This is a genomic window from Aestuariivivens insulae (genome assembly GCF_022662195.1).
In the GTDB taxonomy this organism is placed as follows: Bacteria; Bacteroidota; Bacteroidia; order Flavobacteriales; family Flavobacteriaceae; genus Aestuariivivens; species Aestuariivivens insulae.
Genome location: NZ_JAKMCS010000001.1, coordinates 519,043 through 628,889, shown reverse-complemented (window position 1 = coordinate 628,889; position 109,847 = coordinate 519,043). Strand labels below are relative to the sequence as shown.

General features: G+C 36.4%; 108 protein-coding genes and 1 pseudogene (1 of these 109 running past the window's edge). 23 read left to right on the top strand and 86 right to left on the bottom strand.

Features of this window, described 5'->3' with window-relative positions:
• Positions 1 to 420: 420 nt before the first annotated feature.
• The 29 genes from MR062_RS02625 to MR062_RS02485 all read right to left on the bottom strand — a co-directional run bounded on the left by MR062_RS02625 (position 421) and on the right by MR062_RS02485 (position 31,692).
• Positions 421 to 1,161, bottom strand: coding sequence for a class I SAM-dependent methyltransferase (locus MR062_RS02625; protein ID WP_242202515.1), 741 nt, complete (start codon positions 1,159 to 1,161; stop codon positions 421 to 423).
• A gap of 188 nt (positions 1,162 to 1,349) precedes the next feature.
• Entirely contained in the window at positions 1,350 to 2,555 is a 1,206-nt protein-coding gene (locus MR062_RS02620) for a glycosyltransferase family 4 protein (RefSeq protein WP_242202514.1), read from the bottom strand.
• A 15-nt stretch (positions 2,556 to 2,570) separates the two neighbouring features.
• Positions 2,571 to 3,764 (bottom strand): glycosyltransferase family 4 protein, encoded by a 1,194-nt coding sequence (locus tag MR062_RS02615; RefSeq protein WP_242202513.1) that lies wholly within the window; start codon positions 3,762 to 3,764, stop codon positions 2,571 to 2,573.
• On the bottom strand, positions 3,761 to 4,663 hold the full coding sequence (locus MR062_RS02610; protein WP_242202512.1) for a hypothetical protein: 903 nt from the start codon (positions 4,661 to 4,663) through the stop codon (positions 3,761 to 3,763). Before MR062_RS02610 ends, MR062_RS02615 begins: the two co-directional genes overlap by 4 nt.
• Positions 4,664 to 4,665: 2 nt before the next feature.
• Positions 4,666 to 6,093, bottom strand: coding sequence for an MBOAT family O-acyltransferase (locus tag MR062_RS02605; protein WP_242202511.1), 1,428 nt, complete (start codon positions 6,091 to 6,093; stop codon positions 4,666 to 4,668).
• 4 nt (positions 6,094 to 6,097) lie between these two features.
• Positions 6,098 to 7,093 (bottom strand): sulfotransferase family protein, encoded by a 996-nt coding sequence (locus tag MR062_RS02600; protein ID WP_242202510.1) that lies wholly within the window; start codon positions 7,091 to 7,093, stop codon positions 6,098 to 6,100.
• Positions 7,094 to 7,099: 6 nt separating this feature from the next.
• Positions 7,100 to 8,191 carry a glycosyltransferase family 4 protein gene (locus MR062_RS02595; protein ID WP_242202509.1) on the bottom strand — a complete coding sequence of 364 codons (1,092 nt, stop codon included), beginning with the start codon at positions 8,189 to 8,191 and terminating at the stop codon, positions 7,100 to 7,102.
• Positions 8,184 to 8,597 (bottom strand): LbetaH domain-containing protein, encoded by a 414-nt coding sequence (locus tag MR062_RS02590; protein ID WP_242202508.1) that lies wholly within the window; start codon positions 8,595 to 8,597, stop codon positions 8,184 to 8,186. The genes MR062_RS02595 and MR062_RS02590 overlap by 8 nt, the downstream gene beginning before the upstream one ends.
• A gap of 171 nt (positions 8,598 to 8,768) precedes the next feature.
• Positions 8,769 to 9,761, bottom strand: a complete 993-nt coding sequence (locus tag MR062_RS02585; protein WP_242202507.1) for a glycosyltransferase family 2 protein — start codon at positions 9,759 to 9,761, stop codon at positions 8,769 to 8,771.
• A 6-nt stretch (positions 9,762 to 9,767) separates the two neighbouring features.
• Positions 9,768 to 10,472 (bottom strand): class I SAM-dependent methyltransferase, encoded by a 705-nt coding sequence (locus MR062_RS02580; protein ID WP_242202506.1) that lies wholly within the window; start codon positions 10,470 to 10,472, stop codon positions 9,768 to 9,770.
• Complete coding sequence (locus MR062_RS02575) at positions 10,473 to 11,867, bottom strand: asparagine synthase-related protein (RefSeq protein ID WP_242202505.1); 1,395 nt, start codon at positions 11,865 to 11,867, stop codon at positions 10,473 to 10,475.
• Between the two features lie 85 nt (positions 11,868 to 11,952).
• Positions 11,953 to 12,834 carry a beta-1,6-N-acetylglucosaminyltransferase gene (locus MR062_RS02570; RefSeq protein ID WP_242202504.1) on the bottom strand — a complete coding sequence of 294 codons (882 nt, stop codon included), beginning with the start codon at positions 12,832 to 12,834 and terminating at the stop codon, positions 11,953 to 11,955.
• Between the two features lie 419 nt (positions 12,835 to 13,253).
• Positions 13,254 to 14,285, bottom strand: a complete 1,032-nt coding sequence (locus MR062_RS02565) for a glycosyltransferase family 4 protein (RefSeq protein ID WP_242202503.1) — start codon at positions 14,283 to 14,285, stop codon at positions 13,254 to 13,256.
• A 16-nt stretch (positions 14,286 to 14,301) separates the two neighbouring features.
• Positions 14,302 to 15,441: a glycosyltransferase family 4 protein gene (locus MR062_RS02560; RefSeq protein WP_242202502.1), complete on the bottom strand. Its 1,140-nt coding sequence runs from the start codon at positions 15,439 to 15,441 to the stop codon at positions 14,302 to 14,304.
• 42 nt (positions 15,442 to 15,483) lie between these two features.
• Positions 15,484 to 16,194, bottom strand: coding sequence for a class I SAM-dependent methyltransferase (locus tag MR062_RS02555; RefSeq protein ID WP_242202501.1), 711 nt, complete (start codon positions 16,192 to 16,194; stop codon positions 15,484 to 15,486).
• Positions 16,195 to 16,213: 19 nt separating this feature from the next.
• A complete protein-coding gene (locus tag MR062_RS02550; protein ID WP_242202500.1) occupies positions 16,214 to 17,173 on the bottom strand; it encodes a glycosyltransferase in 960 nt (319 codons plus the stop codon).
• Between the two features lie 61 nt (positions 17,174 to 17,234).
• Positions 17,235 to 18,434, bottom strand: coding sequence for a glycosyltransferase (locus tag MR062_RS02545; RefSeq protein WP_242202499.1), 1,200 nt, complete (start codon positions 18,432 to 18,434; stop codon positions 17,235 to 17,237).
• On the bottom strand, positions 18,427 to 19,449 hold the full coding sequence (locus MR062_RS02540) for a glycosyltransferase (protein ID WP_242202498.1): 1,023 nt from the start codon (positions 19,447 to 19,449) through the stop codon (positions 18,427 to 18,429). Before MR062_RS02540 ends, MR062_RS02545 begins: the two co-directional genes overlap by 8 nt.
• A 16-nt stretch (positions 19,450 to 19,465) precedes the next feature.
• Positions 19,466 to 20,326 (bottom strand): glycosyltransferase family 2 protein, encoded by an 861-nt coding sequence (locus MR062_RS02535; RefSeq protein WP_242202497.1) that lies wholly within the window; start codon positions 20,324 to 20,326, stop codon positions 19,466 to 19,468.
• Entirely contained in the window at positions 20,327 to 21,817 is a 1,491-nt protein-coding gene (locus MR062_RS02530) for a glycosyltransferase (RefSeq protein WP_242202496.1), read from the bottom strand. It lies immediately after the preceding gene.
• Between the two features lie 5 nt (positions 21,818 to 21,822).
• Positions 21,823 to 22,359 (bottom strand): methyltransferase domain-containing protein, encoded by a 537-nt coding sequence (locus tag MR062_RS02525; protein WP_242202495.1) that lies wholly within the window; start codon positions 22,357 to 22,359, stop codon positions 21,823 to 21,825.
• Positions 22,356 to 23,084, bottom strand: a complete 729-nt coding sequence (locus MR062_RS02520; protein ID WP_242202494.1) for a Stf0 family sulfotransferase — start codon at positions 23,082 to 23,084, stop codon at positions 22,356 to 22,358. Before MR062_RS02520 ends, MR062_RS02525 begins: the two co-directional genes overlap by 4 nt.
• 23 nt (positions 23,085 to 23,107) lie before the next feature.
• A complete protein-coding gene (locus MR062_RS02515; protein WP_242202493.1) occupies positions 23,108 to 24,334 on the bottom strand; it encodes an ABC transporter ATP-binding protein in 1,227 nt (408 codons plus the stop codon).
• A 51-nt stretch (positions 24,335 to 24,385) separates the two neighbouring features.
• Positions 24,386 to 25,231: an ABC transporter permease gene (locus MR062_RS02510; RefSeq protein WP_242202492.1), complete on the bottom strand. Its 846-nt coding sequence runs from the start codon at positions 25,229 to 25,231 to the stop codon at positions 24,386 to 24,388.
• A gap of 906 nt (positions 25,232 to 26,137) precedes the next feature.
• A complete protein-coding gene (locus MR062_RS02505) occupies positions 26,138 to 27,109 on the bottom strand; it encodes an SDR family oxidoreductase (RefSeq protein ID WP_242202491.1) in 972 nt (323 codons plus the stop codon).
• Positions 27,093 to 27,401 (bottom strand): GIY-YIG nuclease family protein, encoded by a 309-nt coding sequence (locus MR062_RS02500; RefSeq protein ID WP_242202490.1) that lies wholly within the window; start codon positions 27,399 to 27,401, stop codon positions 27,093 to 27,095. Before MR062_RS02500 ends, MR062_RS02505 begins: the two co-directional genes overlap by 17 nt.
• Positions 27,402 to 27,516: 115 nt before the next feature.
• Positions 27,517 to 29,997 carry a GumC family protein gene (locus tag MR062_RS02495; protein WP_242202489.1) on the bottom strand — a complete coding sequence of 827 codons (2,481 nt, stop codon included), beginning with the start codon at positions 29,995 to 29,997 and terminating at the stop codon, positions 27,517 to 27,519.
• Positions 29,998 to 30,001: 4 nt separating this feature from the next.
• Entirely contained in the window at positions 30,002 to 30,796 is a 795-nt protein-coding gene (locus MR062_RS02490; protein WP_242202488.1) for a polysaccharide biosynthesis/export family protein, read from the bottom strand.
• Positions 30,797 to 31,329: 533 nt separating this feature from the next.
• The gene (locus MR062_RS02485; RefSeq protein ID WP_242202487.1) at positions 31,330 to 31,692 is read right to left on the bottom strand and encodes an endonuclease domain-containing protein; all 363 of its coding nucleotides are present in this window, start codon (positions 31,690 to 31,692) and stop codon (positions 31,330 to 31,332) included.
• A 200-nt stretch (positions 31,693 to 31,892) separates the two neighbouring features.
• Here MR062_RS02485 and MR062_RS02480 point away from each other — a divergent pair, with 200 nt between their 5' ends.
• The 7 genes and pseudogenes from MR062_RS02480 (at position 31,893) to secA (ending at position 40,803) form a co-directional block, all read left to right on the top strand.
• Positions 31,893 to 33,758, top strand: a complete 1,866-nt coding sequence (locus MR062_RS02480) for an ABC-F family ATP-binding cassette domain-containing protein (protein ID WP_242202486.1) — start codon at positions 31,893 to 31,895, stop codon at positions 33,756 to 33,758.
• A gap of 463 nt (positions 33,759 to 34,221) precedes the next feature.
• Positions 34,222 to 34,302 (top strand): annotated as a pseudogene (locus MR062_RS02475) (GIY-YIG nuclease family protein); the annotation flags it as partial.
• Between the two features lie 165 nt (positions 34,303 to 34,467).
• Positions 34,468 to 35,241 (top strand): O-methyltransferase, encoded by a 774-nt coding sequence (locus MR062_RS02470; protein WP_242202485.1) that lies wholly within the window; start codon positions 34,468 to 34,470, stop codon positions 35,239 to 35,241.
• Between the two features lie 475 nt (positions 35,242 to 35,716).
• Positions 35,717 to 36,028: a GIY-YIG nuclease family protein gene (locus MR062_RS02465; protein WP_242202484.1), complete on the top strand. Its 312-nt coding sequence runs from the start codon at positions 35,717 to 35,719 to the stop codon at positions 36,026 to 36,028.
• A 251-nt stretch (positions 36,029 to 36,279) separates the two neighbouring features.
• Positions 36,280 to 36,852, top strand: coding sequence for a cob(I)yrinic acid a,c-diamide adenosyltransferase (locus tag MR062_RS02460; protein ID WP_242202483.1), 573 nt, complete (start codon positions 36,280 to 36,282; stop codon positions 36,850 to 36,852).
• Positions 36,853 to 37,053: 201 nt separating this feature from the next.
• The gene (locus MR062_RS02455; protein ID WP_019387375.1) at positions 37,054 to 37,275 is read left to right on the top strand and encodes a DUF2795 domain-containing protein; all 222 of its coding nucleotides are present in this window, start codon (positions 37,054 to 37,056) and stop codon (positions 37,273 to 37,275) included.
• A gap of 171 nt (positions 37,276 to 37,446) precedes the next feature.
• Positions 37,447 to 40,803 carry a preprotein translocase subunit SecA gene (secA, locus tag MR062_RS02450; RefSeq protein ID WP_242202482.1) on the top strand — a complete coding sequence of 1,119 codons (3,357 nt, stop codon included), beginning with the start codon at positions 37,447 to 37,449 and terminating at the stop codon, positions 40,801 to 40,803.
• A 444-nt stretch (positions 40,804 to 41,247) separates the two neighbouring features.
• On the opposite strand, the gene argS is transcribed toward secA, so the two are convergent.
• The 3 genes from argS to MR062_RS02435 form a co-directional block, all read right to left on the bottom strand.
• Positions 41,248 to 43,032: an arginine--tRNA ligase gene (gene argS / locus MR062_RS02445; protein ID WP_242202481.1), complete on the bottom strand. Its 1,785-nt coding sequence runs from the start codon at positions 43,030 to 43,032 to the stop codon at positions 41,248 to 41,250.
• A 188-nt stretch (positions 43,033 to 43,220) separates the two neighbouring features.
• Positions 43,221 to 43,631, bottom strand: a complete 411-nt coding sequence (locus MR062_RS02440; RefSeq protein WP_242202480.1) for a VOC family protein — start codon at positions 43,629 to 43,631, stop codon at positions 43,221 to 43,223.
• A 40-nt stretch (positions 43,632 to 43,671) separates the two neighbouring features.
• Positions 43,672 to 43,884 carry a hypothetical protein gene (locus MR062_RS02435; RefSeq protein WP_242202479.1) on the bottom strand — a complete coding sequence of 71 codons (213 nt, stop codon included), beginning with the start codon at positions 43,882 to 43,884 and terminating at the stop codon, positions 43,672 to 43,674.
• 407 nt (positions 43,885 to 44,291) lie between these two features.
• Here MR062_RS02435 and MR062_RS02430 point away from each other — a divergent pair, with 407 nt between their 5' ends.
• Positions 44,292 to 46,343, top strand: a complete 2,052-nt coding sequence (locus tag MR062_RS02430; protein ID WP_242202478.1) for a tetratricopeptide repeat-containing sensor histidine kinase — start codon at positions 44,292 to 44,294, stop codon at positions 46,341 to 46,343.
• A 6-nt stretch (positions 46,344 to 46,349) separates the two neighbouring features.
• Here MR062_RS02430 and ctlX read toward each other — a convergent pair whose 3' ends face one another.
• The 37 genes from ctlX to rpsL form a co-directional block, all read right to left on the bottom strand.
• The gene (gene ctlX, locus MR062_RS02425; RefSeq protein ID WP_242202477.1) at positions 46,350 to 47,285 is read right to left on the bottom strand and encodes a citrulline utilization hydrolase CtlX; all 936 of its coding nucleotides are present in this window, start codon (positions 47,283 to 47,285) and stop codon (positions 46,350 to 46,352) included.
• Between the two features lie 19 nt (positions 47,286 to 47,304).
• On the bottom strand, positions 47,305 to 48,219 hold the full coding sequence (locus tag MR062_RS02420) for a dimethylarginine dimethylaminohydrolase family protein (protein ID WP_242202476.1): 915 nt from the start codon (positions 48,217 to 48,219) through the stop codon (positions 47,305 to 47,307).
• A 139-nt stretch (positions 48,220 to 48,358) separates the two neighbouring features.
• Complete coding sequence (locus MR062_RS02415) at positions 48,359 to 49,645, bottom strand: citrate synthase (RefSeq protein ID WP_242202475.1); 1,287 nt, start codon at positions 49,643 to 49,645, stop codon at positions 48,359 to 48,361.
• 174 nt (positions 49,646 to 49,819) lie between these two features.
• Positions 49,820 to 51,109: a phosphopyruvate hydratase gene (gene eno / locus MR062_RS02410; RefSeq protein WP_242202474.1), complete on the bottom strand. Its 1,290-nt coding sequence runs from the start codon at positions 51,107 to 51,109 to the stop codon at positions 49,820 to 49,822.
• A gap of 131 nt (positions 51,110 to 51,240) precedes the next feature.
• Entirely contained in the window at positions 51,241 to 52,365 is a 1,125-nt protein-coding gene (gene carA, locus MR062_RS02405) for a glutamine-hydrolyzing carbamoyl-phosphate synthase small subunit (RefSeq protein ID WP_242202473.1), read from the bottom strand.
• 112 nt (positions 52,366 to 52,477) lie between these two features.
• Positions 52,478 to 52,951 carry a 50S ribosomal protein L17 gene (gene rplQ, locus MR062_RS02400; RefSeq protein WP_242202472.1) on the bottom strand — a complete coding sequence of 158 codons (474 nt, stop codon included), beginning with the start codon at positions 52,949 to 52,951 and terminating at the stop codon, positions 52,478 to 52,480.
• A gap of 69 nt (positions 52,952 to 53,020) precedes the next feature.
• Positions 53,021 to 54,013, bottom strand: coding sequence for a DNA-directed RNA polymerase subunit alpha (locus tag MR062_RS02395; RefSeq protein ID WP_242202471.1), 993 nt, complete (start codon positions 54,011 to 54,013; stop codon positions 53,021 to 53,023).
• A gap of 96 nt (positions 54,014 to 54,109) precedes the next feature.
• Positions 54,110 to 54,715, bottom strand: coding sequence for a 30S ribosomal protein S4 (rpsD, locus tag MR062_RS02390; protein WP_242202470.1), 606 nt, complete (start codon positions 54,713 to 54,715; stop codon positions 54,110 to 54,112).
• A 175-nt stretch (positions 54,716 to 54,890) separates the two neighbouring features.
• Positions 54,891 to 55,274: a 30S ribosomal protein S11 gene (gene rpsK, locus MR062_RS02385; RefSeq protein WP_242202469.1), complete on the bottom strand. Its 384-nt coding sequence runs from the start codon at positions 55,272 to 55,274 to the stop codon at positions 54,891 to 54,893.
• A 113-nt stretch (positions 55,275 to 55,387) separates the two neighbouring features.
• Positions 55,388 to 55,762 carry a 30S ribosomal protein S13 gene (gene rpsM, locus MR062_RS02380; RefSeq protein ID WP_242202468.1) on the bottom strand — a complete coding sequence of 125 codons (375 nt, stop codon included), beginning with the start codon at positions 55,760 to 55,762 and terminating at the stop codon, positions 55,388 to 55,390.
• A gap of 106 nt (positions 55,763 to 55,868) precedes the next feature.
• A complete protein-coding gene (gene ykgO, locus MR062_RS02375) occupies positions 55,869 to 55,985 on the bottom strand; it encodes a type B 50S ribosomal protein L36 (protein ID WP_013305171.1) in 117 nt (38 codons plus the stop codon).
• Between the two features lie 92 nt (positions 55,986 to 56,077).
• Positions 56,078 to 56,293, bottom strand: a complete 216-nt coding sequence (gene infA / locus MR062_RS02370; protein WP_007094967.1) for a translation initiation factor IF-1 — start codon at positions 56,291 to 56,293, stop codon at positions 56,078 to 56,080.
• 13 nt (positions 56,294 to 56,306) lie between these two features.
• On the bottom strand, positions 56,307 to 57,653 hold the full coding sequence (gene secY, locus MR062_RS02365; RefSeq protein WP_242202467.1) for a preprotein translocase subunit SecY: 1,347 nt from the start codon (positions 57,651 to 57,653) through the stop codon (positions 56,307 to 56,309).
• A 13-nt stretch (positions 57,654 to 57,666) separates the two neighbouring features.
• Positions 57,667 to 58,119: a 50S ribosomal protein L15 gene (rplO, locus tag MR062_RS02360; RefSeq protein WP_242202466.1), complete on the bottom strand. Its 453-nt coding sequence runs from the start codon at positions 58,117 to 58,119 to the stop codon at positions 57,667 to 57,669.
• A gap of 18 nt (positions 58,120 to 58,137) precedes the next feature.
• A complete protein-coding gene (rpmD, locus tag MR062_RS02355; protein ID WP_186563058.1) occupies positions 58,138 to 58,317 on the bottom strand; it encodes a 50S ribosomal protein L30 in 180 nt (59 codons plus the stop codon).
• A gap of 13 nt (positions 58,318 to 58,330) precedes the next feature.
• Positions 58,331 to 58,855 carry a 30S ribosomal protein S5 gene (gene rpsE, locus MR062_RS02350; protein ID WP_242202465.1) on the bottom strand — a complete coding sequence of 175 codons (525 nt, stop codon included), beginning with the start codon at positions 58,853 to 58,855 and terminating at the stop codon, positions 58,331 to 58,333.
• Positions 58,856 to 58,861: 6 nt separating this feature from the next.
• On the bottom strand, positions 58,862 to 59,218 hold the full coding sequence (gene rplR / locus MR062_RS02345) for a 50S ribosomal protein L18 (protein WP_242202464.1): 357 nt from the start codon (positions 59,216 to 59,218) through the stop codon (positions 58,862 to 58,864).
• A gap of 10 nt (positions 59,219 to 59,228) precedes the next feature.
• Entirely contained in the window at positions 59,229 to 59,771 is a 543-nt protein-coding gene (gene rplF, locus MR062_RS02340; protein ID WP_242202463.1) for a 50S ribosomal protein L6, read from the bottom strand.
• Positions 59,772 to 59,789: 18 nt separating this feature from the next.
• Positions 59,790 to 60,188, bottom strand: coding sequence for a 30S ribosomal protein S8 (gene rpsH, locus MR062_RS02335; RefSeq protein WP_242202462.1), 399 nt, complete (start codon positions 60,186 to 60,188; stop codon positions 59,790 to 59,792).
• Between the two features lie 75 nt (positions 60,189 to 60,263).
• Positions 60,264 to 60,533 (bottom strand): 30S ribosomal protein S14, encoded by a 270-nt coding sequence (gene rpsN / locus MR062_RS02330; RefSeq protein WP_136480159.1) that lies wholly within the window; start codon positions 60,531 to 60,533, stop codon positions 60,264 to 60,266.
• Positions 60,534 to 60,536: 3 nt separating this feature from the next.
• Entirely contained in the window at positions 60,537 to 61,088 is a 552-nt protein-coding gene (rplE, locus tag MR062_RS02325) for a 50S ribosomal protein L5 (RefSeq protein WP_242202461.1), read from the bottom strand.
• Between the two features lie 5 nt (positions 61,089 to 61,093).
• Complete coding sequence (gene rplX / locus MR062_RS02320; RefSeq protein WP_242202460.1) at positions 61,094 to 61,405, bottom strand: 50S ribosomal protein L24; 312 nt, start codon at positions 61,403 to 61,405, stop codon at positions 61,094 to 61,096.
• A gap of 14 nt (positions 61,406 to 61,419) precedes the next feature.
• Entirely contained in the window at positions 61,420 to 61,788 is a 369-nt protein-coding gene (rplN, locus tag MR062_RS02315; RefSeq protein ID WP_130937892.1) for a 50S ribosomal protein L14, read from the bottom strand.
• A 2-nt stretch (positions 61,789 to 61,790) separates the two neighbouring features.
• On the bottom strand, positions 61,791 to 62,048 hold the full coding sequence (gene rpsQ, locus MR062_RS02310; protein WP_242085828.1) for a 30S ribosomal protein S17: 258 nt from the start codon (positions 62,046 to 62,048) through the stop codon (positions 61,791 to 61,793).
• Positions 62,049 to 62,060: 12 nt separating this feature from the next.
• Positions 62,061 to 62,252, bottom strand: a complete 192-nt coding sequence (gene rpmC, locus MR062_RS02305; protein WP_242202459.1) for a 50S ribosomal protein L29 — start codon at positions 62,250 to 62,252, stop codon at positions 62,061 to 62,063.
• A 13-nt stretch (positions 62,253 to 62,265) separates the two neighbouring features.
• Entirely contained in the window at positions 62,266 to 62,685 is a 420-nt protein-coding gene (gene rplP / locus MR062_RS02300; protein WP_242202458.1) for a 50S ribosomal protein L16, read from the bottom strand.
• A gap of 20 nt (positions 62,686 to 62,705) precedes the next feature.
• Entirely contained in the window at positions 62,706 to 63,425 is a 720-nt protein-coding gene (gene rpsC, locus MR062_RS02295; RefSeq protein ID WP_242202457.1) for a 30S ribosomal protein S3, read from the bottom strand.
• A 9-nt stretch (positions 63,426 to 63,434) separates the two neighbouring features.
• Positions 63,435 to 63,842, bottom strand: a complete 408-nt coding sequence (rplV, locus tag MR062_RS02290) for a 50S ribosomal protein L22 (protein ID WP_242202456.1) — start codon at positions 63,840 to 63,842, stop codon at positions 63,435 to 63,437.
• Between the two features lie 6 nt (positions 63,843 to 63,848).
• Positions 63,849 to 64,127 (bottom strand): 30S ribosomal protein S19, encoded by a 279-nt coding sequence (gene rpsS, locus MR062_RS02285; RefSeq protein WP_013869040.1) that lies wholly within the window; start codon positions 64,125 to 64,127, stop codon positions 63,849 to 63,851.
• Positions 64,128 to 64,130: 3 nt separating this feature from the next.
• On the bottom strand, positions 64,131 to 64,958 hold the full coding sequence (gene rplB / locus MR062_RS02280) for a 50S ribosomal protein L2 (protein ID WP_242202455.1): 828 nt from the start codon (positions 64,956 to 64,958) through the stop codon (positions 64,131 to 64,133).
• A gap of 10 nt (positions 64,959 to 64,968) precedes the next feature.
• Positions 64,969 to 65,259 carry a 50S ribosomal protein L23 gene (gene rplW / locus MR062_RS02275; protein WP_242202454.1) on the bottom strand — a complete coding sequence of 97 codons (291 nt, stop codon included), beginning with the start codon at positions 65,257 to 65,259 and terminating at the stop codon, positions 64,969 to 64,971.
• A 5-nt stretch (positions 65,260 to 65,264) separates the two neighbouring features.
• A complete protein-coding gene (rplD, locus tag MR062_RS02270; protein ID WP_242202453.1) occupies positions 65,265 to 65,894 on the bottom strand; it encodes a 50S ribosomal protein L4 in 630 nt (209 codons plus the stop codon).
• A complete protein-coding gene (gene rplC, locus MR062_RS02265; RefSeq protein WP_242202452.1) occupies positions 65,894 to 66,511 on the bottom strand; it encodes a 50S ribosomal protein L3 in 618 nt (205 codons plus the stop codon). Before rplC ends, rplD begins: the two co-directional genes overlap by 1 nt.
• 251 nt (positions 66,512 to 66,762) lie before the next feature.
• Positions 66,763 to 67,068, bottom strand: coding sequence for a 30S ribosomal protein S10 (gene rpsJ / locus MR062_RS02260; protein WP_223549398.1), 306 nt, complete (start codon positions 67,066 to 67,068; stop codon positions 66,763 to 66,765).
• A gap of 12 nt (positions 67,069 to 67,080) precedes the next feature.
• Positions 67,081 to 69,207 carry an elongation factor G gene (gene fusA / locus MR062_RS02255; RefSeq protein WP_242202451.1) on the bottom strand — a complete coding sequence of 709 codons (2,127 nt, stop codon included), beginning with the start codon at positions 69,205 to 69,207 and terminating at the stop codon, positions 67,081 to 67,083.
• A gap of 7 nt (positions 69,208 to 69,214) precedes the next feature.
• On the bottom strand, positions 69,215 to 69,691 hold the full coding sequence (rpsG, locus tag MR062_RS02250; RefSeq protein WP_242202450.1) for a 30S ribosomal protein S7: 477 nt from the start codon (positions 69,689 to 69,691) through the stop codon (positions 69,215 to 69,217).
• A gap of 91 nt (positions 69,692 to 69,782) precedes the next feature.
• Positions 69,783 to 70,157 carry a 30S ribosomal protein S12 gene (gene rpsL, locus MR062_RS02245; protein ID WP_223549403.1) on the bottom strand — a complete coding sequence of 125 codons (375 nt, stop codon included), beginning with the start codon at positions 70,155 to 70,157 and terminating at the stop codon, positions 69,783 to 69,785.
• Between the two features lie 187 nt (positions 70,158 to 70,344).
• Here rpsL and MR062_RS02240 point away from each other — a divergent pair, with 187 nt between their 5' ends.
• The 7 genes from MR062_RS02240 to MR062_RS02210 all read left to right on the top strand — a co-directional run bounded on the left by MR062_RS02240 (position 70,345) and on the right by MR062_RS02210 (position 83,679).
• On the top strand, positions 70,345 to 72,069 hold the full coding sequence (locus MR062_RS02240) for a POTRA domain-containing protein (protein WP_242202449.1): 1,725 nt from the start codon (positions 70,345 to 70,347) through the stop codon (positions 72,067 to 72,069).
• Positions 72,070 to 72,340: 271 nt separating this feature from the next.
• Positions 72,341 to 75,547: a SusC/RagA family TonB-linked outer membrane protein gene (locus MR062_RS02235; protein WP_242202448.1), complete on the top strand. Its 3,207-nt coding sequence runs from the start codon at positions 72,341 to 72,343 to the stop codon at positions 75,545 to 75,547.
• Between the two features lie 15 nt (positions 75,548 to 75,562).
• Positions 75,563 to 77,230 (top strand): SusD/RagB family nutrient-binding outer membrane lipoprotein, encoded by a 1,668-nt coding sequence (locus MR062_RS02230; protein ID WP_242202447.1) that lies wholly within the window; start codon positions 75,563 to 75,565, stop codon positions 77,228 to 77,230.
• Between the two features lie 11 nt (positions 77,231 to 77,241).
• Positions 77,242 to 78,129 carry a hypothetical protein gene (locus tag MR062_RS02225; protein WP_242202446.1) on the top strand — a complete coding sequence of 296 codons (888 nt, stop codon included), beginning with the start codon at positions 77,242 to 77,244 and terminating at the stop codon, positions 78,127 to 78,129.
• A 421-nt stretch (positions 78,130 to 78,550) separates the two neighbouring features.
• Entirely contained in the window at positions 78,551 to 81,694 is a 3,144-nt protein-coding gene (locus MR062_RS02220; RefSeq protein ID WP_242202445.1) for a SusC/RagA family TonB-linked outer membrane protein, read from the top strand.
• Positions 81,695 to 81,716: 22 nt separating this feature from the next.
• Positions 81,717 to 83,135, top strand: a complete 1,419-nt coding sequence (locus MR062_RS02215; RefSeq protein ID WP_242202444.1) for a SusD/RagB family nutrient-binding outer membrane lipoprotein — start codon at positions 81,717 to 81,719, stop codon at positions 83,133 to 83,135.
• Between the two features lie 13 nt (positions 83,136 to 83,148).
• A complete protein-coding gene (locus tag MR062_RS02210) occupies positions 83,149 to 83,679 on the top strand; it encodes a hypothetical protein (RefSeq protein WP_242202443.1) in 531 nt (176 codons plus the stop codon).
• Between the two features lie 538 nt (positions 83,680 to 84,217).
• Here MR062_RS02210 and MR062_RS02205 read toward each other — a convergent pair.
• Together MR062_RS02205 and MR062_RS02200 are read right to left on the bottom strand one after the other, a co-directional pair.
• Positions 84,218 to 85,327 (bottom strand): transposase, encoded by a 1,110-nt coding sequence (locus MR062_RS02205; RefSeq protein ID WP_242202442.1) that lies wholly within the window; start codon positions 85,325 to 85,327, stop codon positions 84,218 to 84,220.
• A 344-nt stretch (positions 85,328 to 85,671) separates the two neighbouring features.
• Positions 85,672 to 86,319, bottom strand: a complete 648-nt coding sequence (locus MR062_RS02200; protein WP_242202441.1) for a TonB-dependent receptor plug domain-containing protein — start codon at positions 86,317 to 86,319, stop codon at positions 85,672 to 85,674.
• Positions 86,320 to 86,405: 86 nt separating this feature from the next.
• Here MR062_RS02200 and rlmB point away from each other — a divergent pair, with 86 nt between their 5' ends.
• Positions 86,406 to 87,140: a 23S rRNA (guanosine(2251)-2'-O)-methyltransferase RlmB gene (rlmB, locus tag MR062_RS02195; protein WP_242202440.1), complete on the top strand. Its 735-nt coding sequence runs from the start codon at positions 86,406 to 86,408 to the stop codon at positions 87,138 to 87,140.
• Positions 87,141 to 87,181: 41 nt separating this feature from the next.
• Here rlmB and MR062_RS02190 read toward each other — a convergent pair whose 3' ends face one another.
• Positions 87,182 to 87,913: a rhomboid family intramembrane serine protease gene (locus tag MR062_RS02190; RefSeq protein ID WP_242202439.1), complete on the bottom strand. Its 732-nt coding sequence runs from the start codon at positions 87,911 to 87,913 to the stop codon at positions 87,182 to 87,184.
• Positions 87,914 to 88,181: 268 nt separating this feature from the next.
• Between MR062_RS02190 and MR062_RS02185 the strand changes: the two genes are divergently transcribed.
• On the top strand, positions 88,182 to 89,465 hold the full coding sequence (locus MR062_RS02185) for a replication-associated recombination protein A (RefSeq protein ID WP_242202438.1): 1,284 nt from the start codon (positions 88,182 to 88,184) through the stop codon (positions 89,463 to 89,465).
• A 575-nt stretch (positions 89,466 to 90,040) separates the two neighbouring features.
• Here MR062_RS02185 and MR062_RS02180 read toward each other — a convergent pair.
• From MR062_RS02180 to radC, 6 genes are all read right to left on the bottom strand, one after another.
• A complete protein-coding gene (locus tag MR062_RS02180) occupies positions 90,041 to 90,901 on the bottom strand; it encodes a hypothetical protein (RefSeq protein WP_242202437.1) in 861 nt (286 codons plus the stop codon).
• Positions 90,891 to 92,297, bottom strand: coding sequence for a DUF5723 family protein (locus MR062_RS02175; RefSeq protein WP_242202436.1), 1,407 nt, complete (start codon positions 92,295 to 92,297; stop codon positions 90,891 to 90,893). The genes MR062_RS02180 and MR062_RS02175 overlap by 11 nt, the downstream gene beginning before the upstream one ends.
• A 109-nt stretch (positions 92,298 to 92,406) precedes the next feature.
• Positions 92,407 to 92,970, bottom strand: a complete 564-nt coding sequence (locus MR062_RS02170) for a hypothetical protein (protein WP_242202435.1) — start codon at positions 92,968 to 92,970, stop codon at positions 92,407 to 92,409.
• Positions 92,971 to 93,008: 38 nt separating this feature from the next.
• Positions 93,009 to 93,701 carry a YjjG family noncanonical pyrimidine nucleotidase gene (locus tag MR062_RS02165; protein ID WP_242202434.1) on the bottom strand — a complete coding sequence of 231 codons (693 nt, stop codon included), beginning with the start codon at positions 93,699 to 93,701 and terminating at the stop codon, positions 93,009 to 93,011.
• Positions 93,688 to 94,992 (bottom strand): polysaccharide deacetylase family protein, encoded by a 1,305-nt coding sequence (locus MR062_RS02160; RefSeq protein WP_242202433.1) that lies wholly within the window; start codon positions 94,990 to 94,992, stop codon positions 93,688 to 93,690. Before MR062_RS02160 ends, MR062_RS02165 begins: the two co-directional genes overlap by 14 nt.
• Positions 94,992 to 95,690: a RadC family protein gene (gene radC, locus MR062_RS02155; RefSeq protein WP_242202432.1), complete on the bottom strand. Its 699-nt coding sequence runs from the start codon at positions 95,688 to 95,690 to the stop codon at positions 94,992 to 94,994. Before radC ends, MR062_RS02160 begins: the two co-directional genes overlap by 1 nt.
• 384 nt (positions 95,691 to 96,074) lie before the next feature.
• On the opposite strand from radC, the gene MR062_RS02150 reads away from it, so the two are divergent.
• The 3 genes from MR062_RS02150 (at position 96,075) to MR062_RS02140 (ending at position 99,713) form a co-directional block, all read left to right on the top strand.
• Complete coding sequence (locus tag MR062_RS02150) at positions 96,075 to 97,283, top strand: OmpA family protein (protein ID WP_242202431.1); 1,209 nt, start codon at positions 96,075 to 96,077, stop codon at positions 97,281 to 97,283.
• A gap of 188 nt (positions 97,284 to 97,471) precedes the next feature.
• Positions 97,472 to 98,518 (top strand): N-acetylmuramoyl-L-alanine amidase family protein, encoded by a 1,047-nt coding sequence (locus MR062_RS02145; protein WP_242202430.1) that lies wholly within the window; start codon positions 97,472 to 97,474, stop codon positions 98,516 to 98,518.
• Between the two features lie 625 nt (positions 98,519 to 99,143).
• The gene (locus MR062_RS02140; protein ID WP_242202429.1) at positions 99,144 to 99,713 is read left to right on the top strand and encodes a hypothetical protein; all 570 of its coding nucleotides are present in this window, start codon (positions 99,144 to 99,146) and stop codon (positions 99,711 to 99,713) included.
• 76 nt (positions 99,714 to 99,789) lie between these two features.
• Here the strand turns inward: MR062_RS02140 and MR062_RS02135 are convergent, their stop codons facing one another.
• The 4 genes from MR062_RS02135 to MR062_RS02120 all read right to left on the bottom strand — a co-directional run bounded on the left by MR062_RS02135 (position 99,790) and on the right by MR062_RS02120 (position 103,867).
• Positions 99,790 to 101,151 carry a UDP-N-acetylmuramate--L-alanine ligase gene (locus MR062_RS02135; RefSeq protein ID WP_242202428.1) on the bottom strand — a complete coding sequence of 454 codons (1,362 nt, stop codon included), beginning with the start codon at positions 101,149 to 101,151 and terminating at the stop codon, positions 99,790 to 99,792.
• A 118-nt stretch (positions 101,152 to 101,269) separates the two neighbouring features.
• Positions 101,270 to 102,220 carry a tetratricopeptide repeat protein gene (locus tag MR062_RS02130; RefSeq protein WP_242202427.1) on the bottom strand — a complete coding sequence of 317 codons (951 nt, stop codon included), beginning with the start codon at positions 102,218 to 102,220 and terminating at the stop codon, positions 101,270 to 101,272.
• 82 nt (positions 102,221 to 102,302) lie between these two features.
• The gene (locus MR062_RS02125; protein ID WP_242202426.1) at positions 102,303 to 103,025 is read right to left on the bottom strand and encodes an SDR family oxidoreductase; all 723 of its coding nucleotides are present in this window, start codon (positions 103,023 to 103,025) and stop codon (positions 102,303 to 102,305) included.
• Positions 103,026 to 103,342: 317 nt separating this feature from the next.
• Positions 103,343 to 103,867, bottom strand: coding sequence for a DUF4136 domain-containing protein (locus MR062_RS02120; protein WP_242202425.1), 525 nt, complete (start codon positions 103,865 to 103,867; stop codon positions 103,343 to 103,345).
• A gap of 76 nt (positions 103,868 to 103,943) precedes the next feature.
• Between MR062_RS02120 and MR062_RS02115 the strand changes: the two genes are divergently transcribed.
• The gene (locus tag MR062_RS02115; protein ID WP_242202424.1) at positions 103,944 to 104,879 is read left to right on the top strand and encodes a glycosyltransferase family 2 protein; all 936 of its coding nucleotides are present in this window, start codon (positions 103,944 to 103,946) and stop codon (positions 104,877 to 104,879) included.
• Here the strand turns inward: MR062_RS02115 and MR062_RS02110 are convergent.
• Both MR062_RS02110 and MR062_RS02105 read right to left on the bottom strand, forming a co-directional pair.
• Complete coding sequence (locus tag MR062_RS02110; protein ID WP_242202423.1) at positions 104,872 to 105,279, bottom strand: sugar 3,4-ketoisomerase; 408 nt, start codon at positions 105,277 to 105,279, stop codon at positions 104,872 to 104,874. The two genes, MR062_RS02115 and MR062_RS02110, sit on opposite strands and share 8 nt — an antisense overlap.
• Positions 105,280 to 106,359, bottom strand: a complete 1,080-nt coding sequence (locus MR062_RS02105; protein WP_242202422.1) for a glycosyltransferase — start codon at positions 106,357 to 106,359, stop codon at positions 105,280 to 105,282. It abuts the gene before it with no gap.
• A 44-nt stretch (positions 106,360 to 106,403) separates the two neighbouring features.
• On the opposite strand from MR062_RS02105, the gene MR062_RS02100 reads away from it, so the two are divergent.
• Entirely contained in the window at positions 106,404 to 107,540 is a 1,137-nt protein-coding gene (locus MR062_RS02100; protein WP_242202421.1) for a glycosyltransferase, read from the top strand.
• Positions 107,541 to 107,558: 18 nt separating this feature from the next.
• Complete coding sequence (locus MR062_RS02095; protein ID WP_242202420.1) at positions 107,559 to 108,056, top strand: DapH/DapD/GlmU-related protein; 498 nt, start codon at positions 107,559 to 107,561, stop codon at positions 108,054 to 108,056.
• Positions 108,057 to 108,068: 12 nt separating this feature from the next.
• Here MR062_RS02095 and MR062_RS02090 read toward each other — a convergent pair whose 3' ends face one another.
• Both MR062_RS02090 and MR062_RS02085 read right to left on the bottom strand, forming a co-directional pair.
• Positions 108,069 to 108,776, bottom strand: coding sequence for an LbetaH domain-containing protein (locus tag MR062_RS02090; protein WP_242202419.1), 708 nt, complete (start codon positions 108,774 to 108,776; stop codon positions 108,069 to 108,071).
• 16 nt (positions 108,777 to 108,792) lie between these two features.
• Positions 108,793 to 109,847 carry the 3' portion of an oligosaccharide flippase family protein gene (locus MR062_RS02085; protein ID WP_242202418.1) on the bottom strand. 445 nt of this gene lie beyond the right edge of the window, so the window shows 1,055 of its 1,500 coding nt (coding positions 446-1,500); its start codon lies beyond the right edge, outside the window; the stop codon is at positions 108,793 to 108,795.

Genomic DNA, 109,847 nt, shown 5'->3' with positions numbered 1-109,847 from the left:
ACAATAATAAAAGAAGGCATTCCTTTTTAGGAAATAAAACTATAAGAGAATTTGAATTAGATATGTATAACCAGAAACAGGCAGCTTAGTCATTCAACTTAAAGTCCATTTTTTTGTTGCAAGTCCAAACCAAACACCAAGATTCTTCAATCGGCTAAAAAGCCTCCTTCTGAATGACAAATCCCTCTGTCATTCAGAGCAAGCGCAGCGCAGCGAACCTGCCTGCCGGTAGGCAGGGAATCTCTTTCCAAAGTATAAAAAAACAAAGCACAATAAAAAGATTGACACTAATCATTATAGATTCTTCAGTCGGCCAAAAAGCCTCCTTCTGAATGACAAACCCCTCTGTCATTCAGAGCAAGCGCAGCGCAGCGAAGAATCTCTCCCTGTCATCCCAAGTCCCTATAACACAGGCTAAAATCAATCCTTATACCCAACAGCCACCAAATGCCCTGTTTTAACAGGCCTATCGGCAACGTGTCTTGACTCATAACTATTTATAATATTTCCCGCAACCGACTTAACCAAACGCCATGGCTTTTTAAGCTTAAAGCTTTTCAACCCCCAAAGCCTATACTTTCCGGTAGCTACCGCATAGTGTACCTCCACCCTATCAAAATAACGCTCCATTAAAGATTGCAACTCCTTTTTAGTATAATGCCTTACATGGTCCGGATTTTTATCAGGGCCTTCATTTTTAATATAATCACCATTTGGCGTAGTAAAATAAGCCCATCCTCCTGGTTTGATTACCTGGGCGATATGATGGACAAACAAAGCATCGGCCTCCACATGTTCAATAACCTCAATAGAAACAACAGCATCATACTGATCTGGCTCAAGTGTAGATGCTGTCATATCCTGAATGATCAACTCAGAAATATTAGAACGTTTTTGTTGTAGTCCCGTTAAAATAGAATCGGTAAACCCCAAGCCTAATTGCTCTTGCACAGCATGCTCCTGGGGCACATCTAAAAGCGCAACCGATGCCGGAATGCCTATGGTATAAGGAGATTTCCGGCCTCCAACATCCAAAATTTTAATAGGCTCCTTACTTTTTCTGGTTTTTAAAACCAATGCCTTTATGTCTTTATGTACCGTTTGTAAGTGCACAGGCATAATGGGAAAAGTAAGCCTTCGAAACCATTCATATAATGTCATATTATTATAAAATTAAATTTAAACAGCTTAAAATGAACAACTTTTCATTTCAACAGAATGAGGAACGAACGACGAGAAATCCAAAATTCAACAAAGTTAAATTCCATAATAATGAAATTCCTCCTCGTTCCTTGTTCGGAATGACAACCTAACTCCAAATGAAGTCTTAAATAATTCATTTAACCATATTAATAATCTGATTCAGCTTCATTATAAAACTTAAAAAAAGCCTGTTCTTGGTCTTCTATATTAAAATGGCTTCGCACCCGGCTAACCGCATTATTTCTAATCACTGTCTTTTCAGGGTCAGACAAACCAAGCACCTTTTGTAATTGTTGTGCCAATAGATGCGGCTGTCTTTTGGGTACGACCCACCCCGTATGCCCATGCATCACATTTTCGGGAAGCCCTTCGGCATCACTCACCATACACAAAGCGCCCATAGCTTGGGCTTCCAATACGGCATTACAAAACCCTTCCTGAATACTGTACTGCAAATAAACAGTGGTCTGGGCCAAATGGGCCTTAACAGCTTTAGGCGATAATTTCCCCGTAAAACTCACACAATCCTGAAGCCCTAGCTGATGCACGGCAAAAACCAAACGTTCGTATTGATCCCCTTCGCCAATAATATGATAGTGAAAGTCCAACCCCTGATCCTTTATCAGGGCCAAGGCCTCTAAGGTATACTCCAGTCCCTTTTTCCAGTGCAAGCGGGCAACAGTCAAAAAATGAAGCCCTGGCAAAGCTTCCTCCTCATGAGTGTTATCAAAAAACGTCACATCAATGGCTGGCGGGATTACCCTAACGACTTCCTTCGATATACCATAACCCGCTAAAGTCTCCTGCATCGACGCCGACAGCACATGATACTTAACCTGCTTTGTAAAAAGGCGATCATAACAACCAGGATGTTTTAAAGGTGATAAGTAGAGGTCGGCGCCCCTAAAACTAACCGCCATCTTGGCGCCAATGGCCCCGGCCACATGCTCCCGATCTATAGCCAACATACCAAAACCAAAATGCAACCAATCCACGGATTCTGTTAATAAAAAATGATGACGTATCAGATGCTTAATACGGGCCTTAAACGACACCCCATCTTTGCCCTCCAACTGATAATATCTAAACGTTTTCCCTGGAGTTACAAATAGGGCCTTTAATAAAATCCACAAACTCGTAATAACGGTTTTAAATGCTCCTTTACTAAAATTTGGGCCACAGACCACCTTACAACCAAGCCTATCCATACCCTGTTTAAAATGATTCACAAACAGAACCACCTCAACACCCTGTGCTTGCAAGCCCTGTATTTTATTCCTAAAAAAAGTCTCCGAATACCCTGGCACGGCAATCAGAACCAATCCTATTTTTATTTTTTTTGACCTTTTCATATGCTTACCCAATTCTTAACCATAATGCCCCTTGCCATTAGTATTCAGCACCTCCCCATATAAGGCCTGCATGCCCTTAACCATCTGTTCCAATTGATGTTGTTCTGCAACCGTGTTATACGCCTTATTGATAATATCCTTCTTGGCTTTAGCGGATAATTCCCTAATTTCAATAAGCTTATCTGCTATGGCCTTAGGGCTCCTAATAGGCACTAAAAAACCGTTAACCCCATCATTAATAACTTCCCCCATGCCCCCACAGTCTGTACTTAGCACCAAAGTTCCCAAAGCCATAGCTTCCAGAACCACATTAGCGATCCCTTCTTTTAAACTGGGCAATAATAAAACAGAGGCCTTACGGATTAACAACTGTACACTATCAAAAGATATCTGCCCCAAAAGCACCACCTCATCTTCAAGACCAAGATCTTTAATCTGATACAACAGCTCAATATCATGAGCAGCACCTACAATAGTGTATTTAAACGGTATGCCAGCATGTTTAAGCTGCTTACAGGCATCCAATGCATAAGGATAGCCTTTAATCCAATGTGAACGCCCTACCGAAACAATCTCAAAAACCGAAGCGGTATCTGGCTTCTCTACTTCTAAATCCTTCAAATTCAAGCCACTGTAAACCACAGCGATCCGTGCTTTAGGAGCGCCATAACCTTCAGCTTCAAGGGCTATAGCCTTGGACACGGCATGAAATCCATCTACCTTGGGGAAATGGGCACGATACATCGCAGCCAGTTCCGCATCGGCAATTGGTGAATAATTAATATGAGCCCCCCTTAAACTAAGCACCAACTTCATACCGAAGCGCTGCACCCACATCCAGTTATTCAAATCCTTGGCCCATTGCACATGGAAGACATCCGGACGGTGCCATAATACGGGATAGGCTTTGACTTTGGCCAAGGTTAAATGGGTGGCCGTTTCCTTTAAGACCTTATCCAATTGGCGCTTATCCTTATACCTAAATAGTATAAGCAATAAAGTGTAGTACAACAGGTGAAGCCCCTTCCCTATTTTAGTATTTCTATAACCTACAACCTTAACTGTTTTGGGATACGCTACGGGAGCTTTTAAAAATCCAAATCGGTATACCCTTTGCCCGCTATGGGCCATTCCTAAAACCAAACGCTCTATAAACGTAGTCCCCGGAATATCCCCGGAATAGATCGCTATTGTAGGTTTAGATGTCATGGTAGACCTTGTGTTAATAATTTTAAATCTTCAGCAAACTTAAGACTTGCTTGTGTATTACCTGCTAGATTAACATGAGTGCGATCGTAAAAAAAATAGGCGTCATCAAGAATTGCACTATGATTAATCACTTTATAATTATCATTTAAAAAAACGACGTTTTTGCCTTTCATAGGGGGTATATAAACAACTAATGTTATATTATTCTTTTCACACAACAGCTTCAAACGCTCTAAATAAGGATTTTGCAAACGAATTGGAAAATTAGAAAATTGTAATGGAACGTGTTCCTTAGAATCTTTCAAGGGATAATAGTAATTCCCTGTAGCATCAAACCTATTGTGCATGTTGGGCCTAAAGGCACTCAGGACCGAAGGATAAAACAATTCCAAATTATAAAAAGAAACACCTACAAAAGAAAAATACTTGGACAGCAAGATAATATTAACTCCATCATCCTTAAATTCTTCAAAATGAGAGGACACATAACCCGTTCTAATATATGGTAAAAACCTATAATTATTAACACTTAAACCGGGGTGCTTAGTATTTAAATCGGCAACACTTGCAGACAAAACGCAATACTTAGTGCGTTTACCTTGAGCCAAAAAATGTTCAAGCATTAAACACTGGGTTCCTATTCCTGTATCATCCATACTTAAATTCACGCCCTCCAACCCTGAAGCATTATCAATAACTGTGGTGTTAAGGGTGGTCAACCCAATACTAGAGCCCAAAACAACGTAATCAAAATCCTTTTGTTTCAAAGCGTTTACCACAAAAGAAGGCTTGTAAAATGAGGAATGGCGCAAAAAAAACAAACTGCCTTCAGATAGCAGAGTGGCGCATCCTATAACCAGAACAAGAAACCAACCGATATGTTTTAAAAAAGCTTTCATGGTTAAAACTGAAAATAAATAAAGGTTTCCGGATTTTTAAAAACGCCCATAAATAAAATCACCAAGCCAACAAAAAAGGCCTGCTTAGAAGATAGTACAACTTCTTTTTCATTTTTTTGAACCGCAAAAAATTCAAATAGCATCAAAACCATACTACTAAACAAGATTATCAAACTAAACAGGATGGTCTTAGGTGTTTTAACAAAAAAGGCCAATGAGAGACCTGAGAAATTAAAAATATGCATTAAGTATTCAAAAGCCAAATTTATGGTCCCAGCCCTAAAAAATACCCAGGCCAAAGTAACCAAACAAAAAGTAAAGATGATCTTAAAAATCTGATTCACAGAAAACCGTGTTGAACTTATATGTTTACGATTTTTTTTCACAATAAAAAGCGGTAAAAAAAACAGGGCGTGAAGTCCTCCCCATGCTACAAAAGTCCAATTCGCACCATGCCAAAATCCGCTAACCAAAAAGACCACGAGTACGTTTCTAATGGTTTGGTAAAATGTACCTCGAGATCCTCCCATAGGGATATAAAGATAATCTCGAAACCATGTGGACAGCGAGATATGCCAACGCCGCCAAAACTCAGGGATATCCCTGGAAAAATAGGGGAATTTAAAATTAGTCATCAATCGAAATCCAAACAAGCGAGCCACACCTATGGCAATATCACTATAGCCCGAGAAATCACCATAAATCTGAAAACCAAATAGAGCGGCTCCCAAAAACAAGGTCATGGAGTTAAAATTTTCAGAGTGGTCAAATATTTGGTTGACAAAAAAAGCACAGTTATCGGCAACAACCATTTTTTTAAATAGCCCCCAAACAATGAGATAAAATCCTCCAAGAGCAAAATCGGTATCAAACCTTCGCTTGACCTTAAATTGTGGCAAAAATTGATTAGCACGCTCTATGGGCCCTGCCACTAACTGGGGAAAAAAGGACACATAAGCAGCAAATGATATAAAATCGTGGGAAGCGCCTACCTTCTTTCTATAAACATCAATAGTATAACTAAGGGTTTGAAAGGTATAAAAACTAATACCTATCGGTAAAATAATCTGAAGCGTAGAACGCTCCATGGAAATGCCAAACATATGCCATGCTTCCATCCAGGTATCCACAAAAAAGTTGTAATATTTAAAAAAGCCCAATAGCCCCAGATTACACACCAAACTAACTCCCAACAAAAGTTTCCTTCTAGTGATTGTTGTGGTTGTTTCTAATTGTTTTCCAACAACAAAATCTACAAGGGTACTAAAAACAATTAAAGCCAAAAATCTATAATCCCACCACCCATAAAACACATAACTGGCTACAACAATTAAAACATTTTGCCACTTTAAGGATTTGTTGAAAACAAACCAATACAATAAAAACACAAGCGGTAAAAATAGGGCAAAGGACAGGGAATTAAACAACATAAAATCAAGCTTTAAACCATTTATCCATAACAGGCGCTCCTACAATCTCGTCTATACCTTGTAATGCCTTTTTAAAATAGGCATCCAACAGGATCTCCGTTTTCGGGTTTACCACAAAATTATTGTAATCGCCTAACGGATTTATAATGCCATGTAATTTATTAAGCACTTTATAGCTTAATGGCATATCCCTAACAAAAGTGGCCGCTTTAGGTAACATGTTGGCATACCTTACATCGCGTTTATGCTTTAAGAACCTATTGCGTAATAACTGTAACCTAAAATACTTCGGAGTCTTTGTTTTATTAATATGCAAATCAAAATTGGAGGCATCAAAGGCTTTAAAATCTAAGTTTAAAAAAGTAGAAATAGCCTTAATAACCTCAGCCTTATTTCTTAAAAAATCTTCAAACAATACAACCTTTATCTGTTCAGAAGGCAAATGCTTATAGTACACTTCCAACTGCTCCTTATACAAACTTCGCTTTAAAATACTGTGAGGGTCATACTTTAAGGTATCCTCTAAACTGTATAAAGCCCTTCCAGATTTCACCGCATGCAAATAATTAGATAAGGTACGCTTAGTGGGATGGCGTAAAACAAAAATAACCTTGATGGCTTTTTTTTGCATGGCCAAACGCTCTGCTACTCTGGGAGAGGCCAAATAGGTGGTTGAATCTTCCCCAACAAGCATATGGTCCGTTCTTTTAGGAAACTGGGAATAGTACCAATCCCACAGCACCTGCATTTCGGGAACCAACAATGTTGACTTCCATAGCTTTGCTTTGCGATCATAAAAATGATAATCGGGATGCTGCAACCATTCATCCATATCAAAAAAGCCTAATTCCTCATGGGCCATCGCCACCTGTGGATGACTATTAAGTATGTTATGTAAAGTACTCGTTCCAGACTTCATAGCTCCACCAATAATAAAATCGGGGAGTTTTTCCGGGGTTTGCGATTGCCACAATAATGGGTTGGTTGGTTGGTTTTCCATGCAATATCAGGCTAATAGTTCTTTATACAATTGTTCATGGGCGGCCACAAAGGTTTCTAACGAAAAATGCGTTTTACAATAATCCCTTAAGGCTTTCCCAAGCACTTCACGTTCGGTTAAGCTCATTTGGGTAAAGGTAAACAATTTGTCTGCAAGAGACTGGGGGTTGTTAGGCTCAAAAAGCAAGCTATTAAAGTCTTTCAATACAAACTTAATACCTGTAATATTCGAACCCAAAACAGGTATGCCCATACTCATCGCCTCCACCAAGGCCATAGGCATTCCTTCTTTACGGCCTTCATCTAGGGTTGGGATCACAAAAATATCAGCTGTTTCCAAATAAGGCCTTACGTCCAATTGGGTTCCCACAAAACTAATTTGCTTTTCCAAACCTAGGTCTTGCACCAATTGCTGCATGGCTTTTCCATAAGCATTGTCGCACTTCCCAACAACCTGTAATCTAAACTCTTTTATCGGCAAAAGCACCAAAGCGCGTATTAAAGTCTCTAGTCCCTTAACAGGCACTAAATTGGCGACCATCACTAGGTTTAAAGTTGAAGGCTGTACAGGCGTATTTTTAGTCCCCAAAGGCCGATAATAATTGGTGTCCAAACCTAAAGGGATCAACCTTTGATTCTTTTTTTCAGGAAAATAATCGCGCATCTCATCATTAATGGTAATGATAAAATCTGCTAAATAGCTTTTAAATTTCCAATGCCTGCTCTTAAACCCCATAGCCTTTTTGGTATACAGCCACTTTACACCAGCCAGTTTTGCGGCCAAAGCTTCTGTCCAATCACTACTCCACTGCCAGGAATGCACCAAATCATATTGGTGCTTGTTATAAAACTTAGAGATTTTAAGAATCCTAAAGAACAGTGTAAAATAAGGCCTATAAACTGTCTTTGTAGAAAAAACATGAATAGGAACACCTAGTTGTGCTACGGTTTTAAAGAATTCGCCTTGATCATGGCCACAAGCTATTTCTATATCAAACTGGGATTGGTTTAACCCTTTAATTAAATCGTAAACCACCTTACCACTACCTGCGGTATTAAAATTGGATATGGTGAATAAAATTTTAATGCGCTTATCCATTAGGCAATGTTTTCAAAACCACAGCTGGATTACCTGCAACAACACAATGGGAGGGCACATCTTTCACCACTACCGAACCAGCGCCTATCTCCACATGATCGCCTATGGTGATAGCTCCAATAATAGCCACTTGTGCCCCTACCGTCACATGATTCCCTATAGTTGGCAATTGGGTATTATCATTGTTCTTGTTTCCAACTGTTAATCCATTTCTAAACTGAAAGTTTTTACCAATGGATTTTGCATTAATAACTGTAGCATATGGGTGATAACACATCAGCCCACCTTCAATTTTAGTACTTTTAAAAATCTTGCAATGAAAATCCTTAGCGAACCAACCATAATACCAGGGTCGCTTTCTAATACGCCAGAAAAAAATCATGGCGTATTCAGGATAATATAACATTAAATGAAAAAAGTGTTTTTGTAAAGTAGGCGGAGTAACCACACATCCCCTTGTGCTAATAGTTGTTGCTATATCCTCCTGTATGAGTTTATGAGATACAACATAGCGTTTAAACATCCTATATAACAAAAGTTTCCTAATTATATGCTTAACTAAATGTATCATAACATGTTATAAATAACTGAGTTTACGCGCCACATAAGGTTTGGCTATCCAATATACGTAAACCTTTAATAATATTTTGATAGGCAATAGCACCAACAACCACAAATATAAAGTAATATAAAACGGAAGTCTTATAGGAACTATATCCTGATGTATCTGTTTTACTAAACCCACTCGCTTATGCAGTCCTTTGGTATAAAAAATAAGCTTCCCCATAGCACTAAAAATCCCATGAAATAAAATACGCTTATAAGCTAAAAGAGGTTCATACTTCACATAAAAAGGCAAATGCTCCAACACAAGGCGTTTCCAAGTGTGAAAAATCATTGATTCTTGCTTTTTTGCCTTTTGGGTAGTTGATAAATTATGTTTCCGATACAAATAAACATAAGCATCATACGCTGCAACCTTACACAACATCCCCAATCTTATATCAAAAGCCGTGTCTTCTCCCAACCTTAAAGCCTCATTATAGAAGCCAATCTTTTTAAAAACGGCTTTCCTATATAAAAACGCAGGTGGTCCAACAACAGTTCTCAAATCTCCAAACCACCTTATCCCCAAATCAGGTGGATTTTTAACAATCACTTCCAAAGTTTCATCAGTAGGCTTTTTTGTGTTTGCTATACCCTTATGGGACTTAACCATTTTGCCAAACACAGCATCAACTTCTGGTGTGGTATCCAAAATTTTAATCATACGCTTTAATACTCCTGGATAAATCTCGTCATCCACATCGAACAAATAGACATGCTCTCCATTCGCTTTAGATATCCCCAAATTTCTTGACGCCCCTGCCCCTTGCTTTCTTTGATGGTAAAGCTGTACCCTACTATCCTTAAGGCATATCTGTTCTATTAAGCTTACCGATTGATCTACCGAATTATTATCAACATAAATAATCTCAAAATCATCCAGCTCCTGTTGTATAACCATACGATAGGATTGATCAATAAACTTGCTGTTATTGTAAACAGGTATAATAATAGATAATTTCATACAAATTTAAATCTCAACCACTCCCAATCCGTATTTATGTTGCGATGCGTCTGTTATAAATTCCTTATAGGGAAATGTCCCTTTTAATTCTTCCCATAACTTATCCACATAACAATCCATTTGATGATGATAGTCTGAAGCTATAATATCATGAAACCCTACATAACCTCCTTTTCTAACCAAAGGGCTGTACATTTCAAAATCTTGTCTAACACCTTCATACCTATGGTCACCATCAATAAACAAAAAGTCTATAGCAGCCCCATTTAACAAATGTTTTAAATGCTCTAGAGTAGCTGGAGAATGCGAATTGGCTTGGATAAGCGACACTTTACTTGTAGGTAAATCTGATAAAAACGATTTAAAAAAACAGGCTTTCTGTTTGGGATAGCCCCCGCCGTGAATACCTCCTGGCAAGTCAATAGAAATTAAATGCTGGGGCTTAAAATAACGAGCCCACACATAAAAACTACCACCTCTCTTAGTCCCAATCTCAACCACCACTTTGGGACGTATTTTCGAAACATAGTTAGCAAAAGCCTTAAACTCTTCAGGGTATTGGTGCATGGCTATCCTTTCATAATACCCTTTGCCCCTATAATCTTTGGTAAACTGGTATATAGCATCTATATCATTAAAGGCAAAAGACTTCCTTAAGCAATAGACAGAGTACTTTAATTTTAAATAATTTAAAAAATCGGCTCGTTTCATCTAGTTCCTGTTTACAGCTTGGTTAACCTCCTTATTAAACAAAGACAAGGTAAGCAACATGCTAATGGGATGGGAATAATGCACATAATCGTCTTTTGTAAATTTAGCATAAAAATCATCTATAATAGATTGAGGGATAAGCCCATAAAGCGAAGGGTCAAAAAGATACTGCTTCAGTTGTACATCATTGTCTGCCCCTAAAAACTGCAACTCAAAATTTCGTTGCACATAAGGCTGTCCAAACCACCCCTTCAATAAGCGTTTCGACTTATTCAAAACCCTATACGGCAAATTATATGGCACTTTATTGTATTGGTAATTATTAAGGTTAAAAGGCCGTTGCGCTTGCCAGGTATGGCCGGCAAGAGTTTTGTCTTTTTGTATATGGGCTATCTGTAACCGTCTATCGGCCAAATAGGCTTCGGGTACCCTACAAATAAAATCGCTCATCCTATCATCATAATAAGGCAATCGAATTGGATGTGCCGCAGCAAAAACAGACAGATTGGTAGTGGTCCAACGATGTGCCCATTGACTGGTCTTAAAAGCACGAACCTTAGCACTTGCATTTTCAATAGCAATCTTGGCCAAAGCGGTTTCTATTCGCGACACAAGGTAATCCCTAAATTGGCCTTCCAGCCCCCAAACCTCCCAAAGCTTTTCCGCTAAGGCCATCCCCCCGGGCTTAACCATTTTTTTTAATAGCAAAGCCACCAAATCGTTGTCCATAGTCCCTTCTGGCACGCCTCTATCAAACAATACATCGCCCCAATGTCCTAAGCAAAATACGCCTTGCATCTGTTTCATTTGTGCTAAAACGGCCATTTGTCTGGGATGGGTAAATTCAGAGTAACAACCATTAATCTGTGCCAAATCCGCTATACAATCCCACAAATACCCTTTACCTATCCTAAAGGCATCAAATTGAAAGCCACATCCCTGAGCTATTCGTCTGGCTATTTTGGTTTCGTGATATCCACCCTCAAACTCATAACTAAAGGCCTGTACAGGATTATCCAACAGTTGCAAGACCGCAGCCAAGCTCCTACTGTCCAAACCTCCCGACAAGGGTAAAATAACCTGGTCATTTCCCACTTGTTCTTTTACTATTTGGGTTAACAAGGCCACATACTCCTCTAAAACCACCTCAAAAGGTCTATGTTCTGGTTCATGGTACCAATTAAAATTGGGCGTACTGGAAATAAGGTAACCTAAAGCATCAACTTCGTGGGTATGGGCGGGCAACAAACAAACGCGATCCTTCCAAAACGTATCATCGTCCATAAAAAATCCCGTAGCAACATATATACAAATGGCTTCCAAAAACAACTCGTTAGGAGCTTGCGTTTTGGCATAAAAATGATTGGTAGGCAATATGGATAGCTGAATGGACATAAATTCGTTTCGAATATAAGGATTTATATCTAGGTCTTAAACGATCCCCTTAAATTAAAACCAATAAAAAAACATCCATTTCACCTCACCAAAGACTGTCTTTAATCTTTAAAATTAAATCACGGGATACATCATCAAACTTTCTGGCAAACAAACAGGAGCTTTGCTTCAATTTATCATAATCGCGCATATCCAATACTACTGGAGTACTCCCCCGGCCTTTGCTCCAGTCGATATAACGTAAATTAGTATCTACCATATTATGTTTTAAAGGCGAGTTACATAATAGCGTTTGGAAATATATTTCTTCGGCACAAAAGCTATAATTAAACCGCTTTAAAAACCTTGGATGCTGCAGAGTGTAATTAACCACATAGGATAAGGATTCCCTGGTTAACGACCAGTAAGTTGACCCTCCATACATTGCAGGAAACATTTTTGAAAAAGAACGCTCCAGCCCAATCTTTTTTTGCAGCCTAACTAATTTTCTAATAAACCGTTTATGTCTTTTGGCATCCAATAAATCATAAAAATGATAATACTTTAAACGATCCACCCCCCCTCGATAATGCCATTTTGGGTTTGGCAAGGGAGCATACATTATATAGTCCTTTTTTTGGCCTTCTGGTTGATTGCTAAAAAAAGCCAAAAAATCAGCCTTCGATACAATAGGCAAGTCTTGTCCCGTAATAAGATGAAAATAAGATAAAGATTCTATCGCTAAGGCTTCTTGGGCCAAAAAAAGACAGGCTTTTAAATGTTTGACACCACCCCAATTAACCCGATACTTTTGGACCAACATGTGCACTTGCCTTTTAGCTTTTATACGCTCCAATACAGCCTTATCATAACGTCCTTTCTTATCGAGATGTATATAAACACGAAAAGAACTGTCTTCAAAAAAGTCCACCAACTGCTCTAGTTGATCTAGGTTTTTATAGGCAGTGATTAAAATGGCATGCATCATAATAAACTCAATCTTTTTTGCGATGTATCAATTGCTAATTAATTATCCTATTCAAATTTTCCTAAATAGTTTCGAACAAACCTACAAAAGGAAAACACCATATACAAAATTCAAAAACTTAATGTTGCCAAATTGCGATTGTCAATAAGGTTATATAAGTTCCCAAAGTAAAGTCCCTTTGTTCAATAGAGAAATTACTATTGCTGCTATACAAGACTTAAATAACGTAAATAATGGACAAGGAATTTATGTCTGTTTGAGTGTGCCAACGTTTACTGTCGGCATGTATCGAAAACCAGTCTGCCAACAGGCAGGCAAATAAATTTCCCGCTAAAAGTACTTCTCGATACTAAATTCTTCCAGAATTTCACTCGAAGAGACATTATTAAACATTATTCACGTTAAATAAGTACAGCTCCTTACCTTAAGGTTAAGGAACTATGAAAATCCAATATCTGCTTACTAACAACCTTCCAGTCGTAAGACAAAGCCTTTTGTCTCGCTAAAACAGCTAGTTCATCAATCTTTTCAGCATCACCTAAAAGCGTTACAGTAGCATCAATAAACTGATGATAATCTGCCTTGGGCACCAAAATACTGTTCGTGCCCTCCAGGTATTTTGCATTCCCTCCTACATCGCTAGTAACAATAGGTAGCCCACAAGCCATAGATTCTAAAATAGAATTACAAGCAGTGCTATCCAGCATAGGCAAAAACAATAAGCCAGCCTCTTGATAGGCCTGTCGTAATGCAATATCACTTAAGCCACTTAAAACCGTTATGCTTTTATGATATGCCACCTTTGTTTTATAAGCAGGATGGACAATGACATAAACACTCAACCCCTTATTTTTTTCTGCAATACGTGGCACACAATAATTCAAAGCGTCAAAGTCGCGCAAATGCTGCCCTACAAAAAGTAATCTATTAGGTTGCCGTTGGGTCACATCTGGATAAAAAAATTGGGTATCTACCCCATGCGGAATATAAGCCACCTGTTTAATTTTAAAATGCTCCTGTATATAGTCTAGCTGATTTTCCCCTACAGCAACGGCCCCGTCCAAGCACTTAACATATTTCGGATTGCTTATACGCCAGGCCAACACACTGGGTGGCTTATGAAACGTAGCACAAAATCGAACATTTTTAAATAAGCTTTTGTGTTTTACCACAAACCTTATATCTCTTTCGGCATTTAAATAATGGACTATAGCAGGAGTGTTGTTTTGCTTTCGTAAGCGATTGAATAATTCAATATCCTTTTTTAGACTATCGGAATTATATACGCCTGCCTTTTGATTTACCAAACCAGAAACTAATTTTGCCAATTGATAGGGTGTTCTAGACTGCCCCAATAGGCTTTTGGCATTAGGATAATAATCCAACAACCTATCGTATCCAGAATTCTTGGCGTGGTGTGGCGAACGATGTTGGATAAAAAAAGTATTCAAAAGGCCATCATTGGTTTTAAGAGTCTCTCAAAAATACACTTTCTACAAGACTTTTAAAACAATCTGCAGTATAATCAAGACTCCATTGGTTCAGTACACTTTCTCTTGAATTCATTGCTGTTTTTTCAAGTGAGTCTGAGGTCAAAACATCAAAAACCTTATAACTATAGTCTTCTGGCAAACATAAATACCCATTGACGCCACTCTCAATAATCTCATCTGGCCCTCCTGTATGTTGTAAGGCAACAACAGGAGTTCCACAAGCCATTGCCTCAATCATAACCATCCCAAAAGACTCATGCTTACTCGGCAACAATAGCAAACTGGCATTTTGGTAATACGGAATCAAGTCTTTCTGGTTTAGGGACCCCAAAAATGTTACACGATCATTCAAATGATTTGATTCAACCCTATATATAAGTTCTTGATAGTAACTCGCATCACTTTTAGGCCCTATAATTGTTAAATGGCAATCCACTCCTCTTTCGTTTTTAATATAGTGTAGGGCATCTATAGCCTTTTCTATTTGCTTTAACCTTGAAATTCGCCCAACATATAAAAGCCTTAAGCCCTTTGGTTTAATCTCCAAAGGTTTGAACAACGATGTATTTACTCCCAAAGGTATAACCCTTATGTCCAAATACTTAAATTCATCAAGTACCTCTATTTTTTTTTTTTGAACTTCTGTATGGACGACAAGGCATTGCGCCTGTTGATAATAACGAATAGCAGACGCATTAGTAGATATATTTAATCCGCCTATCATGGGTATATAAGGTTTACCCTTTTTAAACAATAAATTGGCGAGTTTAAATACATATACACTACCATGACCCGACATATTGATAATGGTCAAATCGGAAGGAGAAATTATATTAGATAAATAATGGACTAACGATCCCTGCTTACGCCATTTATGCCTATTCTTAAACAATGGAGTTGTTATAGGGAAAAACCGCTTTTTTACACCCTCAACATTTTTACTATAGGGCAAAAGTCTGCCAGAAAAATAACTTATTCCTGTATTATACCCCAGTTTATCCAAATACCGTAATGCATTCTCATGAGGCTTGCTATGATTGTAATACAAATCAATCTCTTTAAGCCCTATGGCTTGTGCTGAAAACGGATGAAAAAGACTGATTTTTTTTATCATAAAACATTAAAAATTAGAACTATACTACGAAACAATATCTATTTACAACTTAATATCTTCAATTTTCCATAACCCTAAAGATTTGTCATGATAATCTGGATGCTGATACTTCTCTTTAATCAACTTTAGGGGAGAACCAAAATAAAAGGGGGCTTCCTCAAGGTTTAAGGGGCGCCAATCTCCAGTAACAATATCTTTATTTTCCTTATGGTTTGGAAACGTTGTGGAAAGCAAATAGTTACAACCAGAATTTTTAATATTACCTAATGCCTTAAAAATATCATCGAATGATAAATGCACCAAACCATCCCTATTTATCAAAATATCCGATTTTGGCAAATCATCCTTTAACAAATCAATAACCTGAAACCGAATATTTTTATCATGCTTATATTTTTCAATATTTTCTTGAATTAAAGCCTCCACTATATCTCCACCAGTGTAATTACAACCTAAAAGATCAACATGTTGCATCCAAATAAAATCACCACAAGGAACATCCAATATGGAAGAAAACTTAAACTCCTTAATCAACCGACTAATTTGATCTATAACCACTTGGGTATGGTGCAAATCGGACCCCCCACCAGATATACTTTGGTGTCCACTCCAGTAATTGGTATTATAAATATAAGTAAAAACCTCTTTAGGGGATTTGCCATCAAACTTAATGCGCCTCTTTTTTTGCTTACGGCGCCATTTTAAAAAACGCCAATAATATTTCTTAATCCTAAAGGGTATTAATTGTTTCATAAGCTATATACTCTATTTACTAGAAGGTTTTATTTATAACCTTCAACATGAAACTTCGTCCGCCATATCCTCCAGCGTAGTCAAGTATTCGCAAGACTCCAACTAAAAAATTGATTTTTATAGATGCCCAAACAGAAAACCGTTCAGGATAGGTTTTCATAAATGATTTAAAATCTTCAAGCCGCTTTGAATACAGTTCTTTATCCAAATAACGAAGCTCTACAATTTTCTTTAATATAATCTTTTGGTATTTAGGGTATAGATTTTTAGTCACTAGCCCCATACACTCCATTTCCGTTTTCAAATTGGCATCCTTTCGTTTTGAGATGGCCAATGACGAATAAACACTTTCGCTTTGATAACGATAAGCCCCTGCTACTATATCTAAAAATTTTATGTTACCAAATTTAGATTGGTACAAGAGCATATAGGTATCTTCTCCTGGTACTGTTTTGCTTATGCTACTAAAGTCTCGGTTTCTAAATACTCTTGACGAAGTAGGTGCAATTATTGGTAAGTCTTGCATTGTATAGCCAGCGCTATTGCCATATTTTACAAGCTTTTTTTTGATGACTTTTCCTTTTTCGTCAATAGTGCAAACATTGGTAAAACAAACTTCAAAATCGGGGTTAGCTTCTAAAAAATCTACTTGGAGCTGTAATTTGTTAGGGGCACTCCAATAATCGTCACCATCACAAAGGGCAATATAATCTCCTTTACAATTATTTAATAAATATAAAAGATTACCAGTATACCCTAAATTTTCAGGTTGCCTTACCAGATGAATATTAACAAACTTGGAGCAGTCTTTAATAGCCTCTTTAACTACTGCATACGTGTGGTCTTCAGAACAATCATCAGAACAGACCAGTTCCAGATCAAAATTCACCTTTTGCATAAGTATGCCTTTCAAGGCGTCCAACACAAACTTCTCATTATTAAATGTTCTTAGGCAAATACTAAGTAAAGGGTGTTTCACAAGGTTAATCTTTTATTACTTTTAAAATATTATTCCAGTACTAAAATAAGTATATTTGGTTTTACACATCATAAAACTCACCCATTCTATTTAAGAAGGCTTGACGACCACTTTGGGCTATAACACTTTCTCTTATTGCCATGGGCTCAAAAACAAGATCCCCATTATAAATTGCCAGGAGCTTGGCTGCTATAGCATCTACATCACAAGGTTCAACCAGTATTCCAGTACCCTCCTTTATAGTATCTTCCGGACCGCCACTTTTTGTACTAATCACTAGAGTTCCACAAAGCATGGCTTCCCTTAGTGCAATACCAAAGGACTCTTCCTTACTGGTCGACACAAAAACGGTAGCTTTTTGATGCAATGCTTCAATTTTATCCCTATCCAGCCAGGCATAAAATTTTAGCACCTTCTGTAATTCATTATACTTATAGATAAATTTTTTATCAATCCCTTTCATTATGGTCAAGTCTTCTAAAGAGGACAATCCAACAACATGCACCTCAACCGGTCTCATACCCTTATGGCTTTGAACAAACCTTAACATGGCATCGAAAAAGGTAATAGGATCTTTTTCCGAGGACAGTCTTAAAACGGTAGCGATTACAAAAGTATCCCTTGCTTTTAAAGCGGGCTTATAGGCAAATTTCCGTTCATCAGTTAAATTCCAAACCACCTCTATGGCCTTTGTCGAATCCACAGCCAACAAACAAGCTTTATGATAATGGCTTACCCCGGCAACCTTCCTAGCCATATTAAACACTCTTTTTATACGCTCCTGATAAACCTTTGCATAGTTTGTTAACTTAAAAGGAGAATGCGCTATAACCACTAAGGGTATACCATAAGTTTCTGCTATTAAATAAGAGGACACCCCGTATTTATATAGCCCTTGCACATGTATAACCTCGGGAAACCAATTACACTTTTTAAAGAGTTTTTTTGAGGCCTTTACATAAGCCTTATCCAATGCGTTTAATTTCTTTGTGTCACTCCAACTCTTTTGCAAGATTACTGGATATGAATAGGCATCGGGCGTTTGCAACAAAAAATCTTGACTGAGCTGAAAAGGCTTCCATTTCAGCCAACGCTTTATACGATGGTAAAAATAACTTTTGGTATGCAACACTTCAAGCATCAAAACCTTAACATCAAAGCCATTCTGGGACAGGAATTGCGCCTGCTCTCTAAAATAGGAACCATGTTCTACTTTTATGTTGGGGTACCAAGAGGGTAATATGAGTATTTTTTTAGCCATCAACTTCATAGGTATGTTTTATAAGCTGTCCCAACTGTCTTTTAATAAACTGTCTATAAAAATAAGGCTTATAACCTGGTACCTTTTTTTTTAAAAAACAAAAGCATCGCAAATGCCAATAGGTTAAGAGGGGCAAAACCTCAAACTTACGGTACACCTTTAACAAAGCCTGAAGCTCTGAAATAAACCCAAAATCTGAACTCACCAAAAAATGACGCTTTATAAACAGACTCAAGCTATGCTTGCACCCCGCTATGGTATAGAGTAAAGGCGTAAAATACGCCATAATCAATAACCTATCGCGATGCAACTGCCCATTTTGAATATTGGATTTTGTCGTATTTTCAGAATGTACACGAAAATAGTTTAAGGGTTCGTTCAAATAAAAGATATCTGTTTTTAGTAGGATAGCGATATAAGTATAAAGGTCGCCCGCATTATAAAACTGTTTTAAAAAGTCCATATCAATGTGTCGCAATGCATCGGCTCTAAAAAGCGTACTACTTACGTTATAGACTAGCAGATCATTAATAAAATAATTAGGGATATCGGTATGCTTAACCACCTCTCTGTCCAACTTTTTAAAACGCGAAATCATATTCGATTTTTCGGAAGCCAAACCTTGTCGCATCCCACTAGCATCCACAATTTCAGAATCTGTAAACACAAATCCAATTGAAGGGTTACGATCCAATACCGCCACGGTACGTTCCAGAAATTCTGGATGGGCAAAATCATCACTTTCAGCAATCCAGATATATTGGCCTTGGGCAAGTTTGATGCCTTTAACCCATTGTTGAAAAACCGAACCTGAGTTTTTGGAATTCACTTCCAGACAACGCACCTTAGGGTGGTTTTTATAGGCACTTAATAACCCAACACTATCATCACTGGAAGCATCATCTAATAAGATAAGCTCAAAGTCTTGAAACGACTGTTGGAAAATACTATCCAATCGCTCATGTAAAAAAGCCGCATGGTTATAATTGGGTACTATAATAGAAACAGCTACCATATAAAAACGTTAAGCTTTAAACCTTCTTTTTAAAAAACCGCCTTAATTCCCTCACATATAAAATATCCTTTAACAAACCTTTTTGGTATCTATAATGTAAAAATCGAAAAATGGTTTTAAAGAACACCCAAGACAACCGCTTCACTTCATTAACTTTGTTTTTTGCATTAATCTGTGAGGCTTGAGTATCGTGCAGCCTAAACTTCACTAAACAATCATCAACAAAGCCAATATTAAAGTGGGGCATAATACGGTACCAATATTCTAAGTCTAAAGCTTGGTCCAATTTGGTATTAAAATACCCTACTTTTTCAAAACAGGATTTGTTTAATAAAACGGCCGTTGGCTCACCTATTTTATTGGAAGGATGGTCTAATAAATTCCTGTCCTTTAAATAGACCTTACCAGAAAGCACACCTTCCTTTATGGTTAATGCATGCCAAGATTTATGAAGCGTACTAAAATTTCGTACCCAGTCCCCATCAAAACGTTTTGAAACATCATAAATGATGGTTCGCTTACAATAAACCAACCCCACGTTTTTCGATCCTTCAGCTAATGCGACCATCCGCTCTATACAATGGGGCTCCAACACATCATCCTGAAATAAAAATTTTATATACTTTCCGTTAGCCTGTTTAACACAATGGTTCCAATTGGCACCAATCCCCTTAGGTTGATGGAGATGGATGTAAATGGGAATTTTGGTCTTAGTCTTATAACGCTCAACAATCTCCAATGTACCATCTGTTGATGCATCGTCACTCACCACAATTTCCAAATTAGGGTAAGATTGTGCTAAAGCACTGTCTAAAGCCTCTGCTAGATAAGTAGCACCATTATAGGTTGGGATACAAATAGACACAAGTAAACTCATTTATCTATTCTTTATTAATTTAGCGCTTAATTTTTTGACAATAATTAAAGGGTTTTTATAATTATTTCTTAGAAAAAACATCCACCATTTTAGTTTATTATAGGTCTTGACTATTTTTAAATGTTCAAGCCTATTCTTCTCATTTAAAATTTTTTCATATTCACTTTTATAAAACAACAGTTTATTGTTTAATGTTGTTAAGTCATTCAACTGAGCAGATGAATGTTGTCTATATTCTAAGTTTGTGTCTGCTTTCAAAGCCATCCAATTGGCATCTACAATTCGCTTAAACAAATTATAATCTTCAGGTATCTCACTTTTTAAATACCCTCCCACACCGTCAAAAGCCTTTCTTTTAAACATTGAAGAACCATGAATAATATTGCCTATCACCAACCTATCCTTCAAATTTTCTATGGATTCAAATACAGGAAAAGAAATTTGATAATAAATGTTATCAATTATTGAAGCCCTTAACTTTTCATCCATATTTAAATATGCCCTTTTTGCTTTATTACCAAAAAAAGCATAATCTGTATATGCAATTCCTACTTTATCATTGCTATCTAAAACTTGAGACGTCTTTTCTATATAGTTTGAAAACATTCTATTGTCAGCACCCAAAAAACAAATGTATTCAGAATTCGTTAGACTAATTGCTTTATTAAAATGAGCCACAACCCCTAGGTTGACTTCATTTCTATTATATCTAATTAATTTAGGAAACCTTTTAGCATAACTTTCTCCAATAATTTGAGTTTCATCTTGTGAACAGTCATCTGTAATTAAAATTTCATCTGGTAAAATGGTTTGTTTTAAAACCGATTCAACTGCATCTATTAAATAATCTCCATAATTATAAGATGCTATAATACATGCAATCTTTGCTTTTCTTAACTTTGTGTCATTAACAACTGTAAGTCTATTTAATTTATATAGATTATCATCGCTACCTTGATGGCAAGATAAAGCTCCTTTAAATTGCTTTTTGACTTCTTCCAGTACTAATTGATTATATTCTCCATGTGGATAAGCAAACCATTTAAAACCTTTCTTATCTAAATCCCTAATGTCCTTTGGTATTTTTAACTCATCCTTTATAATTTCTATATCGGTTATTTCTTTTAAGTTTATATGAGTCTTTGTATGCCACTGAAGTCGCCCACCTAATTTCACAAGTTCAGCCAATTGGTCCTTAGTCACAAAATTTGCTAACGGTTCAACAGCATCAAATGTATTATCTTTACCTATGTATTCTGAGGTCAAAAACAGCTCAAAAGGAAATCCAAAATTTGATAATATTGGTGCTGCATATTGCAATACGTTTTCATATATCCCATCAAAAGTTATAACCACCTGATTTTCATTACTTGCGTCATAATCATCTAAATAAACAACATCCTTTCCGGAGATCTCAACCATCTGTCTGTAAAAATTATTTACAGTTACCCACCACATAGTTGGGGATTCTAAATAAACTTTATGATACATTAAAATCATTTCACGTAAACTTCTAATTTATGGTTGTAATCTCTATAAGGATAAATAACTTCTTTTAACTTTAAAAATGGAAATTGACATATATTCCATTCGTTAATATGGACTGTAACTAAATGCCCTCTTTCTTCTAAGATTTGATCAATTAACAAATAAATTAAATTCGAAGAATCACCAATATACTGTTGATACAAAACCCCTGTAATCAAGACTAAATCAAATTTAACTTTAAACATTTTAGTAATATCAAAAATTGACCCCTGTAAAAAAATCACATTAGTTTCATTGTTTTTGTTGGCATGCCTGATTGCTTCTTGAGAAATATCAATGCCAGTTACACTTGACACATTTAATTGTTTAGTAATGAATCCTTGTCCACAACCTATATCCAAAACATTCTTATATTCTCTTTCTGGCAATTCGCTAAAAAGCATTTCACGCCTAAATAAATCATGTTCATTTGAATTATAACCCCAAGGATCTTTTGTCCTATGCCAGGTTTCCAACTCTTCAAGTGGCTGTATATTAGATTTCACTTTTTCAATTTGTTAATTGTTAGATACAAATATTTCCAAATTAAATTACTCAAATTGCCTTGTTTTCTAATTTGAGGGGGGGCTATTTTAGTTTTTATATTAATACCCAAATAATTTAATGTGCTAATAATAACTTCTTCATAATTGCTGCTCAATTCTTCATATTCAATTACAAAAGGGTCTATATTGTATTGAGTAAAATAATCTTTCCATTTTTTTTCCTGGTTACATATTATCGAAATATTCTTTTTTATATTTTTAAAATTAAATATTGCCTTTTTGTTTGATACAAATTCAGAACTCCATTTATTTGTTTGATCAGCTTTTTCCAAAGAAATCCCTTGAAATATTTTATCATTTCTTGTAATGAAGATATATCTTAAATTACCAAAACAATCTTCAAGACGTCTATCTTCAAATTCCTGTTCGTATTGATTATAATGTAGTTTAAATCCAAAAGTACCGTTTGGAGTGACTCTATTCTTTTTTAATTTTTCTATATATTCAATATTCGATTTAAACTGCCATCTATTTAAATAATCTTTCTTATGTTCAACATTAAAATATTCATGAGGAAGTCCAGCCAGCATAGTAGATTGCAGCCCTTTTGCCAATAATGTACTTCCAGACCTAGGAGTTGAACAGATAACATAGTTTAAAATATTTTCATTAGCCTTACAATCATATTTCTCTAAATTAAAATCATATTTAATGTTTCTATCCATACCGTTATCACAACTAAAATAATTTATATTTCTGAATAAGTGGCATCTAATAAAAAAGGTGGCCAATAATCTTCCTTATCTACCAATTGGAAAGATAAAATATCATGTACCCTCAATAGAGGAACCCCCGTTTCCATATTACTGACTAATACATTAATAGAATAAATTCCTTTTGTTAATTGAAGATTTTTATGGGATAGAATAAACTCAATCCTATCTTTCTTAAATTCAATTGGCGAGTTAATCTCATTACTTTTTAATACAGCGACCGATCTTTGTTCTTTATCAAAAAGAGTTATTAAAAATTTAGGCATATCAATATTTTCATACGTCAAAATTTTAAACTTTAACTTAAATTCGTCATTCCAATTCAATATTGGAAGACCATCATTAGTTTTTATGGAACTTATTAATTGAATATTTTTAATTTCAATAGTTCCATCATCAAACAATACTTTACTTTCATTTTGGGCAAATCGTTTATAATATAAATCAATCCCTTCCCCTACATTCTTACCTTGATATTCAACTTTACCATGATCTAACAATACCACCTGATTACAGATACGTGAAACCATAGGCATATTGTGAGACACAAATACAATAGCCGTTCTTGGCAAAATAGTATCTATAGCTTTAAAGCATTTGAGTACAAACCCTAAATCTCCCACCGCCAACACTTCATCAATCAACAGTACATCGGGTTCCATTTGGGCGGCCACGGCAAAGCCCAAACGCACTTTCATCCCGCTACTATAATGCTGTACGGGCATATCTATAAACTCTTCTAATTCGGCAAAGGCAATAATCTCCTCCAACTTGGCATCAATCTCTTTACGACTAAACCCTAAAATGGCGCCATTGTTATAAACGTTTTCTCGTCCTGTTAAAATGGGGTTAAACCCTGCGCCCAATTCTATCAAGGCCCCTACCCGTCCCCTAATGGTCACCTTACCGCCATCGGGGTTAATTAAGCCGTTTAGTATTTTTAACAAGGTACTTTTACCGGCTCCGTTATGTCCTATCAATCCTAAGCATTCACCCCGTCTTAACTCAAAGCTCACATCCTTGACCGCCCAGAATTCCTTGGGTCTTAAATTCCCAGAATCTTTTGCCCCGGGGTTTCTGGACACCAAATCCTTAAGCCCATACCATAAACCGGTTTTAAGGTCTTTGCAAAACTTTTTGCTTAAACCTTCCACCTTTACAAGAACATCATCGGTAGTGGTTATGTTTTTGTTTTGATTCATTTTTTTCAATTCATTTTTCTCTTGCTCCTTAATGGAGGGTTGGGGTGGGGCTTAGGCGCTAAAACGTTCTACAATAACGGGGATGGATACTCTATAAAATACCAAGCCCACAAACAATAAAGGGATGCAACAGGCTATAATTATTAGAAAGTAGCCTAGAAATTCCGGTGCCGAGCCAGTAACCGTATTACGGGCTATTAAAATTATGGGCGTTAAAGGATTGCCAAGCATTATGGACTTAAGCAAGCCTTCCTTAGGAACAACATAGACCACGGGGGTAGCATACATTAAAAACCGCAACCCAAATGAGATAAATTTCCCAACATCCTTATACAACAAACCAAAGGGGGTAATAAATAGACCAATGGTCGTACCAACCAGTACGGCCCCTAATATGGCGAATGGAAACCACAACAAACTCCATTGCAGGCCTACACCATAGGCCAAAACAAAAAAGAGCAATAAAATAAGTTTAATACCACTGTTAAACAGCAGTTTAAAAAGACCGGATATAATTAAAGCCTCTTTCGGAAAATTAATTTTGGTTAAAATGGATCGGGCCCCATTGGTACTGTTAATAGGGTTATTTATAGACTCCACAATAATGGACCAAATTAAGGTACCCGTAAACGCATAGACCGGATAGGGCATCCCCGTATTGGTTAAGGTAACTGCCCCCGATTTGTTTAATAAAATCCAAACCAAAGCCGTCATTAAGGGTGGGGCAAAGGCCCAAAGGATGCCAAAATAAGATTGGCGGTATTGTGCTTTAATATCCCGTACGGCCAACTGTGTTGACAAAAAGCGGGACTTAAAAATATCGCTTAAGGACTCACGCAATAAGGTTGCGAATCGCAAACGGTTCTCCTTTTGATAAACCTTAACTTCTAATGACATTTGGCTGATTTGGCTTTATTGCGAATATACCAATTATTGTTCAAAAATACTGCTTTTGGAAGCGGGATGCCATTTATTAATCATAAGCCCTTCCCTGTCATTCAAAACGATCCTGTCATTCAAAACGATCCTGTCATTCAGAGCGAAGCGAACCTGCCTGCCGGTAGGCAGGGAATCTCTTATTAACCAAAGCGGCAAATCAAAAGACCCCATCACAGACAACTAGATGACCTATGCAAGAAATAGATTCTTCAGTCGGCCCAAAAGCCTCCTTCTGAATGACAACCCCCATCATTCAGAGCGATCCTATCATTCAAAACAACCCTAGCAAAGACAAGCACACCCAAACAAGCCTAAACTAACTCCTTCCCTTAACAAGGGAAGGTGCCCGAAGGGCGGAAGGGTCACAAATCAAAAGACCCCATCACAGACAACTAGATGACCTATGCAAGAAATAGATTCTTCAGTCGGCCCAAAAGCCTCCTTCTGAATGACAAACCCCTGTCATCCAGAGCGATCCTGTCATTCAGAACAAGCGCAGTAAAGCGAACCTGCCTGCCGATAGGCAGGGAATCTCTCGAACCTCGCTTCCAACTTCCAACTCCCAACTTCCAACTTCGAGCTTCAAGCTTCAAGCTCCCAACATCAAACCCAAAACCACCAACCACCAAACACCCAACCCCAAACACTGAAAACTGAATACTAAATCCCGTATACCCCTCACCCGTCATCGGTCACCCAACTTATATCCTCTTGTCAAGACATCAAACGCCAAACGCTGTACACCGAACACTGTACACCGAACACCAAACACTGATCACTGCCCACTGCCCACTGAACACTGAACACCAATTATGTCAGAACACTGATTACTGAATACTGATTACTGCCCACTGAACACTAACCTCAACCCCTAAACCACTCCCAAGTAAGCTTCAACCCCTCCCGAACATCAACTTGCGGGGCATACCCCAACACATCTCTGGCTTTGGAAATATCTGCCAAAGAATCCCTAACGTCCCCTTGTCGAGACGGGCCGTAAATAGGTTTAATGGTTTTACCAGCGGCTTTGCATAAAATCTCCCATAGCGTATTGACACTAATACGCTCACCACAAGCAATATTGTACACCGCATTACCCGCTTGTTGGGGGGCAAAAAACCCTTTAATATTGGCCTGTACGGCATTTTCGATATACGTAAAATCCCGGGTTTGCTCCCCATCGCCATTTATGGTTACGGACTTATCCTTTAATAAGGCTGCCATAAACAAAGGAATGACCGCAGCATAAGCGCCCTTCGGACTTTGCTTGGGACCAAACACATTAAAATAACGCAAACCAATAACATCGGTGCCATAAGTATTGCCAAATACCTCCGCATAGAGCTCGTTCACATATTTGGTAACGGCATAAGGCGATAAGGGCTTTCCTATCACGGCTTCTTGTTTGGGCAAGACCGTGCTATCACCATAAGTGGAACTGGAAGCGGCATAAACCATACGCTTTACACTATCGCTTTCCTTTAAGGCGATCATCATGTTTAAAAAGCCACTAATATTAACGGCATTGGTTGTTGCCGGATCCTCAATAGATCGGGGCACCGATCCCAAAGCAGCCTGATGGCTCACATAATCCATACCAACCATAGCCTGCTTACAGGTATCCAAATCCCGTATGTCTCCTTTCAGAAGCTCAAAATTGGAATACCCTAAAAACGATTCGATATTCTCACGATGGCCCGTGGAGAAATTATCAAGCACCCGAACCCGTTTGGCTCCCTGTTCGAGTAAATATCCTACGAGGTTAGAACCGATGAAACCCGCGCCACCGGTAACTAAAAACTCATAATCTTTAAGGTTTTTATAATCTGCTATCATCCTTATTTTCTACTTGACCTATGAAATAAGATTTGAGGCGTTTGCCCAAATACATCTTTCCATAGTGAGTCTTCAAATATTTTTCTCTCTTTAAGGCATCTGCTTGTGACAAACATCCCTCAAAATAAATCAACCTGAACGGCCTTCTCTGTTTTGTTGAACAGACATTTCCTTTTTGATGAGCCTCAAATCTTGATGACAAATTTTTAGTATATCCAGTATATTTCTTACCGTCTTTTAAAGACAACAACACATACACATAATAATAGGTTTCTGAATTATTTGTCATCATTTCATGGGTTAAACCCAGCGCCACCGGTAATTAAAAAAGAATACGCGCTTAAATCCTGGTCATGATATGGGGTATCGTACATTGCTCTCTAATCTGTTATTCTAATTAATATTTACTACACACGTTTAAATCGCCGTCTTATTCGTTTTATAAAATTATCCTTTCCATTATCATGGTAAGCCTCACCATACACTCCATACCCATAACCATAACCATACCCATAACCGTAGCCATAGTTTTGGTTGGTTTTATGTTTATAGAAGTTGAGTATAAAACTAATGTTTTTAAGTTCCCCACTACGGTACTTGGCATTCACCAACTGAAGCATCCCCTTTTTGGTATAATCCAAACGAATAATAAATAGCGTTGCATCGGCATAATTCGATAATTCCAAAGCATCGGTTACCAGGCCTAAAGGTGGTGTATCTAAAACGATCATATCGTAAGACGCCCTTAATCTATCTATTAAATCCGGAAGGTCACTGCCCATGATCAATTCAGAAGGATTGGGAGGTATGGGGCCTGAGGTAATCACATCCAGATTTTCCACATGCGTCCTATTTAAGATCTCTTCAAACGATTTTTCGCCCATAAAATAATTCACGATACCATGATCATTATCAAGATTAAAATCATTAAATATCTTTGGCTTACGCAAATCCATCCCCAACAAAAGGGTCTTCTTACCAGACAAAGCATAAGCTGTGGCAATATTAATAGAACAAAAGGTCTTTCCCTCGCCACTTACCGAAGATGTGATTAAAAGGGTCTTCCCTAACCCTTTATCTTCCCTTTGTTGATTCTTGTAAAAAAATTGCAAACTCGACCGAATGGCCCTAAAAGATTCAGCAACGGCCGATTTAGGCTTCTCTAAAACCACCAAATTATTTTTATAACGGTATTTGCCTATCAATCCAATAATTGGAATACTCGATAAGCGTTCTACCTCATCCGACCCATGGATGGTCGTATCCAACAAAAACACCACAAAAATTAATGCTAGGGGCACAAAAAAGCCCATCATAAGCGCTATCATATAATTCAAGCTCTTATTGGGACCAATAGGGGCATTCCCTATATCCTTAGCTTCGTCGATCATAGAGATATCCGACACATTAGCCGCCTTTACTATAGCCGCTTCGCTACGTTTGGCCAAATAAATATTGTAGGCTTCCTGACTCAAATCAAGTTTACGCTGGATTTTTAAAAACCGCTGCTGATCTTCTGGCAGTTCACCTAATTTAGATTCCAATCTGGATATTTGATCATTAATGGTATTTAATTGAATGGTGATATTCTTTTTAGTACTCGAAATAATTTCAAACAGCACGTTCTTTTCGGCATCAATACGACTGTCCAATTCCTTAAACAAGCTGGACCCCTCTTTGGTTGTGGCCTCCAAGTTTTGTCGTTCTATAGCTAAATTAGTAAGCTTACCCACACTAGTTAAAATATTAGTCTCATCAATCCCAACAGAAGAAGGTGCAGCAATTTCCGTATAATCTGTTTTGGTATGGAGATAGTTTTCCAGCAGTTCTAAATAGCGAAACTTATCATTAATCAGATTTTTTTCTTGGTCAAAGGCTTTAAGCTTTCTGGACACCTCCTGCATTTCTTCATCTATATTAAAGACCTTATTTTGCCTTCTAAAGGCATTCATTTCTTCGTTTACCGCTTTCAAATCTACATTAACGGTAGCCAAGGTGCTATCTATAAATTTAATGGTGTTCGTTGCATACTGGTTTTTACGTTCCAATTCCGTCCTACTCAAAATAGCTATTGTAGTATTTAAATAATCCACTATTTTCGCCTTATTAGTTCCAGACATAGCTAAATTTAAAACTGCAGAAGATTGTTTAGCAGTGGATACACTTACCGCTCTGGAATATCTATGCACCACAGCATCATAATTGGCAAATCGGATATAATACTCAGCTTGAGGTTTTATTGTTGCTTGAGGGCGTACATGCAAGGTGACATTTAAAAAAGGAAGCACGATACGCTCCCCTACGTTATATTGACGGCTAAAATCCCCCAAAGGCACCGTAACTTTTTGTATAGTTTTATCAGCATACCGCTGTACGTTAACACGTTCTTTTTCAAAAGTGGTAAAGACTTCAAAAACACTATCATTTAAAAAACGAATCCCTATAGGCGCACCAAGCACTTGACCTCTAGACTTATCTACATCAACATAAAATGGCGCCCGTTTATAAATATCCTCCTTCCTGTATTTACCCTCCACCAAGTAACTTAAATAAAACTGCAACGAATCTACCACAAGCTCATTATGTGCCCTGGTATTAACGGCCGTTATTATTTTGCCTACCTTTCCGGAAACACCTCCCCAGTTAAAGGAAATACTGGTATTGGCCGTAAAAAAAGGGTTTTGGTCATTTTCTATAGATACCAAGGCCCCTAACCGATACACATTTTGCTTTCTTAAATTAATGGAATAAGCAATAATCAAAGCAATACCTATACTCAATAAAATAAGCTTCCATAGATGTAGCACCTTAAATAAAAAGCCTTTAAAATCGAAGGTCATCCCTTTCGATTCTATATGGTCTAAATCGTCAAATTCGTTATAGGACATGGGCTTAGATACGTTGGAATAATAAAATGGACGTCGTAATTAAAGACAGAACCGTTGCAATAGCACCTAGGTTCTGTAAAGCGGTTGTTCCCGTACCCCACGATTTTTGCTTTAAGGGCTTTACATAAATCATATCGTTAGGCTGGATATAATAATAGGGCGATTGCATCACCCGCCTATCGGTTAAATCGATATGGTGGATCTTTTGGCCATCTGGATATTGCCGTATAATCAATACATCCTTTTTATCACCTGTATCGGGGATATCACCAGAATTGGCTATGGCCTCAAAAATATTGGCGCGCTCTTGATACAGGATTTTAGAACCCTTTGAACCAATTTCGCCATAAGTAACATACTTTAACCCCGTGAGCTTTACGGTTACAAAAATATTGGCGGTTTCCTTAAACTGCTCCTCAAGTAGCTTTTGGGTGATTAAAAGCTCTACCTCCTTAGTGGTATACCCCAAAACCGACAGCTCGCCTAACTCAGGCACCCGTATTTTACCATGTAAATCTACTGTAAAGCCATCAAAATAGGCACGCTCACCGGCAGTAGCATTCAAATTGCCTTCCCCAATAGGATTGAATATCTCGGCATTTTCTTGATCAGTAACCTTGATACGGATATTCAAAATATCATTAATTTGAATGCGATACGGTTTTTGCTGCTCAACGATAGCAGGAATGGAATCGGTCGCCTGGGCTTTATTCTGTAAATAAAGGGTGTCTTTATAGGGAATACAGGAAACAAAAAAGACCTGTACCATAAGAATCGTAATAAAAAAGGCGTTCTTCATATAGAGGCGTATAGCTTAATCACAAAGCTACATATTTTTTTATATTAAATCGAACTCCCCTTACTTTACTTGGTAATTCCCCAACTCCTCCCTTACCAACAACGTGAACTATAAAACCCAAACCAAACCCAGCTCCTCCCTTACCAACAGCGTGAACTAAAAAAAACCAGCCTAACCCCAACTCCTCCCTTACCAACAACGTGAACTAAAAAACCAGCCTAAACCCAACTCCTCCCTTACCAACAACACGAACTAAAAAACCTAGCCTAAACCCAACTCCTCCCTTACCAACAACGCGAACTAAAAAAACCAGCCTAACCCCAACTCCTCCCTTACCAACAACGTGAACTAAAAAACCAGCCTAAACCCAACTCCTCCCTTACCAACAACACGAACTAAAAAACCTAGCCTAAACCCAACTCCTCCCTTACCAATAAGGGAGGTGGATAAATGCGCGAGCATTTAGACGGAGGGTTCAATATAAACCCGGAGGGTTCAGGAAACCCCAAAGGGTTCAGCAAAACCCCAGAGAATCAAGATTTAAAACAAAAAGCAATCCCTTGCAAAACAGAAGCTAAATTTTCAAACACCATCTTATTCTCAAACCGAATGACCTTATACCCTAAACCTTCTAAATACAGGGTCCTAGCAGCATCATACGCTTTCGCTTTCGGATTATTATGAACTTCACCATCCAACTCAATAATTAGCTTTTCCGAAGCACAATAAAAATCTACTATAAAATAATTGATACTATGTTGCCGCGTAAACCTCCTGCCTTTAAACCTTCTTGCTTTTAATTGTTTCCACAGAAAGGCCTCAGCTGGCGTCATATTTTCACGTAACTCCTTCCGAAAAGCCTTTAACTCTAGCTTAGTATGAATCCTTTTAGACATGTATTAAAAATAATAATTTTAATCAAACACTCCACCTCCCTTTTCCAAAGGGAGGTGGATAAATGCGCAAGCATTTAAACGGAGGGTTCAGTAAAAACCAAAGGGTTCAGTAAAAACCGTAGGGTTCAGTAAAACCCAGAGGGTTCATAAAAATATCTAGAACTTCCTATATTTTTCCGTTCTTTGCAAAAAAAGAGGCATTGAACTATCTAACAGTTGAAAACATATCGAAATCGTACGGCGAACTAACGCTTTTTGAAAACATTTCCTTTAGCGTCCATAAAGATCAAAAAATTGCTTTTGTTGCTAAAAATGGCACGGGAAAAACGTCTATTTTGAATATCCTATCGGGAGAAGACCAAGCCGATTCAGGAAATGTAATCTACAGAAAAGATATTGTGGTATCTTTTTTATCGCAAGACCCAAAGTTCGACCCTGTACTCACTATTGAAGACACCATTTTTGCCAGTGACAATCCCATTCTAAGCATTATAGCCCATTACGAACAGGCACTTTTAAATCCAGAGGACACCGAAACCTACCAAAAAGCCTTTGAGGCCATGGAGCAACATCAGGCTTGGGATTTTGAAACCCAATACAAGCAAATTTTATCCAAACTAAAACTGGACGACCTTAGCCAAAAGGTGGCTACACTTTCTGGCGGACAAAAAAAACGCTTGGCTTTGGCCAATGCCTTGATCAACAAACCCGATTTGCTCATTCTAGACGAACCTACCAACCACTTAGACCTAGAAATGATAGAGTGGCTGGAAGCCTTTTTTGCCAAAGAACAGATTACCCTTTTTATGGTAACCCACGACCGTTATTTCCTGGAACGGGTCTGTAATGAAATCATCGAATTGGACGAAGGCCAACTGTACAATTATAAAGGCAACTACTCTTATTACTTAGAAAAACGCGATGCCCGTATAGAGCGGGAAGCTGTAGAAACAGGCAAAGCCAAACAACTCTTTAAAAAGGAATTGGATTGGATGCGCAGACAACCCAAAGCCAGGACAACAAAATCCAAATCGCGTATAGACGATTTTAATGACATCAAGCACCGCGCCCACCAACGTCGTAAAGACCATCAGGTACAACTGGAGTTGAACATGGAACGCTTGGGCAGCAAAATCCTTGAACTCCATAACGTATCCAAAGCGTTTAAGGACAAAACCATTCTTGATAAATTCGATTACACCTTTAAAAAAGGAGAACGTATTGGCATTATTGGCAAAAACGGTACGGGTAAATCTACCTTTTTAAATATCTTAACCCAAACCACCAAACCCGATGCCGGTAAAGTGGTTAAGGGCGATACGGTCAAGTTCGGGTATTATACACAAAGTGGCATTGCCATTAAACCGGAGCAAAAGGTTATTGATGTTATTCGAGAGTATGGCGATTACATCCCTCTAAAAAAAGGCCGTCAAATTAGCGCACAACAGTTATTGGAACGCTTTCTGTTCAGCAGAAAAAAACAATACGATTTTGTCGAAAAACTAAGTGGTGGGGAACGCAAACGGTTGTACCTGTGTACCGTTTTAATACAAAACCCCAATTTTTTAATTCTGGATGAACCTACCAACGATCTGGATATTGTAACGCTAAATGTACTGGAGGAATTCTTATTGGATTTTCCAGGCTGTATTATTGTAGTATCACACGACCGCTACTTTATGGATAAATTGGTAGACCATTTATTCGTGTTTAAAGGTGACGGCGAGATTGACGATTTCCCCGGCAACTATACCGATTATCGGGTTTATGAAGACAGTCAGTCCGTTGTGTCCATTAGTCCTTCTGAAAGCAAAAAAGATAAAACCGCTTGGAAGCAAAACGAAGCATCAAAATTATCCTATAACGAAGAAAAAGAGTTAAAGAATATTGAAAGCAAACTCAATGCCCTGGCCTATGACAAAAAGGAATTGGAAAGCAAATTCAACAATCCCAATTTAACCCAAGACGAAATCAATGAATTGTCTGAAGCTTTACAACACATTATAGATACCATAGACGCAAAAGAAGCCCGTTGGTTTGAATTGTCGGCGAAGTTGGAGGGGTAACCAAATCTTACAAAATATGACTTCAAGTATCAAGAAGTTTAAAATAATAAAAAAGGTCTAGAGTGAAAAAACAAGCTCTAATTAATGGCGATTTTGAAAAGATACCTAACTTGGCTAAAAAGAAGTTTGAAAAAGAATAAGTTCTCGATACAATGCTCCTACGTCGCATCACTCGAACTGACAGTCAGCTATAAGCGTCACTTCTTCGAGTGTCCCGACGTTTACCGTCGGGATGTACCGAGAAGTTTTAAATAATGAAAATGGTCTAGAGCGAAAAAACAAGTTCTAATTAATGGCGATTTTGAAAAGACACCTAACTTGGTTAAAAAGAAGTTTGAAAAAGAATAAGTTCTCGATAAAATGCTCCTACGTCGCATCACTCGAACTGACAGTCAGCTATAAGCGTCACTTCGAGTGTCCCGACGTTTACCGTCGGGATGTACCGAGAAGTTTTAAATAATGAAAATGGTCTAGAGCGAAAAAACAAGCTCTAATTAATAGCAATTTTGAAAAGTTACCTAACTTGGCTAAAAAGAAGTTTGAAAAGAATAAGTTCTCGATACAATACTCCTACGTCGCATCACTCGAACTGACAGTTAGCTATAAGCGTCACTTCGAGTGTCCCGACGTTTACCGTCGGGATGTATCGAGAAGTATTAAATATAAATACCTAACCCACTCTTGACAATATTAATATCTTAAACCCTAAATGTTTTACCAAACCCAACAATACATCAAGTTCTTGTTAAAAAGCACCAACCAACACGGAGTGCACTCCCCTTTTGTCTTCAATCTGGTTACCAAATGCTTTTACAACAAATCCCACTACCCCGAATACCAAACCATTACAAACTATAGAAAAGCACTTTTAAAAAATAAGACCAAAATAAGGATAACCGATTTGGGTGCAGGCTCACAAGTCATGAAACACCAAGAACGCTCTATTTCACAAATCGCCAAGCACGCCGGCACCAGTGCCAAAAGAGCTAAACTATTATATAGGTTGGCCTCCTATTTTAAATTTAAAAACATACTGGAATTAGGCACCTCGTTGGGTATCGCCACACAGGCTTTACATTTAGGAAATCCCAACGGCAACATAACCACTATTGAAGGCTGTCCCAACATGTCTGAATTCACAAAGCACTATTTTAAAACACAACAATTAAAGCACATCAATAGCATTACGGGTAATTTTAATGACGAAATAACAAAGCTTACCACAAGCACTTATGACCTTATCTTTTTTGATGGCAACCATCAAAAAGAAGCAACATTACTGTATTTTGAATCGCTTCTAAAAACGGCACACAACGATTCGGTATTTATTTTCGATGACATTTATTGGTCCAAGGGCATGACCGAAGCCTGGGAGACCATAAAACAACACCCTAAAGTTACGGTTACCGTTGATACTTTTTCCTGGGGGCTCGTCTTTTTTAGAAAAGAACAAGCTAAAGAGCATTTTATAATTAGAGTTTAAAAGGTAATTTGCAGAAATCATTCAACTTCTAAATCATGCTTTGGATTCTAATAATAGGCTTTGTAATTATAACCTACTTTGTAGGTGATCCTAGAGTAAAAAAAAGGAACTTCAAAAAGAATTACGAGCAAAAGAAAGAACGCAACAGACTTAAAAAGAGATAATTGCTTTTTGTATTTTAGATAATTCCCCTTGCTCTTACTATCATTCCTGCGTGTCACGCTGAGCTTGTCGAAGCGCAGGCAGGAATCCACAACCCTACAACACTGTTTAATTAGCTGTCATTCCTGCATGTCACACTGAGCTTGTCGAAGCGAAGGCAGGAATCCATAACTCCATACTCATTAAAAAACAATAGTCTCGCTAATCTTTATTTGTATTATTTTTCTTAATTTTAATGCTGCTTGTCATTCCTGCGTGTTACGCTGAGCCTGTCGAAGCGGAGGCAGGAATCCACTTGTTAGCTATAATATTTATGTATAAAACCATACACCAATACTACCTATACATTTTAACCAATAAAAGAAATGGCACATTATACATAGGTGTTACAAACAATTTGGAACGTAGAATGTTTGAACACAAAAACAAACTCATTGAAGGCTTTACCAAAAAATATGGTTTAAACCGATTAGTCTATTTTGAAACCTACCAATATGTAAATGATGCCATTATAAGAGAAAAGAACATGAAGAAATGGAAACGGAAGTGGAAAATTAAACTGATTGAAAAGGATAACCTAAATTGGCACGACCTTTCTAGAGATTGGACTTACCTTATCGAATAATGGATTCCTGCCTACGCAGGAATGACATTCAGTATCGAAGTTAAGAAAATTACTTGGTCAGGAGATTTTGGGTGGCAATTTTAATTATTTTGTACGATTATGGATTCCTGCCTCCGCAGGAATGACAAACTAACAACTTCCCATAACAACCCCATATTTTATATTGAGGAATACATAATTCTAAAATAGCCCATACTAAATTCATTACAAAAACCTTTAACTTTCAACTTTTAACTTTTAACTTCGTAGGTATGAAGATTTACACCAAAACAGGCGACAAAGGTACTACAGCATTATTTGGCGGTACCCGAGTACCTAAACACCATATTCGCATTGAAAGCTATGGCACCATCGATGAGTTAAACTCCCACTTAGGTTTAATTCGCGATCAAGATATCCATCAAGATTATAAAAACATCATTATTAATATTCAACACAATCTGTTTACCATTGGAGCCATTTTAGCCACCGATCCCCAAAAAGCCACATTAAAAAGCGGTAAGGAGCGGTTAAATATAGAAAGAATAGCCTCCAAAGATATTGAGGCATTAGAACAGGAAATGGATACCATGAACGAGGCACTTCCTCCAATGACGCACTTTGTGCTTCCTGGCGGCCACCAAACTGTGTCATTCTGTCATATAGCCCGCTGTGTTTGCAGACGGGCAGAGCGATTAGCATCGGCCTTAAACGACGTAGAACCCTTTGAATCCAATGCTTTAATATACCTAAACCGCCTTTCTGACTACCTTTTTGTATTGGCACGAAAGTTGACTTATGACTTACAAGCAAATGAAATTAAATGGATTCCTGAGAAGCATTAAGCAACCTATCTAAAGGTAAACAAACACCAAAAGCTTAAGAACTCAATTATTTTCCAAAAAATAGGAGCTTGTAATGATTTTAATTTCATGTGTTTAGCACACATATTAAACGCTCTTTAAGGTAATGATTAATTAATTCATTTTTTTCTTGTTTGTTTAAACTAAAAAATTATTTTTGCAAGAAATTAAACGCATAAAGAAATGTATTGGACTTTAGAACTTGCATCCTACTTAAGTGATGCGCCCTGGCCAGCAACAAAGGACGAATTAATAGACTACGCTATTAGAACCGGTGCCCCTTTAGAAGTTGTTGAAAATTTACAGTCAATTGAAGATGAAGGAGACTCTTATGATTCAATTGAAGAGATTTGGTCTGATTATCCAACAGATGAAGATTATCTGTGGAACGAAGATGAATATTAAGAAAAAGCATAAAGAATAGTTAAAAAGTCTCGATTTGAGACTTTTTTTTATTCAAATAATTAAACATAATGTATCTTTGAATGCCCTTTTAGGCACAAGAATACTACTAAACAACAATGAACTAAGCACACTATATTGCTTCAGTTTCATATAATAAAAACATATATACCCATGAGTTTTTTAAATTCTGTACTGAAGGTTTTTGTTGGAGACAAATCCAAACAGGACGTTAAGGCTATCATGCCTATTGTAGAACAAATAAAAACCTTCGAATCGGCTCTTGAAGGTCTGTCGCATGACGAGTTAAGAGGAAAAACAGCCGAGTTTAAAGCCAAAATAACCGAAGCTAACAAAGCCATAGACGAACAAATTGCCAACCTCTTGGAAGAGGTCGAAAACACCGAAGACATAGACAGACGCGAAGATATTTATCAAGACATTGATAAACTTAAAGATGAAGCCTATAACATTACCGAAGATGTTTTAAACGACATCCTTCCCGAAGCCTTTGCCGTTGTTAAGGAAACTGCCAAACGTTTTGTAAACAATACAAGCATTACTGTTACGGCCAATGAATTTGACCGTAGCCTTTCTGGTGAAAAAGACTACATTACCCTAGATGGCGATCAAGCATCTTGGTCCAATTCGTGGGATGCTGCCGGTAAACCCATAACATGGGATATGGTACATTACGACGTACAGCTTATTGGTGGTATTGCAATGCACCAGGGCAAAATTGCCGAAATGCAAACAGGTGAAGGTAAAACCTTAGTTGCAACACTTCCTGTTTACCTTAACGCCTTAGCTGGCAAAGGGGTACACCTAGTTACAGTTAACGATTACCTTGCCAAACGTGATAGCGCTTGGATGGCTCCTATTTTTGAGTTCCACGGCTTGAGTGTAGATTGTATAGATTACCACCAGCCCAATTCGGCGGCACGTAAAAAAGCATATAATGCCGATATCACTTATGGTACCAACAACGAGTTTGGTTTCGATTACCTACGTGATAATATGGCGCATGTCCCAGACGATTTAGTACAGCGTCCCCACAACTACGCTATTGTAGATGAGGTCGACTCTGTATTGGTAGACGATGCCCGTACGCCTTTAATCATTTCTGGTCCTATCCCTAAAGGAGACCACCACGAATTTAATGAGTTAAAACCTAAAGTAGATGATATTGTTAGTGTACAACGCAAATATTTAACTGGGGTTTTAGCCGAAGCCAAAAAGTTAATTAAAGAAGGGGACACTAAAGAAGGAGGGTTTCAATTGCTACGTGTTTTCCGTGGTATACCTAAAAACAAAGCACTTATTAAATTCTTATCTGAAGAAGGCGTTAAGCAGCTGCTCCAAAAAACCGAAAACTTTTACATGCAGGACAACAACCGCGAAATGCCTAAGGTTGATGCCGAACTGTATTATGTTATAGATGAAAAAAACAATCAAATAGAGCTTACCGATAAAGGGGTAGATTACCTTTCTGGAAATGACGATCCCAACTTTTTCGTTATGCCCGAAATTGGTTTAGAGATTGCCAAGATTGAAAACCAAGGCTTGGCCCCAGAAGAAGAGGCCAAACTTAAGGAAGAGCTGTTTAAAGAGTTTAGTGTAAAATCGGAACGTATCCACACGCTTAACCAACTTTTAAAAGCCTACGCCCTATTTGAAAAAGATACGCAGTATGTGGTTATTGACAATAAGGTTATGATTGTTGATGAACAAACCGGGCGTATTATGGACGGCCGCCGTTATAGCGATGGTCTGCACCAAGCGATAGAAGCTAAAGAAAACGTAAAAATTGAAGATGCTACCCAAACCTTTGCTACAGTAACCCTACAGAATTACTTTAGAATGTACCGCAAGCTTTCAGGTATGACCGGTACTGCGGTGACCGAAGCTGGAGAGCTTTGGGAAATCTACAAATTGGATGTGGTTGAAATCCCTACCAATAGACCTATTGCCAGAGACGATAAGGACGATTTAGTATATAAGACCAAGCGAGAAAAATACAATGCCGTTATTGATGAAGTGACCCAACTATCGCAAGCAGGTCGACCTGTATTGATTGGTACCACTTCTGTAGAAATTTCGGAATTGCTAGGGAAAATGTTGACCATTCGTAAAATACCACATAACGTATTGAATGCGAAACTCCATAAAAAAGAAGCCGATATTGTTGCCGAAGCGGGAAGGCCAGGACAAGTAACCATTGCGACGAACATGGCCGGTCGTGGTACCGATATTAAATTAACCGAAGAAGTTAAAAAAGCTGGCGGATTGGCTATTGTAGGTACAGAACGTCACGATTCACGCCGTGTAGACCGTCAGTTAAGAGGTCGTTCTGGTCGTCAAGGAGACCCCGGTAGTTCACAATTCTATGTGTCGTTGGAAGATAATTTAATGCGCTTGTTTGGTAGCGAACGTATTGCAAAAATGATGGACCGTATGGGATTGAAGGAAGGTGAGGTAATCCAACATTCCATGATATCAAAATCTATTGAACGTGCCCAGAAAAAGGTTGAAGAGAACAACTTTGGGGTTCGTAAACGTTTGTTGGAGTACGACGATGTTATGAACGCCCAACGTGAAGTGGTTTATAAACGCCGTCGTCATGCATTGCATGGAGAACGTTTGCGAGTAGATTTAGCCAATATGATCTTTGATACTTCTGAAGGCATTTCCGAAACCAATAAAGGCGCTAACGATTACAAAAACTTTGAGTTTGAATTGATTCGTTATTTCTCTATGGCCTCACCTATTTCTGAAGATGAATTTACTAAGCTTACTGCCCAGGAAATCACTTCAAAAATATATAAGGCTGCCTTTGAGCATTACCGTGAAAAAATGGAACGCAATGCCGATATTGCTTTCCCAGTGATTAAAAATGTGTATGAAACGCAAAGTGATAAATTTAAACGTATTGTAGTACCTTTCACCGATGGTGTAAAAACCTTGAATGTGGTTACCGACCTTGAGAAGGCTTATCAAACTAATGGTAAACAATTAATTACCGATTTTGAAAAGAACATTACTTTAGCCATTATTGACGATGCCTGGAAAACCCACCTTCGTAAAATGGATGAATTAAAGCAATCGGTACAATTGGCTGTTCATGAGCAAAAAGATCCATTATTGATCTATAAATTCGAAGCTTTCGAGCTATTTAAGGCGATGATTGACCAGGTTAATAAAGATGTGATTTCATTCTTGTTTAAAGGCGAACTGCCTCAAGAGACCCAAGATACGATTCAAGAAGCCCGTCAAACACGCAAAAAGGAAAACTTAAAAACGCAAAAAGACGAGATTCCTAATTTAGATGAGCGCTCTGCCCAAGCGAGAGCTGCAGGAAATACCCAGCGCAGTCAGGAAGTGGTTGAAACCATTGTACGTGATCGACCAAAGATTGGGCGTAACGACCGGGTAACCATTAAACATGTTATTAGCGGTGAAAACAAGACTTTAAAGTACAAACAAGCCGAACCTTTAATTACGAAAGGCGATTGGGTACTGGTTGAAGATTAAACAATATCCTGCATGCTGCCCTAAGCTTGTCGAAGGGAAAACAGGAATCAAATAATAAAAAATCCCGATAGGTGTTCACTATCGGGATTTTTTATTTTGTCATTCAAAAGGAGGGAGAATACGACCTACTGAAGAATCTATTTTTTTAGAGTATATTTCTGTCTGTGACGAGACGTTTAAACTTATCGGTTTCGGTCTAAAAGAGATGCTTCGCTTTAAAACAAGTATCATCCTGAATAAAACACCTGTCTGCCAAATTTTTTTGTAATGGTGGTTCTTCAATGCTTAACTGTCTCTGTACACCTAGGGAAATACATCACTACGAGAAAACACCATTGCATTATGTTTTCTCGCAGTCTCTTGAAAACAACGATGAGATTGCCATAAAATTGATTACCATCAATTTTTCGCAACGACCATGATTCAACACTTTAATAGTAAGTCCTACATCCGCTCCGGTACCTGAATCCCAAGTACACTAAATGCATTCTTTATGGTCGATGCTACTTTTTGGGATAGTTGCACCCTAAATATTTTATCGGTTTGGTTGTCTGCTCCCAAAATGGAAACATTTTGATAGAACGAGTTAAACTCCTTAACCAAATTATAAGTATAATTTGCTATTAATGCCGGACTGTGTTGCTCTGCTGCATTTTGTATAACTTCAGGGAATAATTGTAGCTGTTTAATAAGCTCTCGTTCTTTATCATGAAGAGACCTTTCGATGGAGCTCAAAGTGACATCGAAATCAAAATTAGCTTTTCTTATAATGGATTGAATCCTTGCGTAAGTATATTGAATAAATGGCCCTGTATTACCTTGGAAATCGATAGATTCCTTAGGATCGAACAAAATACGTTTTTTAGGATCTACTTTAAGGATAAAATATTTTAAGGCACCCAACCCTATAACCTTATAAAGCTCTTGCTTTTCGGCTTCGGTATATCCATCCAGTTTTCCTAATTCTTCAGAAATCTCTCCGGCGGTTTGTGCCATTTCATCAATTAAATCGTCGGCATCTACCACGGTACCTTCCCTACTTTTCATTTTTCCACTAGGTAAATCTACCATACCATAACTTAAGTGGTATAAGTTCTTGGCCCAGTCGAATCCTAATTTCTTCAGAATTAAAAATAAGACTTTAAAATGGTAGTCCTGCTCATTACCAACGGTGTAAACCATACCGCCTACATCTGGAAAATCCTTGATACGCTGTATGGCCGTTCCAATATCCTGGGTCATGTATACAGCAGTCCCATCGGCTCGTTGTACAATTTTTTTATCCAAACCTTCATGGGTTAAATCACACCACACCGAACCATCTTCTTCTTTTTCAAAAACACCTGTTTTTAACCCTTCAGCAACAAACTCCTTACCCAATAAATAGGTATTGCTTTCGTAATACAAGGTATCGAAATCTACTCCTAGGTTGTTATAGGTTTCATTAAATCCGTCGTACACCCAGCCATTCATGGCTTTCCAAAGGTTTACAACTTCTTCATCGCCTGCTTCCCATTTACGAAGCATGTCTTGGGCTTCAATAAGTATTGGAGCTTGTTTTTTGGCTTCCTCTTCTGGCATCCCGTTTTCTACCAAACTTTTAATCTCGGTTTTATATTCTTGGTCGAATTTCACATAGTAATTTCCAACCAATTTATCACCCTTAAGCCCTGTACTTTCAGGAGTTTCACCATTGCCATACCGCTTCCAAGCCAACATGCTTTTACAAATATGGATACCTCTATCGTTAATAATCTGGGTTTTATAGACCTTTTTCCCTGAAGCCTTCAATATCTCGGCAACGCTATAGCCCAATAAATTATTCCTAATATGCCCTAAATGCAATGGTTTATTGGTATTAGGCGAGGAATACTCAACCATAATAGCCTTCGCTTCTGGATTTGCTTGTTCAAAACCAAAATGGTCTTGGGTACGGATATCATTAAAAAAGTTAAGGTAATAGGAATCGCTTATCTCCAAGTTTAAAAAGCCTTTTACAACGTTAAAAGCCTTAACATCTGTGGCGTGTTCTACCAAATAATCCCCAATGGTTTCGCCTATTTGCACAGGATTGCCTTTAACGTAGCGCAACATGGGAAAAATAACCACTGTTATATCACCAGCAAATTCCTTTCTGGTGGCTTGAAATTCTACTGCATCGATATCGACTTGAAATGCAGCTTTTACCGCTTGTTGTACCTGAACTGTTAAAGTCTCTTGAAGATTCATGCTACCTTGATTAATTAAGTGTGCAAAGATAGAACTTTTATAAAAAATGAGTACGGAGTCCTCTTATTATTATAACCCACTGTACATATTGTTTTTTACAACGAAGTGAATTTTACTATTGAAATGAGTAAAATTTGTACTTCAGGGTCCTACTCAGTAGAGCTAACACGAGGATATAAATTTTGGTCTTAATAAAACTCATTTTCATCAACCACTAGCGTAGTTAGTTCAACGGTATGCCCATCGGGGTCTTTCGTATATATGGAATGAAAATAATGGTGGTCCTGAATATTGAAATCCAAATCTAACGCTGTATAGTGTTTTTTTGCCTTTTCAAAATTGGCTTTGGTAACATGGAATGCAAAGTGGTCTATTTTTACATTCCTGGAGCTAAAATCAAATTTTGGATCTTTTAGATTCGCTGGAAACAAGGCTATTCCAGATTTCCCGGATAAAAGAAAAACAGGATATTCTCCCCATTCCGGTAATTGATACTTCTTTAGCCCTAAAACCTGTTGATACCAGTCTACAGAACGGTTTAAATCTTTTACCCTAATGGCTACATGGTCTAAAAACTCTAATTTGATGTCGGCCTCCATCCTTAAACGATTTCCATTAATGACATGAAACAAGCTACATTTAAAACCTTTTAATATTTTTACCAGCCAACATACTTAGCACAATGGCCACTAATCCAAAAGCTATGGTTATATAAGCATCTGTATTATCCTGGGCCTCCAAGCTAAAATTGCCTATACTTATAGAGGCTTCAGGTGCAATTAGGGTATATATTCCATAGACCAATAACCCAAAACCAGTAACTGAGAGTGTTATTTTTACTGTTTTGTTCATAATAGCAATTCATAAAATTAAACGTGAATATATGAATTATTGACCTAAAGCATAACATATTCCTTTTAAATACAAATTAAAAAGAATTTATGGGTTGTAATTTTAGCGTGCATTTCATCGACAAAAGTGTCGTTATTCTATAATATTTACCGTTAATCTATTCATCGATTTTTTTCTGAAATTAGGCCCTTCATTTCATCTAATATATTGGCATTAAAACTTAAATATTAGCTTTTGATAAGCTATTTTACAAATTTTGTTATGCTATTAATTATCCATTTCAAGTAAAATAAGTTATAACACTAAAATAAATACATTTAAATTTAGTAGAGAACTCTTATTTCCCTCGATGAAAGTCTCCTATAAATACCTATTTATTAAATGCTTTTGTTTAATGTAGATATTGTATGAGGAAATTAATTACGTTAGGTGCTTTTTTAACTATGTTCTTAGGTTTTTCGCAAACCCAGGATATAGATAGCCTTACGATACAATTAGCCTTTCAAGATCAAGATTCATTAAAAGCCGAAACTTCCTTAAAACTTATAAAACTTCTTTACGATAACAAGGAGTATAGCAAAGCCGTAAAATTTATTGTCAAAACAGAAAAGCTTACCACCGATTTAGGCTATAAAAAAGGGCTTGCCGAGATTACCTATTATAAGGCCCTCATCTATGTTCACAAAAAGGATTATATAAACGCCTTAAGCAGTTATGCTAAATGTAAAGCCTTATACAGTGAACTTAACGACTCTTTAGGTGTTGCCAAAGTAAACAACGGTATTGGTTTAATTGAAATTAAGCGTGGTAACTATACCAAAGGGCTACAGTACGCTTTGTCTGCGATTAAAGTCCTGGAACAGAAAGGCCTGGAAAAAGAGCTGAGTTTAGCTTATAGCAATCTAGCGGATGCTTATTACAATATTAATGATTTCGACAAAGCTTCTTCATTTTATTTAAAGGCCCTACCACTACAACAGCTCCTTAACGACACAACTAGGGTTAATATATCCTATAGTAGATTAGCAGATTTGTACTCTATGAAGAGAGAGCACAGAAAAGCTATTGAATACTATAAAAACCTTTTAAATGCTAATATTGAAAACGACTCTATTCAAGGTGTTGTTTCTGCAAAGTTGGGTGGCGAATATTTACAGTTCAATGATTATGACAATGCCTCGAAGTATTTGCTGAAAGGATTAAATTTAAACAAACGCAACAACAATCAAGTAGGCTTGTTAACCTCCTTAAACAATTTAGGTGCCCTAAACTTAAAACAAGGACGCTTAATACTAGCCGAACGCCAACTCTATGAAGCCAGTACCATTGCAAAACGCCTAGACAACAAACAAGAACTTCTTAGGTATTATGACGCGATGAAACAATTGGACTCGACCAGACGTAGGTTTGATCGTGCTTTTGTATGGCAACGCGAGTATTATAGCTTAAAAGCATCCTTAGAAAAAGACAAGTCGGTTGACCATAAAATTGCGCTAAGCACTGATTTAGGTACAAATGCAGCATCAAACTTAAACACTGATGTAGAGGACAAAACAAGTACGTTACCATCACAAGATAAAGAAAGTGACCATAATTTATTTAAGTTTTTCTTCTATATTCTATTAGCTATACTCATTATGGCCATTATATTTATTATAATGACCTATTCTAAACGGATGGACTATATTAAGTTGGTACAGGATTTAGAAGAAAAAAATCTAAAAGCTAATTTGCGACATGAAGCAAATCTAGAACAAATAAAGCAATTAGAAAGTATAAACAATGTAAAGGATAAATTATTCTCTATTATATCCCACGATTTAAAAGACTCTTTATCTTCTATTAATGGTTTTATAGACTTATTAAAAGACGATACACTTTCTAAAGAGGAATTTGACAATTTAATTCCCGAATTAAGTGAAAATGCCAACAATGCTTCATTGTTACTATTCAACCTTTTAAATTGGTCTAAATCACAAATGCAATCGCTTGAACCTAAACCTAGTTTGTTTGACATACAAGAGGTTTTTGAGGATAAGGTGAAACTCGTTGAGCAGCGCATGGCACAAAAAGGCATTAACTTAATTGACCATTCTTTACGTGACTTTGCTTATGCCGACAGAAGCATGATTGAAATTGTAATTCAAAACTTATTGGCCAATGCCTTAAAGTTTTGTAATGAAGGTGATACCATTACGGTTTCAAATCATATAAGTAATGGTACCTGTATTATTAGTATAGCCGATACGGGTGTGGGCATTTCTAAAGAAAATTTAGGCAAACTTTTTAAAAGCAGTTCTTTTACTACTACTGGCACCAATAATGAAAAGGGTACCGGTTTAGGGCTGTCCATTTGTAAGGAACTAGTAGAGCTAAACAATGGTAAAATTTGGGTGGAAAGCACCTTAAATGTAGGCAGTACTTTTTATGTCCAACTGCCAAAATCTAAATCGGCTTAAGCTTTACTAAGCTTTAGGCAAAAATACTTCTGCCATCATACAGCGCGCACTTCCGCCACCACAAGCTTCGATAGTATCTAAAGAACTGGAAAGTATATGTGTATGGCCTTGTAATTTTTGAATTTGTGATTTGGTTAATGCATTATAAGCAGCCTGGCTCATCACTAAGTAACGGGTACCAGTTTTAGCTTTTACCTGAAGCATGTTACCGGCAAAATTATTAACCTGTGCTTCGGTAATATCTATAATCTCTTTACCATCTTCCTTCAAATGTTTTATTACATTTTTACGTTCTTTTTTATCATCAATACTACTTAAGCAAATAACGGCAAAAGTCTCACCTACGCACATCATTACATTGGTATGGTAAATGGGTAACCTCTCGTTATTCACTGTTTGGTAAGCTGTAAAAATAACAGGTGTAAATTCAAAGTCCTCACAAAACTCAATAAATAATGCTTCATCGGCTCGCGCCGACAAGGCACAATAGGCCTTTCGGTTTGCCCGATCCAACACCACACTTCCGGTACCTTCCAGAAAAATATCTTCTTCTTCGGCGCTGGTATAATCTATAATATTATTAATAACAAAGCCTTCTTTCTCCAGGGTTTGTAATACATCTTCCCGTCGCTCCAATCGCCTGTTTTCGGCAAACATTGGGTAGAGCCCTACATCACCATTTTCATGAAAGGATACCCAGTTGTTGGGAAAAATAGAATCTGGGGTATCGAAGGTATCGGTATCGTTCACAACAACAACATTAACCCCAACCTGTCTTAGCTTTTCAACGTAAGTATCAAACTCTTGCTGGGCTCTAACATTAACTGTTTCCGGTAAAGTATTATCCAATACTTTTTGGTAATAATTGTTTACGGCCGTTTGTTCATTCATCCTATAGTTTAAAGGACGAATCATTAAAATGGTATTTGTGGTTTGTTGCATAATTCTTTTCGATTAAAAACTAATCCCGTATTAAAGGCATGGTTGTACAGCGTAACAAGCCTTCTTGTTTTCCTATTTCGGCATAAGGCACTTCTTCTACCGTAAATCCTTGTTGTCTAAGCCAAGTGTTTAAACGTGTAAAATTCCTTTCGGATATAACAACATCTTCAGAAATTGAAAACACATTACTATACATCTCGTACATTTCGTCTTTAGTTATTTCAAAAACGTTTTCCTTTCCAAAGAAGTTTACCAACCATTCGTATTCGTCTTCTATTAGAAATCCATTTTTATGAATAATGGCCTTTCCTTTACCCAATGGGTTAAAACAACAGTCTAAATGCAGTGCATTTTCTTTTGGATTGGTATTCGATTTGCGTAATTCGAATGCTTTAACCGTTTTATTGGGAAACAATTCCCGAAGTGCAGTTACTGCTTCTTTATTAGTTCTAGCCGTAATATAGCTGGCATAGTCTTCACCAGAGTAAGTCCCAACAAAAATATAATCGTTCCAGGGCATCACATCCCCTCCTTCTACATGGCATGCTTCTGGCAAAATAATTCTGTTTTTTCTATCAATTTGATCCCAAACATACCGTATAGCTTCAACTTCATCTTCACGATTGGGTAAAATGTTAGCCCGTATAATCTTATCTTCAATTACAAAAGCAATATCCCGTGAAAAAATTTGGTTGCAGTTTTCTATTACCTCTGGTCTAAAAACCGTAACGTCGTATTTTTTAAAAACAGCTGCAACCGCTTCCATTTCCTTAATCATATCCTCTTCTTTTGGATACGTTCCTGCCAATACATGCTGGATACTTTTGGGGTCGTAACAATCTTCTACTTTAGGGATTGGTCCATTATTTTTGGCCGTTCCTAAAATTACAGCCCTTAACCTAGACGTCTCATTTTTAACATTAAGTTTTAGCATATTTTATTCTCCAGATTAAAACTCCAAAACTAGTGATTATTGCACAATTTTTATATTATTCTGAAAAATATTGTTTAAAAAAAGAAAAGCTTCATGAAAAACCCATGAAGCTTGATAATATTATAAATTTAAGACTGTTCTATCTTTGGTCAACTGGCACAAAAGCCCTTTCTGTTTCCCCTATGTATAATTGTCTTGGTCTTCCAATTGGCTCTACATTTAAGCGCATTTCACGCCATTGGGCTATCCATCCTGGTAAACGTCCTAATGCAAACATTACGGTAAACATATCTGTAGGGATTCCCATAGCTCTATAAATGATTCCTGAATAAAAATCGACATTAGGATATAATTTTCTATCTACAAAATAAGAATCCTCTAAAGCCTCCTTTTCAAGTCCTTTAGCTATATCTAAAATAGGGTCGTCTATACCTAAATCACCTAATACTTCGTCTGCTGCTTTTTTTATGATACGAGCACGAGGATCGAAATTTTTATATACTCTGTGTCCAAAGCCCATTAAACGGAATGGATCTTCCTTGTCCTTAGCCTTGGCCATATATTTTTTGGTATCTCCACCATCGGCTTTAATAGCTTCTAACATTTCCAATACTGCTTGATTGGCTCCACCATGTAATGGTCCCCATAAAGCAGATATACCGGCCGAAAGTGATGCAAATAATCCTGCATGTGAAGAACCTGTTATTCTTACTGTAGATGTAGAACAGTTTTGCTCATGATCGGCATGTAAGATTAAAAGTTTATCGAGCGCATCAACAACAACTTGGTTTTGTACATAATCTTCATTAGGCTGCTTGAACATCATTTTTAAGACATTCTCTACATAGCCTAAATTTTTATCACCATAATCTAATGGCAAGCCTTGTTTCTTTCTTAAGGTCCACGCTACTAACACAGGGAACTTACCCAAAATTTTAACGATGGCCTTATACATGTCTTCTTCCGATTTAACATTTACAGAAGACGGGTTAAAAGCTGTAAGGGCACTTGTTAGGGAAGAAATAATTCCCATAGGATGGGCCGACTTAGGAAAAGCATCTACAATTTTCCTCACATCATCATCAACTACAGACTGTGCTTTAATATCGTTATGGAATTTTACGCTTTGTTCTTGAGTTGGAAGCTCTCCAAAAATAAGTAAGTAGGCTACTTCCAAAAAGCTTGCTTTTTCTGCTAGTTCTTCAATTGAATACCCTCTGTATCTCAATATTCCTTTTTCTCCATCAAGAAATGTAATGCTACTGGTACAAGACCCAGTGTTTTTATAACCCGAATCTAACGTAATGACTCCATTTGTAACTCCTCTTAAGCTTTTTATATCTATTGCAACTTCATTTTCTGTTCCTGTAAGTAAAGGAAACTCATATTTTTGGCCATCTATATCGATGGTAGCAGTTTTTGCCATAAGTTCACGTAAATTTTATGTTATTAAGCGGAACGCTAAAGTACGAAATATTAGCCTATTTTTAAAACGTAAAAACCAATGATTTAATCATTTAATATATTGTTAAATTTAGGGCATAAAAAAAAGTGATTGCTAATAAAAACAACCACTTTTTAACTATTTTTAAATAGGTTCTTATTTTATTTTGAACGCTTTTTCTTGTGGAAAATAAGCAACCTCTCCAAGTTCTTCCTCTATACGAAGCAATTGGTTATATTTTGCCATACGATCACTACGTGAAGCAGATCCTGTTTTTATTTGTCCACAATTTAAGGCTACTGCTAAATCGGCAATGGTATTATCTTCAGTTTCGCCAGAACGGTGTGACATTACTGATGTATAACCTGCATTTTTGGCCATATTAACTGCAGCAATAGTTTCGGTTAACGATCCTATTTGATTTACTTTAATTAAGATGGAATTGGCTATACCGTTTTCAATTCCGCGTGATAAACGCTCTACGTTGGTTACAAATAAATCGTCTCCTACTAGCTGTACTTTATCGCCTACCAATTCGGTTAAATAGCTCCATCCGTCCCAGTCGTTCTCGTCCATACCATCTTCTATAGAGATAATTGGATATTTAGATACTAACTCGGCCAAGTACTCAGCTTGTTCTTTACTTGTTCTTACAACACCTGTATCGCCTTCAAATTTGGCGTAATCATACTTACCGTCTACATAAAACTCGGCTGAAGCACAATCTAATGCAATCTTCACCTCGTCTCCAAATTTATAGCCAGCATTTTCTACAGCTTTTGCTATTGTTTCAATAGCGTCTTCGGTACCATCTAAAGTAGGCGCAAAACCACCTTCATCACCTACAGCCGTACTTAAATTTCTATCGTGCAATACCTTTTTCAAATGGTGAAAAATTTCGGTTCCCATCTGCATCGCATGAGTAAAGTCTTTAGCCTTAACCGGCATAATCATAAACTCCTGGAAGGCGATAGGTGCATCACTATGTGAACCACCATTGATAATATTCATCATTGGTACAGGAAGCGTGTTAGCAGATACACCCCCTACATATCTATATAAAGGCAATCCTAATTCTGCTGCTGCCGCTTTTGCTGCTGCCAAAGAAACACCTAAAATGGCATTGGCACCTAATTTCGATTTATTTGGGGTTCCATCTAAATCGATCATGGTTTGGTCTATGAAATTTTGCTCAAAAACAGAAATACCAAGCAAAGCATCTGCTATAGTTGTGTTTACATTTTCAACAGCCTTTAAAACACCTTTACCCATATATGTATTTCCACCGTCTCTTAACTCTACAGCTTCATGTTCTCCTGTAGAAGCTCCAGAAGGTACTGCTGCTCTACCTAAGATACCATTTTCTGTAACAACATCTACCTCTACGGTTGGGTTACCTCTTGAATCTAATATTTGTCTTGCGTGAATATTAATTATTGCACTCATAATTGATTTATTTATAAACTTTTAACTTATCAAATTTACGACTTAATCTTAGCACTGTTATGCAATTTCAAAACAAATGATGAAAAAAGCACCTATAACGTTTTAGTGAAGTTTAGCCTAAATTTATTAACTTATTCTGCTACTGAAAGCTTAGCTTTTTTAATGTTTTCAATAAACTGATCGAACAAATAGGACGAGTCGTGTGGTCCTGGACTTGCTTCTGGATGGTACTGTACCGAAAAACAATTTTTGCTTTTCATTGCCAATCCAGCCACTGTATTATCATTTAAATGTAGATGTGTTATTTGCAAATCCTCATGTGCTTCAGACTCTTCCCTATTTACGGCGAAACCATGGTTTTGAGAAGTAATTTCCCCTTTCCCCGTAATTAAGTTTTTTACTGGGTGGTTAATTCCTCGATGTCCATTGTGCATTTTATAGGTTGAAACACCATTGGCAAGCGCTATTACTTGATGCCCCAAACAAATACCGAATAAAGGTAAATTGCGTTTGATGATTTCTTTAGCCACGGCCTGAGCTTCTTTTAAAGGCTCAGGGTCCCCAGGGCCATTGGATAAGAAATAGCCATCTGGATTGAATGCTTCTAAATCTTCAAATTTTGAATTGTATGGAAACACTTTAATATAGACATCTCGTTTTGCAATGTTTCTAAGAATGTTCTTCTTTATTCCTATATCTAGAGCCGCCACCTTGTATGTTGCATTTTCATCACCAAAATAATATGGTTCTTTAGTCGACACTTTCGATGCCAGTTCCAAACCTTCCATATTTGGCACTTCTGCCAATTGCTTTTTAAGGCCTTCAATGTTATCTACTTCGGTTGAAATAACCGCATTCATGGCTCCATTATCCCTTATATAACTAACCAAAGCTCTAGTATCTACATCCGAAATAGCTAATAGGTTATTTTTATCCAAAAATTCTTCTAAAGATGCATCGGCATTGTCTCTTGAATAATCGTAGCTAAAATTTTTAACTATAAGGCCAGCAATTTTGATAGAATCTGATTCTACTTCATCTACATTGGTACCGTAATTACCAATATGGGCATTGGTAGCTACCATTAATTGTCCGTAATAAGATGGATCGGTGAAAATTTCTTGGTATCCGGTCATTCCTGTATTAAAACACACTTCACCAAATGCCGTTCCTTGTTTATTTCCTACTGCTTTACCGTGAAAAATGGTACCATCTGCTAGAAGAATGATGGCACTTTGTCTTTTTTGATATTTCATTCTGATTTTTTATAAGATTCCCGCTATCTCGGGAACAAGGTTTTACAAAATTGCACAAAAAAAGGATAAACTAAAATAGTTTATCCCTTTTATTTTGAATGCTTATTAACATTTATTCCTCTTCGTTTGAAGCTTGAGTTTCAACTGGAGCAGCAGCGGCTGGCTTAGCACCACCTCTTCTACTTCTTCTTGTTGTCTTCTTCTTAGCCTTATCTGCATTGTAAATTTCGTTATAATCTACAAGCTCGATCATAGCCATATCGGCGTTATCCCCCAAACGGTTTCCTAATTTAATTATTCTAGTGTAACCTCCTGGTCTGTCACCAACTTTAGTAGCTACTTCCCTGAACAATTCTGTCACAGCTTCTTTTTGTCTTAATCTACTAAAAGCTATACGTCTGTTATGCGTAGTATCTTCTTTAGATTTAGTAATGATTGGCTCAACAAATTGCTTTAAAGCTTTTGCTTTTGCTACTGTTGTATTGATACGCTTATGCTCAATTAATGAACATGCCATATTAGCCAACATCGATTTTCTGTGAGCAGTTTTTCTGCTTAGGTGGTTGAATTTTTTTCCGTGTCTCATGACATTTGTTTTAAACCTTTATCTTGCTACAACCCATTATAAGGAGCAAACTATAAAGGAGTGTTAGAATTAATCTTTATCTAATTTATATTTGCTTAAATCCATTCCGAAGTTTAGACCTTTAACGCTTACCAACTCTTCTAGCTCGGTTAAAGATTTCTTACCAAAGTTACGGAACTTCATTAAGTCATTTTTATTGAATGATACTAAGTCTCCTAAAGTATCTACTTCGGCTGCTTTTAAACAGTTAAGTGCACGTACCGATAAATCCATATCGATTAGCTTCGTTTTAAGCAACTGTCTCATATGAAGTGATTCTTCATCATACGTTTCAGTTTGTGCAATTTCATCAGCTTCAAGAGTGATACGCTCATCTGAGAATAACATGAAGTGGTGAATTAACGTTTTGGCTGCCTCTGTTAATGCATCTTGAGGGTTTATAGAACCATCTGTAATGATTTCGAAAACCAATTTTTCGTAATCGGTCTTTTGTTCAACACGATAGTTTTCTATACTGTACTTAACGTTCTTTATAGGTGTGTATATAGAATCGGTAAATATAGTCCCTATTGGCGCAGATGCTTTTTTGTTTTCCTCTGCAGGTACATAGCCTCTACCTTTTTCAATAGTAATTTCAAGGTTGAAATTAACTTTAGGATCTAAGTTACAGATAATTTGCTCTGTATTTAATACTTGGAATCCTGAAATAAACTTTTGAAAATCTCCAGCCAATATTTGCTCTTGACCAGAAATAGAGATTGAAACAGACTCGTTGTCTATATCGTCTATTTGTCTTTTAAAACGGACTTGTTTTAAATTCAAAATAATTTCGGTAACATCCTCTACTACACCAGCAATTGTAGAAAACTCATGATCTACACCTTCTATTCTAACCGATGTTATTGCAAAACCTTCTAAGGAAGACAACAACACGCGTCTTAGTGCGTTACCTACTGTTAATCCATATCCAGGTTCTAAAGGGCGAAATTCGAATTTGCCTTCAAAATCCGTTGAATTAATCATGATTACTTTGTCCGGCTTTTGGAAATTAAATACTGCCATATTTTTCTTCGTTTTAATTGTTATTTAGTTGCGCGGTTTATAAGTTTGAAGAAGGACGAATAAACCCTTTGGCTAAATACCAATATTATTAATTTATTATTTAGAATATAATTCGACGATGAACTGCTCGTTGATATTTTCTGGAATTTGAATTCTAGCAGGAACAGAAACATAAGTTCCTTGCTTAGTATCATTATTCCAAGTAATCCATTCGTAAACGTGACTTGAGTTTGAAAGTGATCTTTCGATAGCTTCAAGCGATTTAGATTTTTCTCTTACAGCAATAACATCTCCTGCTTTTAATTGGTAAGAAGGAATGTTAACCAAATTACCATTTACAGTAATGTGTCTGTGTGATACTAATTGTCTTGCAGCGCTTCTAGAAGGAGCAATACCCATTCTATATACTACGTTATCTAATCTAGACTCACAAAGCTGTAATAAAACCTCACCAGTAATACCTTGTGCTGCTCTAGCTTTTTTAAATAAGTTTCTAAATTGACGCTCTAAAATACCATAGGTATATTTTGCTTTTTGCTTCTCCTGTAGTTGGATAGCGTATTCAGATTTTTTTCCACGTCTTCTGTTGTTTCCATGTTGACCTGGAGGGTAGTTTCTTTTTTCAAAAGACTTGTCGTCTCCAAAAATAGCTTCTCCAAACTTACGAGCTATTTTAGTTTTAGGACCAGTATATCTTGCCATTTTAAATTGTGTTTTAAGAGTGATTATGAATTAAGGTCTTAATCTTATCCTTCGATAATCGTAAATCTCTTGTTGATACTTGATTATTATTTATTTTTCAGTTTGCAAATTTACACATAAAAAGTTAATATCAACTGTATAAACAGTCGATATTAACTTTTATATGCTATATAAATTATACTCTTCTTCGTTTTGGAGGTCTACATCCATTATGTGGTAGTGGAGTAACATCAATTATTTCTGTTACTTCTATACCTGCATTATGGATAGAACGTATAGCAGATTCTCTACCATTACCAGGTCCTTTCACATAAACCTTCACCTTTTTCAAACCAGCTTCAGAAGCTACAGCCGCAGCATCTTCGGCAGCCAACTGTGCAGCATAAGGTGTGTTCTTTTTAGATCCTCTAAATCCCATTTTACCAGCAGATGACCATGATACTACATCACCTTTTTTGTTGGTAAGAGAAATAATGATGTTATTGAATGACGCCGTAATATGTGCTTCACCAACAGCGTCTACAACAACTTTACGTTTTTTTGTACTTGTTTTTGCCATATTCTTTTAGTTTCTAGTTGTTAGCTTTTAGTTATTGGAATCCTAAACTTTTACATTTCGAACAGATTCTTCTAACGTCCAAATACTAATGACTAATGACTATTATTTAATTATTATTTAGTTGCTTTTTTCTTGTTAGCAACAGTTTTCCTTCTACCTTTTCTGGTCCTAGAGTTGTTTTTTGTACGCTGCCCTCTTAATGGTAACCCAGCTCTATGACGAATACCTCTGTAACATCCAATATCCATTAAACGCTTAATGTTCAATTGAGTTTCAGAACGTAACTCACCTTCAATAGTAAAAGCTCCAACAGCCTCACGGATTGCTCCAATCTCGTCGTCTGTCCAATCTTGTACTTTAGTGCTTTCGTCTACTTTAGCAGTTGCTAAAATTTCTTTTGCTCTACTCCTACCTATACCGTAGATATAAGTTAAAGAGATAGCTCCTCTTTTGTTTTTAGGTATGTCTACACCTGCAATTCTTGCCATACTAATTTTAGTTTTTAGTTGTTAGTTTTTAGTTGTTAGAATCCTAAACATTTCTATTTCAATCAGATTCATCTAACTACTAATAAACTAATGACTTTTATCTATTTTAACCTTGTCTTTGTTTAAATCTAGGATTCTTTTTGTTTATCACGTAAAGTCTTCCCTTTCTACGCACAATTTTACAATCGGCGCTTCTTTTTTTAACTGATGCTCTTACTTTCATAATTTTTCAATGTTTAAAAATTCAAGGTTCAAGGTTCAAGGTTCAAGGCTTAGCTTTTTAACTTTAAACGTTGAACTTCAAACTTTGAACTTTTAGTATCTATAAGTTATACGAGCCTTAGTTAAATCGTAAGGACTCATTTCTAATTTTACTTTATCGCCCGGTAACAACTTAATGTAATGCATACGCATTTTTCCAGAAATATGTGCTGTTACAATGTGGCCATTTTCCAGTTCAACACGAAACATGGCATTAGATAATGCTTCTATTATTGTTCCGTCCTGTTCTATTGCTGCTTGTTTTGCCATAGTCTATAATATATTAAGCTACTGCTTTTCTATTTTTACCTGTCTTCATCAAGCCATCGTAATGTCTATTCAACAAATAGGCATTTATTTGCTGCATGGTATCTATTGCTACCCCAACCATAATCAATAACGATGTACCTCCAAAAAACAATGCCCATCCTTGCTGTACGCTCATTAACTTAACAATAAAAGCTGGAAATACAGCAATTAATGCTAAAAATATAGAACCCGGTAAGGTTATTTGAGACATGATCTTGTCTAAGTATTCAGAAGTCTCTGAACCTGGACGTATACCAGGAATAAAACCACCACTACGCTTTAAGTCGTCGGCCATTTTATTGGTAGGCACCGTAATTGCTGTATAGAAATAGGTAAATATAATAATCAACAATCCAAATACTACATTATACCAGAAACCAAACATATCTGAAAATTGAGTTTGCATCCATGCTCCAACTGTGGTTTCCTTTAATAAGGACGATCCTCCAATTAAACTAGGTACAAACATAATGGCTTGGGCAAATATAATAGGCATTACCCCAGAAGCATTCAACTTTAACGGAATGTACTGTCTTGACCCTGCCATAACATTTCTTTCGTAACCACCAGATGCCGTTCTTCTTGCATATTGTACTGCTATTTTTCTAACAGCCATTACTAATAAAATGGACAATAAAATAATAACAAACCAAATAACAAGTTCAAAAAGAATTAACATCACATTATTACCTTCTAATCTAGTGGCTGCGTTTTGCAACCATGCTTGTGGTAAAGTTGCTATAATACCAACCATAATTAATAAGGAAATACCATTACCAATACCTTTATCGGTAATTTTTTCTCCTAACCACATGGCAAAGATACATCCAGTAATCAATATTACAATAGATGAAAAATAGAATAAACCACCTGTTCCCAAAAGGTAAGCCGATTGAGGCACACCTAATGCTGGTAAACTAGCTAAATAACCTGGTGCTTGCAATAAACATATTGCAATAGTTAACCACCGTGTAATTTGAGTAATTTTCTTTTGGCCACTGGCTCCTTCTTTTTGCAGCTTTTGTAAATATGGAATAGCAATTCCCATTAACTGCACTACAATAGAAGCAGAAATGTAAGGCATGATACCCAAGGCAAATACCGAAGCTTTTGAAAAAGCTCCTCCAGTAAAGGCACTAAGCAATCCTAATATACCACCTTCTGTACTACTTGCTAAACCACTTAATTGCTCGGCGTCTATACCTGGCAGTGTAACTTGGGCTCCAAATCGGTAAACCAACAACAGACTCAAGGTTACTATGATTCTGTTTCTTAGTTCTTCGATTTTCCAAACATTCTTTATTGATTCTATAAATTTCATGTATTGTAAAGTCTTATAGCGTTATTGCTTCTCCTCCTGCAGCTTCGATAGCAGCTTTTGCCGAAGCAGAGAACTTATGTGCAGATACTTTTAATTTTGCTTTTAATTCGCCACGGCCTAATACTTTAACTAAGTCGTTTTTACCAATTAAACGGTTTGCGAATAAAGTTTCAAAATCTACAGTATCCTTTACTTTCTTATCATCAACCAATTGCTGTAAGGTATCTAAATTAATACCTTGGTATTCCACACGGTTAATGTTGTTAAAACCAAATTTAGGCACACGTCTTTGAAGTGGCATTTGCCCACCTTCAAATCCAATTTTCTTAGAATAACCAGAACGTGACTTAGCTCCTTTGTGACCACGTGTAGCGGTACCACCTTTACCTGAACCTTGTCCGCGACCTACTCGCTTGCCTTGTGTTTTTACCGATCCTTTTGCCGGTTGTAAGTTACTTAAATCCATTTTCTTCAGTCTATATTTTTAAGCTTCTTCAACAGAAACTAAATGTGAAACTTTAGCAATCATACCCAAAATGTTTGGTGTTGCTTCATGCTCTTTTACTTGACCAATCTTTTTAAGACCAAGAGCTTCTAAAGTTCTTTTTTGTCTTTGCGTACGATTGATAGCGCTTTTAACTTTTGTTACTTTAATCTTTCCCATCTCTTGATCGTATTTAAGCGTTAAAAACTTTTTCAAGTGAAATACCTCTATCTCTAGCAATTGTATTAGCATCTCTTAACTGTAACAAAGCATCGAATGTTGCCTTTACTACGTTGTGTGGGTTTGATGACCCTTGAGATTTTGATAATACATCGTGTACACCAACGGCTTCCAATACAGTTCTTACTGCACCACCGGCAATAACTCCTGTACCAGGCGCAGCAGGTATGATATTTACTCTTGCTCCACCGTATTTTCCTTTTTGCTCGTGTGGTACAGTTCCTTTTCTAATAGGAATTCTAACCAAGTTTTTCTTAGCATCTTCTACGGCCTTTGCAATTGCACTGGCAACGTCTTTAGATTTACCTAAGCCTTGTCCTACAACACCAGCCTCATCACCAACTACTACAATCGCTGAAAAGCCAAAAGCTCTACCACCTTTAGTTACTTTTGTAACCCTTTGTACACCAACTAAACGATCTTTAAGATCTAATCCACCTGGTTTTACTAACTCTGCACTTTTATATTTTTGAAACATAATTTCTTAGAATTTAAGTCCTGCTTCTCTAGCTCCGTCGGCTAATGATTTAACTCTACCATGATATAAATAACCACCTCTATCGAAAGCTATGGTCTCTACACCTGCTTTTAAAGCCTTTTCAGCTAATACTTTACCAACTAGGGCAGCAGCTTCAACTTTGTTTGCTTTAGCAGTATCGATATCTTTATCCCTTGAAGATGCTGCAACAATTGTTTTACCAGTTACATCATCAACTATTTGGGCATAAATTTCTTTATTACTTCTGTAAACAGCTAATCTTGGTCTTGCCTCTGTACCAGAAACTACCTTTCTTATTCTGTTTTTTATTCTTAATCTTCTTTCGTTCTTTGTCAATGCCATAACTAATTTATTAAGCTGATTTACCTGCTTTTCTTCTTATTTCTTCACCAACAAACTTGATACCTTTTCCTTTGTAAGGCTCTGGCTTTCTGAAACCACGAATTTTTGCAGCGACTTGACCTACAAGTTGTTTATCATGAGAAGTTAATTTCACGATAGGATTTTTTCCTTTCTCTGAAACAGTCTCAACTTTAACTTCTGGAGCAATGTCCAAAACTATGTTGTGAGAGAATCCTAAGGCTAGATCTAATTTTTGTCCTTGGTTAGATGCTCTATAACCTACACCTACCAATTCTAATTCTTTAGTCCACCCTTTAGAAACACCTTCTATCATGTTGTTTACTAAAGATCTATATAAACCATGTTTTGCTTTTTGATCTTTTGTATCTGAAGCGCGTGCAACTAGTACATTTCCTTCTTCTACTTTAATCTCAACAGCATCGAAACTTTGCGTTAACTCTCCTAATTTTCCCTTTACAGTAATAACGTTATCTTTTACGTCTACTGTTACACCTTCTGGAATGGCTACTGGATTATTTCCTATTCTTGACATTTCTTTTCGGTTTTAAAATTAGTAAACGTAACATAAAACTTCACCACCTACATTTTCTCTTTTGGCTTGTTTACCTGTCATAACTCCATGAGAAGTTGAAACGATTGCAACACCAAGGCCATTTAAAATTCTAGGCAATTCTCCAGCTCCAGCATACTTACGTAAACCTGGTCTACTAACTCTCTGAAGTTTCTTGATTACGGGTTCTTTAGTTTCTTTGTTGTACTTAAGCGCTATTTTTATAGTGCCTTGTACTGTTGAATCATCAAACTTATAACTTAAAATATATCCTTGCTCGAATAATATTTTAGTGATGTCCTTTTTCAAATTAGAAGCAGGGATCTCAACCACTCTATGGTTGGCACGCACTGCGTTTCTAATTCTAGTAAGATAATCCGAAATTGGATCTGTATACATATTTATTAATTTGCGGATGTGGTTTTCAATTCCGTCCTTCGGCCTTGAACCTTCAACCTGTTTATAATTCTTTTTTTACCAGCTAGCCTTTTTTACGCCTGGAATAAGACCTTGGTTAGCCATTTCCCTAAATGTTACACGAGAAATACCAAATGTTCTCATGTATCCTTTAGGTCTTCCTGTTAGCTTACATCTATTATGCTGACGTATTGGGGAAGCATTTTTTGGTAACTTTTGTAACGCTTCGTAATCTCCAGCTTCTTTTAAAGCTTTACGTTTAGCTGCGTATTTAGCTACTGTTTTTGCTCTTTTTACCTCGCGGGCTTTCATTGATTCTTTAGCCATAACTTAGTTCTTTTTAAAAGGTAACCCTAATTCAGTTAATAATGATTTTGCTTCTTTATCTGTTTCGGCAGACGTTACAAAAGTAATATCCATACCAGAAATTCTATTTACCTTATCGATATTAATTTCTGGAAAGATAATTTGCTCAGTAATACCTAAGTTGTAGTTACCCCGTCCGTCAAATCCTGTAGCCTTTATACCGCTAAAATCTCTTACTCGTGGTAAGGCAGAAGTAACTAAACGATCTAAAAATTCATACATTCTTTCTCCTCGCAAAGTAACTTTTGCGCCAATTGGCATTCCTTTACGTAATTTGAAAGAAGCAACGTCCTTTTTAGACATTGTGGCTATAGCTTTTTGTCCAGATATAGTTGTTAACTCCTCTACTGCGTAGTCAATTAACTTTTTGTCTGCAACTGCTGCTCCAACACCTTTAGATATTACTATCTTTTTAAGTTTAGGAACTTGCATTACATTTTTATATCCAAATTCGTCTGTAAGAGCTGCAATTACTCTGCTTTTATACTCTTCTTTAAGTCTTGGTGAATATGCCATAACTACTAAATTACTTCATTAGATTTAGTTGAAAATCTCACTTTCTTATCACCTTCCATTTTATATCCAACTCGTGTTGTCTCTCCTTTTGAAGTTAACAACGATAAGTTAGACACATGGATTGGTGCTTCTTTCTCTACAATACCACCTTGAGGATTTTGTGCACTTGGTTTAGTGTGTTTCTTAACCATATTGACACCCTCAACGATAGCTTTGTTCTTATCGATAAATACTTTTTGTACTTTACCTTCGGATCCTTTATGGTCTCCGGTAATTACACGTACTGTATCTCCTGTTTTTATTTTAAGCTTTCCCATCTTGATTTTTTGTATTAAAGCACTTCTGGTGCTAATGATACAATTTTCATAAACTGTTTATCACGAAGTTCTCTTGCAACAGGACCAAATACACGTGTACCTCTCATTTCACCCGTTGGGTTTAAAAGTACACAGGCGTTATCATCAAATCTAATGTATGATCCATCTGGTCTTCTTACTTCTTTTACAGTACGTACTACTACTGCAGTAGAAACAGCACCTTTTTTAATGTTTCCATTAGGTGTTGCATCTTTTACAGAAACAACAATTTTGTCTCCTACAGAAGCGTATCTTCTTTTAGTACCACCTAGAACACGAATGGTTAAAACCTCTTTCGCTCCAGTGTTATCTGCTACCTTAAGTCTTGATTCTTGTTGTACCATAATTACTTCGCTCTTTCAATTATTTCAACTAATCTCCAACATTTAGATTTACTTAAAGGTCTTGTTTCCATGATCTTTACAGTATCTCCAATGTTACAATCGTTTTTCTCGTCGTGTGCAACATATTTCTTTGTCTTTAACACGAACTTACCATACATAGGGTGTTTTACTTTTTTAACTTCAGAAACTACAATAGATTTCTGCATTTTGTTACTTGTAACAACTCCTATACGTTCTTTTCTTAAATTTCTTGTTTCCATCTTTCAGCAGAATTATTGTAATTCTCTTTTAGTTAATTCGGTCGCAATTCTAGCTACAGTACGTCTAATGGCACGTAGCTGAATTGGATTTTCTAAAGGAGATATTGCATGTGCCAGTTTAAGGTCTGCATAACTCTTTTTGGTCTCACCAAGTTTCTCTTGTAACTCAGCTGTAGATAATTCTTTAATTTCTGATTGTTTCATATCATTAAATAAATTATGCTTCGTAATCTCTAGCAATAACAAACTTAGTTCTCACTGGTAGCTTTTGTGCTGCTAGACGTAATGCTTCTTTTGCAACGTCTAATGGCACACCACCAATTTCAAATAAAACACGTCCTGGTTTCACAACAGCTACCCAATATTCTACGGCACCTTTACCTTTACCCATACGTACTTCAAGAGGCTTTTTTGTAATAGGCTTGTCTGGAAATATTTTAATCCATATCGACCCTTCCCTTTTCATGTAACGCGTAGCGGCAATACGTGCAGCTTCAATTTGACGAGCTGTTATAAACTTAGAATCTAATGCTTTTATACCAAAAGTACCGTTTGAAAGTTGGTTTCCTCTTTGGGAAATACCTTTCATACGTCCTTTTTGCTGCTTACGAAATTTTGTTCTTTTAGGCTGTAACATTTTTCTTTTACTTTAAAAAATTACTTTCTACGACGAGGTCCTTTGTTTCCACGTCCAGCTCCACCTTTTCCACCTTGCTTCTTAGATAATCCTACAAGTGGAGAAAGCTCTCTTTTACCATATACTTCACCTTTCATGATCCATACTTTAACACCTAATCTACCATAAGTAGTATGTGCTTCAACCAAAGCATAGTCAATATCGGCTCTAAATGTTGATAATGGAATACGTCCTTCTTTATAGTGTTCGCTACGTGCCATTTCAGCACCATTTAAACGACCACTAATTTGGATTTTAATTCCTTCAGCATTCATACGCATTGTAGCAGCAATAGCCATTTTTATTGCACGACGGTAAGAAATACGATTTTCTATTTGACGCGCAATACTTGATGCTACTAAAAATGCATCTAGTTCAGGTCTTTTAATTTCAAAGATGTTTATCTGAACCTCTTTTCCAGTAATCTTTTTAAGTTCTTCTTTTAACTTGTCTACCTCTTGACCACCCTTACCAATAATGATACCTGGGCGAGCCGTAGTGATAGTAACGGTTACAAGCTTAAGAGTTCTTTCAATAATTACTCTACTCACACTAGCTTTTGCCAGACGTACGTGAACGTACTTTCTAATTTTATCGTCTTCGGCAAGCTTATCGCCATAATCGTTTCCTCCATACCAGTTAGATTCCCATCCTCTGATAATTCCTAAGCGATTTCCGATTGGATTTGTCTTTTGTCCCATACTTCTATCTTAGCTTTGTGTGTTATTGTTAGCACCAACCACTAATGTTACGTGGTTAGAACGTTTTCTAATTCTGTGTGCACGACCTTGCGGTGCTGGACGCAATCTTTTTAACATTGATCCACCATCTACTCTAATTTCTTTTACAAACAATTCAGCCGACTCTACATCTGCATCTTCGTTTTTAGCTTGCCAGTTTGCAATTGCAGACAGCAGTAACTTCTCTAAACGACCTGATGCTTCTTTTTGGTTGAATTTCAAGATATTAAGTGCCTTTTCTACGCGTTCACCTCTTACTAAATCGGCTACTAAACGCATTTTCCTTGGTGACGTAGGACAGTTATTAAGCTTTGCAAAAGCGATTTGCTTCTTGCTTTCCTTAATAGCGTCTGCCATTTGTTTTTTACGACTTCCCATAGCTTACTACTTTTTACCTTTGTTTTTAGCACCTGCATGCCCACGGAATGAACGTGTTGGTGAAAATTCTCCTAATTTATGACCTACCATGTTTTCAGTTACGTAAACTGGCACAAACTGGCGGCCATTGTGTACTGCTATGGTTTGTCCAACAAAATCTGGAGTAATCATACTAGCTCTAGACCAAGTTTTGATTACTGTTTTTTTATTGGCTTCTACATTTGCAGCAACTTTTCTTTCTAATTTATAATGAACGTAAGGTCCTTTTTTTAATGATCTTGCCATGTCTTATTTCTTTCTACGTTCTACAATATATTTATTACTTGCTTTTGTTCTAGAACGTGTTCTATAACCTTTAGCTGGAATACCTTTTCTAGATCTTGGGTGACCTCCAGAAGCACGTCCTTCACCACCACCCATTGGGTGATCGATTGGGTTCATTACTACTGGTCTAGTACGTGGTCTTCTACCTAACCATCTTGATCTACCTGCTTTACCAGACACTAATAACTGATGATCTGAATTAGAAACAACCCCTATAGTAGCCATACAAGTTGTAAGCACTAAACGTGTTTCACCTGAAGGTAATTTAATAGTAGCGAATTTACCATCCCTTGCCATTAACTGAGCAAAAGCTCCGGCACTACGTGCCATAACCGCACCTTGACCTGGACGTAACTCTACACAAGAAATAATGGTTCCTAATGGAATTTGGCTTAACGGCATAGCATTACCAATTTCTGGAGCTATTCCTTCATTTCCAGACACGACATTTTGCCCAACTTGTAAACCATTTTGAGCAATGATGTATCTTTTCTCGCCATCTTGATAGTTCAATAACGCGATAAAAGCGGTTCTGTTTGGATCGTATTCTATCGATTTTACTTCGGCTGGAATACCAGTCTTATTTCGTTTAAAATCGATGATACGATACTTTTTCTTATGACCACCACCTATGTAGCGCATGGTCATTTTCCCTTGACTGTTTCTACCACCAGACCTTTTATTCGGAGCTAATAAGCTTTTCTCCGGCTTATCAGTAGTAATGGCGTCAAATCCATTTACTACTCTAAAACGCTGCCCTGGTGTGATTGGTTTTAATTTTTTTACTGACATTGTTGTCTAATTACATGTTACTGTATAAATCAATCATTTCACCTTCCGCCAGTTGTACAACCGCTTTTTTAACAGCGTTTGTTTTACCATGTTGAATACCCGTTTTTGTATAACGTGTTCTTCTATCTGGACGGACATTTATTGTACGAACTTTTTCAACAGAAACCCCATAAGCAGCTTCAACTGCTTTTTTAATTTCTATCTTGTTCGCCTTCGGATTTACAGAAAACCAATAGCAATTTTTTAACTCGCTATCCGCTGTCGCCTTTTCCGTAATTATAGGTTTAATTAAGATACTCATGGTTTCTATTTACTTAAATTTGATTCAATTCCTTCTAAAGCACCTTCTAAAAGCACTACTTGATTAGCGTTTAGAATTTTATATGTGCTTAATTCTGAGTTAGTTACAACTTCAGAACCTTTTAAATTGCGCGATGACAAATATACATTATTATTTGACCCACCCAACACAAACAAAGATTTTTTGTTTTCCAAGTCTAAAGCCTTTAAAACTGCCGTGAAGTTTTTAGTTTTTGGAGCATCAAAGTTAAAGTCCTCCAAAACAACTATCGCCTTCTCACTAGCTTTAATACTTAACGCCGATTTACGAGCTAAACGCTTAAGGCTTTTGTTAAGTTTGAAGCTATAGTTTCTTGGTCTTGGACCAAACATACGTCCACCACCTTTAAACACACCAGACTTAATACTTCCTGCTCTAGCAGTACCTGTACCTTTTTGCTTTTTGATCTTACGTGTACTTCCAGCAATCTCACTTCTTTCTTTAGATTTGTGAGTACCTTGTCTTTGATTAGCTAAATATTGCTTAACATCCAAATACACTGCATGATTATTAGGCTCAATAGCAAACACCTCTTTAGAAAGCTCTGCTTTTCTACCGGTGTCTTTTCCGTTTATATCTAAAACTGCTACTTTCATTACTTTCTAATAATTACATAAGAGTTTTTGTGCCCAGGTACACAACCTTTAACAACAAGTAAGTTCTTTTCAGCAACTACTTTTAAAACTCTTAAATTTTGAACTTTCACTTTTTCACCACCCATTCTTCCGGCCATTTTCATGCCTTTGAATACTCTTGCAGGATAAGATGCAGCTCCAATAGAACCTGGCGCTCTTAAACGGTTATGCTGACCGTGGGTAGACTGACCTACACCACCAAAGCCATGACGCTTTACAACACCCTGGAAACCTTTCCCTTTTGATGTTCCTGCAATATCAACAAATTCTCCTTCGTTGAAATGTTCTACGGTGATAGCATCACCTAATTTGTACTCCTCATCAAAACCTTTAAATTCTACGACTTTGCGTTTTACAGAAGTACCCGCTTTTTTAGCATGACCTAAGTCTGCTTTAGTAGCGCTCTTTTCTGTCGCGTCATCGAAACCTAGCTGTACAGCTTCATAACCGTCAACTTCTTTGGTTCTGACTTGGGTAACGATACATGGTCCAGCTTCGATTACGGTACAAGGGATGTTTTTCCCGTTCTCGTCGAAGATGCTGGTCATACCGATTTTTTTTCCAATTAACCCAGACATACTGATTTTTGATTTACGATTGTTGGTTCACACCTTCAATCTTTGTTAATAATTAATTTATTTAAAAAAACTTCAGGGACAAAACACCTTTCGTCCCTGAAATGTATTTTTCCGTTTTTCCCGCGACCGCATCGGTGGGACATGTTAATCCTCGCAAAAACGGGGATCTCTTTATCTTTTCACCAAATAGACACTTCGACTTTGCTCAGTGTTTGTTCGGCTATGACTTTCCTTAAGAAAGCCAAGTCTCACTAAACCTTAATCTCTACTTCTACACCACTTGGTAATTCAAGCTTCATCAAAGCATCGATAGTTTTTGATGAAGAAGAGTAAATATCCAATAAACGTTTAAATGAACTTAATTGGAACTGCTCTCTTGATTTCTTGTTTACGTGTGGAGAACGTAATACAGTAAAAATTTTCTTGTGTGTTGGTAATGGAATTGGTCCAGTTACAACAGCACCTGTACTTTTAACTGTTTTTACAATCTTATCGGCAGACTTATCTACCAAGTTGTGATCGTAAGACTTTAATTTTATTCTGATTTTCTGACTCATGTTCTTAATTTATTAAGCTTCTACGCCTTTAGCTGCTTTTATTACTTCTTCAGAAATGTTAGAAGGAGTTTCAGCATAGTGTGAAAATTCCATAGTTGATGTTGCACGACCTGATGATAATGTACGTAATGATGTTACATAACCAAACATTTCAGATAAAGGCACATTCGCTTTTACAACTTTAGCACCCGCTCTATCGCTCATATCGTTTACTTGTCCGCGACGGCGGTTAAGGTCACCTACGATATCACCCATATTTTCTTCTGGAGTAATAACTTCTAGTTTCATAATAGGCTCCATGATTACCGCTTTTGCAGCTTTTGCAGCAGCTTTAAACCCTAATTTAGCAGCCAATTCGAACGATAACTGATCGGAATCTACATCGTGGTAAGATCCGTCTGTTAAGGTTACCTTCATAGCGTCTACTTCGTAACCTGCTAAAGGTCCGTTTACCATAGCCATTTTGAATCCTTTTTCCACAGATGGAATAAATTCTTTAGGAACGTTACCACCTTTAATCTCTGAAACGAATTCCAGACCTTGCTTACCTTCTTCAGCTGGTTCAAGTGTAAATACAATATCTGCAAATTTACCACGTCCACCAGATTGCTTTTTGTAAACTTCTCTGTGTTGTGCACGTTGTGTAATCGCTTCTTTGTACTCTACTTGAGGCTGTCCTTGGTTTACTTCAACCTTAAACTCACGCTTCAAACGGTCTACAATAATATCTAAGTGAAGCTCACCCATACCAGAAATAATGGTTTGTCCTGAAGCTTCATCTGTTCTCACAGTAAATGTTGGATCCTCTTCTGCCAATTTACCTAAAGCCATACCTAGTTTATCAACATCGGCTTTTGTTTTAGGCTCAACAGCAATACCAATTACAGGATCTGGGAAGTCCATAGATTCTAATACAATAGGATGTTTTTCATCAGACATGGTATCACCAGTCTTAATGTCTTTAAATCCTACTGCAGCACCTATATCACCAGCTTCTATATAGTCTATAGCATTTTGCTTGTTTGAGTGCATTTGGTAGATACGCGAGATACGCTCTTTTTTACCTGAACGGTTGTTCAAGATATAAGAACCTGCATCTAAGCGTCCTGAATAAGCACGGAAGAATGCTAAACGTCCCACAAAAGGATCGGTAGCAATTTTAAATGCTAAGGCCGAAAATGGCTCTTTAGCATCTGGCTTACGTGTTACTTGTTCATCAGTATCTGGGTTAGTCCCTACAATATTATCCCTATCTAAAGGTGATGGTAAGTAACGACAAACAGCATCTAATAAGAACTGCACGCCTTTATTTTTAAATGAAGATCCACAAATCATTGGAATGATAGCCATATCCATTACAGCAGCTCTAAGCGCAGCATGCACTTCATCTTCAGTAATAGAATCTTCATCCTCCATGAATTTTTCTAAAAGATTCTCATCATAAGTAGCAACTTCTTCAATTAAAAGGGCGCGGTACTTACGAGCTTCTTCTTTCATATCTTCAGGAATATCGATAACATCAAAAGTAGCCCCTTGAGTTTCATCGTGCCATACAATAGCACGGTTCTTCACTAAATCGATAATTCCTTTAAAGTCTACTTCATCACCAATATTCAATACAATTGGTACAGCGTTAGACTTCAACATATCCTTAACTTGCTGACAAACCGCTAAGAAGTTAGATCCTTGACGGTCCATTTTGTTAACAAAACCAATACGTGGCACTTTGTAGTTATCTGCAAGCCTCCAGTTAGTTTCAGATTGTGGCTCAACACCATCAACCGCACTAAATAAGAATACCAAACCATCTAATACACGTAACGAACGGTTTACTTCAACCGTAAAATCTACGTGGCCAGGAGTATCAATAATATTAAAATGATACCCTTTTGTATCTGGTGTTGGCTGACCGTTTTCCAATGGAAAATTCCATGTACAGGTTGTTGCAGCAGAAGTAATGGTAATACCCCTTTCTTGCTCTTGCTCCATCCAGTCCATTGTAGCCGCACCATCGTGTACCTCACCAATTTTGTGTGACACACCTGTATAATAAAGGATACGCTCTGTAGTAGTTGTTTTTCCTGCGTCAATATGCGCAGCAATACCTATATTTCTAGTAAATTTTAAATCTCTTGCCATGTCCTAATTAAAATCTAAAGTGAGAGAATGCTTTGTTAGCTTCTGCCATTTTATGAGTATCTACTCTTTTCTTAACTGCTGCACCTTCTTCTTTAGCTGCTGCTAAAATTTCAGAAGCTAAACGTTGTGCCATTGATTTTTCGTTACGCTTACGAGAGTAACCAATTAACCATTTCATGGCTGTAGAAATTTTTCTATCTGGACGAATTTGCATTGGAATTTGAAATGTAGCTCCACCCACACGACGACTACGTACTTCTACGTGAGGCATTACATTCGATAAAGCATCTTTCCAAATTTCTAAAGCAGATTTTTCTTCATCAGTTTTTTTAGCATCTACAATATCGATAGCATCGTAGAATACTTTAAACGCTACAGACTTCTTACCGTCCCACATCATGTTGTTCACAAAACGCGTTACCAACTGATCGTTAAATCTTGGATCTGGTAAAAGTGGTCTTTTTTTAGCTTGTCTTTTTCTCATGTCTTCTGTTAAGTTATTTGTTATTAGTTATTGGTTATTGGTAAACTGTTTTCAACTTTTTACTTCTAACTTCTAACCTCTAACTTTCATTTTACTTTTTAGGGCGTTTAGCACCGTACTTAGATCTACGTTGCGTTCTACCTTGCACACCTGCAGTATCCAAAGCACCACGCACAATATGATATCTAACACCTGGTAAATCTTTTACCCTTCCACCTCTAACCAATACTATCGAGTGCTCTTGCAAATTGTGCCCTTCTCCTGGGATGTATGCATTTACTTCATTACCATTTGTTAACCTTACCCTTGCAACTTTACGCATTGCTGAGTTTGGTTTCTTTGGTGTTGTAGTGTAAACACGAGTACATACGCCACGTCTTTGAGGACAAGAATTTAAAGCAGCCGATTTACTCTTCTTGGTTATTTTGGCTCTTCCTGTTCTTACTAATTGTGAAATTGTTGGCATAAATTATTATATAAATTTAAAAATCCTCTTCTTAGAGGGCTGCAAAGGTAGAAATTAAAATGAATTATTCAAACCCTAATTCATTAATTTTTAAGCGAATCTGAAAATTACTAAAGACAGTATATTATAAGTCTCAATTTTCCGTTAGATTTACATTCTATATTAGTTTGCAGTAGCCAGTAGCAGTATGCCATTTTCTATACCGATTCAAAAATTAATAAATGTAAAAAAAAGCACTTTTTTACTCCTTATTATATATATACTTTTTTCTTCGGAAATAGACGGGCAAAATTTAAACTTAAAAATAGAAGGAACAACCCAAAAAGAAACCACTCTCATAGATTCATTGGGTTACAACAAGACGCTACCGGATTACCAGTCCATAGTAAATATAATCGACACGCTACAAAACAAGATTTACAAACTAGGTTATATTGAAAACAAGCTGGAATCTATAATAAAAAATAACGACTCCACATTTATTGCTAAAATGCAATTAAATCAAAAATTCAACTCCATATATATATATTACGACAAAACCTTAATTGACCCTGAAATTATAAATGCCATTTCCAAGCACAACCACAAAGGTTATTTTCTATTACACTTTAGTGAAGTTGAAAATGCATTATTGTACATTAATTCCAAAATAGCCGAAGCAGGCTACCCCTTCACAAAAATAAAACTATCCAATATTTCAATAGATGGCGATAATTTAAAAACCAACTTAATAATTAAAACGAACAAACAAAAAAGAAGCGTTGACAACATTATCATTAAGGGCTATGAAAAATTCCCGATATCATATTTAAAGCATTACTTAAAAATTAAGACCGGACAAACATTCGATTTGGCTACCATTAAAAACAAGACCGAAAGATTAAGCGATTTAAAATTCGCCAACCAAATAAAATCGCCCGAAGTTTTATTTTCGAAAGACTCCACCACACTCTACCTTTATATTGAAAAGGCCAAGAGCAATAATTTTGATGGTTTTATTGGTTTTGGCTCTAACGAAGACACTGGCAATATAGAGTTTGATGGCTACTTAAACTTAAACCTTAGTAATAATTTAAATTATGGCGAAACGTTTAGACTACTTTACAAAAGTGATGAAAACGACCAAAAAACCTTTGAAGCTAATCTGTCCCTGCCCTATTTGCTCAAATCACCCATTGGTTTAGACCTTCAATTATACCTTTTTAAGCGTGATTCCTCTTTCACCAATGCGAACCAAACTATAAAACTTAATTATCAAATAAATTCTAAAACCAAAATTTACACAGGTATAAGCGCCTTAGAGTCGAATAACCTTTCAACAAATAGCACTTCACAAATAACAGATTTTGACGCCAATTTTATCTCCATGGGTTTCCAATATGCCACTCTTCAAAACAACGACCTGTTATTCCCCATTAACACAACACTAAATACAGAGTTCAATTTTGGAAAACGAAAAACAACAACGAGCTCGGAAAACCAAACAAAATTTGCCTTAGACGCCTTTAAGATTATAAACCTTAGTGCAAGAAACAGCCTATACTTGAGAATTAGCGGCGCCAGCATTACCTCAGACACCTATTTTGAAAACGAGCTTATCCGTTTTGGGGGGATTAACTCCATTAGAGGTTTTGAAGAAAATAGCTTGTACGCCTCCCTGTTTGGTCTCCTCAATACCGAATACAGGTACCGCCTTAACAATACCATCTATGCGCATTCAATTATTGATGCTGCTTATTTTGAAAATAAAATCACAGCTTCAAAAGAAAAACTCTTTGGCTTTGGGTTTGGATTTGGGCTTCTAACAAAATCTGGCTTGTTTAGGTTTATTTATGCCAATGGCAAGAATGAAAATCAAAAATTCAAACTATCCAACTCTAAAATTCATTTGAGCTTGACGGCTCCGTTCTAACCCATCCTTTATGGCTTACCTTTAACACAATATTTGAAACTAACATTCCTTTAATAAGCAAAATACTATGCCTGCATTTTTTTCTCATGCCTATGTTATAATATTATTAAAAAAACACAAGTATTATAAGGTTTTCTTCAAACAATACCTGTTATTAATAAGATATAAACATTTTACACAAAAAACAGAAAATAACATTTTAACCAAAAAAGGTTGTTTTATTAACTTTTTATTATGATTTTTGGTCTTGACTAATTCAAATAATTAAAAAATGAAAACAAAGTTTAGCGGAATGCTAACGCTGTTTCTAGCGTTAGCTGTGCAATTTTCTTTTGCACAAGAAAAGACAGTTTCTGGTAAGGTTTCGGATGAAAGTGGATTGCCTCTTCCAGGAACAACAGTCTTAGTAAAAGGTACTTCCACTGGTACCTCCACCGATTTCGATGGAAATTATACTATTGAGGCAAGCCAAGGACAAACTTTAGTCTTTAGCTTTGTCGGGTATACTACTCAGGAAATCCAAATCGGCTCATCAAACACTATTAATGCCACCTTATCCGAGGATACAGAGTCGTTGGAGGAAGTAGTTGTTACAGCCCAAGGTATTAAACGTGAGAAAAAAGCTCTAGGATACGCTGTTTCAACATTAAAGGGAGAAGCAGTTGCAGAAAGACCAGAAACGGATGTGGCAAGGGCCTTATCCGGTCAAGTTGCAGGTGTAAACATACTTGGCGGAAGTGGTATGGCAGGAAGTGGAACCAATATAACCATAAGAGGTTTTTCCAGTATAACTGGAGACAACCAGCCTTTAATTATTGTTGATGGTGTTCCATTTTCAAACTCAACAAACGAAACAAGTACTTTTTCTACCTCAGAATCAGGAAATAATTCAGCAAGCAGGCTTTTAGATTTGGACCCTAACAACATCTCTGAAGTGAGTGTACTAAAGGGTTTAAGTGCTACGACCTTATATGGAGAGCTAGGAAGGAACGGTGTAATATTAATTACCACTAAAAATGGTACCGGTCAAGTCCAGAAAAAACTGGAAGTAAGTGTTAACAGTTCATATTTCATTGAAGAAATATCATCTACCCCAGACTATCAAAGCAGATATGGTGGAGGATGGCAGAATAGCAAAGGAAAAGCATTCAGTAACTGGGGGTCCGAATTCACTACGCCTTATGAACAAATAACACACGTTTACTCTGGAAACTCCTACGCTGCAGCACAAAATACTGGAGGGGTTACTTTTGATGATACCTTTCCCGAATTTGCCGGGAACACAACTTATCTTTACAAACCATATAATAGCGTTGACAACTTTTTTAGCACTGGTTACACAAATATTAATAGTGTTAATGTTTCTAAATCCGCTGAAAATTTAAGCATGAATCTTGCTTACACCAATACTGATCAAAAAGGATTTACGCCAAATAACACCTTAAGAAGAAATAATTTTAACATTGGAGGGTCTGCAAAATTATCAAACAAGTTCACATTTAGAGGGTCTATGATGTATACGAATACAGATAAGAAAAACCCACCTAATGCGGCTAGTACCGGGGCAAGTAATGTTGAATCTGGAGGATCTGGTATCTTTGCAAATGTTTTATACACGCCTAGATCGGTAGATTTAATGAATCTCCCCTATAAGGACAGTCAAAATCGTAGTGTTTATTACCGTAGTGCCAATGATATTCAAAACCCAAGATGGACAGCTGAAAATGAAATTGATCAAGAGATTACTGATAGGGTTTTCATTTCTATGGCCGGCACATATGAAATGAATGATTGGTTATCCTTAACATGGAGAACCGGGCTAGACAGCTACAATGAAACTTCCTCTTTTAGAGTAAATAAAGGCGGTGTTTATTTACCTAACGGATTATATTATGAAACACGTGTTACAGAAAAAACTTGGGATCATTCATTTATTACCACGGTAAATAAAGACCTAAGCGAGAAAATTAATTTATCTGCTACAGCTGGTTTCAATAGTCGAAGAAACACTTATACATCTTCAACAGTTCAGTATGACAGGCAACTCATTTACGGGCTGTTTTTTGCAAATAATTTTGAAAACAGAAATGCTACAGACTTATACCAAGAACAACAAAATGTTTATGGTTTATATGGTTCTGCAACCTTTGGATACAATAACTTTTTATTCTTAAATGTTTCTGGTAGAAATGATTGGGCTTCGACCCATGAATCTGGAAACAATTCTTTATTTTATCCTGGCGCGAGTGTATCATTTATTCCAACATCTGCCTTCCCAAGCTTAAAAAGCAACACTTTAAACTACTTGAAACTTCGATTTGGTTATGGTAGTTCAGCTAGATTTGCTGGGCCGTATGTAACAAGAAGCGCTCTAGGAGTACAAGCTAGAGCATGGCTAGACTCCTCAGGTAATGCCGTAAACGTTAACGGCAGCAACGTTAACATAAACGACAGTGGCATAAACAGACTTGGGAATCCAGGTTTAAAACCTGAATTAGTTTCAGAAATAGAACTTGGTGTAGAATTCAAGCTTTTAAACAATCGTCTAGGATTTGAGGGAAGTATCTACAAGAAAGAAGCCGAAGATCAAATCTTGGATCAAAGATTAGATCCAGCTTCAGGATATACCGTTACAGCTATAAACGCAGGAAACTTAGAGACAGAGGGAATAGAAATAGGCATTAATGCTGTCCCCATAAAAAACGATAATTTCCGTTGGGATTTTATCTTAAATTTTGACGCCTACGAAAGTACGGTTACAGATTTACCTGTTGATGGTGCTTTATTTTTGTCTGGACCATATTCCAATCTAGGTAATTTTGCAATTGAAGGCCAACCATTTAACACTATGATGGGAGATGTAGTTCAAAGAGATGCTAACGGAAACCCTATTGTAGGTACAGACGGCTTATACTTACTTCAAGACGAGATTGGCATAATTGGCGACCCAAACCCTGATTGGAATAGCACATTAATTAATAATCTTTCTTATAAAGGATTTAAGCTTTCAATGCAATGGGATTACACTCACGGTGGTGATATGTACTCTGCAACTGCAAACACTTTGCTTATTCGTGGTCTAGCAGGAGAAACTTCTTTTGACAGATCAATCCCCGTGGTCGCACCTGGTGTTTTTGCCAATGGCAATCCAAACAACATTCAAATCTCTTCAAATGATCATTACTGGGAAAATTTAGGTAATGAAGAGTTTAAGGTTTATGATGCTACAAGTTTAAGATTAAGAGAAATATCTTTAACTTATGCTTTCCCTAAAAAAGTGCTTGATAAAACTCCTTTTGGAAATCTAACAATTTCAGCTATTGGTAATAATCTGTGGTTTAAAGCATTTAATTTTCCAGACTCAATAAATTTTGATCCATCTGTGAATAGTGAAGGTGTTGGAAACTCTAGAGGTTTCGACCTCCTAACTGGGCCTACTGCAAAAAGATATGGCTTGTCAATAAGAGCTTCATTCTAAAAAAGAAAAAAAATTATGAATACAAAAATTAAAATTTCGATACTGTTCTTTGCATTATTTCTTGTTGTAATTTCTTGTGAAACAACAAATTTAAATGTAAACGAAAACCCTAATAGTGCTACACCAGAATCTGCTGATGTTAATCTATTACTCAATGGAACTTTGCTGGACTTCTCTAAATGGGTTTCAGAAGAAGATGAAGACAATCGTTATGGCTTTGAAGCTGGAATGAGAGTTGTAAGAATGTTACACATGTATGGACCTCTTTACGAAAATGCTTTTGAACCAGGTGATTTTGATGATGTATGGAGACAAGCTTACTCTGGTGTTTTAATTGATGCTAAAAACCTCAAAATTCTAGCTTCTCAAAATGATTTATTTCATCATATAGGAGTTGCGCAAATTCTTGAATCATATACTTTAACAACTTTAGTTGATTACTTTGGAGACGTACCTTACTCTGAAGGTCTTGAAGGTGATACCGGTGTTTTCAATCCAACCGTAGATGATGATCAAGAATTATATAATACCGCACTCAGCTTATTAGATGAGGCTATCGCCAACCTAGAAAAAACGCCATCTGCATCCTTAGGTTCTACAAGTGACTTGTTTTATGGCGGAAATGTTAATAGATGGATTACTTTGGCAAAAACCTTGAAACTAAGAATCTACAACAATACTCGACTTGTAGATGAAAATGCTTCTCTTGCAGGCATAAATGCTATCTTAGCAGACGGTGATTTAATGGATAGTTCTTCTGAAGATTTTGCCGTCGTGTTCGGCACTAACAATACAGCTCCAGACGTAAGGCATCCCCAGTTCGTTAATAACTATGAAAATACTCCAAGTGGAGAGTATATGTCAATGTATTTTATGAATTTAATGGTTAATTCTGATGACCCAAGAACTCGTTATTATTTCTACCGACAGGTAAACGAATTCCCTCCAGCTACGGCGCAAGGTATTTTTGATTTGCCATGTCTTGCAGAAAGCTATCCAAGTCATTACACCCCAGGAGTGGATCCATTCTGCACATCGATTGGCGAAGGATATTGGGGACGTATTCATGGTGATGCACAAGGTTTGCCCTCAGATGAAAACAAGATCACAACTTGGGGCACTTACCCAATTGGAGGTAAATTTGACAACGACTCCTTCTCTGCTGTTGGCGCAACTTCTGGAATGCAAGGTGCAGGTATACAACCAATAATGTTATCTTCATATGTCTACTTCATGAGAGCCGAAGCGGCATTGGAATTAGGAACTAATGATAGCGATGTATCTATGTTAGAAGCTGGCATTAGAGCATCAATTAACAAGGTTGTAAACTTTGACGAAACTACGCTTCAAAGCTCTTATGCTGCATCTGAAAGTGAAATAGACGATTACGTGGATGAGGTTTTATCTGATTATGCTGCTGCTAACCCTGAAGAGAAATTAAATATTATAATGACGCAAGCATTCATAGCAGCATGGGGTAACGGTGTTGAACCATACAACAATTACAGAAGAACCGGAATGCCATTAAATATGCAACCTACCCAGTCTTCTGCTCCAGGAGCATTTATTCGTTCCTTTAAATATCCATCGGTTGCGATAGATAATAATACCAATATAGACCCAAAACCAAATCAAGCTGTTAAAGTTTTTTGGGATTTAAATGATGCTAATTTAGATTTTTAAAAAAAATAATTATGAAAAATTTAGTAAACATATTTATACTTCCATGCTTAATCCTTATAGGCTTAAGTTCTTGCGAAGAAGAAGAGAAAGACCCTTTTTATAAATTAAGAGTGGAAGAAATTGAAACTGGCGTCTATTTTAGATCGATAAATGCTGGTGGAACAGTAAACTTAAATGACTTGGATAATTCCGCCTACAGCATTCAAGGTGAATTAGTTACACCAGAAAATGGCACAGATGTAGAAAGTATAGAATTGTGGGTAGAATTTAAAGACCGGTCAACCGAATCTGGCGATGATTCTGTTGCCTCTACCTTTATAACTACTGTTTCTCCTTCATCTTTAACCACTAACTCTAATGGTTTTCTTGAGCATACTTTCAATATGACCATCCCAGAAACCCTGACTGCTCTAAATCTTGATGCTTCCCTAATTTCTGGAGGGGACCAATTCTTTTTTCAGGTAGTCATTAATATGGCTGATGGTAGAGTATTTGATAAAGATAGTACTGGGGACAGTATAAAGGGCGAATTGTTCTTTTCATCCCCTTTTGAATATACCGCAGGTGTTGTTTGTATATCTATTCCTACTCCAGGTGATTGGGTACTAGATATGACCGACTTATATGGAGACGGATGGAATGGTGGAAATATAACTGTTAGTCTTGACGGTGTACTAACTATTTATGCTGCCGAGGGAACAAGCACTACCGCAATCATTACTGTCCCAGAAGGAACATCTGAATTTACATTTACCTATACAGCAGGTAGTTGGGAAGGTGAAAATTTATACACCCTTACTGACCCTGATGGCAATGTAGTACTTGACGAAGGTGTAGGTGATTGGAGCTTCGAAAATGGACCTAGAGAAGGCGAATTATTAAATGTTTGTCCAGATTAACAATAGAAACAATCTCTTAGTTTTTTATTTTTAGATTAAGTTTATAAACTCAGAACAAATAAAAATTTGTTCTGAGTTTTTTATTTTCAGAAACGGGTTCATTTCATAACCAAAAAAAATTTCAACTAACTGTACAACCATAAACTTGAAACTTAGCCATTCAACTAATTGTCCTTATTTCTTGTTGCAAGTCCGTTAACAAAATTAATTTTTGAAGAAGATAAATTTATAGTTCATCAAACAGAAAAACTAAAAGTCGCCTTAAAAAGTAAAAATATCACAAGCTTAACCCTATTTAATAACTCAAAATTAAATATTTGTCGCTTTTTAATGTTAAATAAGTTAAATTATTCACCATAATTATTGTTTTATTAAGATTTTATTATGATTTTTGACATTGACTAATTCTAATAATTATAACATGAAAACAAAGTTTAGCGGAATGCTAACGCTACTCCTAGCGTTAGTAGTGCAATTTTCGTTTGCACAAGAAAAGACAATTACCGGTACTGTTATTGACGACAGTGGCTTACCATTACCGGGAACAACTGTCTTGGTAAAAGGTACATCTTCCGGTACCTCTACTGATTTTGACGGCAAGTATTCCATTAAAGCTAATCAAGGCGATGTTCTTGTATTTAGTTTTGTTGGATATACCAATCAAGAGGCAACAGTTGGATCATCCAATACCATTAATATTACCTTACAAGAAAGTGCAGAATCTCTAGAAGAGGTTGTAGTAACAGCTCTTGGAATTAAGAGGGAAGCGAGGGCTCTTGGTTATGGTACAGACGTAATAAAAGGTGAAGAGCTTGTCACTGCAAGAGAAAGTAATATAGTAAATGCTTTACAAGGTAAAGTCACTGGGGTTCAAATCACCAACTCGAGTGGGAACGTAGGAGGCTCTTCAAAGGTTATCATTAGAGGGGTTTCTTCTTTATCGGGAAGGAATAGTCCAATTTGGATTGTAGATGGTGTTATCATAAATAACTCGCAAGTAGCAGGTGGTGATGCAAATAGAATTTCTGGTAACAGAGACTTTGCAAATGGTGCTGCGGTAATTAATCCTGATGACGTAGAATCCATGAACATTTTAAAAGGTGCCGCAGCTACCGCACTTTATGGTTCTAGAGCCGCCGGTGGGGCCATTATTGTAACAACCAAAAAAGGAAGGGCTAATGAAAATGGCAACGCTCTTGTTACAATTAATTCTACTATTAGGTTTGATGATTTATTTATTACACCAGATTATCAACAAGAATATGCTATGGGAACAAACGGTGTTTATAATGCAGGCTTAAACGGTTTTGACTGGGGACCTAGAATTGAAGGTCAAATCGTTCCTAATTTACCCATTACTGGTCAGCCTGGTCCGTTACAAGCTGTTAAAAACAATGGCATCGATACTTTTTTTGATACCGGATACACCCATATAAACAACTTCTCTGTTTCTGATGCAAATGACAAAACCGATTATAGGATAAGCCTTACATCGCTAAATCAAACAGGCATATTACCAGGCTCTAAATTGAATAGATATACAGCAAGTTTAAATGCTGGTATTAGGCATAGTGATAAACTTGAATCAAGGTTTGGGGTTCAATACATTAAATCTAAATCTGAGGGCACAGGAGCAACAGGTGCAAACGACCCCAATATTATAGGATTAGATTTCTTTAGCAGCACCTTAGACACTAGACTTTTTTCCCCATGGAAGGATGCTAGTGGTAATCAAATTAACCATATAGTAGATGATGCTGGTGCGCTATCCAATAACCCCTTATGGCTTAGACATGAGAACTCGAACGATAGAGATGATGACCGTGTTATAGCTAATGCTTCATTAACATATAAGCCCTTTGAAGGATTTGCACTTACTGGTAGATTTGGAGTTGATTTAGATGATGATAAAAGGCTTGTTGAGAATAGTAAAGGAACCATTCAAAGACTAGTTGGAGACTTTGACTCTGATAATTTAAGAAGACAAGAAATAACAGTAGACGCATTAGCTTCCTATACGAAAGATATTACAGAAGATTTTTCATTAAATGTTATTGGTGGTTTCCAATACAATTCAAGATTAGTTGAAAGACAAAGAATTCAAGGTGTAGATTTATTAATACCAGAATTATTTAGCCCCGCTAATGCTGCCCAAACAATAGCTACAAGAGACTTTACTGAGTCTAGACTAGTAGGCTTGTATAGCTCAGCTGAATTTGGCTATAGAAATTGGGCGACACTTACTTTGACTGCAAGAAATGACTGGTCATCTACCTTACCAAAAAATAATAATTCATACTTCTACCCTTCCGCCAGTTTAGCATTTGTCTTTACCGATGCTCTTGGCATACAGAATGACTGGATATCATATGGCAAGTTAAGAGCTAGCTGGGCGCAAGTAGGTAATGATACAGCTGCTTATCAGCTAGATTTTAATTTTTTACCAGTTACTACAGCTAATGGACAATATAGCTTAGATCTAAACTTTCCGTTTAATGGAGCTTTGGCCTATAGAGCAAACCCAACTATTCCTCCTGCAAATTTAGTACCTGAAGAGCAGACTTCTTATGAATTTGGATTGGATCTTAAATTGTTTAACGGACGGTTAGGATTAGATCTTTCTTATTTTAAGAATCAAAACAAAAACCAAATTTTAGCTGTAGCCATCCCAGAAAGTACTGGTTTTGCAAGTAGTGTTTTAAATGTTGGGCAAGTAGATCAAGAAGGATTTGAAATTGCACTTGATGCCACTCCTCTAAAGATAGGTGATTTTACTTGGAATACAGCTATTAATTTTTCAACAGTTGAATCAAAGGTAGTTGAATTGACCGAAGGACTTGAGCAGTTTCAAATAGCATCAGCATTTAATAGTGTTCAAGTACTTGCTGTACCAGGAAAAGAATTTCAATTATATGGATTTGATTTTTTAAGAGAACCTACAACTGGAAGGCCTATAATTGATCCTGATACAGGTAGAAGACAACAAGCTGCTCAAGCAGAAACTCTTGGTTCTGTACTTCCTGATTGGACAGGTGGATGGATAAACACTTTTAGTTATAAAGGCTTTAGCTTAAGCGCAACAATAGACGCCAAATGGGGAGGCGTAATGAAATCGTCAACTGTTGAAAATTTACAACAGAGCGGATTGGTTAAAGAAACCTTATTTGGAAGAGAAGGTACTTTTATAGATACCGAAGGTGTTCTAGTAGATGCTAACGGTAACGTTACAGATAATAACATCCCTTTATTAAATGCAGAAGATTATTGGACTGCTTCTTTAGGTGTTGGTAGTGTTGCTACTCCGTGGGTTTACGATGCAACTTTTGTAAAATTAAGAGAAGTAAGCTTATCATACACTTTCCCTTCAAAAATGTTAGAAAATACCTTTATCCAAGGTCTATCAATTGGGGTTGAAGGAAGAAATTTAGCATTATTGTACTCCAAAGTTCCTCATATAGATCCCGAGGCTAGTTTATTTGGTTCTGGTGCGGATGGTTTTGGTATTGAAAGATCAAATGTCCCCACATCTAGGAGTGTTGGCTTTAACGTAAGACTAACATTTTAAACTTAAAAAAATTTAAGAAAACATGAAAAGATTAAAATTTATTATATTAGCATCTTTATTGTTGGCTAGTTCATTACAGTCTTGTGATGACACTTTAGACATCAATACCGATCCATTAGCTGCTTCATCGGCAGACCCTAATGCTGTTTTACCATATGTCTTTGTACAATACTCTGCAAGAAAAGTGCCTGAATTAGGAACAAGGATTTGCGATGTTTCCCAATATATTTCGAATACTTTTAATAGCCCAAATAGAGGAAGTGTGAGTAGTTTCCTCACAGGAAATACTTGGGGAATGTATTACGTTCAGGCCTTAGGAAACTTATCTCTTGTAAAGGCCGATGCCGCCGCTGCTGGAGAAACAAGCAATAATGTTAATGCGATTGCTACCGTTTTAATGGCTCACGTCTTTTATGAGGCCACCAGTCTATGGGAAGATGTACCATTTACTGAAGCTTTAAATGGTGCTGAATTTCCAAACCCAAAATTTGACAGTCAAGAAACTGTTCTAAACGGTGTGGTTGACTTATATGATGAAGCCATTGCTTTAATTGATGCCATACCCGCTAGTGGCAACTTTCAAATAACTGCAAATAGCGACATGTTCTACGGAGGAGATATGACGTCTTGGAGAAGGTTGGCAAATTCATTAAAGTTACGCACATTAATGATGTTAAAAAGTGGAGGAGCTAACGTTGATGCAAAAATTAATGAAACTTTAAATCAACCATTAATAGAAAGCAACTCACAATCGGCTATAATTAGATATTCTGGTCAACCAGGTGCTCAAAATGCAATGTTAACCATTATCACTCGTTTCTTTGGCCCTGACAATGAGAGTCAAGATGTTTTTGGCCCTGGGGATCCTATAGATGAGCTATTAAGGGATTCTGGGGATCCAAGGTACGATTTATGGGTAGCAAGAAATGATTTACCTGCTCCAGGAAACGATCTTTTTCCAGATCCTACTACATCAGTATTAAGCAACAATATTATAAGAGCAGATTTACCAGACATGTTTATAATGCCTGCTGAAATAGACCTATACAAAGCCCAATTAGCATTTGAAGGGGTTGCTGCTGCTGGAGATGCCGAAACCAACTATAAGAATGGCATAAGAAATGCTATCAAATGGTGGGGACAAGATATACCTGGTGCAATTGCTACCGTATCCAATAGTACAATTGATAGCTATGTTAACGGTTTGCCTTCTCCATCTATTAACGATATTTACAACCAGCAATATCTTGCTGCATTTTTACAACCCGTAATGGCATGGAATATTTGGAGAATTAACAAAGTACCTGTATTAAGTCCTCCTCCTAATTCATCTATAGGCACAGTCTTGAGGAGATTTGTTTACCCACCTGATGAGATAGCTGCAAATCCTAACACCCCAGCAGATAAGCCAACACAAGAACCTATGTGGTTTGAAAATTAAAAAAAGAGATAAGATGAAAAAATTAACATACATACTATTTGCATCGGTTATAATTTTAACAGGATGCTCAGAGGACTTTGAACTTAATGATAATGATCAAAATCTTAATGTTCAATTATTAGCTGGTAAATATGTAGCATTTACAGCTGATGGAGCAAATGTAACAATACCTGATATTGATGCCGAAGAAGGAGAAACAGGAATTGAATTGAATGTAGAAGTTCCAACAGGATCGACGTCTAACGTTATAGTTAACTTTACTTTTGGTGGCTCGGCTGTTTTTGGCACAGACTTTACTGTTGCTAATGCAACAAGTTCAGGAGGAAGTGTGACTATTGTACCAGATCCAGGAGATGACCCTGCCGACCTAATAGACAATGTTGATATTGTAGTAGATCTTCTAACAGACAACAATCAAGATGGAGATAAAGTTTTGGAAGTGATTCTTTCTAGTGCTTCAAATGCTGATGGCTCTGTTCTTGTAGGTAGAGGCGGCACAGATTTACTTAAAACAGCCGTTATAAATATATCTGATATTGATTAAACATCACTACACGTGATGAACTTAACGGCCTTTGTGTTTGTAAACACAAAGGCCGTTTTATATTATATTAGAAGTATTATTCATATCATATCCCTTTAGAAAATATAACTTATGACAAGATATTATACTATCAATGATAGCTCAAAAATCTAAATTTTAATGTCTTATTCTTTTAATTCTGAGAAGAATTTTAATGGAAAAGAATGTTTTATTATTGGTGAAAAGCGAACAATTGTTCTTTGAATTAATGGTAATTTTAAAAGTCTAAATTACCTTTTAAGGACTCATAAGTTCTTTAAGTAAATTCCTGATATGCATTTAGGAGGAGCACAGTAACCGGTCCAAAATAAGCCATATATGATAATTCGCTAATTCAATTTATAGGCACTTTCAGAAAATAGTCTATAAATTTTAATCAATTATGAAGAACACTAAAAACCAAGGTTGGATTTTTAGTGTTTTTTGTTTTTTTAAGTTTTTTGTTGGATTATGGCACGAACGGACGCACTTATCCCATTAAGGGCGATATTTTTCTGTCTTATGCCGCCTGTTTTTGTTCGGCTTTTTGCATACGCCTGCCAATTTCCAGAGCATTGGCGGTATGGATCCCAAAAAATATCCACAGTATCTCGTTGGCCTTGGTCTTTGCCTTTACCTTTTTGAGGTGGTAATGCTCCTTTTCCTTGCCAAAACTCCCCTCCAATCTAGTAGCTCGCTCTTTTGTTATTAGGGCTTTAAGAGTCTTTTCCTCTTTGTAACCTTTAGGTTTTGGCCCTTTGCGCTTAAAATCCGTTTTTATATTGTGCTTGGTCACATAGTTGCGGTTTTTGTTGGTCGCATAAATGGCATCTGCGCCCAGTACCCGTAGTTTTTTGTGGGTAAGGCTTTGGGTCCTGTAAATGGTGGACTGCAATCGCGTACCTTCATTAAAGGCATCAAAGCTGATGTGCTCTATAAAGTTGATGCCGTCTATTTGGAGCTTGTTTACCTTGGCCCCGAACTCCACGGGCTTGACCTCCTTGCCCCTGACTATGGGGCGTAGGTAAGGTTTGGAAATGCTTACGATACGGTTCTCTATTTTTTTGCCCGTTTTAAAATGCAGGGCCTGTTGTTTGCAGACCGTCTTTATAGTGGCCATGCGTTTGTAATAGTTTGGAGCAAAGTCAAGGTTGTGGCCTTTCTGTAATTGAGATTCAAAGGCAATGAACTTCTCGAGCAATAACAGCAAGGCCCTGCAGGTACGCCTTAGTTGGTTGTACAGCCAACTTACCGCCTCCCAAAGCAACTTTTGGTTGGTCGGGTAGCGCAGTTCGCTTTCGTAACAGGTGGCATCGGTAGTGGCCTGCTCTGGATGGGATATAAAACCGGCCCAATGGTTGTACAGGTGCTTCTCCAGATCATTTATATTTAATTGGCAGGCCAATTCGCCACGTATCTGGCTTACTATTTTGTAATTGGTAATGCGCTTGTAGCCCAAAAGGATATCGCAGAAAAATTGATAATCAAGATTACCGTTGAGTTGTTCTATGAGCTTTTGGTCGGAACAGCCCGCATAGTGCTTTAAGAACATCAGGGCGATGCGCCCCTTGGGACTGAACTGCAGGTTACAACCAAGTCTATGCTCCTTTATGTTGAACTGTTTTACCAAGGCCTCCCAAGGGATGGCAAGGTAAATCTTCCCTAAATCACTCTGTAAAAAACGGCCGTAAAATAATTCGTAATCCTCCGCTAGGGGAAAAAAGCGAAAGCCTGCCCTGTAGGTCAGAAATTCTTTGTATTTTCATGGTACTGTAAAATTTAAACCCCGCTTTTTGGCTTTTTTGCCTCTTTTCGGGGTTTTTCTTTATTACAATATACAACAAAACACTCGTATTTACAAAGGTTTTGCGTTTTGTGAATGTGCCTTTATAGCTTATTGTTTTCGACAGGCACAATTTATTCATATGTAGATCTATTTGAATATTATATTAATTAGAGTTATTTAATCTTTGCTTATTTTAACTTAATCTTTATAACCCCACCACTTCCTCTTGTACCATAAAGACTTGTATTACTTTTTTCAACCTTGATAGATTTAATATCAGATGGCGAGATCGAAGTAATATTACTAACTTGTGAACCATTAACTATAAATATAGGAGCTGGCAGTCCTTCCTTTATACTTATCCCTGAATTCCTCATTCTAACAGACTCACCAATCACCTGAAGATTAGGAAATTTAGATTTTAATAGCTGAAAAATATCAGAATAACTAGAATAGTCTGGTTCATTATTTGTATATGGTGACATTCCATAACCCAATTCATAAAACTGTCTTTTTGTAAGAGGGGCTATACTCTCTGGAAAAACAAAATTAATGATTTTTTGCCCTGAATAATCAATATCAATTATACCATGATCTGGAGAAAAAACAGTTACCAATTTATTGTTTAGTGAAACTGTAATTTTATAAAACCCATCTTTATTTGTTTTTACCTTAGTTTTTAATGAATCAATAAAAATCTTAGCACCTTTAATCGGTTTTTTATTATAATCTATAACGACCCCCGAAAGCTCAATATCTTTTATATTGCTCTCTTGAGAATTCACCGATTCACCAACAAAAAGACCAAAAATTAACAGTAAAATATAAGTCCTCATAAAAACAAATATAAAACTTTAAACAAAACTTATCAAGACTATAATTTTATTTTTCAAAAGTTGATATCAATCGATATCTTTACCCCATGCAAAACCAAACCCAAATATTCGGTATACGAGCGGTTTTAGAGGCTATACATGCTGGAGAGACCATAGATAAGGTGTTTTTACAAAAAGGGCTAAGAGGCGAGCTATTTAGCGAACTCGAAGCTGTATTACGGGCTAATGCTATTAATTCTTCTTATGTTCCTGTTGAGAAACTAAATAGATTGACCACAAAGAACCATCAAGGCGTAGTGGCCCAAATATCACCAATAGCCTTTCACGATCTGGAAGACCTGGTCTTAAATGTTATAGAATCTGGAAAAATACCACTGTTTTTACTTTTGGACCAATTAAGTGATGTAAGGAACTTTGGAGCCATTATAAGAACTGCCGAATGTACAGGTGTAGACGGTATTATAATCCAGAAAAAAGGTGGTGCCCCCGTTAATGGCGACACCATTAAAACCAGTGCCGGTGCCGTATTTAAAGTCCCTATTTGCAAAGTAGACCATATAAAGGATGCCGTGTTTTATATGCAGGCTTCAGGAATAAAGGTTATTGCGGCTACCGAAAAGACCAATAGCACCCTCTATGATGTCTCCTTTAAAGAACCTTGTGCCATAATTATGGGATCTGAAGGCAAAGGTATCAACCCTTCCATTTTAAAAGCTGCCGATGCTAAAGCGAAACTGCCTTTATTGGGTGACATTGAATCGCTAAATGTGTCTGTGGCCTGTGGTGCTTTTTTATACGAAGTGGTAAGGCAACGTTTATAGTAAGCATTACGCAGTTGCAGTTTGCTGTACGATCAATATCTCTAATCAGTTTCTGATCTTTTTTTATAAGTATACTTTATAATTGGTTCGTCAGGATTTTTATCAGGCTCGATTTCTTCTATAAAATTGCCATTTTCATCAAAATGCTTTAGGAAGGGATCGTCAGCTTCGTTATAATTATCCTGTTCCCAAACATATTTTTTAGGCTTTGCTATGGCCCTCCTAAAAAACAAAGCAAATACTAACCCTATTATAAGTCCAGACAAATGCCCTTCCCAAGAAATACCTTCTTTAATGGGAAGCGTATACCAGATCATACTACCATATAAAAAGACAATTAAAAGAGATAAGGCAATTAACCTAAAGTGTTTGGCAAAAACACCTTTAAAGAATGTAAAGCTTACTAAAACGTATATTAATCCGCTAGCCCCAATATGGTACGATGGACGCCCAATGCTCCATGTTAAAAACCCAGAAAGTAATATGCCCCAGAACAACACCTTCCAAGCAATGGCCCTATAGAAATAAAATAATGCTGCAGACAATACAAACAGTGGAATGGTATTATGGTACAAATGTTTTAAATCGCCATGTATGAAAGGGCTAAGAACAATCCCTCGCAATCCCTTTAAAGTCTGTGGGTAAATTCCATACTTACCGAAATTATACCCGAAACGCACCTCGAACCAAAACACCAGCCAAATGGCAAGTACAAAAAATAAGGGATAGGCAATTACCCCTATTGAAAACTTAAATGGTTCATTGGCATTCATAAACTAAATATAGCAAATAGTTGTCCAATGTTACTTATAATGAAAAATTGGCAGATATTGGCTTTAGATTTCAGTACTCAGTAGACAGTATTCAGTAATCAGTATTCAGTATTCAGTGGCCAGTAGGCAGCTCACAGTTAAGTGAAAAAAGATTCATTATGATTAACTAGTTTTGTTTTAACCACTGAAACTTGGGCCTCCTTAACAACCATTAACTTAATAACCAATAACTACACTTTTACCAAGGAATTGTTTTAATTTTACAGTTATGAATGCCAATGAACCATTAGCTGAACGTTTACGCCCCAAGTCCCTTGCAGATTATGTGAGCCAGGCCCATTTAGTTGGCCCGAATGGCACGTTAACCCAACAAATTAAACAAGGGCTAATTCCCTCTATGGTGTTTTGGGGGCCACCAGGAACGGGTAAAACAACACTTGCTAATATTATCGCTAATGAGTCTGGAAGACCATTTTACACCCTGAGTGCCATAAACTCTGGTGTTAAGGATATTCGCGATGTTATTGAAAAAGCAAAACAAAGTGGCGGTTTATTTACCACTAAAAATCCCATTTTGTTTATAGATGAAATTCACCGTTTTAGCAAATCGCAGCAGGACTCCTTATTACAAGCGGTTGAAAAAGGCTGGATAACACTAATTGGAGCAACTACTGAAAACCCTAGCTTCGAAGTAATCCCCGCACTATTATCGCGATGCCAGGTGTATATTTTAAACGCTTTTGAAAAACAAGATCTGGAGGTTCTTTTAAAAAGAGCCATTGCCCATGACGAATTTATGTCCCAAAAAGACATTACTCTTAAGGAAACCAATGCACTTTTAAGACTTTCTGGTGGTGATGCCAGAAAGCTGCTTAACATTTTCGAACTTATTGTTAGCTCCTTTCCTAACGACACCATCGAAATTACAGATGAAGTTGTATTGCAAAAGGTGCAAAACAATACTGTAAGATATGATAAAACGGGAGAGCAGCACTACGACATAATTTCAGCATTTATAAAATCCATTCGGGGCAGTGACCCAAACGCAGCGGTATATTGGTTGGCTAGAATGATTGAAGGCGGTGAAGACGTAAAGTTTATAGCACGTAGATTACTTATTTTAGCCAGTGAAGATATTGGCAATGCCAATCCAACGGCATTGGTTATAGCCAACAATACCTTTCAAGCCGTGTCTACTATTGGTTATCCAGAATCACGAATTATACTAAGCCAATGCGCCACCTATTTGGCCTGTTCCCCTAAAAGTAATGCCGCTTATCAAGCCATTGGAAAAGCACAGCAATTGGTTAAGGAAACTGGTGATTTAAGCGTTCCTTTGGAAATTAGGAATGCCCCCACTAAACTTATGAAAGAACTGGGCTATGGTGATAATTACAAATATGCCCATAACTATGATAATAATTTTGCCAATCAAGAGTTTCTTCCAGAATCCATACAAAACACCAAATTGTACGAGCCTGGAAATAACGCTAGGGAAAATGCCCATCGGGAATTTCTAAAAAATCGTTGGAAAGATAAATATGGGTATTAGGCTTTAGTCGGTAGTCATTGGTCAATGGTCATTAGTCAATAGGCTTTAGTTTGCGGACTATAGACCTTGTAAATTTCATTATAATAAACTGGAAAGATTGAAAAAAAGAATTTTTCGCCAAGATGCCATGACACTAAAAATAAAATTATCTAGAACCAAAAACCGTGATTATGATTATTCTTTAATCTTTAATGAACATTAATTGGACAGACAGTTTTTAACCACCTCGTCTTCATCCCATCAAACTGTGTAAAATCCATTTCGCCTTGAAAAGGAGGAGAATTATAGGCCCGTACCAATTCCTTCCCTTCTAAAGGGAAGGTGCCCGCAGGGCGGAAGGGTTAACAAAACAATAAACAACAAAATTATAATCGAAAATTAGTTTTAGAGGAACTGGGATGTAACGTCCTTCAATTTGAAAATTTAAACAAAGTACTGGAAGACTTTGGTTGTTATTTTAATGATTGAACAAACCTCCTCGTCTTCATTCCGAGCAAACGGAATGAATCCACTCCTCCTTGAGAAGGAGGAGAATCAACAGGTCAAGACACTACATCTAGCATCAAGCATCAAAACTAAAACTTAATATTTAAAGTTTCTTTCAGTATTGTACTTCCTGTATGTTGCTCCACTACCCAGCTATCACCTTGTTTATAGATAATGGCGCTTAAGCCTTCAACTAAAAAAACATTATTGACTCCTGTTTTTATCATTTTATAGATCACTTTCGGAGAACTATCAACGAGTTGGAATCCATTTTCGATGGCTTGGGCATAAAGTATACTATCGGAATTTTGGGCCGCTTCAACAGGCATATTAGTACTAACATGCACTTCTTCAACCATAACGTTTGCCTCATCCGATTTTACCTCACTAACCTCTGCTTGTTTCTCTTTTTTCAAGGATTCGATTTCGGCTTTAAGTGCCGCTATTTCGTTGGTCACAACTGTATTTTCAACTTGTTGCTGAGGCATTTTATTGGAAGCCATAACAGACTCATCTGGGCTATAGCTATAATTAATCCCTTCAAACGATTTAAAGGCTTCCCGTAATGCTTCATTATAGGCTTTCGCATATTCCTTTTCCCTACTTTCTCCTAATTGGGAAGTAAATACCACGCGATCGTTACAGTCCTTTAGCTCTACAGCAAGTTTAGTCTTGAACAAACCAGCATCTTTGGTGACGTTCGATTTTAAGGCCAAACATCGATTGGTAACCATATCTTCTGGATACCCCTCGCCTTCCATAAGAGCCACAAAACCATATTTATTGAATAAAAATTGGCTTAACGCATTTAATTGGTATTGATTATTTTCTTTTAAGAAATCGAACTTTTTGGGAACTATTACGTATTTGTAATTGTTTAAACTTGACTGGGCAAATAGGCCCGTAGCGATAAAACAAAACAGTAACGAAAATATAAATTTAGTCTTCATTTTTATTAAATATATAATTAAAACCTAGTTGTAAAGATACACTTTGCGCATTATAAATGTTTCTATAATTTAAAAAATTATCGGCCATTGCATAAAAGTTAAAACCTCCCAAGTGGGCAGATATTCCTAGACCAATATTACTTAATGAATAGGAATCTAAGGTATAGCTTGCTTTAGCACGCAATCCTTTAAATAATCTTCTATAATAGTAAGCTGTTAAAGCCAGCTGTGGTTGTCTTGGTCTGTTTATGGCATAAAGCTGAATGCCCGTAGCATTGAGGTAACCTTCGTCTTTTCTCAAGCAATTACAATCTTCGTATTTTGGCTTTCCGAAGGCATAATTTAGTGAGGTATTAAACTTTATTGGTCGCCAAGTCGTATACTTTGTTTCTGTTTCCTCTATGTCGAATAAATCCTCGAAAGCCTCTCCTACTTCATTCCAATAATCCTCAGCGGTTTGTCCTTCGCTTGTTTCTGGAAAAAGTGGATTTATCCCTTCAAACACATACCGTCCTTTAATTTCAAAATTCTTAACATCCTTACTATGCCTAACAAAACCTACATCCAACACACTGGCATCTACGGTCCATTGCTTGGTTACATTATAGGTAAACCCCACATCAAAACCCAAACCTAAATTGCCTCCCAATAAGGTTCTTTTTATAATATCCTTCCCCGAAAAATCGGAATCACCTTCTGTCATACTATTAATTCCTGAGGTTTGAAGTTCGAAATCCAGGTTAAAAAGGTGGGTGTAAAAATTATTATCTCCCGTGTTTGTTACAAAATAGCCTCTATTTTTTGTTGAGCTGAAATTAGCTAAGCTTGAATAAATTTTACCTCGAATACCATAGGTTAGTTTTCTGTTCACCTTCTTATTATAGCCTACATGAAAAACCGAAAGCACCTCGCCTCTTGAACTCACTTGATTTAACCGAAAATACCGTCCTATATTATTAGCATTTCCTTCTAAAGCCAGTATGGCCTCATCTTTAGGGAAATAAGCAATAAAGTCGGTTTCCTGATACAAGCCAAAGCTTAAATATTGGTTTTTATTATAGCTAGGGCCAAAGGCATAGCCTCCCGACAACAGCTCCAATTGTTGGGTAGCTGTAAAGAAATCGATTGACTTCATATTATTTACAGCGCTCCGAAGTTTAACATTAAAATCAATGCCATCATCTGCAAAAAGGTCATAAACTGTACTCCCCGATGTTCCTCCATTTACATGAAAATGGGATAATAAGGGTATTCCAAAATAGCCCCTGTTATTAACTTTTCCTCCTGGGTTTAGCATTAGTGATTGTGGTATTTCTGAAAACCCATATAGTATTTGTTTGTTCTGCGAAAATGATGAACAGGCCATGAAAGCCAATAGAACACTTAGCTTTTTCATGTGCAAATATATTTTTTAAAGGCCAAGCTTCGACTGAGCTCAGCACAGGCTTGTAACATCCTAATTATCATTGCCGCTGTATGTCTAAGATTTAGGGATGGATGTTTCATTACGAACCTTCAACTTTTACATAAAACACCCCTTTGGATTTAAGCTCAATTCTTCCGGGCGAATTATCATTTAATGGATCCCCGCCTGCTAGCACTTGCAGGGTCAGTACGACCTTATCCGTTACTTTTAAGGCATCAAGTGCTTGTGCTTCAAAAACCTCTGTATGTGTCGTAACGACATCTGAATTATCTGGAGATGCTGGAGCTGTAATGGAGAATTCATGGCGTTTTTGGTCATTAATATCAAAAAGTTCAACGGTTACCCTACCGCCTCTATTTATTGAATTTGTGATTTCAAAAACAAACTCGGCTTTGGCAACATGGTCTACAAAAAACTCTCGTCTAAACAGATCAATAATAACAGAATCCTTTACAGTAACCAGCTCTGTATTATTAACAAAAAACTCGGTGGCATTGGCCTTAAAAAAAATTAAATCGGATGCAACAACTGGTTCCAGGACCAAATCATTAGCCTGATCGAAGTCTACTGGTTTTGTACAAGACAATATCCCAAAACAAAGAAGAACAAATACACCAGTAAGTTTAAAAAATGTCTTTATCATAGCTTTAATAAAACGCATGTCTCAGAAGAATATTATTCCTACAATATTTTTTTTAGATGTATTAAATTATCGACTTGTTTTACAGCACCACCTATTTCTTCATTATATGTTCCAAAGAAAATAGCTGTCATCCCTGTATTAAGTGCCCCAAGGATATCTGCTTCGTAATTATCGCCTATCATTACAGATTGGTCTGCTCTTACATTGGCAACTTTCAAGGCATGCTTAAAAATTTTTGGATTGGGTTTTTTAACGCCCACCTGTTCGGAATTTGTAATGGTTTTAAAATAATGATGAATATTGGATTTTCTTAATTTACCATACTGCACTTCTTCAAAACCATTGGTTATAATATGCAAGCTGTAACTTTGGTACAAATAATCTAAAATCTCAAATGTATTTTCAAACAAGTGATTGAAAGACGTTAGATGTGTAATATAATCTATAGATAATCGATTGATAACCTCCTTTGAAATTTGATGACCCACTGCCTCAAACGTTTCATTTAGCCTGTAATAGCGCAAAGACGCCTTGTCTACTTTTTCCTCCCGGTAAAGCTTCCAGTATTTTAGGTTTATAGGCTCGTAATGTGATAGAAAGATATCTAAATCTATATCAATATTATTGATTTTAAAAATCTTATCAAAGGTCAAAGCTGAGTTTTTATCAAAATCCCAAAGCGTATGATCTAAATCGAAAAATATATCGGTTATACCATTAAGCTTCTCCATGGGCAGCATTCAATATATCATTAAACAATTCTTTAAACCCATCCCAACGTGGTAAGCTACTAAAGGTGTAATTATGGAACACTGGCACAAACTGCCCATTTACCTGCTTTATTTCTGCAATGATCTCATATAAGGCCTTTTTCTTATCTAACAAAGATTTATGCTTTAACAGGGCATAATCCATAATATGGTAAGAGTTTATTTTAAGTGGCGTTTGGGTCTCATAGTCTAAATCGTAAAATAAAAACGGCGTACAGGAACCTGCCCTAAACCCTATTTGGTTAACATAGCCCATGGTATAATCTTCTTTAATCTCTAAATCCACTAAATTCCGATAAGATTCTGGGAAGTTAAGTTTGGAATACGATTGTCGCGACACCTCCAAATTAGCATTTATTATGGACTCCATTTGTTGTTTTTCTTTCTTTAAAACAGCACTGTTCTCAATAGCAAAATAAGAGGCCTTTAATCCTACTTTACAATAATCTGCTATATGCTTGATTAAGGATTTATACTCCTTATTATTGGCATTGGTGCCTTTATCGTAAGTGGAATAACTCCCTACCAAAAAGAAGAACAAAAACTTAAACTTAGTTTGCTTTTGCTTATTGATGATATACTTATAGGTATCGAACGGATCGTGCTTAAAGCCAAAAAGGACCATAAATCTATTATATAATGTTTTTAACTTAAAGCTGAAAACATCTTTTATAACACCACCTATGGTTCGCATGATGCCTTTTAGCCTAAAATTATAGGCGCAGGGCACATCTATAATTGGTTTTATACTGAAGGTTTTCTTGGGAAAATCAAAATTTGGAAATTGCATTTGTAAATGCTCCTTAAATTTGTATGCCCAAATATCTACAACAGGCTGATGCAAAAAACCGTATTTATATCCAATGCTTTCGGTAGCCAAAAAACGTCCATATTCATCCCGTACCTGTGGCAAATATTCTTCATATCGGGACAACAAATAAAATGACGCTGCAAAAATATCGAAAGGCATGGCACTCTTGTCGCCGTTGTAGAAGAAGCATTTTGTGTTTTCCCAATCGTGAACATTAATCTCAATATCTGTGATGCCCTGTTCGAATAAGATATCGTGGCTCTTTACAAAAAATTCATTCCCCAATTGCTGTCTGGTGTACGACATCTTTAAGCTATCGTGGGCAATAAAATCTTCAACCTTTGTGGTGAATGTAACATCAACCCCTAAAATTCGCGTACAAATATGCTTAAAAACATATTTCAATCTTGGTGTTATGTTATGCGTATAGACTAGAAGCATTACAATAGGTTTTCATCTGCAAAACTAAAGTATGCTTTTTCTGTGATAATTAGGTGGTCCAACACATTAATATCTAAGCTCTGTGCTGCCAACTTTAATTTTTGGGTGATTTTTTTATCGGCCAAGCTGGGCTTTAATGTTCCCGACGGATGGTTATGTACCAATATTAACCCCGTTGCCCCTACTTCGAGTGCATTTTTAAGTACCAAGCGCACATCGACCAAAGTCCCTGTTATCCCTCCTTTACTTAATTGATTTTTATGAATGACCTTATTGGAATTGTTTAAATAGATAATCCAAAACTCTTCGTGCTGTAATTCCCCTATTATGGGTTGCATGAACTCGTAAACCGACCTGCTTGATGTAATTTTTTGCTTGTCCAAGGCTTCTACGCCACGTCTACGCCGTCCTAATTCCATTGCTGCAGCTATGGCAACAGCTTTAGCCTCACCTATACCTTTAAAAGCCATAAGTTGTTTAGTGGAAAGCTTGCCCAGCTCGCTTAAATTATAGTCTACACTGGCCAAAATTCTTTTACACAAGGCTACTGCACTTTCATCCTTATTTCCAGAGCCTATTAAAATGGCCACCAATTCGGCATCACTTAACACGACTTTCCCTTTATTAAGTAATTTTTCACGAGGCTGATCGTCTTGGGACCATTTCTTTATGGAAAATGAGGCTTTATTTCCAGACATTTGAAACTATTTATAAATCAAAAAAAATATAAGTGCTTTCCTTTAAATCCAATTTCCTTTTAGGCATTACTTAATGCTTCATAGAACAAACTGTTGAGCTCTAATAAAAAAGTGTCGCACCCTTAACTTACTAATGACATTCATATTTTTCACCATAAGTTTTCGTACGTATAATAACTTTATTCACAGAAATTTTAAATAATGTACTTCAAGAGCTATAGCATTAAAAACTAACCCACTACAAGCTCACTCCACAATTATAAAACTTTTTATAGAAATAGCCCTCATTAATTTGTGTTAATTATTTACAAATTTATGTGACTTTATCCATAAACCTGTATCAAAATAAAGAATCAAATTTTTGTAAAACCATAAAAACAACTTATGAAAAAAAATCTACTGAATCTATCATTATTATTAATTACCTCTTTTGCGTTTTCACAAACAAAAGAAAACCCTTGGACATTAGAATTAGGTATTAATGCTGTAGATGTCTACCCCGTTGGTGAAAACACCCCACAAGGCAACTATTTTGATGAATTTTTTAATTGGACAGATCACTGGAACATTGGCATCCCTACTGTTAAAGTCTCTAGGTATTTAGCCAAAAATTTATCATTAAGTGCTAGGGCTTCATACAACAAGCTCAGCAAATGGGGAGAAACCAGTACTATGCCCAGTGCCCAAGTAAACAAATTAGAATACTATAGTTTAGATGGTATGGTTAACTATAGCCTTTCCAATTTATTCAACACAACCAAATTAGAACCTTTTATTGCTGTTGGTGGTGGTTACACTTGGATACAAGAAGGCACATACAATACCTTATCTACTGCTTCTGGCACAAACAACTTAGTTGGAGCCGGTACCGTTAACGGATCGTTGGGCATTAGGTATTGGGCCACAGAAAATTTAGGTTTTGGCCTGGAGACTACTTACAAGCATTCGTTTGAAGACTATTTGGTTAAGCATTGGCAACACAGTTTTGGCGTCACTTTTAAATTTGGAAAATTTACAAAAGAGGAGCCTGTAGAAGAAGAACCTGTAAATAACGACAACGATGGTGATGGGGTACCTAACGAATTTGATCTTTGTCCAAACCAAAGTGGCTCTAAAGAATTTGGAGGATGCCCAGACTCTGATAACGATGGCATTCCTGATAATTTGGACAAATGCCCAAATGTTAAAGGCGATAATGGCGGAGGATGTCCTACGCCTGTCAAAGAGCCTGTTGTTTCGGAAACAGTTAAAGATAATAGTAAAACTATTTATTTCGATTACAACAGTACAACTCTTGACAACAATGCTAGAGTCATTTTAGATGATATTGCTAAAGCTTCAAAAGCTGGGACGTCCTATATTATAAACGTTAATGGCCATACAGATAATGTTGGCAGCGATATCTATAATCAAACACTATCTGAAAAAAGAGCCAATAAAATACAGGAGTATTTAGTTTCAAAAGGACTACATTCCAACGCCATAAAAGTTGAAGGTAAAGGAGAAAACCAACCAGTATCCGATAACAATTCAAAAGAGGGAAGAGCTCTTAACAGGCGTTCGGAGTTAACCATAACGATTACATCAAAATAATAGACCTTGTTAACTTAGCATAAGATGTCGCCTAAAAATTACTTTTTAGGCGATTTTCTTTTTTATCAATTGTAAAATTACAAGAACTCATAATCAACAATATTCTTAAGACAAAAAAGTTACAAATTAAAGAAATCAAATAAAATTAGGAATGAAACGTTCCATAAATACGTTTACAATTTTAATATATGCTCAACAAACTACCCTTCTTCATACTTTTTATTCTTTTTAGCCTTCAAACTATTGCTCAATCTAAAGCTGAATCGGTAATTGCCCAAAAAGGTGATGGTATTTATAGCTTATTAAGAAGTAATGGGTTAGATCCCACCAAATACTTTCAGCAATTTATAGATTTAAACAAGCTTCATCTAAATCCTAATTATAGTCTCGTCGCTGGTAAGGCATACATATTACCTAAGCCTGAAATTATTATTGAAGATCCTAAGACTATTAATATTAATGACAGCATACCTTCAAAACCCTTGGACAGTCTTACCTTTAATAAAATTAACTACCCGCTCTTTGGGGAGCAACACAGCACTTTTGAACAAGAAAGCTCCATACTTGATGGTGCCATTTACTATTTAATCTCAGGCCATGGCGGCCCAGATCCGGGCGCTATTACCAGTTATAATAACAAAACCATTTCGGAAGATGAATACGCTTACGATGTCACCTTGCGGCTTGCTAAATTTTTGCTTGCCAATGGCGCTAAGGTCTATATTATTATTAAAGATGAAAATGACGGCATTAGGGACCAACGTATTTTAGAAATGGATGATGATGAAGTTTGCTACTTAAAAAAACGAATTCCATTAAATCAAACCTTACGTTTACGGCAACGCACCAGAGCTGTAAACACTTTATACATGAAACACAAAGGGGCTTATCAGCGGCTTATTGTTACTCATGTTGACAGTAGAAATGTAAACAAAAATATTGATGTCTTTTTTTACCATCATAAAAACAGTAAAAGCGGCAAACGACTGGCAACAAATATTTACGAATCCTTTAAGGAAAAATATGCCGAACACCAACCTAACCGGGAATATGCTGGTTCTGTGAGTCCAAGGCATTTGTATTTAATCAGGAATACCTTCCCTCCTATGGTATATATTGAATTGGGCAATATTAAAAATGGTAAAGACCAAAAACGTATTCTGGATTATGGCAATAGACAAGCCCTTGCCCATTGGATATTTAATGGGTTGCTAAAAGATTTTACGGAAAATTAAGTTACAGAACCAACTCTTTAACCGCATCAAAATCCAAACAGCCATAATTACCGGAACTCATGAGCAACAGGGTTTTGTTATTAAAATCTTGTGCAAATAAATAATCTTTAAAGGCCTCTGGATCGGTATAAATTATCGAATGCCCCCATAAAAAAGCTTTACGAAGCTACAAACTTTAACAAGTAATGAAAAAAATAAATATCTGAACAATCAACCCATCTTGGTAAAACATTATGGCATCGGTTATGCATTTTAAAATACAAGTATATTGGTTCGGATAATCTTAAAAAAGAAAAAACAATTTTAGGTATTCTCTCAGTTATTTTTAGAGAAATAGCATCCTATAAAGATCTTATTCCGTTTAATTTAGTTCAAATCCTAACTTATAAATAGAACAACCAACAACAATACCCAATATTTAAAAAACAGACTACTAATATCCTGTTATCTTCTTTTTACAACCAAAACCTACATTAGAAATATCATTATCAGCTTGTCAATCCTAACTTTAGCTATAATGTACTGAATGCAGAAAATTAGGGAAACTCTTCGTTTTATTGGGGCTATAAAGATATTCCTCTGCTCATCCGAAAAAGAAATATTGAAAAATAAAACTTAAGAAAAAATGAATAAATTATTTTTAATTTTAGTACTCTCATTTTTGTTTACAAATGGACATGCACAACAAAAATGGTTTTCCTCCATAGACTTAGACTTTATAGTTCCGAGTAAATCAGAATATAATTATTCCTTTAATAATGTAGGAACCGAAATTAATTTAGATTCTAAATCAGGTTTCGCTTTTCAATATACTCTAAACTACTTGCTTTCTAACAAACTAAGCATAGGGGGATTAACAGGAATTCAATATCAAAATGGAGCAGATTTTTTTATGTACAAAATAGGAGGTAATGTAAAATATTATTTTGTGGATAGCAACAATGTTTATGTATTTTTACAATATGCAGGCAACCTTACTGTAAATAAAGCTAAATTTAAAAAAGGCAACAATCTAAGGATAGGTATTGGTTTCCCATTCATGAAAAGAGAAAAATTTAATTTAAACTTAAATACTTTCTATGAAATAAACCATTTTGACTTATCAGGCTCTAAGCCATTAGTGTTTGGAAACGAAACACCTGAATCAATTTTTTTCAGGTCTTATGGGATAAGCCTAGGTATAAAATTCCAATAGTAATGTTCGTATAAAAATAGCAGTTAAGGAGCATCTTCAAAAATCCATTTCTTTTCTGCTATTTTTATTATTAACCTTAAAGTTCCTTGACCAGCTCTTTAACCGCATCAAAATCCAAACCGCCATAATTACCAGAACTCATGAGCAATAGGGTTTTGTTATTAAAATCTTGTGCAAATAAATAATCTTTAAAGGCCTCTGGATCGGTATAAATCATTAAATCGTCCCGCTGAAAAGCCTTAGCAATCTGCTCATGGGTAACTGCTTCCAGTTTTTTGATCTCTACGGCATGTGGTGAATAGAATACCACAGCAACATCGGCTGCATCTAAAGTGCCTTTATATTCTTTTAGAAAGTCGGCATTTAGGCTACTGTAAGTATGTAGTTCTAAACAAGCAATCAATGTTTTATCGCTATACTGCTCTTTAACGGCATTGGTGGTTGCCTTTACTTTACTTGGCGAATGTGCAAAGTCCTTAAAGGCTACACTTGTTGTGCTTTCCGCAATTTTCTCCAATCGCTTACTGGCACCTTTAAAGGTGGCAATGGCTTCGTAAAAATCGTCTTCGTCTATACCCATATGCTGACAAATCCATTTCGCCCCGGCCATGTTATTTAGGTTATGCTTGCCAAAAATTTCGATAGGTAAATCGCCTTCTGGTGTGGCCAACAGGGTTTGTCCGTTTTCAACGGTATATTCTGGGGTATAGTACGGAATCTTTCGAATGGTATTTTCACTAGCTTCCACAACGCGCACTACTTCCGGGTCTTCAGCATTGTAATTAATGCTCCCTCCACTTACTATGGAATTTACAAAAATGCTAAACTGCTCTACATAGTTTTCATACGTTGGAAATACATTTATATGATCCCAGGCGATACCACTCAACAAAGCAATATTGGGCTTGTACAAATGGAATTTAGGCCGTCTGTCTATGGGGGAACTTAAATATTCATCGCCTTCCAACACTATAAAATCGTTATCCTCGGTAAGCTTTACCATAACGTCGAAACCTTCCAACTGAGCTCCCACCATATAATCGACGTCTCTATCATGATAATGCATAACATGTAAAATCATTGAGGTAATAGTGGTCTTACCATGACTACCACCAATCACCACACGGGTTTTGTGCTTAGACTGTTCGTATAAAAACTCTGGATAGCTGTAAATTTTAAGTCCTAGCTCTTGGGCTTTTAACAACTCTGGATTATCGGCTTTGGCGTGCATCCCCAAAACAATGGCATCAAGGTGCTTATTAATTTTCTCTGGAAACCAGCCAAAAGCATCTGGCAATAACCCTTTGGCTGTCAACCTTGACTTTGACGGCTCGAAAATAGTGTCGTCGCTTCCTGTGACCTTATACCCTTTGTTGTGAAGGGCTAATGCCAAATTGTGCATGGCTGCACCGCCTATGGCTATAAAATGTACATTCATACAGCAAATATCTACTTCTGAATTTAAAGTTCAAAGTGTAAAGTTTAAAAATCATTAAAAACAAGAAACTCAAACATATTTAAAAGCTAATCTTTAATAGTGACAAGCACTTTAAAAATCACATATTAACAATCTTATCTTTTTGGGTGATGAATTGTTTAACTTTTGGAAGTTCTGTTAAAGCTAAATCTATATACATTAACGCTTGGTCTTTGTTATTTTTATGCATATGGATTTGTGCCAAGCGATAGTGCGCCCAAGCTTTAGGCACGCCATCTTGTACCGAATAATTTTTTATATAAATCTTTAAGCATTGCTCCCCCTTTTGGAGCTGAATGTTATACTCTGCCGCAATTTTTCCTATTTGATAATGTAAGGCATTGCGACTGTGCTTTTGTTGTGCTTCTTCAATAGTTTTAATGGCTTTTTCTGGTTCCTTTGTCGTTTCGTAAAGCCCTACCAACTTATTGAAACAGGTTAATGAGCCTCCTTCGTTTATGGCCAGCTTATAATATCTTTCGGCCAGTTGGGGTTCGTCATCATATTCATAAATATAACCTTTAGCCAAATAGCCATCTACAGTTGAAAGCTTTTCCAACTCTTCGGCATACTTTAAGGATTTGCTTTTGCTTCCTCCAAAAATCCCTGGTAATTGCATATACAGTTCTACCAAGGCCCAACGGGCTTCTATGTGGTTAGGGTCTAACGCTGCAGCTTTTAAAAATGAGGCTTTAATACCTCCAATAAGCCCAATGGCTTTTAATTTATTCTCTAAAGCTTTCATCCCCAAAACCCCACCATATTTGTAATGGTAATTGGCATTATTGGTATTGGCTTCCATCAATTTTTGATATTCGCCTATAGCTTCATCCCATTTCTTTTGATGTCCATAAACATCACCCAAAAGTTCTATGGCCTGTAAGCTATTAGGATTAACTTTAAGATATTGAAGCATTAATTGCTCTGCCTTAACAAAGTCTTTATCTTGTACTAACCGATTGGCTTGATCAAATTCTGTTTGACTAAAAACAATAATGGGAAGAAGACATGGAAGCAAAAATTTCATCATAAAACTTAGGTCGAAACTATAAAATTAAACTTTCCTCTTTTGTTTAAAAATGAGCCATCACCAGCAAATAACACACCTTGATTTATTTGCTTGGTGGTCTTGTTGGACGTACCTCAATTTTACTGGGCAAGGTTCTTGGGTTCATTTTAACTAAATCGACAACCAGTTCCCCTATATCTTCTATTTGGATTTTCCAAGCATCTGTTTCGTCTGGGTTATTGCCATTAAAATGGGTCGAAACCGACCCTGGCATGATGGTACTAACTTTTACGTCGTGTTGTCGCAAATCTAACATAACGGCTTGTGTAAAACCAGTCAGCCCAAACTTACTGGCATTATAGGCCGAACCCTTAGCAAAGAAATTAGTACCTGCCAAACTGGAAATGGTAATGAAATAACCTTTGGATTGTTTTAATGCTTCTACCGAAGATTTTATAGTATAAAACACCCCTGTTAAGTTTGTGTCGATAGTTTCCTGCCACTGTTGTGGCGTTAGGTCTTCTATACTGGCAAAATGCCCTAAACCCGCATTGGCAATAACGATGTCCAACTGATTAAATTGATCCAATACTAATTTTACCGCCTCTCGTTGGCTCTCAAAACTTCTCACATCTGCCTGAATACCAATAGCACTTACATCACCTGCACTTGCATTTAATTGCTCTGCGGCCTGTTGGGCTGATGTTTCATTCCTACTGGTTACCGCCACATGCACGCCTTCGCCCATTAAGGCTTTGGCAATTCCAAAACCTATACCCTTAGACCCTCCAGTTATAAGGGCAACCTTACCTTTTAATATTTTCATCTGTTAATATTTATTTGTTTTTAATGGTCAGACCTGCCTTGCCGGCAGGCAGGTGCGATGCCCCTATTGTCAATTTCGATTGGTTTGCAAATTTTGTTAATGGGCATTTCATAATGTCTAACCTATTTTTGTAAAACTACAAAATACAATTCGCATATCCGCCATTATGCCAGTTATAGCTCAAAACTGTCACATCGAGTGCAGTCGAGATCTTTTTGCCAACCTTTCGGCTATGCTCAAGGGGACAAAACATAAATTTTGAACAAAGCTTTTACTACTGGCTCAATAGTGGCTAATCAATAAATACAATTAAAGTTTTAGGACTTGGGTGGGTATTTGTCCAACACTTTTTTTACTATAGCTTTTAAATGTGCCTCTCTCTTTTCTGGCTCAGCATTAGGGTTAAAGCTAGACTCGCTCACCGCTTGCCAAAATAAGCCTTTGTTATTTTTTTCATCTACAAAATCGAAAGTGATCTGTCTATTAACATTGGCTTGCCCAATAGGCAAACCTATTGAAATGCCCCCACCTACATTACGGCCACTTCCGCCCACGCCCACGCCTACTGTATTACGTTGTACCGATTGAAACTCACTGCTCTTTATATCTATAAAAAAGTCTGGATCATCAGACAACACAAATCCTTGGGCTTTCATCTCTTCGTCCAAAACATCCAGCAAACGTTTGGTATCCAACTCATTCAAACCGGTTTGCATATCGCTGTAGTAATTATACGTTTTGTATTGGGAGAAGTCTGTGCCCTTTTCGAAATCGTAGTTAACGTATATTGGTGCACAGGAAGTAACGCACAATACCATTATAAAAAAAAATAACGCTTTCATCTTTTTTACTATAAAGTTAATCAAAAATCACATCAAGTGACTGAAAACATTATTTTTGCTAAATAAGCCATGATTTATGCCGTTTTTTTCTGTAATTATACCACTTTACAACAAAGAAGATTATATCGCAGACACATTAAACAGTGTACTTAACCAGTCGTTTCAGGATTTTGAAGTGATTATTGTTAATGATGGGAGTACGGATGGGAGTTTGGACGTGGTTTCTGGGTTTGAGGACCATAGAATAATTGTACTAAATCAAGATAATCTAGGGTTGTCGGCAGCAAGGAATAATGGCATTAAGATATCATCTGGATTGGTAATCGCCCTATTGGATGCAGACGATATTTGGCTGACCTATTACCTATCTTCTATTAAACATCTGCACGACACTTTTCCAAAAGCTGCTATTTATGGTACGGATTATATAGAAAAATATTCAGACAAGCATAAATTTGAACCTTCAAAAAACATCTCACGAAGGCTTAAAAATAAGTCGTTCATTATCGACGACTTCTTTTTAGCAAACCTCAACCACCCCATTGTATGCCCTAGTAGCATGTGTTTCAAAAAAAGTAGCTTTAATAACCATGAGATTTTTGATGTTGCCATAACTTATGCTGAGGATGTCGCTTTTTACCTTGAGTATTGCCCAAATATGAAAGTAGCTTATTCCTATAAAGCCTTGATAGAAAAAAATTGTGATGTCCCTGGTCAAATGACCAGGACGAATATTTCAACAAAAAGACTTCCCAATTTAGATGACTATGAATTTCAAGCAAAAAGTAACTTATCTTTAAAAAAGTATTTGGACCAATACCGATATGTTTTTTCCCATTTGTATAAGCTCGAAGGAAACCGAAAACAAGCAAAGGAAGTTTTAAAGAATATTGATTATGGCAATTTAAGTATTAAGCAGCTTTTTCTTTTAAAAATCCCTAGGGTTATTACAGTATTATTAAACAAAGTAAAATTAATACTTTTAAAAATTAACATTAGGGTTTCTACTTAGTTTTTAAAGCTACAAACTTATTATAATCCCTAATATAATCATCTTCAGAGTAAACATCTGAAGCTAGAACTAAACAAACTGCACCAGAAGAAAAATTCTCAAGTTCACGCCATATTCCATTTGGTATAAGCAATCCTTTATCAGGTTTATTTAGTGTTACGATTGTTTCGTTTAACCCATCTTTTAACAAGACATTAAAGCTACCACTTACCGCAATTAAAAACTCACTCTGTTTAATGTGTGAATGCCCTCCCCTTCTGGCACTACTAGGAACATCAAACAAGTAATAAACTCTCTCTACCTTATATGGCAGTGTATTATTTTCTATTACCGAAATATTGCCCCTAATATCACAGATCTTAGGTAGATCAACTATTTGAATATCATTTATGGTCTTCATTTACAAGAGTGGTTTCCAATACAAATATTGGTTTTTTAATAAATATGGTTCAAAATATTTTAAGGTATTCTCTTCCATTTCTTTGATAACAAATTTATTATCAATTAAATAATCTATCGCCTTACAAAGCTCATTAAAATCCTGATCTTCAACCAATAAACCGTTTTCCTTATGTACAATCATTTCTGACGGCCCAGAAACACAATTAAAAGCAATAACAGGAGTTTTTAATGCCAAAGACTCCAAAATAACCATTGGTAAACCTTCATGCTTACTACATAAGACTAAAAACTTAGCATTTCTTATGTAAACATAAGGGTTTTCCTTAAACCCAAAAAGCTTTACATAAGCTTCTAAATTTAAATATTTAATCAATTTAGACAAAGCCTCTCTATCCTTACCTTCTCCTAAAATATACAATTTAATCTTTTTTGAAATTAAATTAGACTGAGCATAACTTTCTATAAGTTTATCAAATTGTTTAATTTCATTATTCAACCTACCAACCGCAATTATAAAGTCTTCTTCAAAATCTTCTAGAATAGACTTTTTTGTTATCGCAACTAAATCAATAGCATTTGGTATATAGTTAATATTTTGAAAACTGTATGTATGTTCAATGTGATGTTTTATGGCTTTTGAAACACAAACTATTTGACTATTATTATATACTGTTTTAAAAAAGTTTCCCTTTGGAATATGATAGTCTAACTTATAACTGTGTATAGTATAAATTACCTTAAATCTTTTTAATATGAATTGATATAAGACATATTCCATAAACCAACGATTTCGAGTTCTGAAATCGATTATAACCTCAGGTTTATATTTCTCTAAAGTCCTTTTTAACCTAAAAATTTTTTGTATTTGCTTTAATTGTTTTAGTTTAAACTCATCTAAACCTAAATTAATAAGTATACCAGAAAACTCATAACTAACTCCATCTCTGAAACAAACTACTAATACCTTATGATTTTGATTAGCCAAAACTTTTGATAAATTGGCTGCCATTCTTTCTGCCCCACCGTGAGATAGACTGTCAACAAGAATACAAACATTTTCACCCAAGGGTTTGTTCATTATAGATAGTTATTATATTTTTCGCTAAATTAAACATTATAAGTTTGAGAATTTTATTATTTGGGGAATATAGTGGCTTATACAACTCACTAAAGGAGGGCCTTAATGCTTTGGGACATGATGTTATTTTAATTGCAAGAAAAGATGGATTCAAGGCATATAACGTTGATATTTCATTAGAAACAACCTTCTTTAAAAAAAAGATCCCAAAACTAATTAGAGGCTTAGTTTATAGGATATCACATTTTGACATAGGAGATTTTGAAGTATATTATAGATTTTTCAAAAACAAATCGTTACTCAAAAATTACGATATCGTACAAATGATAAATGTACTGCCACTCCAAATACACCCCATTATTGAAAAATTATGTCTAAAATTCATTTTTAGGAACAATCCCAAAGTCTTTCTCTCGGCCTGTGGTGATGACTATATCTATGTAAAATATTTACTTAACAGTAACCTCGAATATCATGTTTTATCTCCTTATATTAAAAATAAAAAATTAAAGAATCATTATAAATATGTTTTAAAATATACGCTTCCAAGTAGGATAAAACTACACAAATATGTTTTTAAAAATGTTGCAGCCATTATCCCTACCGATTTTGACTATGTTATGGCTTACAGGAATTGTGCAAAAGCATTACCTTTAATTCCAAATCCAATAAACATTGAAAAACTCAATTATATAGAACCTAATTTATCTGACAAAATCATCATTTTTCATGGAATAAATAGAGTGAACTATATAAAGAAAGGGAATGACATTTTTGAAGATGCATTAAGAATACTTTTAAAAAAGCATGCTTCTAAGTTAAAAGTTATAACTACATGCAGCCTGCCTTATTCTGAATATATTAATAGTTACAATGAAGCACATATTTTATTAGACCAAATTTATGCTTACGATCAAGGTTACAATGCTTTAGAAGCTATGGCTAAAGGCAAAGTTGTATTTACCGGTGCTGGACAGGAATGGCTAAATCATTATAATTTAAATGAAGATACTGTAGCTATAAACGCTTTGCCAGACAGTAACAAAATTGCAGAAAAATTAGAATGGCTTGTACTAAACCCTGATGAAATTAAAAAAATTTCTAAAAATGCCAGACAGTTTATTGAAAAAGAGCATGATTATATTAATATTGTAAAGTTATATTTAAAAACTTGGAGCTAGACATTCATATAAAAAGAAATGAACAATACCAGTATAATATCTAAAAAAGCTAAAATTGGAAAGAACGTTAAAATTGGTTCATTCTGCATAATAGAAGATGATGTTGTGATTGGAGATAACACAATAATAAAAAACTATGTAGAGTTACGAGAAAAAACCAAAATTGGGAAAAATTGCTATATAGATTCCAGAGTTTCATCATCGGGAGATTGTACTATTGGAAACAATGTTACAATTCGCTATGATAGCATTTTAGCAAGAGGTCTAAAAATTGGAGATAATTCTTACATATGCCCTAGAGTCATGACAAATAACTTAGACACCAACAAACAACAAATAGGAGGAGCTAATATTGGAGAAAATGTTTTTATTGGAACAAACTGTGTCTTACATCATGGAATAACAATTGGAAAAAACAGCATTTTAGGGGCTTTAGCTTATATAAATAAAGACATTCCAGACAATGAAATATGGTTTGGAAACCCTGCAAAGTATCACAAAACAATTGAGAGATGATTTTTAGGATTATTATACAAATACCCTTTTAGCTTTTTTAAGCATCTCTTTTTCTATTTCCCAATCTCTAGCATAATTATTCTTAATAAGTTTTGCTGGAATACCTCCTATTAAAATATTGTTTCCCAGTCTTGTATAATCTTTATTACAAACACTATTTGATGCAACAACACAATGGTCTGGGGTTATAGTATTTGGCATGATAGAAACTCTATTAGAAATCGCATTATAATTTCCAATTTTAATAGGTGAACTTAAAGGGTAGTATTCTCCTGTTTTTGTATTTTTCATAGGATGTGAATTCGTATCTATTATTTGTGACTCATAACCTATTCCGGCCCAATTTCCAATAATGATTTTATTAGTACAAATAAGTTTAACATTAGATCCCAAACATCCCATAAACCCAAATTCACAATACGCATCTTTATCAACACATAAAAAAACATCCTTCCCAAAATGTGCATGCCCCTTAAACACAAGTTTACCATTTAAAATCAACTGTGCTATCCTTTTACTTCTGGTCATTTTTTCAAACTCCTGTCCGAATCCAATCATTCCTGTTTTTATTGGTGCATCAATAATAATTTCTCCAGAAAGCTCTTTAAAATTTACACTTCCATAAAAAAAAACAGGAAGTTTCCTTGCTATTTTAAAGGGAAACATCTTCATGTTGAAATATATAGTTTTAATCCAATTAATGGATAAAACTAATTTCAAACGCCTTTTTACGCCCTTAATCTTCACTCTTTTTATTTTTTATCTTAAATAACTTCTTTATTACAACTTCAATATTTATTACTTTTTTAAATTCAGAAAAAACAAAAACAATAGAACATAAAAAAATAAATATTATTACAAAAAAACGAATAGCATTATAAGCTATTAAAGTTCCTAAATAAGACAGCACACAAAATATAATACATATTAAGAACTTTTTATAGAAAACCATTTTCAAGGTAATTCCATAAAGATATACTGTTATAATCTTCAATAACACAAAATGAATAATGTAATACACTAGCAATCCCAGTCCTAAGCCAGTCAATCCTCCAAGAGTATATGATAAAATACAAATTGAAAACATTAGTATATTAAAAAATATTGATGTTTTAATAAAAATTTTAGAATCTCCCTTTGCAATAATAACATAACCTAAAGAAAACGAAACAGCTTTAAACAATGCTCCTAAGACACCAAACACAACCAATCCAGTAATAATGATAAATTGTTTAGTATATAATAACTTAATTATAAAAGGAGAAAATGCAATAAAAAGTACTATTAATGGGGTTATTAAAAGTATTGCTACCTCTGCCTGTTCATTGACAACATCTTTAATTAAGCTATTGTTTTTATTAATAGCCGAAAGTCTCGGAAAATAGTCAGTTCCCATAGCATTAAACACTATCCCTAAATAAGAATTAATAATAATTATCCCAGCATTATAAAAACCTACGCTTTCAACACCACTATAATTTCTTATATAAATTTGAATTAACCACAATATTAAAGTCATAAAAAGTGAGGTAAAACTCATTGTAGCACCTAAAGAGAGCATTGTTTTACTCCTATGCATCACTTTGCTAAATCTCATTTTTATTGACTTATAGGCATTACTCTTAGAATAAAAAGAGAAAACCATGTACGTTAAAACAAAACTTAATATGATGGATGGAACAATTCCTCTAATATTATAAAAATAATATAACGGTACAGACACTATTAGTCCTATAGTACTTGCCAACAAATTAGCCTTAGCTAATTTCCCTAGTTGTTGAGTTCCTTGCA

Coding starts and splice junctions, on each gene's coding strand:
- MR062_RS02625 (WP_242202515.1), bottom strand. CDS start 1,161: ATGACATTATATGAATGGTTTCGAAGGCTTACTTTTCCCATTATGCCT.
- MR062_RS02620 (WP_242202514.1), bottom strand. CDS start 2,555: ATGAAAAGGTCAAAAAAAATAAAAATAGGATTGGTTCTGATTGCCGTG.
- MR062_RS02615 (WP_242202513.1), bottom strand. CDS start 3,764: ATGACATCTAAACCTACAATAGCGATCTATTCCGGGGATATTCCGGGG.
- MR062_RS02610 (WP_242202512.1), bottom strand. CDS start 4,663: ATGAAAGCTTTTTTAAAACATATCGGTTGGTTTCTTGTTCTGGTTATA.
- MR062_RS02605 (WP_242202511.1), bottom strand. CDS start 6,093: ATGTTGTTTAATTCCCTGTCCTTTGCCCTATTTTTACCGCTTGTGTTT.
- MR062_RS02600 (WP_242202510.1), bottom strand. CDS start 7,093: ATGGAAAACCAACCAACCAACCCATTATTGTGGCAATCGCAAACCCCG.
- MR062_RS02595 (WP_242202509.1), bottom strand. CDS start 8,191: ATGGATAAGCGCATTAAAATTTTATTCACCATATCCAATTTTAATACC.
- MR062_RS02590 (WP_242202508.1), bottom strand. CDS start 8,597: ATGTTATATTATCCTGAATACGCCATGATTTTTTTCTGGCGTATTAGA.
- MR062_RS02585 (WP_242202507.1), bottom strand. CDS start 9,761: ATGAAATTATCTATTATTATACCTGTTTACAATAACAGCAAGTTTATT.
- MR062_RS02580 (WP_242202506.1), bottom strand. CDS start 10,472: ATGAAACGAGCCGATTTTTTAAATTATTTAAAATTAAAGTACTCTGTC.
- MR062_RS02575 (WP_242202505.1), bottom strand. CDS start 11,867: ATGTCCATTCAGCTATCCATATTGCCTACCAATCATTTTTATGCCAAA.
- MR062_RS02570 (WP_242202504.1), bottom strand. CDS start 12,834: ATGATGCATGCCATTTTAATCACTGCCTATAAAAACCTAGATCAACTA.
- MR062_RS02560 (WP_242202502.1), bottom strand. CDS start 15,441: ATGATAAAAAAAATCAGTCTTTTTCATCCGTTTTCAGCACAAGCCATA.
- MR062_RS02555 (WP_242202501.1), bottom strand. CDS start 16,194: ATGAAACAATTAATACCCTTTAGGATTAAGAAATATTATTGGCGTTTT.
- MR062_RS02545 (WP_242202499.1), bottom strand. CDS start 18,434: ATGGCTAAAAAAATACTCATATTACCCTCTTGGTACCCCAACATAAAA.
- MR062_RS02540 (WP_242202498.1), bottom strand. CDS start 19,449: ATGGTAGCTGTTTCTATTATAGTACCCAATTATAACCATGCGGCTTTT.
- MR062_RS02535 (WP_242202497.1), bottom strand. CDS start 20,326: ATGAGTTTACTTGTGTCTATTTGTATCCCAACCTATAATGGTGCTACT.
- MR062_RS02530 (WP_242202496.1), bottom strand. CDS start 21,817: ATGTATCATAAAGTTTATTTAGAATCCCCAACTATGTGGTGGGTAACT.
- MR062_RS02520 (WP_242202494.1), bottom strand. CDS start 23,084: ATGGATAGAAACATTAAATATGATTTTAATTTAGAGAAATATGATTGT.
- MR062_RS02515 (WP_242202493.1), bottom strand. CDS start 24,334: ATGAATCAAAACAAAAACATAACCACTACCGATGATGTTCTTGTAAAG.
- MR062_RS02510 (WP_242202492.1), bottom strand. CDS start 25,231: ATGTCATTAGAAGTTAAGGTTTATCAAAAGGAGAACCGTTTGCGATTC.
- MR062_RS02505 (WP_242202491.1), bottom strand. CDS start 27,109: ATGATAGCAGATTATAAAAACCTTAAAGATTATGAGTTTTTAGTTACC.
- MR062_RS02500 (WP_242202490.1), bottom strand. CDS start 27,401: ATGATGACAAATAATTCAGAAACCTATTATTATGTGTATGTGTTGTTG.
- MR062_RS02495 (WP_242202489.1), bottom strand. CDS start 29,997: ATGTCCTATAACGAATTTGACGATTTAGACCATATAGAATCGAAAGGG.
- MR062_RS02490 (WP_242202488.1), bottom strand. CDS start 30,796: ATGAAGAACGCCTTTTTTATTACGATTCTTATGGTACAGGTCTTTTTT.
- MR062_RS02485 (WP_242202487.1), bottom strand. CDS start 31,692: ATGTCTAAAAGGATTCATACTAAGCTAGAGTTAAAGGCTTTTCGGAAG.
- MR062_RS02470 (WP_242202485.1), top strand. CDS start 34,468: ATGTTTTACCAAACCCAACAATACATCAAGTTCTTGTTAAAAAGCACC.
- MR062_RS02465 (WP_242202484.1), top strand. CDS start 35,717: ATGTATAAAACCATACACCAATACTACCTATACATTTTAACCAATAAA.
- MR062_RS02460 (WP_242202483.1), top strand. CDS start 36,280: ATGAAGATTTACACCAAAACAGGCGACAAAGGTACTACAGCATTATTT.
- MR062_RS02455 (WP_019387375.1), top strand. CDS start 37,054: ATGTATTGGACTTTAGAACTTGCATCCTACTTAAGTGATGCGCCCTGG.
- secA (WP_242202482.1), top strand. CDS start 37,447: ATGAGTTTTTTAAATTCTGTACTGAAGGTTTTTGTTGGAGACAAATCC.
- argS (WP_242202481.1), bottom strand. CDS start 43,032: ATGAATCTTCAAGAGACTTTAACAGTTCAGGTACAACAAGCGGTAAAA.
- MR062_RS02440 (WP_242202480.1), bottom strand. CDS start 43,631: ATGGAGGCCGACATCAAATTAGAGTTTTTAGACCATGTAGCCATTAGG.
- MR062_RS02435 (WP_242202479.1), bottom strand. CDS start 43,884: ATGAACAAAACAGTAAAAATAACACTCTCAGTTACTGGTTTTGGGTTA.
- MR062_RS02430 (WP_242202478.1), top strand. CDS start 44,292: ATGAGGAAATTAATTACGTTAGGTGCTTTTTTAACTATGTTCTTAGGT.
- ctlX (WP_242202477.1), bottom strand. CDS start 47,285: ATGCAACAAACCACAAATACCATTTTAATGATTCGTCCTTTAAACTAT.
- MR062_RS02420 (WP_242202476.1), bottom strand. CDS start 48,219: ATGCTAAAACTTAATGTTAAAAATGAGACGTCTAGGTTAAGGGCTGTA.
- MR062_RS02415 (WP_242202475.1), bottom strand. CDS start 49,645: ATGGCAAAAACTGCTACCATCGATATAGATGGCCAAAAATATGAGTTT.
- eno (WP_242202474.1), bottom strand. CDS start 51,109: ATGAGTGCAATAATTAATATTCACGCAAGACAAATATTAGATTCAAGA.
- carA (WP_242202473.1), bottom strand. CDS start 52,365: ATGAAATATCAAAAAAGACAAAGTGCCATCATTCTTCTAGCAGATGGT.
- rplQ (WP_242202472.1), bottom strand. CDS start 52,951: ATGAGACACGGAAAAAAATTCAACCACCTAAGCAGAAAAACTGCTCAC.
- MR062_RS02395 (WP_242202471.1), bottom strand. CDS start 54,013: ATGGCAGTATTTAATTTCCAAAAGCCGGACAAAGTAATCATGATTAAT.
- rpsD (WP_242202470.1), bottom strand. CDS start 54,715: ATGGCAAGATATACTGGTCCTAAAACTAAAATAGCTCGTAAGTTTGGA.
- rpsK (WP_242202469.1), bottom strand. CDS start 55,274: ATGGCAAAAACAAGTACAAAAAAACGTAAAGTTGTTGTAGACGCTGTT.
- rpsM (WP_242202468.1), bottom strand. CDS start 55,762: ATGGCAAGAATTGCAGGTGTAGACATACCTAAAAACAAAAGAGGAGCT.
- ykgO (WP_013305171.1), bottom strand. CDS start 55,985: ATGAAAGTAAGAGCATCAGTTAAAAAAAGAAGCGCCGATTGTAAAATT.
- infA (WP_007094967.1), bottom strand. CDS start 56,293: ATGGCAAAACAAGCAGCAATAGAACAGGACGGAACAATAATAGAAGCA.
- secY (WP_242202467.1), bottom strand. CDS start 57,653: ATGAAATTTATAGAATCAATAAAGAATGTTTGGAAAATCGAAGAACTA.
- rplO (WP_242202466.1), bottom strand. CDS start 58,119: ATGGATTTAAGTAACTTACAACCGGCAAAAGGATCGGTAAAAACACAA.
- rpmD (WP_186563058.1), bottom strand. CDS start 58,317: ATGGGAAAGATTAAAGTAACAAAAGTTAAAAGCGCTATCAATCGTACG.
- rpsE (WP_242202465.1), bottom strand. CDS start 58,855: ATGTTTCAAAAATATAAAAGTGCAGAGTTAGTAAAACCAGGTGGATTA.
- rplR (WP_242202464.1), bottom strand. CDS start 59,218: ATGGCATTGACAAAGAACGAAAGAAGATTAAGAATAAAAAACAGAATA.
- rplF (WP_242202463.1), bottom strand. CDS start 59,771: ATGTCAAGAATAGGAAATAATCCAGTAGCCATTCCAGAAGGTGTAACA.
- rpsH (WP_242202462.1), bottom strand. CDS start 60,188: ATGTATACAGATCCAATTTCGGATTATCTTACTAGAATTAGAAACGCA.
- rpsN (WP_136480159.1), bottom strand. CDS start 60,533: ATGGCTAAAGAATCAATGAAAGCCCGCGAGGTAAAAAGAGCAAAAACA.
- rplE (WP_242202461.1), bottom strand. CDS start 61,088: ATGGCATATTCACCAAGACTTAAAGAAGAGTATAAAAGCAGAGTAATT.
- rplX (WP_242202460.1), bottom strand. CDS start 61,405: ATGGGAAAGCTTAAAATAAAAACAGGAGATACAGTACGTGTAATTACC.
- rplN (WP_130937892.1), bottom strand. CDS start 61,788: ATGGTACAACAAGAATCAAGACTTAAGGTAGCAGATAACACTGGAGCG.
- rpsQ (WP_242085828.1), bottom strand. CDS start 62,048: ATGGAAACAAGAAATTTAAGAAAAGAACGTATAGGAGTTGTTACAAGT.
- rpmC (WP_242202459.1), bottom strand. CDS start 62,252: ATGAAACAATCAGAAATTAAAGAATTATCTACAGCTGAGTTACAAGAG.
- rplP (WP_242202458.1), bottom strand. CDS start 62,685: ATGTTACAGCCTAAAAGAACAAAATTTCGTAAGCAGCAAAAAGGACGT.
- rpsC (WP_242202457.1), bottom strand. CDS start 63,425: ATGGGACAAAAGACAAATCCAATCGGAAATCGCTTAGGAATTATCAGA.
- rplV (WP_242202456.1), bottom strand. CDS start 63,842: ATGGGAAGTCGTAAAAAACAAATGGCAGACGCTATTAAGGAAAGCAAG.
- rpsS (WP_013869040.1), bottom strand. CDS start 64,127: ATGGCAAGATCATTAAAAAAAGGACCTTACGTTCATTATAAATTAGAA.
- rplB (WP_242202455.1), bottom strand. CDS start 64,958: ATGTCAGTAAAAAAATTAAAACCAATCACACCAGGGCAGCGTTTTAGA.
- rplW (WP_242202454.1), bottom strand. CDS start 65,259: ATGAGTATCTTAATTAAACCTATAATTACGGAAAAGGCGACAGCGGAT.
- rplD (WP_242202453.1), bottom strand. CDS start 65,894: ATGAAAGTAGCAGTTTTAGATATAAACGGAAAAGACACCGGTAGAAAA.
- rplC (WP_242202452.1), bottom strand. CDS start 66,511: ATGTCTGGGTTAATTGGAAAAAAAATCGGTATGACCAGCATCTTCGAC.
- rpsJ (WP_223549398.1), bottom strand. CDS start 67,068: ATGAGTCAGAAAATCAGAATAAAATTAAAGTCTTACGATCACAACTTG.
- fusA (WP_242202451.1), bottom strand. CDS start 69,207: ATGGCAAGAGATTTAAAATTTACTAGAAATATAGGTATTGCTGCGCAT.
- rpsG (WP_242202450.1), bottom strand. CDS start 69,691: ATGAGAAAAAGACAAGCTAAAAAAAGACCACTTTTACCAGATCCAAGA.
- rpsL (WP_223549403.1), bottom strand. CDS start 70,157: ATGCCAACAATTTCACAATTAGTAAGAACAGGAAGAGCCAAAATAACC.
- MR062_RS02240 (WP_242202449.1), top strand. CDS start 70,345: ATGCCATTTTCTATACCGATTCAAAAATTAATAAATGTAAAAAAAAGC.
- MR062_RS02235 (WP_242202448.1), top strand. CDS start 72,341: ATGAAAACAAAGTTTAGCGGAATGCTAACGCTGTTTCTAGCGTTAGCT.
- MR062_RS02230 (WP_242202447.1), top strand. CDS start 75,563: ATGAATACAAAAATTAAAATTTCGATACTGTTCTTTGCATTATTTCTT.
- MR062_RS02225 (WP_242202446.1), top strand. CDS start 77,242: ATGAAAAATTTAGTAAACATATTTATACTTCCATGCTTAATCCTTATA.
- MR062_RS02220 (WP_242202445.1), top strand. CDS start 78,551: ATGAAAACAAAGTTTAGCGGAATGCTAACGCTACTCCTAGCGTTAGTA.
- MR062_RS02215 (WP_242202444.1), top strand. CDS start 81,717: ATGAAAAGATTAAAATTTATTATATTAGCATCTTTATTGTTGGCTAGT.
- MR062_RS02210 (WP_242202443.1), top strand. CDS start 83,149: ATGAAAAAATTAACATACATACTATTTGCATCGGTTATAATTTTAACA.
- MR062_RS02200 (WP_242202441.1), bottom strand. CDS start 86,319: ATGAGGACTTATATTTTACTGTTAATTTTTGGTCTTTTTGTTGGTGAA.
- rlmB (WP_242202440.1), top strand. CDS start 86,406: ATGCAAAACCAAACCCAAATATTCGGTATACGAGCGGTTTTAGAGGCT.
- MR062_RS02190 (WP_242202439.1), bottom strand. CDS start 87,913: ATGAATGCCAATGAACCATTTAAGTTTTCAATAGGGGTAATTGCCTAT.
- MR062_RS02185 (WP_242202438.1), top strand. CDS start 88,182: ATGAATGCCAATGAACCATTAGCTGAACGTTTACGCCCCAAGTCCCTT.
- MR062_RS02180 (WP_242202437.1), bottom strand. CDS start 90,901: ATGAAGACTAAATTTATATTTTCGTTACTGTTTTGTTTTATCGCTACG.
- MR062_RS02175 (WP_242202436.1), bottom strand. CDS start 92,297: ATGAAAAAGCTAAGTGTTCTATTGGCTTTCATGGCCTGTTCATCATTT.
- MR062_RS02170 (WP_242202435.1), bottom strand. CDS start 92,970: ATGATAAAGACATTTTTTAAACTTACTGGTGTATTTGTTCTTCTTTGT.
- MR062_RS02165 (WP_242202434.1), bottom strand. CDS start 93,701: ATGGAGAAGCTTAATGGTATAACCGATATATTTTTCGATTTAGATCAT.
- MR062_RS02160 (WP_242202433.1), bottom strand. CDS start 94,992: ATGCTTCTAGTCTATACGCATAACATAACACCAAGATTGAAATATGTT.
- radC (WP_242202432.1), bottom strand. CDS start 95,690: ATGTCTGGAAATAAAGCCTCATTTTCCATAAAGAAATGGTCCCAAGAC.
- MR062_RS02150 (WP_242202431.1), top strand. CDS start 96,075: ATGAAAAAAAATCTACTGAATCTATCATTATTATTAATTACCTCTTTT.
- MR062_RS02145 (WP_242202430.1), top strand. CDS start 97,472: ATGCTCAACAAACTACCCTTCTTCATACTTTTTATTCTTTTTAGCCTT.
- MR062_RS02140 (WP_242202429.1), top strand. CDS start 99,144: ATGAATAAATTATTTTTAATTTTAGTACTCTCATTTTTGTTTACAAAT.
- MR062_RS02135 (WP_242202428.1), bottom strand. CDS start 101,151: ATGAATGTACATTTTATAGCCATAGGCGGTGCAGCCATGCACAATTTG.
- MR062_RS02130 (WP_242202427.1), bottom strand. CDS start 102,220: ATGATGAAATTTTTGCTTCCATGTCTTCTTCCCATTATTGTTTTTAGT.
- MR062_RS02125 (WP_242202426.1), bottom strand. CDS start 103,025: ATGAAAATATTAAAAGGTAAGGTTGCCCTTATAACTGGAGGGTCTAAG.
- MR062_RS02120 (WP_242202425.1), bottom strand. CDS start 103,867: ATGAAAGCGTTATTTTTTTTTATAATGGTATTGTGCGTTACTTCCTGT.
- MR062_RS02115 (WP_242202424.1), top strand. CDS start 103,944: ATGCCGTTTTTTTCTGTAATTATACCACTTTACAACAAAGAAGATTAT.
- MR062_RS02110 (WP_242202423.1), bottom strand. CDS start 105,279: ATGAAGACCATAAATGATATTCAAATAGTTGATCTACCTAAGATCTGT.
- MR062_RS02105 (WP_242202422.1), bottom strand. CDS start 106,359: ATGAACAAACCCTTGGGTGAAAATGTTTGTATTCTTGTTGACAGTCTA.
- MR062_RS02095 (WP_242202420.1), top strand. CDS start 107,559: ATGAACAATACCAGTATAATATCTAAAAAAGCTAAAATTGGAAAGAAC.